Here is a 115343-nt window from a genome sequence, read left to right on the forward strand (position 1 = left end):
ACGGTTAACGCACTATTCAGTACCACCACACAACGAACATCATTCATCATTTTTGCCTTCTGACGGAGAAAAAACGCAGCGTAAATCAGTGCGGCGGCTCAGTCTGGAAGATTTGTGCAGTGCTGTTGATAAAAAGCGGGAGTCAGCTGATAGGCGCGTTTAAACCAGCGCCCGAGATGGCTTTGATCGGCAAATCCCAGCTGTGCCGCAACCAGGGCTGGGGGCTGACCGGCCGACAGCAGGCGGCGCGCTTCGCTCAGGCGCAACTGAATCAGCCAGGCATGAGGAGGCAGGCCAAAGTGAGCGTGAAACTCGCGTGACAGACGAAAACGATCAACCTCCAGCGCCGCTGCCATATCGCTCAGGCCGATATTGTCATAACGGTGGTCCAGCATAAAATCGCGCGCCCGCAGCGCCAGGGTGTTCTCATGCGCAGCCAGTTGAAGGGGGCGCCGCCAGTGAAGGTGGCGTGTCAGGGCAGAAAACAGGCGCTGTAACGCGCTCTCTTTGATGATTTTCAACTCATTGTCATGCAGAGCCTGAAAGGCATGAAGCGTTGCCCACGCCAGTTGACGATCGCTGCTCAGGGTACGGGCAAAGTTCAGTTCAAAACGGTCGGGAATCTCACTAAACAGGCTGCTTAATTGCTGGCGCAGCGTGAGCGGGTCGATATACAGCATACGATAGGTAAAACCCCTTTCGTCGATCGCATCGCCATCATGCAGTTCACCCGGTTCCAGTAAAAATACCGTACCGGGACGGCTCTGATGCTGCTGGCGACGCGAATGAAACTGTTGCACACCCTGTTCGGTCACACCGACCAGGTAGCTGTCATGCCAGTGTGGATCGTAAGCGTGGCCGGTAAAATGAGCGCGCAGGGTTTCAATCGACGTCGCGTCATCGCGCGCCATTTCTATCCAGCCTGATGGCTTCATAACCTTGCCCCCTTCAGAGAACCCCCACGACAGCGTAGCGTCAGTGGCACCCTTGATGCCAATCAATAACGAGAAAAAATTGGGAATCAATCGGATTCTTTAGTGCTTCTCATTGCTTAGCAACGAATGCTATTATGCGAATCTTTACAATTAATAGTCTGAGTCATGCGGAAAAAAATCTCCGTAATGGGTGCTATTTGTGCAAATAACTAGCTGGAAATTATAGATTATTTTTAGGGATGCTATGAAAAAGTCACGTCTTTTCGCCACACTGTTATGCGCCTTTGCGCTGGCAGGGTGCGCGCGCACAGAACCGGTAAAAAATATCAATCAAACGCTGAATGCTGATTACAGCGACAATCAGTTGCAAACGGCCATTCTGGACGCCGGGCGCGCACGTCAATGGGTGATGCAGCCACAGCAGCCGGGCGTGATTACCGGGCGGATCATTCAGCGTAACCATAGCGCCGATATTCGCATTACCTACGGCGCGAACCATTATTCTATCAATTATGTCGGTAGCAATAACTTGATGGCCGCACCGGGTGAAATTCACCGTAATTACAATCGTTGGGTCAATAACCTCGATAAGGACATCCAGTTACGTCTGGCATCCTCAAAAACACCCTAATCGTCAGGCGTCGGTTCGCTCAGGCATTAAAGATCCTGCCAGCCTGGCCGACAACCCATTAAATGGGGTGAGTCGTTAACAGCGTTTTATATCGCAAATGCGGTTAATTCCGAATGCCAGCACCCGTTGCTAAACGCTATGCTGTGGTTTAGCCATGCGGCACGGGTGCCGCTGAATGGACCGATGAACCGCAGTGACGATCCCTCTGTGGGCATGATCAAATTACTCGAATACAGGGCGGAGAACGTTCCCGCGCTGCAAGAAGAATCAGCATGAATTTAGCCTTTACACTCCTCGACTGGCAGGCTAGCGCGCCCGGGTTGAATGAGCCTGAGCACTGGCAAAACTGGGCAATGCAGCCGCCCGTCATCGACAGCACGCAGCAACTGGCCAAATGCAGCCAGCTGCCGATGATGACTGCGCGGCGTCTGAACAGCGGCAGCCGTTCGGCGGTGGACTGTGGGCTGTCTGTCATGCGTCGTCAGCCCGTGGATGCGCTGGTATTTACCAGCCGTCACGGTGAGCTGGAGCGTAATCTACGTATTCTCACTGCCCTGGCAAAACAGCAGAATCTGTCGCCGACAGACTTTGCGATGTCGGTGCACAATGCGGCGGTAGGCAGCCTGACCATTGCCGCCGAAGCCCCGTTGGTCTCAACGTCATTGTCAGCCGGAGTGGACTCTTTTCAGCAGGGTATGCTGGAAGTGGCCGCGTTACATGCCTCGGGCTATCACCATGTGCTGCTGGTTGATTTTGACGGCACCATTCCTGATATCTATCACCCGCATATTCCTGACCTGACGCTGTTTTCTGCGTATGCGGTGGCATTGCTGCTGGCACCGGGTGATGCCTGTCAGTGTGTGAGCCAGCCGCAGGCTACGCCGCGTGCACCTGCGCTGCCGCAAAGCCTGCTGTTCCTACACGGTTGGCTGGCACGTCAGGCGCAGTTCAGCGTGCCGGGCGATCGTTTCCACTGGCAGTGGGCGTGTCGCTATGACTGATCTCACCCTGCGAGCCCGACCTTATCGTTATCTCAGTCGCTACTGGCGCATTCTGATGACCGGCCTGTGCTTTACGCTATTTGGTCTGGGAGGGCTGATGCTGTCGCTGGTGTGGTTTAACCTGCTGCTGCTGTTGCGCAATCCTCAGCAGCGCCGCCGCCTGGCGCGGCGCAGTATCTCGCGCTGTTTTCGTCTTTTCCTGCGCTGTTGCCGTACCCTTGGGGTGTTTGACTACCGCATTGAAGGGGCCGAACTGTTGCAACAGGATCGACGTTGTCTGATCGTGGCGAATCATCCTTCGCTGGTGGATTACGTGTTTCTGGCGTCAGTGATGCCGGAAGCAGATTGCCTGGTGAAAGCCGGGTTACAGAAAAACTTTTTCCTTTCCGGCGTGGTGCGCGCTGCGGATTATCTGGTGAACAGCCAGGGGGAAACGCTGCTGCCGGACAGCCAGCGCCGTTTGGATCAGGGCGATGCGATTATCCTGTTCCCGGAAGGGACACGTACCCGTTACGGTGAACCACTGAAACTCCAGCGCGGCGCTGCCAATATTGCAGTGCGCTGCCGTTGCGATCTGCGTCTGGTTCATATTGTCTGTACCCAGCGTATGCTCGACAAGCAGAGCCGCTGGTATCAGGTACCAGAAGAAAAACCGCTGTTCACCGTGCGCGTGCAGCAGCGCATTGACGGCAGCACATTTTGGGCCGAAGAGGGGGAGCTGGAGTCACGTGCCGCGCGTCACCTCACTCACTATTTGCAAGATGCATTAACACCAGAACATCAATAATTATTCGGAAACAGTATGGAAGAGTTATCGCTCGAAATTAAACAGATGATCATCGACACGCTTAATCTGGAAGAAGTGAGCGTGATGGATATTGAAACCGACGCGGCGCTGTTTGGCGACGGCCTGGGTCTTGATTCTATCGACGCACTGGAACTGGGCCTGGCGGTGAAAAGCCGTTACGGCGTGGTGCTCTCTGCCGAAAGTGACGAAATGCGTCAGCATTTTTACTCCGTTGCCACCCTGGCGGCGTTTATCCATGCCCAGCGTTCTGCGCTGACGGCCTGATTGTATCCAGGAGAAGACCGTAATGGATAAGAACGAAATTTATCAGGAAATCACTGGCCTGCTGGTCAAATTGTTTGAGCTGGATGCGGACGATATCAAACCGGAATCGCGTCTGTATGAAGACCTTGAACTGGACAGCATTGATGCCGTCGATATGGTCGTGCATTTGCAAAAGCGCATTGGCCGAAAAATCAAACCTGAGATCTTCAAATCAGTCCGCACCGTGCAGGATGTGGTGGATGCAGTAGAACAATTGCTGCGTGAAGGCTGATCGTTAACGGCGGCAGGGAAAGCGAACCGATGCTACGTATGCTCACCGGGCTGTTGCTGGTGCTGTGGCCATTTCTGGTCGGGTTCAGCCTCACTCACCCTCAATATCACTGGCTGCTGCCATTGATGGCACTGCTGTTTGTGCTGCGCTGGCTGGGGTTGCGTCGGCAGCAGGGGGCATTTGCGATGACAGGCAAATGGCTGGCAGTGGCCGGGGCAGCGCTGTGTGCGGCCAGCATGCTGCTGCGCGACCATCATTTGTTGCTGTGGTACCCGGTGGCGGTAAACGCCATTCTGTTGTTGCTGTTCGCCAGCTCCTTATTCAGCGCCATGCCGCTGGTTGAACGCCTGGCCCGTCTGCGTGAAACCGATTTACCGCCGCGCGCGGTGGCATACACCCGTCGCGTCACGCAGGTCTGGTGCTTGTTCTTTCTGATGAATGGCGGGGTGGCGCTGGTCACCTGCCTGCAAACTTCTCTTTTCTGGTGGACGTGGTGGAACGGACTAATCAGCTATCTGTTAATCGGGCTGTTGATGGCGGGCGAATGGTGTGTACGCCAGCGCATAAAGGCCTCGCGGTGAGTCACAACGTTTTGCCAATGGGCGACTGGCTGACCACCGTTACGCCGGGCATCGTGGCACGCAGCGGCACGCATCAATGGACCCGACAGCAGTGGCAGCAGCAGGTCACCGCGCTGGGTACGCGTCTGCTGGCGCACCCGGGGCAACGCTGGGCGCTGTGCTTTGAAGACTGCTATCTGTTTAGCGTGGCGTTACTGGCGGCGCTGCATGCGGGAAAAACCCCGCTGATCCCCGGCCACTGTCGGCCCTCACTGCTGGCGGAGCAAATCGCGGAATTCGACGGCGTGCTCAGCGATCAGGCATTTCCCCTCGATTGCCCGGTCTGGCAGGTCGACGAGGCGGGCAGGGCGTCAGACAATGCGTTGCCGCCGATGGCCCCTGATGCCGCCATTATCCTGTTTACCTCCGGTTCTACGGGCGCGCCACGGCAGGTCAGTAAACCCGTTGCCAGCCTGGATGAAGAGGCGCGCTGGTTGCATACGCTGTGGGGCGAACGTCTGCAAGGCTGCACCCTGATTGCGTCGGTCACTCATCAGCATCTCTACGGGCTGAGTTTCCGCCTTGTTATGCCGATGGCGCTGGGGCTGCCGTTTGACAGCCGCCAGGTCTGCTACAGTGAACAGCTGGTGGCGCAACCCCCAGGGCGCTATGCGTTTATCAGCAGTCCGGCCTTTCTGCGCCGTATTGATTTCTCCCTGGCGGCCCCTGACTGCTGCCTGACGGTGTCAGCCGGAGGGGCATTGCCCTGGCGGGATGCGCAGTCGGTGACGGAGTGGACCGGGTATCCGGTCGAAGAGATCTACGGCAGTACCGAAACCAGCGCCATCGCCAGCCGTACCCGCGCGCGTGATGACGCCGCGTGGCAGCCGTTCAGCGGGGTGGCATTCCGCCAGGATGAGCAGAAAAACTGGTGGGTGCGTTCGGCGCTGATCCCACTGCCGCAGGGTGCGATGCTGGACGATAAGCTGGTGTTCAGTGAGCAGGGCTTTCAGCTCTGTGGCCGCCATGATCGTATTGTGAAAATCGAAGATAAACGTGTGTCGCTCAGTGAGATTGAGCGGCGGCTGCTGGCGCTACCGGAGGTGGCCGATGCGGTGGCACTCCAGGTGGTGCGCGGCGATCGCAGCGGCATTGGGGTGGTACTGGTGCTTTATCAGCCGCAGAGCGATCTCAACGGACTCAAACGCCAGTGGCGTCATGAACTGCAGCGCTGGCTTGAGCCGGTGGCGATGCCGCGGTTCTGGCGGGTGGTTGAGATCATCCCGCATAACAGTCAGAGCAAACGTGCCTGGCCGCAGATACAGGAGTTATTTCATGTTGCCCGTTGAGCTTGCGGTACAACAGCAGGGCAGCGAAGCGGAACTGCTGTTGCGCGTCGATGCGGATCTGTTCTGGTTCCAGGGCCATTTCCCTGAGCAGCCCCTGTTGCCCGGCGTGGCGCAGCTGGACTGGGTGATCCACTATGGCACCTCGTTGCTGGCCCCAGGGCTGCAGTTTGCCTCCGTGGATAACATTAAGTTTCAGCAGCCGATCCTGCCGGGCGCTACGCTGAAACTGACGCTGAGCTGGCAGCCTGAAAAAGGGCTGAGTTTTCAATATCAGCGGGTGACCGATGCGGGGCTGCACCCGGCCAGTAGCGGGAAGATCCGCCTGTGTTAAACGAGACGTTCCGCCCCTGCGTGGTGATCCCCTGCTATAACCACGGCATGATGATGGCCTCGGTATTGGCCCGCCTGGCCCCGTTTACGTTACCAGTGCTGATTGTCGATGATGGCAGTGATGCCGCCACCGCCGTTCAGCTCGATGCGCTGGTGGGGCCGGACGTGCAGCTCCACCGCCTGACGACCAATCAGGGCAAAGGCGTGGCGGTACTGGCCGGGCTGACGGAGATGGCCCGTCAGGGCTTTACGCATGCGGTTCAGGTGGACGCTGACGGGCAACATCAGATCGAAGACTGCCCGCGCCTGCTGGATGCAGCGCGTGCTGCGCCGGAAGCGCTGATCTCAGGCCAGCCGCAGTATGACGACTCGGTGCCTCGGGCGCGCCTCTATGGCCGCTATATCACCCATTTCTGGGTCTGGGTGGAAACCCTGTCCTTTTCCCTGAAAGACAGCATGTGCGGATTCCGTGTGTATCCGCTGGCCCCGACGCTGGCGCTGGCACAGCGCCGTGCTATCGGTCAGCGTATGGATTTTGATACGGAAATTATGGTGCGCCTCTACTGGGCGGGAACGCCTTCGTACTTCGTTGCCACCCGCGTAACCTACCCGCAGGACGGGCTGTCACACTTTGATGCGCTGCGCGATAACCTGCGTATCTCCTGGATGCACACCCGGCTGTTCTTCGGCATGCTGCCGCGTATACCTTCATTACTCTGGCGCAGAAAACCCGCACGACACTGGTCTGCTACCCCGGAACGCAGCGGGCTGTGGGGCATACGCTTTATGCTCACCGTGTATCGGTGCTTTGGCCGCCGCGCGTTTACGTTGTTGCTGTGGCCAGTGACCGCCGTGTACTGGCTGACCGGCGGCGAACAGCGGCGCGCCTCCGTGCAGTGGCTGAATGCCGTCCGTGATTACGCACAGTCGCAGCAGCTGACATTGCCCAAACCGCTGAGCAGCTTCCGCCACTTCCTGCGTTTTGGCGATGCCATGCTGGACAAAATTGCCAGCTGGCGCGGCGATCTGCGCTGGGGTAAAGACATTGATTTCGCCCCCGGTGCCGGGGTGATTATCAACCACGGCCCGCCGGGCGGGCGACTGATCCTGGCCTCGCATCTGGGCGATATTGAGGCCTGCCGTGCACTGGCACAGCAGGTGAGTGGGCTGGTGATCAACGCGCTGGTGTTTACCGACCACGCGCAGCGCTTCAAACAGGTCCTGGACGAGATTGCCCCACAAGCCAGTGTTAATGTGATCCCGGTGAGTCATATCGGCCCGGAAACCGCCATCATGCTGCGGCAGAAGCTCGATGCCGGAGAATGGGTGGCGATTGTCGGTGACCGTACGGCGGTCAACCGCCAGCGCGGCGGCAGTCGTCGTGTGATATGGAGCGAGTTTCTTGGCAAACCGGCCCCCTTCCCGCAGGGGCCGTTTGTGCTGGCGGCGGCGCTACGTTGCCCGGTGATGCTGATGTTTGCCCTGCGTCAGGGCAGCACACTGCGTCTGCACTGCGAGCCGTTCGCCGATCCGCTGGAACTGCCGCGTGCGACACGGCAGCAGGCCTTACAGCAGGCCGTCGATCGTTATGCACAGCGGCTGGAATATCATGCGCTGCTGTCGCCACTCGACTGGTTTAACTTTTTCGACTTCTGGCAACTGCCGGAAGCTCCCCCGACCGAACATGAAGAGAAGGATTCCCGGTGTTAAACGATGCGCGTTTCTCTGTTGAGGTTGAGCTGACCGTTCCGTTCCACGATGTGGATGCTATGGGCGTGGTCTGGCACGGCAACTATTTCCGTTATTTCGAAATTGCCCGCGAAGCGCTGCTGGGCAAGTTTAATTATGGCTACCGTGAGATGAAGGCCTCGGGCTACGTCTGGCCCGTGGTGGATACCCGGGTAAAATATCGCGGCACTCTGACGTTTGAGCAGCGTATCCGCGTGCGTGCCACCATTGAAGAAGTGGAGAATCGCCTGCGTATCGCTTATCAGATTTTTGATGCAGAGAGCGGCCAGCGTACGACCACCGGTTACACCATTCAGGTTGCGGTGGCCGAAGGGGAGACGGGCATCAGCTTTGTCTCGCCGCAGATCCTGTTTGATCGTCTGGGAGTCACGCTATGATCAAAATGCTTTTCACCTTGCTGATGCTCACCAGCCTTAGCGTGCAGGCCGTCACGCTGGACGCACTGCAACAGCGCTTTGCCAGCCAGCCGGTGGTGCGGGCTGACTTCAGCCAGCTGCGTACCATCAAAGGCATGGCGCAACCCCTGAAATCCAGTGGCCAACTGCTGATAGCCCAGGATAAAGGGCTGTGGTGGCAGCAGGCAAAGCCTTTCCCGCTGACGCTGGTGCTGGATGAAAAACGCATGGTCCAGGTGATGAACGGCCAGCCGCCGGAAATTGTCACTGCCGACAGCAATCCGCAGATGTTCCAGTTCAACCATCTGCTGCGCGCCCTGTTTCAGGCAGACCGCCAAGTCCTGGAGCAGAACTTTGCGCTGGATTTTCACGATCTCGGGCAGGACCGCTGGCGCCTGGTGCTGACGCCAACCACTTCGCCGCTGGATAAACTTTTTAACAACATCACCTTACAGGGTGCTGCGTATCTCGACAGCATTCAGTTGAATGACCGACAGGGCGATCGTACGGATATAACCCTGAGCAATCAGCGCCTGACGCCGACTCACCTGACTGATGAAGAGCAGCAGCATTTTGTTTTCTAACCGACCGCGTCAGATTGCCGTTGCCTGGCTGATCGTCTGCCTGCTGCTGTTGGCCGGGCTGGCGGCATTGCTGCCGCAGGCGCGTATTAACAGTAGCGTGCTGGCGCTGCTGCCTGCTCAGTCGATGGGGGCGATGCCAGCCGACCTGGAACAGGGCTTTATGCAGCGTCTTGACCGCCAGATGGTGTGGCTGGTCAGCGCCGGGAAGCAGGATAACCCGGCCGTGGCACAGACGTTGCTGACGAAGCTGCAACAGCTTGAAGGACTGAAGCAGGTGAAAGGGCCGCTGGACGCACAGCAACAGCAGGCCTGGGGGCAATTTGCTTTTCAGCACCGAAACAGCATGATTGATGCCGCCACGCGCGCACGGCTGGAAAACGGCGGAGCCGCCCAGGCCGACTGGGTGCTGGCACAGCTCTATTCCGCGTTTGCCGGGGTGAGCGGGCAGGAACTGAATCACGATCCGTTGATGCTGGTGCGTGGCGCACAGCTAATGATGCAACAAAATGCCAGCCAGCTCGGGCTGAGCAACGGCTGGCTGACCACCCGCGATAAGCAGGGGCAGCGCTGGTACTTTATTCATGGCGAACTGGCCAGCAGCTCGTTCGATATGCAGCAAAGCCACGCCATTGTTGGTCAGCTTCAGGATATCGAGCAGCAACTGCGACAGCAGTACCCGAATGCACAACTGCTGTCACGCGGTACCGTCTGGTTCAGTGATTATGCCAGCCAGCAGGCGCGGCATGATGTCTCCACCCTTGGGGTGGCCACTATTGTTGGTGTGCTGCTGCTGGTTTTCTCGGTGTTTCGTTCACCGCGACCGCTGCTGCTTTGCGCGCTCTCCGTAGGGATTGGTGCACTGGCAGGGACGGTGATCACGCTCCTCTGCTTCGGTGAGCTGCACCTGATGACGCTGGTGATGAGCCTGAGCATTGTCGGGATTTCGGCCGATTACACCCTCTATTACCTCACGGAGCGCATGGTCCACGGGGCAGACATGACCCCGCAGGAGAGCCTGCATAAGGTGATGCGTGCATTGCTGCTGGCGCTGGGCACCACCGCCATTGCCTGGCTGATTATGGTGGTGGCACCCTTCCCGGGGATTCGCCAGCTGGCGGTGTTCGCTGCCGTTGGCCTGACGGCATCCTGCCTGACGGTGATCTGCTGGTATCCGCTGTTGGTGAAAGGCTTGCCTGTGCGCCCGGTGCCGCTGATGGCGCTGATGGGGCGCTGGCTGGCGGCGTGGCGACGCAACAACCGCCTGCGTATCGGTCTGCCGCTGCTGGTGGCACTGCTGTCGCTGGGCGGGATCAGCCAGCTGCGCGTTGATGATGATATTTCCCAGCTCCAGGCGCTGCCCGCGCATTTGCTGGCCGTGGAGCGGCAGGTCACTGCGCTCACCGGTCAGAGTGCCGACCAGACCTGGATGGCGGTTTCCGGCGATAACCCGCAGCAGACCTTGCAACGTCTGGAGGCGCTGGCCCCGAAACTGGCCGATGCGCGCCGCCAGCATTGGCTCAACAGTTACCGTCTGTTGCCGCTCTCCTCCCTGGCGCAGCAGCAGCAGGATTTACAGCGACTGCAGCAGGCGGCTCCGACGGTGATCGCCCGTTTGCACGAGGCCGGGGTGATGGTGAATGCCCCCGATCTCAGCGCGCAGCCGCTGACGCCGGAAGCCTGGCTTAACAGTCAGAACAGCGAAGGCTGGCGCCTGCTGTGGCTGACGCTGCCTGACGGGCGCAGCGGCGTACTGGTGCCGTTGAGCGGCGTAAGCGATCGTGCCGCACTGGCGCAACTGGCTGACAGCCTGCCGGGCGTCAGCTGGATTGACCGTAAACAGACCTTCGATACGCTGTTTGCCTTTTACCGCACCCTGCTGGGCTGGCTGCTGGCAGCCGCGCTGGTGGCAATTGCGCTGAGCAATGTGCTGCGCCTTGGCTGGCGTCAGGGGCTGTTGACGGTGATCCCTTCCGTACTGTCACTGGGCGGTGGACTGGCGGCGCTGGCGTTGTCCGGCCATTCGCTTAACCTGTTTTCGCTGCTGGCGCTGGTACTGGTGCTGGGCATTGGGATTAATTACACCCTGTTCTTCAGCAATCCGCGTGGGACGCCGATAACCTCTCTGCTGGCGGTGTTGCTGGCGATGGCGACCACGTTGCTGACGCTGGGGATGCTGGTGTTCAGCAGTACCCAGGCGATCAGCAGTTTCGGCATTGTGCTGTGCAGCGGCATCTTTACCGCGTTCTTACTGTCCCCGCTGGCACTGCCGGCGAAACGGAGAAAAAAATGAAAAGCCTTCTGGCGCTGTTCTGCGCCGCGTTGCTGCTCACGGGCTGTGCCGGAAAACCGGATGACACCCGGCCGCAGGCCTGGCTTAAACCCGGCGTACGCGTGACGTTACCGCCGCCGGCCATTGATCCGGCGTTCAGTCAGCAACAGCTGCTGACCGGGAGTTTCAAGGGCAAACAGCAGTCGCTGCTGGTGTTGCTGAGTGCCGATGGTCAGCAGCTGACGCTGGCCGGGTTGTCATCACTCGGCATCCGCCTGTTTCGGGTAACGTATGATGCCAGCGGCATTCACGCCGAACAGGCGCTGGTTCTGCCGGAGATGCCGCCAGCCAGCCAGGTGCTGGCTGATATTATGCTCAGTCACTGGCCAGTTTCCGTGTGGCTTCCGCGCCTGCCGGCGGGCTGGACGCTGGCAGACCAGGGCGACCGCCGGCAGTTGCGTGATGACGGGGGCAAACTGATCACGGAGATCCGCTACCTGCAACGCGGGACACAGCGGATGCCGATCAGTGTTCAGCAGTTTGCTTTTGGCTACCATATCTTGATTCAGAATCTGGACGGATGATGATGTTTATTTCTGCGGTGGGTATGCTCAATGCGCTGGGTGCAACGTCCGATGACATCGCCGATAACCTTGTGCGCGGCGTGGCACCGGGGATGCGTGCCGACAGCGGATGGTTGATCGGCGATAAACCCTGCTGGACCGGGCGGGTGGATGCGGAATTACCCGCGGTTCCGGCCCGGCTGGCGGCGCATAACAGCCGGAATAACCAGCTGCTACTGGCGGCGCTGGCACAGATTGAAACGGAAGTGCAGTCGGCGATCGCGCATTTTGGTGCAGACCGCGTGGCGGTGGTGCTCGGCACCAGCACGTCTGGCCTGGATGAGGGCGATCGTTTTATCAGCGGTGACAGCGAGAATTATCACTATTTTCAGCAGGAGCTTGGCGATCCCTCGCGTTTTCTGGCGGACTATCTGCAACTGAGCGGCCCGGCCTACACGCTGTCGACGGCCTGCTCTTCCAGCGCGCGGGCGCTGATCAGCGGGCAGCGATTGATTGACGCCGGACTGGCGGATGTGGCGATTGTCGGCGGGGCCGATACGCTCAGTCGTATGCCACTCAACGGTTTTGACAGCCTTGAGTCGTTATCAGCGCAACGCTGCGTGCCGTTCAGCCAGCAGCGTGATGGCATAACGATTGGCGAAGGGGCGGCGCTGATGCTGCTGACCCGCGAGCCGCAGCCCGTAGCGATTCTGGGTTATGGTGAGTCCTCGGACGCCTGGCATATGTCGGCACCCCATCCTGAAGGGGAAGGGGCCAAACGCGCGATTACTATGGCGCTGCAACAGGCGGGTCTGGCCCCGGAGCAGGTGGGGTATATCAACCTGCACGGTACGGCAACGCGGTTAAATGATCAGATTGAAGCGGGCGTGGTCAGTGCGCTGTTTGGCGACCAGGTACCCTGTAGCTCCACCAAGCACTTAACCGGACATACGCTCGGTGCCGCAGGCATTGTTGAGGCGGCGCTGTGCTGGCTTATCCTCACACGTCACCTGCCGCTGCCGCCGCAAGATTTCAGCGCCAGCACCCCGGACAGCGGCCTGCCAGATTGCGGTCTGCTGACGGCGCCCGAGCCGCTGGAACGCCCGGTGATCATGAGTAACTCTTTTGCTTTTGGCGGCAATAATGCCTGCCTGATTTTAGGAACGCTGTGATGTCAGAGTATCAACCCGCCGCGTATTACCTGCCGCATGCCTCACCGATGGTGCTGGTAGAGCAGGTGCTGAATGTCAGTGACGAAGAGGCCCATTGCCGTGTACGGGTCAGTGCTGACAGTGTGCTGGCACCCTTTCTCAACCCGCAGGGGGCATTGCCTGCCTGGTTCGGCATTGAAATTATTGCCCAGACGATAGGTGTCTGGTCAGGCTGGCATGGCCGCCAGCAGCATCAATGCCCCCCGCGTCCCGGGATGCTACTGGGCGGGCGCGGCTACCGCTGCCAGCAGGCGATTTTCCCCGCCGACAGCGTGCTGGATATTCGCGTCAGCCTGCTGATGTGCGATGAAAAAATAGGCAGTTTCGACGGCGTTATCACCATTGATGGCGACACCTGGGCTCATGGCCGACTGAATACCTATCAGCCAGATGACCTGGAACTTCAACAACTTATGCAACAGGATATTCAGGAATGACGCGTTCTGTTTTAGTCACCGGAGCTAGCAAAGGTATCGGCCGTGCGATTGCGCTGCGCCTGGCCGCCGATGGATTTACCGTGATAGTTCATTTTCACAGCGATGAGCAGGGCGCACGGGATACGCTGCAGCAGATAGAGACAGCCGGAGGCATGGGCCGCGTGCTGGGCTTTGATATTGCCGACCGCGAGATGTGCCGCACCCGTCTTGAAGCGTATATCGAGCAACATGGCGCTTATTATGGCGTGGTCAGCAATGCCGGTATTACTCGCGACGGTGCATTTCCTGCTCTGAGCGATGACGACTGGGACCAGGTGATCCACACTAACCTCGACAGTTTTTATAACGTGATCCAGCCTTGTGTGATGCCGATGATCGGACTGCGCAAAGGCGGGCGCATTATTACCCTCTCGTCGGTTTCCGGCATGATGGGTAATCGCGGACAGGTGAATTACAGTGCGGCCAAAGCGGGTATTATCGGTGCGACCAAGGCGCTGGCGATTGAGCTGGCGAAACGCAAAATCACCGTTAATTGCATTGCTCCGGGTCTGATTGATACGGGAATGATCCAGATGGAACCGGTGGCGGTGGATGAGGCGCTGAAGATGATCCCGATGAAACGCATGGGTGCCGCAGAGGAAGTGGCCGGGCTGGCCAGCTATCTGATGTCTGATATCGCGGGATATGTCACCCGTCAGGTCATTTCGATTAACGGGGGGATGCTCTGATGCGCCGTGTTGTGGTAACAGGAATGGGGGGCGTGACCGCCTTTGGTGAAAACTGGCAGGCGGTGTCTGAGCGTTTGCGCGCGGGCACCAATGCGGTCCGTAAGATGCCGGAATGGCAGATTTATGACGGCCTGAATACCCTGTTAGCGGCACCCGTAGATGATTTTACGCTACCGGAGCATTACACCCGTAAACGTATCCGTTCCATGGGGCGCGTCTCACTGATGGCGACCCGTGCTACCGAACTGGCGCTGGAGCAGGCCGGGCTGCTGGGGCACCCGGTGCTGACCAATGGCGATACCGGTATTGCTTACGGTTCCTCAACCGGCAGCACCGGCCCGGTCAGTGAATTTGCTACCATGCTGACGGAAAAGCACACCAACAACATTACCGGCACCACCTATGTGCAGATGATGCCGCACACCACAGCGGTGAATGCCGGACTGTTCTTTGGCCTGCGAGGCCGGGTGATCCCGACCTCCAGCGCCTGCACCTCCGGCAGCCAGGCCATCGGTTATGCATGGGAAGCGATCCGCCACGGCTATCAGACGGTGATGGTCGCAGGTGGGGCAGAGGAGTTATGCCCTTCAGAGGCGGCGGTGTTTGACACGCTGTTTGCCACCAGTCAGCGCAACGACCGCCCACAAAGCACGCCTTCACCGTTTGATACCCAACGTGATGGTCTGGTGATTGGCGAAGGGGCCGGGACGCTGGTGCTGGAAGATCTGGAACACGCTGAAGCACGCGGTGCGAAGATTTATGCGGAGATCGTCGGTTTTTATACCAACTGCGATGCTGCGCATATTACCCAGCCACAGCGTGAAACCATGCAAATCTGCATTGAGCGGGCATTGCGCTCGGCAGGGCTGACAGCCGACGATATTGGTTATATCAGCGCTCACGGCACCGCGACCGATCGTGGCGATGTGGCGGAAAGTCATGCCACGGCGGCGGTCTTTGGCGACCGTACGCCGGTTTCATCGCTGAAAAGTTATTTTGGCCATACGCTGGGTGCCTGTGGCGCGCTGGAAGCCTGGATGAGCATTGAGATGATGCGTGAAGGCTGGTTCGCCCCTACATTAAACCTCACTCAACCCGCTGAGGATTGTGCCGCGCTGGACTACATCATGCAGCAACCCCGTGCGATACAGACGGACTACATTCAGTCCAACAACTTTGCCTTTGGTGGCATCAACACCTCTCTGATCTTCCGTCGCTGGTCCTGACCCTGCCAGGGCGTTGCAACTGCAACGCCCTTCTTGTTATTTTTGTCTGGAAATATTAGTTAAGGTTGATAATCATTTTGTCTGACTGTTCAGTCGAGGAATCACTGCACCTGCCTGATTTCAGAAGAAAAGAGTCTATCTTATTCCTTTTTTAGCAGTGATGAATCAATTTATTACGTTAATCAGACTGGGAGTTGTGCTATTATCCTGCGCGATTATTTGAGAATGATTGACACTTTTTGGTGCTATAAACCCTCGTGGAATACTGTACTTTCGTTAGTGTTGCTTATTTTTTAGGTGAAAGGGACGTCTTTCATTTTTTAACGGCACCCCAACAGGATTGTTTGCCGGTACGCTGTGGCTGAACATGAAAAACAGTTCCAAACCTGAATCTGAAAAAGAACCTCGTGTACCGTTAGATGATGCGCAGTTTGCCATTGTGGTCCTCGCTGTCACCTCTTTTACGCTGATTATCTTTGTCCTCGGCATTACGTTGTGGATGTCCTGATCGGCTCCTGCTGATGTTTTATCTGCTGACTGCGTAGCATCAGCGCCATGGATTCATTGATGGTGCGATTGCCATTCGCATCGGGTAGACCAAATAATCCGGCAGGCAAGCGACGGTCATCATCCCATGCCGGGTAGTCGACAACGGGATAGAGTGAAATGCCCTCCAGCTGTACGCCCGCTTTCAGTGCCAAATCGCATTCCTGACTGACGAGGTTAAGCCACGTCTGAGACTGGCCTGCTTCTGCACCGGTTTCGGCGATCAGCAGGGGGCGTTGATAGCGTTGCCACACTTCCTGTAACAACACATTTAACGGCCGGTAGTCCGGGTGGTGCGGTTCCAGCGGGTCGCCGTTATGGAACCACTGATTGTCCGGGTACCAGGTCAGGCCCATAATATCCAGCAGATCTTCCGATCCCCCCAGTTCCGGTTCGCTTCGCCCTGCCAGCCAGTCCCAGACTTCATATTGCGCCTGATGCTGTTGCTGCGCCTGTAAGCGGGCGGCGGTGGAATATCCGGATGCCGCAACGTTGACCAGTGGATCGGTGAGCACAAAGCGCACCCCAGGCAGTTCTTCACGCATGGCATGCATTGCCGCTATGCTGGCGCGAGCGAGTTGTCGTTTCAGTTAGCGACCACGCCCGGTAACAAAAGGGTTAAACCAGGCGATTTCCGCACCGGCCCATGACCAGAATGAAATCTGATTCATGGGGGTAATAAACGGGCGGGTATGACCTTCTTCACGCATCAGGCGGGCGAGGGCGCGGGCAAAGGCGCTGAAACGATCAACGAATTCAGGCTGCCAGATATCCAGCCCGTCCGGCCAGCCACAGTGGGCCAGCTCCCAGATCATTTCAATACCGTACTTTTCCGCAGCTTTTAGCTGCGGCAAAAAACTGTCCCAGTGATATTCTCCGGGTTGCGATTCAATTAAATACCAACGGGCGCCATCGCGTGCCGTCAGGATCTGATGGCTGGCTAACAGCGCATAATCTTTCTCCAGCAGCGTGTCATGTCCGCTGCTGATCATCAGGTCGGCGCGCTTGCCCGGTGTCCGGCAGGCAGTGGAGCAGGCGAAGCTCCCCTGGTAGAAGCTGGAAAACAGACCGGGCGGGTAATGTCCATCATGCATAATGTTCTCCTGAGGGAATAAAACGCAGGCGATGGGCTAAGTCTAGACTATATGTTTGCAGGCCTGAACAGACTGTGGGCCAGGCCGGAGTTAACCGGATGAATAACCGTATTACCGCACAAGGATTGCTGATGACCGACACGCTTCACCCTTTGCAGGCAGTCAGCCCGGCTGACGCGACACGCCTGGCGCAGGCGATTACGCCACTGGTCGCACAGCATCCCCTGTACAGCGGGGTCTATCCACTGGCCGAAGGGCTGGATGCCTTTGCCGCGCGCTATCAGTTGATCACCCTGGCGGAAAATACGCTGGATATTCAGTATTACATCTGGCAGAACGACCTGTCGGGCAGGCTGTTGTTCAGCGCACTGCTGGCGGCAGCCCAGCGCGGCGTGAAAGTGCGTCTGCTGCTGGACGACAATAACACTCAGGGACTGGACCGGACCCTGAGCGAACTGAACCGTCACCCGCTGATCGAAGTGCGCCTGTTTAACCCGTTTACCTTCCGCACGCTGAGGGCGCTGGGTTACCTGACGGACTTTGCCCGCCTGAACCGACGGATGCACAACAAAAGTTTCACCGTTGATAATCAAGCCACCATCGTGGGGGGGCGTAACATCGGTGATGAATATTTTGGCGTGGGTGATGAACCGCTGTTTTCCGATCTGGATGTGCTGGCCGTGGGCCCGGTGGTGGATGAAGTGGCGCAGGACTTTGACCGCTACTGGCAGAGCCGGCCCGTGGCACCGCTGCACCGCGTGGTTGAAGAGGAAGAGGGCGAGACGTCGGCGGTGTCACTGCCGGAGGCCTGGCGCGACAGCCCACAGGTGGCGCGCTATCTACGTCAGGTGGATGAGTCAACGTTCGTGACCCAGTTAGACAATCGCAAGCTGCCTTTTACCTGGGCGAAAACGCGTCTGTTAAGCGACGACCCGCGTAAAGGGCTGGGACGGGCCAGAACCAGCACGCTGCTGCCACAACGTCTGCTGGAGGTGATTGGTAAACCGCAGCAGCAGCTCGACATCATTTCTGCCTATTTTGTGCCAACACGTACTGGCGTGGCGCAACTGCTGGCCCTGGTGCGCAAAGGGGTAAAAATCTCTATCCTCACGAATTCGCTGGCGGCCAACGACGTGTCGATTGTGCACGCGGGCTATGCAAAATGGCGTAAAAAGCTGCTGCGTCACGGTATTCGTCTATACGAGCTTAAGCCGAACAGCGGAACACGCGAGCCCAGCCACGATCGTGGTCTGACGGGGAACTCGGGGTCCAGCTTGCATGCAAAAACCTTCAGCGTGGATAACCAGACGGTATTTATCGGTTCGTTTAACTTTGACCCGCGCTCTGCCGTGCTGAATACCGAAATGGGGCTGGTGATTGAAAATGATGCGCTGGCAACGCGCATTCACGAGCGATTTATCAGCAGTATGCGCGACCGCGCCTGGACGCTACGTCTGGATAAATGGGGGCGGGTTAACTGGGTGGAGTATCCGGGAGAAGGGGCCAATGAAGTGGTGCATAAGCATGAACCGCGCACCCGGCTGATGCAGCGTCTGCTGGTGCGCCTGGTATGGCGTCTGCCAATCGAATGGTTACTGTACGGGGCGACCCTATTTCCGGTCGCCCCCTGCCATTACTGGCGCTGTGGCTTCCCGGAGAACAAGAAGCGCAGCAGTGGAATGCGCAGATGAATCTCATACAGCAGGAAGGCGATGCCAAACACAAACACCAGACCGGCGAAGAATCCGAGGGTGTTGCTGTCGATCTGCTTCACAAACAGAATGCCATAGAGAATGGTTAATGGATGGTGGACCAGGTAGATAAACAGCGAGGCGTTCACCAGATACGTTACGCGTGGAGAGTGGGAGTTCAGCAGGCGATGACCGAAGGTAAACACCACGTTGACCATCCACAGGCCCATGAGCATCGAGACCACCGCATCAATCTCATACAGCCAGCCTTCCCCTTTACTCCAGGTCTGATTGGCCACATAGGCGGCAAAAGCCAGCGCCGATCCCACAAAGGTCCAGGGAACCGGACGAACAAACAGGGCCTTAATCGCCGGATATTTCCATGCCATGGCACCCAGTATAAAGAAGGGCAGGAACATCAGTGTCTGCATCACCGCCATATTAAACAGCGCATCGCTCAGGATCTGTGGTGCAAAAATAAACATCAGACGACGAAATGCACCCCAGGCCAGGCTGCAAAGCAGAATAAAACAGGTTAAACGTGTCCAGGTGAGTTCGGAATAGTCTGTTTTCTCACGTGCGCCATCGCGCAGAAAACGGAACAGCCAGAAGCCTGCCACGGTCAGAACGATCAGGACCAGCAGGAACCACAGATGGGAAATCAGATCCCAAACCAACGTATTATATTTCTCATACAGGGTCTTACTGCTCCAGTCACCGATCTTACTGGTCCACTCTTTCAGCATAAAAAACTGCGGCAGCGTAATCAGGGGGATGGCGGTCAGCATCGGGATACCAACCCGCTCCACACGCACCTTCAGCCAGTCTGATGGGGTGTAGCGCAGGAACAGCATATAGGAAAAATAGCCTGAAATAACAAAGAACACCTGCATGCGAAACGCATGGATGAAGTCATTCAACAGCGTCAGCCATTCGGAGGGCGCGACACTGTTGACCGACCAGTTTTGTGTGGAATAAATCAATGAGACATGAAAAGGCACCCCTAATAACATCAGCCAGGCGCGAATCGAATCCAAAAAGTATTCTCGTTGTGGTGTTTTTTTAGTCATATATGTCCAGTATTAAACAAGTTAATCACCCGGTTCACCCTGAACCAGTCTAAAGCTTACCGCTTACTTTAATAGAGCAAACCCGCGTATACTATCAGCCGAATCTGTTTCCGCTAAACGCTTGAGAATCGGGCTATTAGCCACTCGGAATAGTGGAACAAAAACGGGCTCAGGCTGTCGGAATGCTGAATTATCCTTTAAGATGGATCCATTGATTTAAGCACCCGAAAGGGGGGGATGTGCGGACTAAAATGAACAATAAACCAAAACTGATGAAATTGCGCTGGGTTGGCGCGGCAGTTTTGCTTTCAATGTATGCCAACACCAGTTGGGCTTTCAACATTGACGATGTGGCAAAACAGGCGAAAGAGTTAGCCGGCAAAGGCTTTGAAGCGCCGAAAAGTAATCTACCGTCACAGCTGCGTGATATGAAGTATGCCGACTATCAGCAGATCCAGTTCAATCATGAAAAAGCCTATTGGAACAAGTTGAAGACCCCTTTCAAACTTGAGTTTTACCATCAGGGTATGTACTTCGATACGCCGGTACGCCTCAATGAAGTGACGGCTAACAGCGTTCGTGAAATCAAATACTCTCCGGAATATTTCAATTTCGGCAATGTGAAGCACGATCCGGATACCGTGAAAAACCTCGGTTTTGCCGGTTTTAAAGTGCTGTACCCGCTGAACAGTAAAGATAAGAAAGACGAGATTTCCAGCTTCCTGGGGGCCAGCTACTTCCGCGTGATTGGTCAGGGCCAGGTATATGGTCTGTCGGCCCGTGGTCTGGCCATCGATACGGCATTGCCGTCCGGTGAAGAGTTCCCGCGCTTCAAACAGTTCTGGATTGAGCGTCCGAAGCCGCAGGATAAACATCTGGTGATCTATGCGCTGCTGGATTCGCCGCGTGCGACCGGCGCCTATCGTTTCCTGATCACCCCAGGTAAAGACAGCACCGTTGATGTGCAGTCAAAAGTCTACCTGCGTGACAAAGTGGGCAAACTGGGCGTGGCTCCATTAACCAGTATGTATCTGTTCGGTGCGAACCAGCCGTCTCCTGTGGCGAACTATCGCCCGGCGCTGCATGATTCCAACGGCCTGTCGATCCATGCCGGCAACGGTGAATGGATCTGGCGTCCGCTGAATAATCCAAAACACCTGGCCGTCAGCACCTTCACCGTGGAAAACCCACGTGGTTTCGGTCTGCTGCAACGTGGCCGTGATTTCGATAAGTATCAGGACCTGGATGACCGCTACGATCTGCGCCCAAGCGGCTGGATCGAGCCTAAGGGTGACTGGGGTAAAGGCCGCGTTGAGCTGGTCGAAATCCCAACCAGCGATGAAACTAATGACAACATCGTGGCATTCTGGACCCCGGAAAGTCTGCCAGAGCCAGGCAAAGAGATGAAGTTTGCCTATCGCCTGCACTTTACACGTGACGAAAGCCAGCTGCATACGCCGGATACCGCCTATGTGAAAAGCACGCTGCGTTCTCTGGGTGATGTGAAACAGTCTAATCTGGTGCGTCAGCCAGACGGCACAGTGGCGTTTATCGTCGACTTTGTTGGCCCGGACATGAGCAAGCTGCCGGAAAACACCCCGGTCACGCCGCAGGTGAGCATCGGTAACAATGGTGAGCTGGTAGAAAACAGCGTGCGCTATAACCCGGTCACCAAAGGCTGGCGTCTGGTGCTGCGTGTTCGTGTTAAAGACAATAAACAGCCGACCGAGATGCGTGCTGCACTGGTTAACGGTGACAAAACGCTGACGGAAACCTGGAGCAATCAGTTGCCTGCCAATGAATAAGTCTACCGTAATACCCAACGAATATATCGATGCGCTGCCCCTTTCCCCGGAGCGGAAAGGGGCGCTGCGTGATGCGTTGCCAGAACAACCGTCCGATACCTTCAGCCAGTTGCACTATCAGCTGGCCGAAGACGGCCCGGTCGAAACGCGCCCCGATGATGCTCCGCAGGAATCGGTAAAAGCGCGTGTCGAGATGAGCTGGCCTGACTCTGTTGATGGCGGTCGTCAGTTTGACAAAGACGCGCTGGATCGCACCACGCTGAAAGCGATGCCGAAACACACCCGTTCTTCTATGTATCCGGAAGAGTGGCGGACCAACCCGGTGGCGCGTGCATGGGATTCCCTGCGTGGGCGTAAAAGCACACCGCGTTACGACAGCCGCGAAGAGCAGAAAAATGAAGACAAATGGCGCCATGTTGGCTCTATTCGTCGTTATATCCTGCTGTTCCTCTCCGTCTTCCAGACGGTGGTGGCCACCTGGTATATGAAAACCATTCTGCCTTACCAGGGCTGGGCGCTGATCGATCCTATGGAGATGATCAACCAGAACTGGCAGCAGTCGGTGTTGCAGATCCTGCCTTATGTGTTGCAGACCGGGATCCTGTTCCTGTTTGCCATCCTGTTCCTCTGGGTATCTGCGGGGTTCTGGACGGCACTGATGGGGTTCCTGCAACTGATGATCGGCAAGGACAAATACAGTATTTCGTATCTGACCAACGGCGACGAACCGATTAACCCGGAACACCGCACCGCGCTGATCATGCCCATCTGTAATGAAGATGTCGGGCGTGTGTTTGCTGGTCTGCGTGCTACCTGGGAATCCGTGGTGCGTACCGGTGAGCAGGCGAATTACGATGTGTATATCCTCAGCGACAGTTACAACCCGGATATCGCCATGGCTGAACAGAAGGCCTGGATGGAGCTGGTACGTGATGTCGGTGGGGAAGGGCGTATTTTCTATCGCCGCCGTCGCCGTCGCGTGAAACGCAAATCCGGTAATATCGATGACTTCTGCCGCCGTTGGGGCAGCCAGTACAGCTACATGGTCGTACTGGATGCCGACAGCGTGATGAGCGGTGACTGTCTGAACGGTCTGGTGCGCATGATGGAAGCGAACCCGAAAGCGGGCATCATCCAGTCATCACCAAAAGCATCGGGTATGGATACGCTGTATGCGCGTTGTCAGCAGTTTGCGACCCGCGTTTACGGTCCGCTGTTTACCGCCGGTCTGCACTTCTGGCAGTTGGGTGAGTCGCACTACTGGGGCCATAACGCGATTATCCGCGTGAAGCCGTTTATCGAACACTGTGCGCTGGCGCCATTGCCGGGCGAGGGCTCGTTTGCCGGTTCCATCCTGTCCCATGACTTCGTGGAAGCGGCCCTGATGCGCCGTGCAGGCTGGGGGGTGTGGATCGCTTACGATCTGCCGGGTTCTTATGAAGAACTGCCGCCAAACCTGCTCGATGAACTGAAGCGTGACCGTCGCTGGTGCCACGGTAACCTGATGAACTTCCGTCTGTTCCTGGTGAAAGGGATGCACCCGGTTCACCGTGCTGTGTTCCTGACGGGCGTGATGTCTTATCTGTCAGCACCGCTGTGGTTTATGTTCCTGGCGCTCTCCACCGCTCTTCAGGTGGTGCATACGCTGATGGAGCCGCAGTACTTCCTGCAACCGCGCCAGCTGTTCCCGGTGTGGCCGCAGTGGCGTCCGGAGCTGGCGATAGCGCTGTTCTCCACCACGCTGGTGCTGTTGTTCCTGCCGAAGCTGCTGAGTATTGTGCTGGTGTGGTTCAAGGGCGCGAAACCTTACGGCGGTGCACTGCGCGTACTGGCTTCCCTGTTCCTGGAAATGCTGTTCTCCGTGCTGCTGGCACCGGTGCGCATGCTGTTCCATACGGTGTTTGTGGTCAGTGCCTTCCTCGGTTGGGAAGTGGTGTGGAACTCACCGCAGCGTGACGATGATGCTACGCCATGGAGTGAAGCCTTTAAGCGCCACGGTTCGCAGATGCTGCTTGGCCTGGTCTGGGCGGGCGGTATGGGCTGGCTGGATCTTAACTTCCTCTGGTGGCTGTCGCCGATTGTCTTCTCACTGATCCTGTCTCCGTTTGTTTCGGTATGGTCCAGCCGTCGTACGCTCGGTCAGGCATCGAAGCGCGGTAAACTGTTCCTGATACCGGAAGAGTTCAGCCCGCCGCAGGAGCTGGTGGATACGGATCGTTACGTTGAGCTGAACCGCGAACGTGAGCTGGATAATGGCTTTATGCACGCCATGTTCCATCCCTCGTTTAACGCGCTGGCCAGCGCCATGGCGACCTCGCGTCACCTGAAGAGCGATATCCTCGACTTCGCCCGTGACCGTCGTATTGAGCAGGCGCTCAGTGAATCGCCAGCGAAGCTGGACCGCGATCAGCGCCTGGCGTTGTTAAGCGACCCGGTCACGCTGTCACGCATGCATTACCGCCTGTGGCAGCACGCCGATAAGTATCACGACTGGTTAGATCATTACCATACGTTGAAACTGAATCCACTGGCGCTGAATAACGCTAAATAGTATTTGGGTCGGGCATGCCCGACCCTTACGGGATGGCATACCCGACCTTGTAGAGGCTAACCTTTTTTTCCGGTCAGCCCGTCAGGCAGGAAGACTAAAAGCCGGGACCTTGTGTCCCGGCTTTTTTTACGTTTTTTTTGCATTGAGTGCTATGGTGCTGTGATGTACAGACGGTAAGATAGTGCGTTTTTTATTCGGGAATAATGTGGTGAGCATGTTTTTACGCGGTGTGATGTTGGTAGTCAGTGTGCTGGTACTGAGCGGGTGTGGCAGTATTATCAGCAGAACCGTGCCCGGACAGGGGCACGGCAATCAGTATTATCCCGGCGTACAGTGGGATGTGCGTGATACGGCGTGGCGCGTGATCACCATTATCGACCTGCCGCTGTCGCTGGTGGTGGATACCTTGTTGTTACCGGTGGATGCGCACCACGGCCCCTACGAGTAATCCCTTTTACCGTACCTCAGGCACGGTTATCGGCATCCGTATTATTGTCTTCCCACTCTTCTGCTGCCGCTTCGGCCTCTTCGCTGTCGGCAGGCGGTTCAAGCTGGAATTCCCCTTCATCCCATTCATGCAGGGTATTTTCAGGCAACCATTCGCTTCGCAATTCGACCTCGTCGAAATCACCGTCAAAAATGGCCTGCGCGGCTTCACCGCTGTACAGCGACACAAGCTCGCCTTCATCTCCATCCTCGGTGAGAAACTCCGCCTGCCACATAATGTCCCCATCCTGCATCACAAACTTTTGCAGATTGAACTGATTCACCGCGGCGTCATCTTCGTCGACCTCCGGATTGGCAGCAAGGTACTCTTCACGAGCCGTATCAATGGCTTCTTCCAGCGTGGCATAAAGTGTCATGATCATCTCCCTGGTTTTATTGGTAAAGAGTAATTGTTGTCGCTGTGCGTCAGGATGCAAGGCGGTAAAGAAGAAATTTTGTGTACCGTGCATGAGGCCGATTGACAAGAATTTCTGTCGCTTAGCGATATCTGGTCAATCTTTGAATGGGTAAATTTTACTTAAATACATCAGCAGTAAACGGCCTTTATTATTTTTCATCTTTTCTATTTTAATTAAATCAGCCTGTGTTATTGACTTAACGTAAATTACTGGAGGGAGTATTCAAACTGAATGAATTAAGTTTATTCTTATTTCACAGCAGGTAATCTGTGCGCATTGAATTCTTCCCCTATTCACATTTATTTAACTTATATCATGATGATGTTAACCCCGGTAAGGACACTGACGGCATTACTGCTGGCGGGTGCGTGTTTTACTCTTTCAGCGGCCATGCTCAGCCCGGCCGATCGTGACGCCGTACGCCAGCAACAGCAGCAAATCCTCGATCAGAACCAGCAGCAGCGTGATGAGCTGGAGCGCAGCACGGCATTACCATCCGCGCAGCCTCCGCGCCCGGTGCTGCCCTCTGCCGGCCCCTGCTTCAGGATCAATACGCTGCGTCTGACCGGCGTGACGTTGATTTCCCCCCATCACCAGCAGCAGTTGCTGGCACCCTGGCAGGGTTCATGTCTGGACATGGCCAGTATCAGCCAGCTCACCCACAGCATCTCCGACTGGTATATCAGCCGTGGCTATATCACCAGCCGCGCGTTTATTCCCGAACAGGATCTCTCCGGGGGGGAATTAACACTGGCGGTGCTGGAAGGCAAATTACAGCATATTCGTCTTAACGGTTCCCCGGCGCGTGAACTGAATATGGCTTTCCCTGGGCTCGAAGGAAAAATCCTTAATCTGCGCGATATCGAACAGGGAATGGAACAGATTAATCGCCTGCGTACCACGCCGGTTCAGATTGAAATCCTGCCCGCTGACCAGCCGGGGTACTCGGTGGTGAATCTGACCGCCACCCCGGAGTTTCCCCTCAGTCTCTCCGCGGGCTTTGATAACAGCGGGCAGAAAAGTACCGGAACCGGGCAACTCAGCGGGGCGCTGACGGCAAACAATCCGCTGGGCCTGGCTGACCGCTGGTTTATCAGCGGTGGTCGCAGCTCGGCATTTTCCCGCGCACGCGATGCGCAAAATTTCCAGGCCGGGTTCAGCGTGCCTTATGGCTACGGCCTGCTGGACTACAGCTACAGCTGGAGCAACTACCTCAGCACCATCAACAACAACGGCTTTGACTGGCTGTCACGCGGTGACACCAAAACCCACCGGCTCGGCCTTTACCAGGGGCTGTACCGCAACAGCGATATCAAAACCGGCCTGTCGCTGGGCATTACTCATCGCATCAGTCGTAACTGGCTGAACGATGCGCCGTTGCAGAGCAGCAGCCGCAAACTCTCCAGCCTGCAAATCGGTATTAATCATACGCAGAAGCTGGGCGGCGGTATCGCCACCCTGAACCCGATGTTCACGCGGGGAATGCCGTGGTTTTCGGCGGAAAGCGATGAGGGGAAAAACGGAGATCTGCCGAAGGCAGAATTTCGTAAATGGAGCCTGAACGGTAGCTATCAGCTCCCTGTCACCCACAGCCTGTGGTGGTTAAGCAGCTTTTACGGCCAGTGGTCACCGGACCGTCTGTACGGCAGCGAGCGCCTGACGCTGGGAGGTGAAAGCTCGGTACGCGGCTTTAAAGAGCAGTATCTCTCCGGGGATAACGGGGGCTACTGGCGTAATGAGCTGAACTACGCCCTGTTTACCCTGCCGGGTCTGGGGCAGGTCAGCGCGCTGGCGGCGCTGGACGGTGGCTGGTTGCACAGCGACCGCCTCGACCCCTGGGCGGCGGGCACCCTGTGGGGCAGCGCCGTGGGCCTGACTACCAGTCAGCGCTATTTCTCCACGCAGTTTACCGTTGGCACGCCGCTGGATTATCCGGACTGGCTGGCGCCCGATCACCTCACCGTGCAGTACCGCATCTCACTGATTTTTTAAGAGGCCAGGATTATGGACAATCATCAGCAACCGGTTCGCCGTTCTCAGCGTCTGCTGAGTTATCTGATTTGTACGCTGATTGCCGGGCAGCCGCTGCTGCCAGCGGTGGCTGCCGCCATCACCCCGGTGACCCCGGGCAGCCAGATGGACAAGGCGGCCAACGGCGTACCGGTGCTGAATATCGCCACGCCAAACCAGGCAGGGATCTCCCATAACCAGTTCAGTGATTACAATGTCGGCAAACCGGGGCTGATCCTCAATAACGCCACCGACAGGCTGACGCAGACCCAGCTGGGCGGGCTGATCCAGAACAACCCGAACCTGAAGGCAGGAAAAGAGGCGCGCGGGATCATCAATGAGGTGGTTGGCGGCAACCGCTCGCAGCTGCAGGGCTTTACCGAGGTGGCGGGCAAGGCCGCGAACGTGATGGTGGTTAACCCGTACGGGATCACCTGTAACGGCTGCGGCTTTATCAACACGCCGCAGGTGACGTTAACCACCGGGAAACCAAGCTTTGACAGCCAGGGCAACGTCAGCAGCCTGGCGGTTTCTAAAGGCACTATCATCGTTGAAGGGCAGGGGCTGAATGCCAGCCAGAGCGATGCGCTGTCCATTATCGCACGCGCCACTGAAATCAACGCCGATATCCATGCCCGGGATCTGACGGTGATTGCCGGATCGAACCGCGTTGATGCGCAGGGCAAGGTCACTGCGCAGGGATCTCAGGACCCGCAGCCCTCGGTGGCGGTGGATACGGGCGCGCTGGGCGGCATGTACGCCAACCGCATCCGCCTGGTGTCGAGTGACAAAGGCGTGGGGGTGAACCTTGGCAACCTTAATGCCCGTCAGGGGGATATCACCCTGGATGCCAGCGGCAAACTGACGGTGAACAACAGTCTGGCCAGCGGTGCGCTCAGCGTCCGGGCTGGGACGGTCGCGCTCAGCGGCGATCATAAAGCCGGTGGCGACATCACGGTCAGCAGTGACGGTGACGTGGCGCTGAAAAACGCGGCGCTGGTCAGCGATCGGGATGTGATAATCAACGCCGGGAAAACAGGGGCTCTGGAGAGCGGCAAACTGACGGCGGGCCGGGATATTCAGCTCAGCGGCAATGCGCTGACGCTGGATAGCGCCAGCCAGGCGAACGCAGCCGGAGATATCCGGGCCACCGCGACCACCCTGCTCTCGCAGCAGGGTCAGATGACCGCCGGACAGGATCTTACGCTTAACGCGGACGCGCTGGATAACCGCGGTGCGCTGAATGCCAGCCGAAACCTGAGTGCCCGCGCCACCACGCAACGTAACAGCGGCACAATGCAGAGCAGCGGCGACCTGACGGTCAGCGGCAGCCAGCTGAAAAATCAGGGAAAGATGTTGAGCGGCGGGTCGTTAACCCTCACTGGCGACCAGCTTGAGCAGAACGGCACGCTCAGTGCAAAAACGAAGGCCAGCCTGACCCTCAGCGACAGGCTGACGCAGGGCGCTCAGGGAGAAATACTCAGCGACGGTTTACTGTCGATGCGTGCCGGGCAACTGGAGCAGCAGGGCCTGCTGTCGGGCGATCGCGGCGTGTATTTCAGCGGCGACGGTTTGAATCAGCAGCAGGGCGCACGCATCACCAGCCAGCAGGCGATTGACCTGCAGGCCGACCAGATGCAGCTGGGCGGGGAGGTTAACGCAGACGGCGATCTGACGCTGAATGCCGGGACGCTGACGACCCAGAGCACGGCGCAGGTACAAAGCGGCGGTAACCTCAAACTGGCGGCGCAGCAGGCGACGCTAAACGGCACCCACGCCGCGCGCGGTGACCTCATCGTCAACGCCACCACCCTGAACCATAACGGCAAAAGTAACGCGGCGCGCATCGCCCTGACCGCCGACAGCCTGAATAACCACGGCACCCTGGTGGCGCCCGAACTGTCGCTCAGCACACAGCACCTCACCAACGGCGGCCTGCTGGATGGCAGCCGCAGCCTGCAATTGCAGACCGATCTGTTCGATAACCTACAGGGTGCCACGCTGCACAGCGCAGGTGACCTTGCACTGAGTCCCGCACGGCTGAATAACGCCGGGCTGATCGCCAGCGATGGCGATCTGACCCTGAGCGGTGACAGCCTGTTTAACCAGGGTGAAATTAACGCGCACAATCTCAGCGCGGATTATCTCGATCTGCACAATCAGCAGGGTGGCCTGCTGCTGGCACAGGGGCAGCTGACGACCGTCAGCCAGTCACTGGATAATGCCGGACAGATGGCGGCGGCGACACTGCATGTTTCGGGCGATCGCATCGAAAACAGTGGCACCTTGCAGGGCAACGACAGTCTGGCCCTGAAGGCGCACACTATCACCAGCCAGGGCGATATGGTCTCGGATGGCGCGCTGAGCATCGACGGCGATAGCCTGAACAACGGCGGTGCGCTTCAGGGGGCGGTGCTGGCCCTGACGCTGGTTCAGCAGTTTGCTAACCAGCAGGGAGCGGAGGTGAATGCCACCCGCAGTCTGGCCATTGATGCGGCAACGGTGGTGAATGACGGGCAGATGGTCACGCCTGCTCTGACTCTGAACAGTGCCAGCCTGGTGAACCGTGGCTGGATGCAGGGTGATAATACGCTGGTGGTGAACAGCGCAACGATCGATAACCTCGCGGGTGGCACCCTGGTGAGTGGCGACCGCGCCGAACTGACCAGCACCACGCTGAATAATGGTGGTCAGTTGCAAGCTGGTCACCTGGTACTGAGCAGCACCAATCTCAATAACAGCGGCACGCTGTTGATGAACCATCAGGGAGAACTGACGGTTGCGCAGACGCTGACCAACAGCGGCCTGTTGCAGGCTAACCGCGCACTGACGTTAGGCACACGGCAACTGGTCAATACTGCCAGCGGTGCGCTGATTGATTCCGGCGGACTGACGCTGACGCTCGACAGTCTGCGCAATGACGGGCTACTGCAAATCAGCGAAGCGCTTGATGTGACGGCGCGCGAGCTGAATAACCAGGGCCAGCTGCTGGCAGGTCGCACGCTGGCGCTGAACGCGACGTCATTGATCAACGGCGGCCTGATGCAGGGCGATGAGCGGCTGACGCTTGACAGCACCTCGCTGGATAACAGTGGACAGATCCGTAGCCTGGCAGACGGCAAGGTCAGCGCAGACAGCTTACTGAATACGGGAAAAATTACCGCGCAGGATCTGGCACTCAGCGGTAATGTCCTCCGCAATAGCGGCCTGTGGCAGGGTAATCAACACCTTGGCGTCACCGCCGGGCAACTGACGCAGAGCGCCAGCGGGCAGGCCCTGAGCGGAGGCATGCTGGAACTCAGCAGCCATACGCTGACCACTGACGGCACCCTGCAGGGGGCGCAGGTTAGCGTCACGGCGCAGAGCTGGCAGCACCTCGGAACGGCCATCGGCAGCGCAGGCATCTCGGCACAGGTCGGGGATACGCTGGCGAATGCGGGTGAGATTTTAAGCCAGGGCGGCATTCAGCTTGATGCTGCGACGCTGAACAATATCGGCAAGCTGCTCGGCGAAGATGCTGTGACGCTGCGTGCCACTGGCTTCACTAATCAGGGCGCGGTGCAGGGCAGCACGCTGGCGGTAGACGCCGCAACGCTGACCAACAACGGCACGCTGGTGGGGTTGCAGGCCCTGACCCTCGGCTCTCTCCCCGCCGCTGTGGCACGCATGGCGCTGGCGGCAACACCAGCAGTGCAACGTATTTATAGCGGCAGCGGTAAGCTGCTGACCCAGGGCACTCTGAGAATAAACGGCGACAGCCTGAGTAATGACGGCATCTGGCAGGCGCAGGATATTGTCGCCAACGCCCGCACGCTGAGCAATCAGGGCCGTATACAGAGCGCCGACAGCCTGGAGTTGCAGCTGAGTGATACGCTGGCCTCCGCTGCCAACAGCCAGATCGGCGCGCAGGGAGAAGCGTTACTGCATGCCGCCACCTTCAGCAATCAGGGGCAGTGGACGGCTAAAAATCTCGCGCTGACGGCCGATACGCTGGATAACCAGGGCACCATCAGTGGGGTGGATAACCTGACCCTGGGCCTGACGGGTGCGCTAAAACAGCAGCAGGCCGGATCGTTGTTAAGCGGCGGTGCGCTGGGCGTGAATGCGACCTCAATAGAGAATGCCGGACGTATTCAGGGCAACACGCTGGCCATAAACGGCAGCACGCTGGAGAACAGCGGCAGGTTACAGGGGGATAACGGGCTGACGCTGGTCCTCGGCGATCGCCTGACCAATCATCAGAACGGGATACTGTTCAGCCAGCAGGCGCTGACGCTGCAGGCGGCGCAGATGACCAACGACGGTGTGATTCAGGGGGGGAAACAGACCCGGCTGGATATCACCGGAACGGCACAGAATAACGGAAAACTCCTTTTCAGCGATGATTTGACGTTTAACGCGTCGCAGCTGAATAACGGGGGCTGGTTACAGGCGACCGATCTGCTGCTCAAGGCGGCGCAGGTAGAGAATACAGGCACGCTGCTGGCGCAACAGCAGGGCGCCTTTACCGGCAATAGTCTGATCAATCAGGGCAGTGTTCAGGGCGATCGACTGACGGTTAACTATCAGCAACTGAACAACAGCGGCACCGTGCTCGGCAACCAGCAGCTAGATGTCACTGCCGCAAATGTCGAGCAACAGGACGGCGGCAAACTGCTGAGTGGCGGTAATCTGACGCTGAAGGCCAACCAACTCTCCCCCACCGGTCAACTGGTGGCCCTTGGGGATGTGACGGCCACACTGGCTAACGCCTTCACGCATCGCGGCACACTGGCGGCAGGCAATCAGCTGACGGTCACCAGCAATGGTGCCATCGACAACCAGGGCGTGATGCAGGGGCAGGGCGTGAATCTCAGCGCGGGGAGCCTCCTCAGCAACAGTGGGAAAATCACCTCCGGCACTCGAACCAGTACCCTGAGCGGTAGCCAGATCAACCTCAATGACGCCGGGAGCGTGCAGGGCGGGGGCGATATCTCGCTGACCAGCCGTGGTGATATCAATATCGCCGGCTTTACCGGAACCAGTGGGTCACTGACGCTGACGGCACCGGGCAGCATCATTAACACAGCCTTACTCTATGCCGGCCAGGATATGCGTCTGCAGGCCAACAGCATCCGCAACCAGCGTGGCGATATTCTTGCCGACAACAACCTGTGGATGCAGCGTGATGCCGCAGGCAATGCCAACAGTGAAATCATTAACACCTCCGGCACCATTGAGACGCGCAACGGCGATATTACGATGGCCACCGCGCATCTGCTTAATCAGCGCGACGGGCTGACCGTTGTTCGCCAGATTACTAATATAATCGATGCCAGTGCGGGCTATGTTGATGTGCCGTTAAGCAGTTTTAACCCACAGGATATTCTTTACGAGAATATGAGGGGGTGTGGTGGTGGGCGTAATGATAGTTGTCACAATAGCTATACGGCCAGTTTGAAAAATAAAGAAGATAAAACTCGTAAGCAGTTGGTTAGTACAGAATCAATAACAGCCACCGCAAATGGCGGGGCATCACGTATTGCCGCAGCGGGTGATCTTATTGTAAGAGCGGGCGATCTTGAAAATAATGCAAGTTCGCTACTGGCAGGCAACAGGATTAAGCTCACGGGAAATCAGCTTAACAATGATTCCGTAGAAAACGGAATCATTTCGCGATACCAGACCTATGTTAATAAAACTGACATAGCAGGAGGTGGAACACCTATTACGTCGGGTAATTTCCGTTTTGAAATTAGCGGAGGGCCTGAGTTTACAACCAAATCCGGAACGGCTTACACGGCCGTGATCCAGGCCGGTGGTGCACTGACCACCAGCTTCACCAGTAACGTCAGCAATACGACTACCCGTGCCAATACCGGCACGATCACCAGTACCCTGGCAAAACCCGTGCTCAATACCCTCAGCCAGCAGGGTATCGGCAGTGCCGTAGAAAAACAGGCTCTGTCCGGCACTGAAAAAGTGACGGTTAATTCACCCCAGTGGCAGGCGCAGATCCAGTCAGCCCTGCAACAAATGAGTGGTGGCAAAGCCCTGGACAGCAACGGTCAGCCGCTGGCGACGCTGGCCGATCAGCGCACGAATAACAACAACGGCACTTCGCTGTTTACCAAAAAACCGGCCTCGTTGCAGCAGCCAGTAGCTCAGAGTGTGGATACCAGCGCGTGGCCACTGCCCACCGGCAATAACGGCTATTTCGTTCCTGCCAGCGATCCCAAAAGCCCGTATCTGATCGTCACCAACCCGCAGCTCGACGGGCTGGGCAAGCTGGATCACAACCTGTTTGGCGATCTCAATGCGTTACTGGGCAAACAGCCGGGCAGCGCACCGCAGGAAACGCGCAGTGCTTACACCGACCAGAAACAGTTCCTTGGATCGTCCTACCTGTTGGATCGCCTCAATCTTAAGCCTGACTACGACTACCGTCTGCTGGGTGATGCGGCCTTTGATACCCGCTATGTCAGCAATGCGCTGCTTAATCAGACCGGCAACCGCTATCTGAACGGAGTGGGTTCCGACCTGGAACAGATGCGTTATCTGCTGGATAACGCCGCCAGTGCACAGCAGTCGCTGGGATTAAAATTTGGCGTATCGCTGGATGCAAAACAGGTTGCTGCGCTTGACCACAGCATTGTCTGGTGGGAAGCGACGCAGATTAACGGCGAAACCGTGATGGTGCCAAAGCTCTATCTGTCACCGAAGGATATTACCGTCAACAGCGGCAGCGTGATTGCCGCTAACTCGGTGGAACTCAACGCCGGAACGCTGACCAACAATGGCAGCACGCTGGCCGCCAAAACCAATTTGAATATCAACAGCCAGAACAGCATCAGTAACCTGAACGCAGGCCTGATAAGCGCTGCCGGGGATATGAACCTCAGCGCGTTGGGCGATATCAACAATATCGGTTCGGCCATCAGTGGCAAAACACTGGCGCTGGAGAGCCTCGACGGCAGTATTAATAACCAGACGCTGGCCACGCAGTGGAACGCCAGTAGCAAAGGCTGGCTTGGCTCCGGTGCGGCAATGAGCCAGACCCAGCTGGGCACAACGGCGACGATGAGCGCACAGCAGGGCGTAACGCTGAAAGCGGGCAAGGATATTGCGGTCACCGGCAGCAAGGTGACGGCAGGCGGCGATCTGAAACTGGATGCGACAGGCGATATTGCTATCAATGCCAATCAGACGTCCAGCAGCAGTCGCTATACCGGGTATGCAGGCAAAAACATCGCCAGCAGCGGCAAGGTCGACAACGTCGGCAGCAATCTCTCTGCGGGAGGTTCATTAACTCTTAACGCCGGAAACGATCTCAGCGCCACCGCCAGCACCATCAGCGCGACAAAGGATCTGTCGCTGTCGGCAGGGCACGACCTCAACCTGAACGCAGCAGACACCGCGCAGCGCAGCAGCAAGGGCAAAGGGGAAAACCATGTCACCGGTCAGGATCGCACCACGCTGACCAGCGGCAATGATCTGACGCTCAGGGCAGGCCGCGATCTGAACAGCCAGGCGGCAGGCCTGGTGGCCGATAACGATGTGACATTACAGGCGGGCAGGGATGTGAATCTGCTGGCAGCCACCACCACTAAAGGTGACAGCTACCGCAGCAGCGAACGCACGGAAATCCACGAAGCGGTGCGCCAGCAGGGCACGGAGATTGCCAGCGGCGGCAATACTGCGGTGCAGGCGGGGCGGGATATTAACAGTGATGCTGCAACGGTCAAAGCCGACGACCTTCTTGCACTTCAGGCCGGCCGTGACGTCAATCTGAACAGCGCGCAAGAGAGTGACTACGCCTTTAAAGAAGAAGTCACTACCAAGAAAGGCTTCCTGAAGAAAACCACGACCCACACCATTAAAGAAAATTACAAGACCACAGCAAAAGGAACGCAGCTGACGGGCGATGCGATTTCTGTGGTGGCAGGACATGATGTCACTGCAACGGGTGCAGCTATTGGCGCGGAAAGCAGCGTCACGCTTCAGGCGGGTAATGATGTTAACGTGCTGGCTGCCACTGAGAGAGCATCGACCTACAGTCTGCACGAAGTGAAAAAAAGCGGGCTGATGGGCGGCGGCCTCAGTATTGGCTATGGCAAACAGTCGGCGAAAACGGAATACAACGGGGCAAAAGTCACCCAGAGCGATGCACGAAGCCTGGTGGGGGCCTCTGCCGGTAATGTCATTATTGTTGCCGGGAATAATGCGACGGTGAAAGGCAGTGATGTCCTTGCTGCACGTGCTGCTGACGACATCACACGGGCCACCGGGCATATCGACATTACCGGGGCCAACATCGCCATTATCTCTGGCGAGGACCGCATCCGTGAAAGTCTGTCTCAGACAGTAAAAAGCAGCGGCTTTGGTCTGACATTAACCGGCACGCCGCTGGATACCGTGCGTAACCTGCGCGATATCGTCACTTCCTCCGGTAATGGCTTCCAGAAGGTGAAAGCGTTCAGTACTGAAACGGGGGCTTCCCTGGGAGACACCGCCCAGGTGGGACTGAGCTACACCCGGTCCTCAGCCAACAGCCAGCAAAGCAGCGACAGCGTTTACCAGAGTGGCAGCCAGCTGACGGCCGCCGGAAATACCCAGCTGCATGCCACAGGCAAAGAGAATAAGGCGGGCAGCGGCAACCTCCTGGTGGCGGGCAGCAGCATCAGCGCCGGGGAAGATGCCATTCTTGAGGCGAAAAATCAGCTCAGCGTTGTGGCCTCAACAGACAGCCAGAAGGTCAATAGCAGCAGTAAAAGCAGCAACTGGAGTGTGACCACAGATATGTCTACCCCGGGTGCCATGACGCGCCTGGTGGGTGGCACACCCAATCACGGGACTCAGGTCACGCCGGTTGGCGTACAAAAAGACAGCAACAAAAGTGACGGCACGTATCTGACGCAGAATGCTTCATCCGTGACGGGTAACCATGTGGCGTTGGCCAGCAGTGAGGGCAATATTCTGCTGGCGGGCAGCACACTAACCGGTAGCCGGGGCGTCAGCGTGCTGGCGACCAAAGGCCAGGTGACGGCGACCAGCGGTGAAAACTCACAGGTTGAGAAAGCCAGCGGCAGCAGCAGTACTCTCGGATCGCTGGGCAGTGATGGCTACAGCGGCACGCTTGGCTGGGGGCAGTCAGCCTGGCAGCAGGCGAGCCGCGGTAAACAACAAAGCGTGGTGCGCAGCGCTATCGTCAGCGACCAGGGTGACGTTACGATAGCGTCAGCGGGTGACACGGCGCTGAACGGCAGCGATGTGTATGCCGGTAACAACCTGAAGGTGAACGGTCAGAATATCGTGCTGGGCAGTTCACAGGACAGCACCAACAGCAGTAGCAACAGTAAATCCGCGCAGTACGGGATTACTACATCAGTGTCGGGTTATGCCGTTACCCTGGCGCAGGCAGCGGAAAAAATGACTAATAGCCTGTCAGGCAGCGACGACCCGCGCCTGCGGGCTATCTATGCCGCACAGGCAGCGTTAACCATCGCCTCCACCGTTACGCAAAATACGGCTGCCTTAAAGGTGACGGTGAAAACAACGGTGGGCAGTAGCCACCAGTCGCAGCAGTCAGAACAGGTCGCACAGCAGGGGACGGTACTGAAGGCGGTGCAGGATGTGACGCTGACTGCCGATCAGGATATCAGTGGTCAGGGTGTGCAGGTGGCAGGTAAAAACGTCACGCTGGATGCAGGGCGCGATATTGCCCTGAGTTCTGCCCAGGACATCTATTCACAACAGTCAAAAAGCGGCGGTAATCAGTACGGTGCGGGCGTCGGCCTGGGCGGTGGCGGTGGTCAAAACGGTTTCACCATCGAACTTTCTGCCAGCCAGAGTAGCGCCAAAGCCGATGGCAGTGGCCTGACGCACCATAACAGCGTGGTGGATGCCAGCGACAAGCTGGTGGTCAACAGCGGTCGGGATATCGTCCTGAAAGGCAGCAACCTCTCGGGTAACCAGGTGGAGGTTAATGCCGGGCGCGACCTGCTGATCGCCAGCCAGCAGGATAAGGCTAACTACGACAGTAAAGACAGCTCATCCGGTTTTAGTGCCAGCATTTGTGTTCCGCCTATCTGTGCGGGTACGACCGTTCAGGGCAGTGCCAATATCAGTGGCAGCCAGCTGTATAACAACTATGCCTCGGTACAGCAGCAGAGCGGCATTGCAGCAGGCAGCGGCGGCTACAATGTATTTGTCGGCAACCATACCCAACTGGATGGCGCAATCATTGCTTCGACGGCCGATGCCGATAAAAATCACCTTAGTACCGGTACGCTGGGCTGGAGCAGCATTGATAATGTGGCGAAGCAGTCAGCCACCGGTTTTAACGTTGCAGGGGGGACAGAAGGCCCGCCGGCCGCCGGACTCCAGCAGGTCAAAGACAGCGCCAGCTCTACTACCATCAGCGCGATATCGCCGGGCACTATCGAGATCCGTGATGCTGCCCAGCAGAAACAGGATATTGAGACCTTAAGCCGCGATACGGCCAACGCTAACGCCGCGCTGGAACATACCTTCGATGCGCAGAAGATGAGGGACCATCTGGCCGTGCAGCGTGAGATGGCGGCGCTGGGGCAGCAGGCAATAGGCTATGCCAGCACAATACTCACCGAGAAAGCAAAAGAGGAGGCCAAAGCCGCTGCGCTGGCCAGGCTTGCAAAAGAAGATCCCAACTTTAACAGTCTGAGTGCCGCTGCGTTGACAGCGAAGGTACTTAATTCTGACGAGTATAAGCAGGCAGAAGCCAAATACGGCATTGGTTCTAATTTCCAGATAGGTGCTAATGCCATCGTCGGTGCACTGTCTGCCCTGGCAGGCGGTAACGCAGGCGGCGCACTGGCGGCGGCCAGCGGACCGATGCTGGCGCAGGTGATTAAGCAGGCCTCTGGCGAACACGAAGCCATGCGCGTGGTGTTGCATACTGTTGTCTCCGGGCTGCTGGCCCAGGCGCAGGGCGGCAGTGCGATTGGCGGTGCCGCCGGTGGTCTGGTCTCTTCGGTTGGTGCGGAACCGCTTAGCCAGCTGTTGTATGGCAAAAGTGCTGCTCTGCTGACGCAGGAGCAGAAAGAGCTGGTCGCTAACCTCGCCACGCTGGCCGGAATGGGCGCGGGTGCGGCGGTGGGCGGCTCGACGGGTGCGGGAAGCGGCGGGGTGGCGGCGAAGGTTGAGGTGGAGAATAATGCTCTGACTCTAATGCAAAATCAGCAACGTATGAAAGAGTTAGCTGAATGTAAGTCAGATCAGGCATGTGAGAAAAGTATCACTGAAAAGTACGTAAAAATTTCTGCTATTCAGACCGACAGAATTAGAAATTGTGACGGGGCCACGGCATGTATCGCTGCCACACACGAAATGAGCGATTTAATTGCCGACTATTCGTCAAGGATCGACCAACTGATGAACAAGGCGCATGATAATGGCACTTTATCAGCAGACGAAGCTGAGGAACTTTCATATCTGAAAGGTGTTATGCCTGGTCTGGAATCTGATCGTTTTCAAGCCATAGATCGTGCAAGGGGATCTGATGAGGCATCACATATTATCGCAGAGACCATTGCCGCAGCTGCTGCCGGAACATTGGGGGGAAATTCAAAGGGAAAGAATGACTTAAATGAGAAAAAATCGAGTGGAAATACGCCCGAAATTATAGTCAGACCGCAAACTCTTGACCCTATTTTTGCCAATGATACCTGGAAGCCAGTCAAGCGTTTTCAGCTTATTGAGAATGATGGATTGTGGTATACAGTGGGCCAAAATGGTTCAATGTACCGTGCTAAGGGAACGTACGACTATGTCACAATCGATGGTAAAACGTATGTTTCGCGCACCAGTTCAGATCCAACAGCTGGTCATTATGATATCTCAAGAGGGGCGCAACAGGTTGATTATGCCGGTGCTGTAAAATTTGGTTGGAGTGACGGTACTCGTGGCATTTTGAAGGAATTTGATAATGCATCGGGACATTACAAACCTTCTGCTGATGCCGCTGCTCAGTCGGGATTACCGTTGGATAAATTTAAGGATCATGATGTTAAATGAACTGATTTCTCAACTTCCAGATGGAAAGGCGATTAATAAGTTGGTCACTCTGCTCAGAAAACAGCAGGAACAGGAGATTATGGAGACTATGGAATATCTTCTAAATCATCCGTCAGGTAAGATACAAATGGTTGCCTTGAAAATTGTTCCACGGGTCATTAATAATCCCGCTATGCTTATTCGGCTCCTGGATTGTGGGCTGGAGAAAAAAAATATATCGGGGGCAGCACCTTACATAAGGGCGATTGCGCCCAGTTTGGGCTATAAAAAGATGCTTCATCATCTAAAAAAATTAGCGCAGAATGAACCCGAGAAGATAGTGTACATCTGGTATTCATTGGTTCCTGAAGTTCTTAGAAGTGCTCCAGAGCAGCTATTTTTGTTGAAAGAGATATGCCAGAAAGTTGATGAACATTTAGTTCGGGATGGGGAGTTTCGGTCATTTTGGCAGCGTACTAAAGATTCGGTTCCGTTGTTATGAACCCTTCTTGGTTTTCTGAGAAGGATGAAGCTATTTCATTATGCTTATCAACTCATCCTGCGCTGTATAACGTTAAGTCAATGGATTCAGGCTGATGGCTTAAGATGTAGTGGTACACTGAATTTAGCCAGAACTATTATCGAGAAGTAGATAAAGATGGTAAAGCTGTAGGGCCTTGGATACTTGATAAGTAGGATTTATTATGTCTAATGATGTTTATGGATACTTAGAGCCAGCCTTAGGCGTTAACGAGATGGCTTCATTAATGGAGTATATTGAAAATAGTCAACTTAATATTCGGCCAATCAAGGTCGGAGCGCTATTCAACTACCCATTGGAATTTTTTCCAAAAGATGATTTTTTCCTATTCGATATTGCAGATGGTCATGGGGCAATTAATGCAACATATTTAATTGACTATGATCAATACGATCCTGACTCGTCAGACATAGGTTTTCCTGCAGATCCCAAAGAACGATTAAATATTCTCCTGGATACGCTAGTCGATATGATAAAGCTAACCAATGCCGAAAAAATGGTGGTTGCAATGATGGAGTGTAACCAAATCGAAACCATCAAAAAGATAACATTATCTGAGCTGTATGATGTCATTCATGCGGATTTTGAGAAATATCAGGCCCCTCCAGATACGCTTTATGAGATTACGGTTTAGTTCATGTTCTGCCGAACTCAAAATTTATTCGATGTGATTTTTAAATAGTCAATCACCCCGGCCCTTTAAGCCGGGATGAGCCTGTTCTCAAGCCGGCTTCATCCCGAGGTCCTCACATATCAGCAGTTCATTCACCAGAATGCACACAACTCCATCTCCCAGGAATTCTCTGGCTCGCCAGCATCGCGTGCTGTCGGCGGTTTTTCGCACGTTTTTAATGGGGTTCTGTTTCTGAAATATGATGTATTAGCGCCGGGCAAATGAACTGCCCCAACTCTGGCGGTGTGCCAGGTTGTTCACCCCCTTTTCAGGATCAGTGATATGGATAAATCAGCCTTAACGTGCAGAGCGTCGCGCACAACCGTTCTCACCCGTTTCTCCTGCAGTCTTCTCTTTCTTGCCGCGCCTGTGTTCGCGAATGATGCCCCTTTTGACCCGGATTCCCCGTGGCTGCTCGGTGACTGGGCGGGCTACCGCAAACATCTGGCGGATGAAGGCGTGGATTTCCAGGTGGACTATACCACGCAGTCGGCGGCCAACCTGGCCGGCGGCTACCGCACCAGCACCACGATGCGCTATGCCGATCAGTGGACGTTCGGCAGTAAGCTCGATCTGGATAAACTGATGAACTGGCAGGGCGGTCAGTTTCAGGTGACGCTGACCAACCGCAACGGGCAAAACCTTACGCCCTATATTAACGATCCGCGAACCGGTGGCCTGTCTAACGTACAGGGTATTTCGGCACGCGGTGACTATCTGCGCCTGACGCAGTTCTGGCTCAATCAGTCACTGTTTGATCACTGGCTGGAAGTGAAGCTGGGCCGTGTCACCACCAACGAGGATTTCGATACGGCCAGCGTCGGAATGTTCCAGAACTGGGCGATGGGCGGCGGACAGCCGGGCCACTGGCGTAACGACCGCTGGTTTAACGCCCCGGTATCGCAGTGGGGAGGGCGGTTCAAACTCAATCTGCCCGAAGACGTTTATTTCCAGGTCGGAGTCTATAACCAGAACCGTGCCAACTACACGAAAGCGAACGGATTTCGTTTTGATATGGGCCACGGCGAAGGAAACCTGATCCCGGTTGAACTGGGCTGGAAGCCGCAGCTTGGGCAGGACAAACTTCAGGGTAATTATCGGCTGGGGATGTTCTACAGTTCCACCGAGGGCGGGGATTTTCACTCGTTTAAGGATGGGGAGTATCAGCATAACCGACGTGCTTACGGCGGCTATCTATTGGCCGAACAGCAGTTGTTCGCGATGGACGGTGATAACAAGCGTGGTCTGAGCGTGAGTTTCCAGTATGTGATGAACGACCATCGTACGGCGAAGATGGACAATTATCAGTCGCTGGCACTGGCGTGGAAAGGACCCTTTGATGCCCGTCCCGCGGATGAGATCGGCATCGGCATGGCGCGTATCCATGTTAACAGCGACTACACAAAGATGCGTGAGGGGCAGAACGCCGCAAACGGCGTGAGCGATTATCGCAATCCGGCTTATCTGCCGCTGCAACAGGGCGCGGAATGGAACTATGAACTGTATTACAACGCGAAGGCTACCCGCTGGCTGAATATACGTCCCAACCTGCAAGTTGTGACTAAACCGGGCGGGGTGCGTCAGGTTCAGGATGCGTTAATTGGTGGCCTGGCCGCCGATATCAGTTTCTGATTAGCCGGGGGTGGCGTTTGTTTAAATGCCACCCCGGCACGATTAAACCTGTGCAATCTCATCCAGATGCTGATAAATCGTCAGCCCCAGCTCATGGCCAATGCGTACGTCGTTATCGGCTCCGCGTGACTCACCCGGTAAACGCAGAATGGCATCACAGTGGCCAATAAGTCGGTGTGCGACCGGATATAAATACGCTTCACTGATCGCATCGCCAATCTTCTGCGACCCGGCAATCCGCGCCAGCGGAAATGCCAGCCACTCGCCAATCAGCGGAATATGCCCTTTCTGGTAAATGGCTAAAGCTGCCTGTTCCATACGTTCAAGGTTGGCATGGATTAAGTCTTCACGGTCGCCTGTGCCGCTGCGTACCGGGCCTGCCACTAAAATTTGCAGTGATTTCATAATGATTTCCTAAAAAATGGGGTTAATGGCCAGGTGCTGGATCAGCATGATGGTTTTGGCATCCATAATTTCGCCGCTGCGCACGGCGTCCAGTGCGCGGGAAAAGGGCCACTCCAGTACTTCGATATCTTCCCCTTCCTCCGCGACGCCACCGCCGCTTCCCTGACGATCGTCATCAGAATATTCGGCGATAAAGAAGAACAGTTTTTCTGTCACTGAACCGGGGCTCATATAGGATTCGAACACCTTTTCGATGTGCGTGATGCGAAAGCCAGTTTCTTCTTCGGCTTCGGCAATAATACGCGCTTCCGGCGAGGCGTTATCCAGCAGGCCTGCGGTGGCTTCAATCAGAAAACCGTGATGGCCGTTGACGAAAATGGGGAAGCGAAACTGCCGCGTCAGTACCACGGTTTTTCGGGCTTTGTGGTACAACAGCACCACGGCGCCGTTACCGCGATCGTAGGATTCCCGGCTTTGCTCCTGCCAGCTGCCGTCGCGGCGCAGCAGTTCAAAGGTGTATTTTTTCAGGGTGTACCAGTTATCCGACAGCAGCTGCTCGCGGATGTTGCGTATGCGTTCCTGCATGTTTTGCATGTTTATGCCCTTATTGTGGTGACAGAAAACACGCTAACATGCATAATCGTGCAATATCAAGATCAATCGTGAAGGGGGAACCGTGCTTTCCAGTCAGCGCAAACAGCAGATCCTGGCCATGCTCGATCGCGAAAAGCAGGTGCTTTCGCGTGAACTGAGCCAGTATTTTTCCGTATCAGAAGACTCTATTCGTAGGGATTTGAGAGAGTTAGCGGCAGAAGGGTTGCTGCAACGCGTTCACGGCGGTGCGCTGCCGGTGTCTGCCGCGATTGCCCCCTTCGAAACGAGAAAAAGCGTGCAGATGGCGTCCAAACGTCGGGTGGCGGAGAAAGCGGCCGCATTGATTCAGCACGGTCAGGTGGTGATGATCGACGGTGGCACGACCACGGCTGAGATGATCACGTTGCTGCCGAGGGATCGGGCTTTTACCGTGGTCACGCACAGTCCGGGCGTGGCGGTCGGGCTGGTGGATTATCCGTTGATTGAGGTGATTATCATTGGCGGGCAACTCTACAAGCATTCGGTGGTGACGGTCGGTGCGGCGATGATGGAAGGGATACGCCGCATCAATGCCGATCTGTTTTTTATGGGGGTGACCGGGGTACATAAAAGCGCCGGGCTGACCACGGGAAACTATGAAGAGGCCTGCGTAAAACGGGCGCTGGCAGAGCGGGCCGCGGAAACCGTGGTGCTGGTATCGCAGGAAAAACTGAACTCTGCCTCGGCCTTTGCCATCGGCGATCTCTCGCTGGCCAGCACGCTGGTGGTGGATGCGTGGCCCGACGAAGAGATGTGCCAGCTGCTGGAAAAACTGCACATCGCCCTGGTTTGAGGATGACGTTACTCTTCCCGCACTACCATCATTTCGCTACGGCCGCGCAGGGTGATCCAGGTATACAGCACGTTAAACAGCACAATGCAGGCGGTGACGATAAACACCGCCCGAAAACCAAAGTGGGCTGAGACGGTCGCACCCATCAGCGGCCCGGTGACGTTGCCAATATCGCGGAATGACTGGTTGTAGCTGAACACGCGCCCGGCCACCTGGTTGCTGGCGTTATAAATCAGCAGAGACTGTACGGCGGGAAGCAGTGCGCCATCGGCGGCGCCGAGCAGGAAACGCAGAATCCCCAGCTGCCACGCATTCTGCACAAACGCCATCGGGATCAGCAACAGTACGGACAGCATCAGCATGGTGATCAAAATGCGCTCAGGGCCGATGCGGTCGCCCAGTTTGCCGAGCCGGGGCGCGCTCATTAGCGCCGCGACGCCCGGCACCGAGGCGATCATCCCGCTGATAAAGGCCAGGTTAGAGACATGTCCCGCCAGCTCACGCACATACAGCGTGAGGATCGGCGCAATGGAACCGGTGGCGACCTGAATAATCAGTGTGGTGACAAATAACGCCAGCACCAGGCGCGGGTTTTTCAGCGAGCTCAGCACCTGGCGGGCGTGCAGCATGTCTTTTTTCTGCACCGGAATAAAACTTTCGCGTACGCAGAACAGCGTCATCATAAAGCAGGTAAACAGCACGCCTGCCGTGATAAAGAACACCGGGCGCAGACCAAAGCTGTCGGCCAGCAGGCCGCCAATCAGCGGGCCAATCAGTGCGCCACTGACCGCACCGGTGGAGAGCCAGCCCAGCGCCCAGCCGGTTTTACCGCGCGGGACCTGGGTAGCGATCAGCGCATTGGCATTAGGAACAAATCCCCCCAACAAACCGAGCAGGGCACGCAGCGCCAGAAATTGCCAGATAGACGTTGCCATCCCCATCAACATCATCACGATGGCCATCCCGAGTGCCGAACGCAACAGCATGATTTTTCGTCCTTTGCGGTCGGCCAGTCCGCCCCAGAAGGGGGAGGCAATCGCGGAAAAAAGGAACGTAATGCTGAAGACCAGTCCTGACCAGAGATTCAGTGCCTGAGGATCGGTGATGCCCAGTTGCTCCACGTAGAGCGGCAGAAAGGGCATCACCAGGCTGAATCCTGCTCCCGTCAGAAAACAGCCTATCCAGGTCACGAACAGATTTCTTTGCCAGTTGATGGCGGCAGCGGGGGCAGCGGGCGTGGACATAAAATAAAGGGTCACCTTTTGAACTATTAGCTCACCAAGTATACGCGCTTATTCTGCTGCTAACCGACGTGCGATCAAAAAAAATGAAAAACTGTTTCAAATACTGGAACAGGCCGGATCGGCGACCCGTTAGTTGTCGTAAAAAGAGGGTTGCCCTTCAGGACGGGTCTTAAAGCGGCGATGCAGCCACATATACTGTTCGGGGGCCATTAAGACGGCGTGCTCAATAATCTGGTTCATATGTATGGCAGTGGTGCGTTCATCGTCCAGCGGAATGGCGGAGGTCTGCTCTGGCAGGATCACCATTTCATAGCCTTTGCCAGAAGGCAGACGTCGTGGAACAAAAGGGATCACCGCCGGGTTGCCGCTGCGGATCAGCAGGTAACTTCCCTTGGTGGTGGCGGCCTCGTCTACGGCGAACAGCGGCACGAACACACTGCTTTTGGGACCGTAGTCATGGTCGGGAGCATACCAGATGATATCGCCGTTCTTCAGGGCGCGGATCATCCCTTTCAGGTCTTTACGGTCAAGCATGCTTTTATTGGAACGCATCCGTCCCCAGGTCTGTAACCAGTCGATCAGGGGGTTATCATTGGGCCGATAAACGCCAATTCCCGGATTATAAATGCCAAAAATGCGCGCACCCAGCTCCAGCGTCAGAAAGTGCAGGCCAATCAGCAGCACGCCTTTTCCATCCGTTTTCGCCTTCTGGATGTGCTCCAGCCCGCTAACGCTGAACCATTTTTTGATGCGCCAGTCGGGCCAGAACCAGGCCATGCCAGTTTCGATCAGACCCATGCCCAGTGACTCAAAGTTACAGATGACCAGCGCTTCGCGTTCGGCATTCGGCATCTGCGGGAAGCACAGTTCAAGGTTACGTCTGGCAATGGTCACCCGGGATTTCAGGAAGCGCATTGAGACTCTTCCCAGGCCACAACCAATGAAGTACAGCACCGGGTAGGGCAACAAAACCAGCAAATACAGCAGGATAATCCCTGACCAGGTAAACCAATAACGGGGATGCAGCAATGTGCGATTGAAGTGGGGAAGCTGTGTCATGAGTGTCCGGATCGCAAGTAAATTAGAGTAATTATGAATAGGTATAAAAGTTTAATTATGGCTAATTGTGCGATTTACAACGAGATATTTTACATTATCTGTAGATTGCTGTGATGAAAAAGGGCTGTGACTAAGGACAATCCACCATGCCTCAGGTATGATAGCGCCGCAAATTTTTCCTCTCTTTGAATGCAGGAACGTACACCATGCCAGTGTTACATAACCTTGTTTCCAATGAAGAGCTGAAGGCGCGCATGTTGGCCGAAACCGAACCGCGTACCACAGTCTCTTTTTATAAGTACTTCACTATTGACGATCCGCGCGCGTTCCGCGACGCCCTGTATGTCACCCTGACAAAGCTGAAAGTGTTTGGCCGCGTTTATGTGGCGGCAGAAGGCATTAACGCGCAGGTCAGCGTCCCGGCCAGCCAGTATGAGCAGATGAAAGCCGCGCTGTACGGCTTCCACCCGGCGCTGAACGATCTGCGAATGAACATTGCGCTGGACGACGACGGTAAATCTTTCTGGGTGCTGCGCCTGAAAGTGCGCGAGCGCATTGTTGCTGATGGCATCACGGATGACAGTTTTGATGCCAGCGATGTCGGTGCTTATCTGAAAGCCGCCGAAGTGAATGCGATGCTGGACGATCCACAGGCAGTATTTGTCGATATGCGTAACCACTATGAGTACGAAGTGGGGCATTTTGACAACGCGCTGGAAATTCCGGCGGACACCTTCCGTGATCAGCTGCCGATGGCGGTGGACATGTTGCAGCAGGACAAAGACAAAAAAATTGTCATGTACTGCACCGGCGGCATCCGCTGTGAGAAAGCCAGTGCCTGGATGCGTCACAACGGCTATGAAAATGTGTACCACATTGAAGGCGGGATTATCGAATATGCCCGTCGTGCCCGTGAGCAGGGGTTACCGGTGCGTTTTAAAGGCAAAAATTTTGTCTTTGATGAACGTATGGGGGAGCGAATTTCCGAGGATGTTATTGCGAACTGCCACCAGTGCGGTGAGACTTGTGATACCCACGTCAACTGCCTGAACGATGGCTGCCATCTGCTGTTTATTCAGTGTCCGAGCTGCGCTGAGAAATTTAATCACTGCTGTAGCCCAATCTGTATGGAAGAGCTGGCGTTACCGCCGGAAGAGCAGCGTGCCCGCCGTGCGGGTCGTGAGAACGGTAATAAGATTTTCAACAAGTCCCGTGGCCTGTTGAGTACCACGATGCACATCCCTTCGCCTGAAGAGTAACCGGGTGTATCGACCTCTCACCGGGCGATGTTCCGGTGAGAGGCCAGTCTGGCGTTACTGACGCACGCCTTCGACAGAAATAATCAGCTCAACGTCCTGCGATGCCGGGCCTAAATCGGATTTAACATTGAAATCTTTCAGGGCAATGGTCCCGGTGGCTTCAAAGCCTGCACGGTAGCCGCCCCATGGATCTTTCCCTTCGCCGGTCAGCTTCGCAGCCAGTTTCACCGGTTTGGTCACGCCGTTCAGTGTCAGATTACCGTTCACGGCCAGGCCTTCACCCTTTTTCTCTACGCCCGTTGAAACGAACGTTGCCTGCGGGAATTTGCTGGCATTCAGGAAGTCAGCGCTGCGCAGGTGTTTATCGCGTTCGGCGTGGTTGGTGTCCACGCTGCCGGTATTAATGGTGACATTGACTTTGTCTTTCGCCGGATCGGCCTCATCAAAGGTAAAGCTACCATCGAAATCTTTAAACGTACCGTACAGCCAGCTGTAGCCCAGATGCTTGATGCGGAACTGGACAAAGGCATGCTGTCCTTCTTTATCAATTTTATAATCTGCGGCGCTGGCGGTGCCTGCGGTCATCAGCAGTGCGGCAGTCGTTAAACCCAGAATACTTTTCTTCAGCATGGTGTTCTCCATTCCTGTTAGTTAGTCGATGCGGTGACCCAGCATCCTTTTCAACGTAATATCACGATCGATAAAGTGGTGTTTCAGTGCGGCCAGCGCGTGCAGCCCGGAGAGGATCACCACGCTCCATGCCAGCCAGAGATGGATATCACCGGCCAGGTCGGCCTGTTCACCCAGCCCGGAGAAGAGCGCGGGCACCGGCAGCACGCCAAAGACATCAATAGGTTTACCTTCGGCAGTCGAGATCAGATAGCCACTGACTAAAATAGCAAACAGAATGCCGTAAAGCAGAAGATGGGCGGCGACGGCGCTGTAACGTACCAGCGGCGTATAACTGCTGAGAGGTTTAGGGGGCGGCTAAACAAAACGCCACACCACGCGCACCAGCATCACAACAAACAGCACCATACCGATACTTTTGTGCAGCTCCGGCGCTTTGTGATACCAGGTATCATAATAGCCCTGGGTGACCATCCACAGACCAAGTGCAAACATACCGTAAACGGTACCCGCCACCAGCCAGTGCATAGCAATACTCAGTGAGCCATAACGCAACACGCTATTTTTCAATTGCATTGAGAGACCCGTTTGTCAGAATTTTCAATAAGACTGACCAGATGTAAGGGCAAAATCAACAAATAATTTTACTGGTTTTAAAATTCACTCATAGCGTGAAATATTTTGAATAAAAAAATGAGTTATGCCCAGTAATTCAGAAGTGTTATAGCGTTTTATGGTGGATGGTTGCGTATTTTTGGCACTTTAACGGCAGTTGAATGAAAATATGATGTTCTGATTTTTTGCTGTTTAATTAAGGTAATGTCAATTTTCTGTCACGTTATGTCAATATCAGGCAGAGTTTAATCGTTATGAAAATTAATTCATTGCTGGTGGTTATTATTGCGTTTTTGAGGTGAATATCTCACGTAAAGTGAAAAATATAGCGTCTGTGATTAAAATTCGTCACCAGAGCAGTGAATATTGCGCTTAACTTGAATTTTTGCGAGATATTGTCTACCGTAAAGACGTGTCAGTAACGTCCGCTATAAGATTTACCGTTAATTACCATTCTTAATTCGCTGCGTTATAGCTTTCTTCCCCTTTGCTATTTTCCATTTTCTGTCAGGCGACGAAAGCTATGAGGCTGCTCATTGATAGTCACACCGGGAGCATGCAATGGGTCACACATCAGAGGGGCAACAGCCCCGAAAAAAACATTTCTGGAATAAAGATAAGTCCGCTAAACCGGCGTTGAGTGTCGACGATATCACCATCGTCGATAAACCGATGCTGAAGCGGGCTGTCGGGGCTGCGGCTCTTGGCAATGCCATGGAGTGGTTCGACTTCGGGGTATACAGCTTTCTGGCTGTGACCATCGGTAAGGTCTTTTTCCCTGGCGGTAGCCCGGCGGCACAGCTGCTGGCAACGTTTGGTGCTTTTGCCGCCGCGTTTCTGGTGCGTCCGGTAGGTGGGCTGGTGTTTGGTCCGCTGGGGGATCGTATTGGCCGCCAGAAGGTGCTGGCCCTGACGATGATCATGATGTCGATCGGTACCTTCTGTATTGGCCTGATCCCAGGTTATCACACCATTGGTATTATGGCTCCGGTGCTGCTGCTGCTGGCGCGTCTGTTACAGGGATTCTCGACGGGCGGTGAATATGGCGGAGCGGCAACGTTTATTGCCGAGTATTCTACCGATAAGCAGCGTGGGTTTATGGGGAGCTGGCTGGAGTTTGGTACGCTCGGCGGCTACCTGTTGGGCGCAGGTCTGGTGACCGGACTGACGGCGGCAATGCCGGAACAGGCGCTCCTGGACTGGGGATGGCGTATTCCCTTCTTTATTGCTGCGCCCCTGGGGCTGTTTGGCCTGTATATCCGCCTTAAGCTGGAAGAGACGCCGGCTTTCCAGAAGCATATGGAGAAACAGGAGCAGCTGGAACACAGCAAACCCCGCCTTAACCTGTGGCAGATGTTGAAAAAGTATCGCGCGGCGATGCTGAAGTGTATTGGGCTGGTGCTGCTGTTTAACGTCTCGAACTATATGATGACGTCTTATATGCCGAGTTACCTGACCGGGATCCTCGGCCTGAGTGAGCTGAGTTCGTTGCTGCTGATTATGGTGGTGATGTTCGTCATGATGCCGCTGACGCTGTTCTGGGGGCACTGGAACGATCGTCTGGGCCGCCGTCCGGTGATCTGGGGCGGGGCTGTCGCGCTGATCCTGCTGGCGGTGCCGTGCATGATGCTGATCGGCACCGGAAACCTGTGGCTGGTGTTTCTCGGCCTGATGATCCTGGGGGTGATTCACACCTGCTTCAGCGGTTCGATGCCTGCCACCTTACCGGCGCTGTTTTCCACCGATATTCGTTACAGTGCGCTGGCGATAGGTTTCAACCTGTCGGTGTCCTTGTTTGGCGGAACCACACCGCTGATCACCACCTGGCTGGTGGAGAAGACGGGTAACTTATTGATGCCTGCTTACTATCTGATGGGCGCGGGGGTTATCGGGGTGATCACGGTCTTCACCCTGCGTGAAACGGCACGCAAGCCACTACGAGGATCGGCGCCGTCGGTTGGCAGCCGTGCAGAAGCGCAGCGTCTGGTGGATAAACTGCGTTTGCGTGGGAAGAAAACCTCTGCGGCTACAGAGAAGTAAATCCCTCGTCTGAAAATACACAAACTCAGATAATAAATCGTAAAAATACGGGGGCCGGGTTACCGGTTCGCGTATTTTTTTTATGAAAATTTCTGGTTAAGTTGTCCTTCGCACATTTTATGTTCAACGTAAACGGGCTAAGGACAGCATATGGCAAAGGGCTATTTTCTTCGCGTTGGCGATAAAACCACCTGCGGTGGGGAAGTACTGGGCGGTCACTCGACCGTCTTTCTGCGTGGTGCGGAGCTTCCGCGGGAGGGCAGTCTGGTCTCCTGCGGTAAGAACCCGGGTATGACGTACAGCATCATCAGCGGGCCTGGCAAAATCAGGGTGGGCGGGATGCCGCTGGCCGGCACGCTCGACAGCGTCAGTTCCTGCCCCTGCGGGGCGACGTTTATTTCTTCCATTCCTGACGGTTACGGCAAAGAACCCGCCAGCGTAAGACAGCGTAAGCCAGATCCGATTGAACTCTCCCTTTTCGCCCCCTCTCAGGCAGACGTACCGCAACAACACGCCCAGTCCGCGAAGACAAAGCGGCGCGAAATCACGCTGACGATCGGGGTGTTTTTTGATGGGACGGGGAATAATGCACACAATACCGCGGAGAGTCTTGTCGCCTGTTCCGGGGAACATTTTGGCATGAGCAATGGCGATGCTCAGTCAGCTTATTTCCAGTGTATACAGCTTAAAAAGGGCCACAACGGCTTTGCTGCCGGAAGTCATCTCGGCTATTTCACCAATGTGCACTGGCTCAAAACGCTGTATAAGCAGAATATTACGGCTGATACAGGTTATGGACAGAGTGCTATTTATATTGAGGGAATCGGTACCGAAAGCGGACAGGGCGACAGCGCTTACGGAATGGGAACGGGCAGAGGTAATACTGGGGTGGTCAGTAAAACCGACAAGGCTGTCGCAGCGATTGTAGAGGGTATACTGAGCTATTTGCTCAAGAACCCGGAAGCCCGTTCATGCATCATTAAAGAACTGCAGTTTGATATCTTTGGTTTTAGTCGTGGCGCGGCAGCGGCGCGGCATTTTGCCAACCGGGTGTTCGAGCAGGATGATGCCATTGTGGCGGCCATCCACGCTGGTCTCGGTGAGGTTAAATTTACGGGTACCCCCAGTGGGAAAACCCGTTTTCTGGGGATATTTGATACTGTGGCGGGCATCGGTACGCCGCTTAACGGTTTTAACCCGCACAGTGCGGATACCGGAGAGGTGAATATCGCGCTGCGCCCCGGCGTGGCGGAGAAGGTGTTCCATATCACCGCGCAGCATGAGTGCCGCTTTAACTTCGCCCTGAACAGCGTAAAGCCTGCCTGGCCGGAACTGGCGTTGCCCGGGGCGCATTCGGATATTGGCGGCGGGTATAATCCTGACGAGCATGAAGCCTGTTTCCTTACGCGCCCGCAGTTTGAAACGGTTCAGGCTTCTGTTTCTGATAAGGAGACCGCAACGTATCGTCATGCCGGTGCACAGTTTGGGATCATGATGCGTTATCCGGCCATAGCGCCGCTGCTTGAGGGTAACGTGATTAAACTCAGAGCCTGGCATGACGACCGAATGCCCGCCGACCGCTATGGTATGCTGCAAAAACGCAGCGGTGCCGCGCTGATCCTCGAGCGCCCGACGCGCAATGACTGGTCAAAGGTGGCGCTGCGGGTAATGATCGACGCCGCGCAGGATGCGGGGGTGGTGTTTGAACCCATACTGCCTAAAGATGACAACCTTTCATTACCGACCGAACTAAAAGAGTTGTATAAAAAAGCCATTGTGATGGGCCGCGCTGTCCGCAATGGTCAATTGGTCAGCGAGTTTACTATCGCGGAAATTACTGCGCTGGCGGGTAAATACCTTCACTGTTCGGCCAACTGGAACAGCGTGATGCGGGACAGTCAGGGGAGGATCACCGGGGCAGTGAAGCCCGCGAAGTTGGTGACCTTTACCAACCGACCGGATGAACGCTGGCAACGGACGATTTACGATATGGACGGGAACAGAATATGGAAATAAAACGGATCGCTGTGCTGCTTTCACTACTGACGTTGACGGCCTGCCAGGGGGCAGACCAGGCCAACAAGACGGCTCAAAACACGGAACCAACGGAGTGGAAATTTAACTTTTTTACACCCAAAGCCCTGCCCGCACTGGTGACCTTTGCCGCCGTCCTCGATGCTGGCAATATTGATTATCGGTTTAACACCTTAGACTATACGCCTGCTCTGGATAGCGTTGTCGGCGAGTGGAACGAACGCTCGCGGGCTGCCAATGGACACTGGAACCGGACAAAATCTCCCCCCCGTCATATTTTATTATGCTGGGATTCGGTGATTGATAAAAAGGTCTATGAAACTCACCTGACGTTATCTGATGCCGCTATAGATAAAATGCGCAGGTCCAGCATGTACAAGAACTATCTTGGCAAGACTGCATATTACGACAGTATCCAGATTGGACTGGCCCCTGAAGGAAAAGTCGCCGTCTGGATAGATGGCATAGGATTTGAACCGAACCATCGCGTAATACCTGCAGTGCTGAAAACGGTTTCCGGCGATAAATTAGCGCTGTGCAAAGGGATAACACGTTTTTCAAACGGTTATGAATACGGAGAAAATACAAAAGAATTTATTAAGGACAAAGTGTATCCGTATGGTGTCTGGTAATTTTTAGCGCAAGGACGGGAACTGAATATGGAAATAAAACAGATCGCCGGGCTGCTTTCGCTACTGATCCTGACGGCCTGCCAGGGGGCAGGACAACCCAAGAAGGCGACTCAAAACACGGAGCCAAAAGAGTGGAAATTCAACTTTTTCACGCCCATATATTTACCCGCGTTGGTGACGTTTGTTGTGGTACAGGATGCCGCTGGCACCGTGTATCGCTTCAATACCCTGGACAGTACGCAGCCATTACATGACGTGACGGGTGAGTGGAACGACAGTGCGCGGGCTCTCAATGGTTACTGGAATCACGTTGAAAAACCTCCTAAGCATATGATTTTTTGCTGGGATTCAGTGATTGATAAAAAGGTCTATGAAACCCATCTGACTTTTCCCTGGGATGTGGTGGATAAAATGCGTAAACCCAGCGTATACAAGAATTATCTTGGCAAGGCTGCGTATTACGACAGCGTACAGATGGGGCTGGCTCCTGAAGGAAAGGTGGCCGTCTGGGTAAATGGTATCCGCTTCGAGCATAATTATCGTATAACGCCGTCTGTGCTGAAGACGTTATCCGGGGATAAATTAGATATTTGCAAAGGGATAACTAATTTTTCAAACGGTTATGAATACGGAGAAAATACAAAAGAATTTATTAAGGACAAAGTATATCCGTATGGTGTCTGGTAGTTTTTAGAACAGGGACGGGAACAGACGTCGCTATCTTGACGGCCTGCCAGGGGGCAGGCCAGTCCAGTAAGACGACTAAAACACGCAACCCAAAGCATGGGCCTTGAATCCGTGACTACTGAAAGCGCTTCAGCGCGAACGGCGTTAAATCAAAGTCGCTGCTTTTCCCCTGGGCGAACTGGGTGGCAATTTCTCCCAGTACGCTGGCGAATTTAAAACCGTGGCCGCTTAAACCGGTAATCAGCATGCGGTTCGGCTCACCGGGGAAGGTATCAATAATAAAGTCTTCATCCGCGGTGTTGTCATAGGTGCAGGCTTCCCCGCGCAGGCATACGCCAACGCCCGGCAGGAAAGTGCGCATAAAGTTAAACAGCTCACTGCCGTCTTCCGCTACGCTGCCAAAAGGTTTACGTCCATCCGGCGTATCAATGGGCTGCCCACCTTCGTGTTTACCGATTTTGATGGCGTTGTTATCGGCGGGGAAACCATAGTAGTGGATGCCGTCCGGCATCTCGACGGTAAACGCCGGGAACTTATTGTCCTCGCTGTAGCGACCGTCGGCCTGATGCCACGCAAACACTTTTCGTACCGGGGTGACCGGCAGGGAAGGGTAAAGGGTTTTCACCCAGGTTCCGGCGCTGATCAGCAGTTTGCGCGCACGGTAAACGCCGTCCGAGGTGGTGACCGCTTGCAGGCCGTCCTCGGTTGCAATTTGTGTGACGCCGCAGTTGAAAAGCTGGGCGCAGCCGGCATCCTTCGCCATGCGGATCCAGCTCTTAACGGCAACCTCTGATTTCAGGTAGCCCGACTGTGGTTCAAACACGCCGATATAACCGTCCGGTACGCTAATCTGCGGCCAGCGCTGACGCATCTCTGCTTCGTTCAGGATCTGTACGTTTAATGCAAACTGTTCTGCGCTCTGGATAACATTCTGAATAAATTCGGAGCGGTGTGGGGCAAGATTCAGTACGCCGCTGCGCTGCATGACGCGCTCGCCGCTCTGTTGTTCCAGTTGATCCCACAGCTGTTGGGCGCGCAGAACCATTGGGACATAGCGAGCACCTTCACCGTAGGCATGGCGGATAAGGCGGCTTTCACCATGATGGCTGCCTTCCCTGTGTGGCGGATGATGACGGTCAATCATCAGTACTTTCAGACCCGCCTGCGTGGCATACCAGCCGGTGGCAGCACCGACGGAGCCACTGCCCACCACAATTAAATCGTAAACCATCAGTATCAGCCTCTGTTAATCAAGCAATTGAAGCAGAATAGCAAATATGGCAGACATGAAAAAGGCACCCTGTTGGGTGCCCTGGGAAACAAGATTCAGTTGCAGATTAGTGCTTCTTGTAATCACGGTCCTGGTATTCGGTGGCTTCTATTTTGGCAATGCCAGCTTCAAGAATGGAAATAAATTGCCTTGCAACATCAGTTGTCAGCCAGTAGGTCTGACCGACTTCAGCATCTTCTGCCGGTTGATGATCGGAAGAGAGCGAGTGCAGACGGATCATCATGGCATCATAGCTGTCTACGGTACTGATATCCCATCCGATGAGGGGATGTGTCTGGATGACCTCTTTGTTTCTGTCCATTATAACCCCCTATTACTCGTGAAAGATGACAACGAAGTGTTTTATCGAGGTTCAATGCGGCTTTTTTTCTTAGAGCTTTCTAATTATAACAGGAGTTTTTTTGTTCGCAGACTTAAATTTCGTTCTGCGTAAAAATCAGGCGCTATTCGCACGCTAATTAAGCATCGCAGGGTGGAAAATAATCACCCTGCTGATGAATGGCAGCATTATTTCAGGTGTGATAATACAGGTTATATTTAAGACACATCCGGTATTATCGGTAACACACCCAGGCGTTTTTCCAGTTCCCCGGCCAGACGGATGAAATGCTGCTGGAGCTGTTCATCGTAGTTCTGGTTCTGTCCTTCAAGCTTTAAACTGTGTATTAACAGTTGGTTAGCTTTGTCATCAAGACAGAAAGAGAGGGTGGAAAAGGCATTTTCTAATACTGTCAGACGGCGTTGCTGTTCACCAATCATCGCCAGCAGTTCGCCAAACGTCATTGCCTCATCTGGATTATCGGCAGCCATAGGAAAAACCTCAGTAATAAATGTCAGCCTCAGAATAGGATATTCTACCCGAGCCGTCTATCAGCGTTCAGCGGTAAGGCGCGCACATAAAAAAGCCGGATGGCGTATCCGGCAAAAACGGCACAATCATTATGGAATCGAACGGGAATAGCGGTATTGCCTGACATCACAACCGCATTAACTCAGGCGATAAACCAGTCGTCAGCGCTTTCCCAGGTTTCCTGTAAAATATCGGTGATCTGATCTTTGGCTTCTTTTCCGCCGCCCATCACCGTCAGATTATTGGCTCCGGCATAGCGTACCGATATGGTATTGGTGCCATCTGGAAACTGTTTGTCGATTCGCTTGCTGAGTTCCTGCGTCAGCGCATCAATAGCGCCTGCAGGCAGGGACGTGGTTTTTGCTACAGTGACTTCAATACGCATGATAGCCTCCGGTTGAATTACTGTGAATATATACAGTAATTCAACCGTGCGCAATCATTATCGCGCATTGCCCAAGGGAGGGCGCGCGATTAAATGTCGACCTTCCAGTTGAGGGTTTCACCCGCCAGGAACGGTACCAGGGTGTGGCCGTCGCGGCCAACGGAGACGGATTCCGCCACGGTCCAGGGCTCACGAACCAGTGTCACGGTGCCTTGATTCAGCGGCAGGCCGTAGAAACGTGGGCCATTTTCGGAGCAGAAGGCTTCAAAGTGGGCCAGGGCGCCAATCTCTTCGAATACCGTGGCATAGGCGGAGAGCATTGAGGGGGCGTTAAATACCCCGGCACAGCCGCAGCTGGTTTCTTTACGATCGCGGGTATGCGGCGCCGTATCGGTGCCCAGGAAGAATCGGTCGTGACCGCTTGCCACCGCGTCACGCAGTGCCTGCTGGTGAATGTTGCGCTTCAGGATGGGCAGGCAGTAGAGATGGGGGCGAATACCGCCCACCAGCATATGGTTGCGGTTAAACATCAGATGCTGAGGGGTGATGGTGGCACCAAGGAAACGATTGCCTTCCAGCACATACGCGGCCGCTTCTTTGGTGGTGATGTGTTCACACACCACTTTCAGCTCCGGAAATTGCAGGCGCAGCGGGTGCAGCACAGTCTCAATAAAACGCGCTTCACGGTCAAAAATATCGATATGCGCATCGGTGACTTCACCGTGGATCAGCAGCGGCATGCCAATTTTCTGCATACGCTCCAGCACCGGGGCAATGGACGCAATGCTGGTCACGCCGTGCGCAGAGTTGGTGGTGGCGTGCGCTGGATAGAGTTTTGCGGCGGTAAACACGCCTTCAGTGAAGCCGGTTTCGATCTCATCCGGGTCCAGACCGTCGGTAAGATAGCAGGTCATCAGCGGGGTAAAATGATGCCCGGCAGGAACGGCAGCAAGAATGCGGTCACGGTAGGCACGGGCGGCAGCAACGCTGCTGACGGGTGGCACCAGGTTTGGCATAACAATGGCGCGTCCACACACCTCACTGGTAAACGGCACGACCGCCTCCAGCATATCACCATCACGCAGGTGGATGTGCCAGTCGTCAGGGCGGCGAATAATCAATTGCTGAGGTTGTGTGGTCATGCGATGTGCTCCGGCAGAGTGGGAAAAGGGCAGGTTTTGGCCGGGTACAAAGGATAGGGATAAAACGGGGGGAATGCACCAGGTTTATGCGCGCCGGGATAAAAAACGGTACGGGCAGACCGTACCGCCTTGTTCTGTCAGTCAGTAAATGGGATCACCAGTTCACCAGGTTTTACTTCCAGCCCTTTGGCAAAGCGTTTCGCCAGCGATTCCGCTTTGCTGCGGTCTGTGCTTAATACATAAGCCGGTTTCTGATTAAAGTAATTCTTCAACGACTCGTTAAGATACGGTGTCAGGGTTTTCAGTACGCCTGCCATTTTCTCCGGCTGCACTGTCACATCAACCAGTTCCATATCTTTCAGATAGATCGCGCCTTCCTGCTGATTAAACACGGGCTGTGCTTTCATCTTTAACATCATTTCTGCCTGCTGTGGGCCAAACAGGGAACTGATGTTGACGTTAGCTTTGCCCGTCAGGGTGATTTTGTTTGGTTCTTCACGGCCAATCTGGCTGCTAAGATCGCTCAGAGTAATATGCGCATCGGCCAGCCCGGAGACACCAATATTCTTCTCGTAGTTATTGTGTTTCACCAGCGCCTGGTTAACTTCCTGCTCGCTGATGCTGTACTGGGCAATATCATTACAGCCGCTGACCAAACCCGCTAACAGTAAAGCGCTCAGGCCAAAAAGTATTTTTTTCATGATGTTCCTCTGTTTTCAATCACCGGTCGATCCTACCGGAGCAGGGGGATAGCATGCACCACTCGCGCCTGCTCGTCACCAGGACAACGCTGAGAGAAACCGGGAAAAATGACAACGGAATGTGTCGGGCCGCCGTTTGACGGCCCGGACAGGTCAGGAAGCGGAAGAGGAGAGCAGGGTGATCTGGGTCTGTTTTGCCATATTGTCGCGGTAATCCGCCACGCGGGTTGGGTATTCTACCCCGGCCACCAGCGTCAGGGAACGCAGCAGCGGGAACAGGTGGATATCGTCCAGCGACAATTCACCGCTCACGGCATTCGGTTTAACAATCAACTTGTCGAGTTTACGCAGGTCATCATTGATGTTTTTAATCCAGCCTGCTGAATGTTCTCTCAGCTCAGCGAAATCACCGGCAACGGCCTGTTTTTTGTTTTTAAAATAGCTGCGTGCTTCCGGGGTCGCGAACTCGGCAAACGGGGCTTCTGCTACGCGCGGATACAGCAGTTTATTCACATAAGTGTGGACATGTCGCAGCCAGTCGCTGATCGCCGGATTGGTTTTACCGGTCAGCAGGGGGTCATGATCCACCCGATCAATGTACTGCACAATATCCAGACTTTCCGGCATGCAGCTACCGTCTTCTTTCATCAGAATCGGTGCCATTTTCTGACCGATCAGACGGTTTGGCGTGGCTTCGTCATCGTTCATCATCACCACCAGTTCAACCGGAATATTTTTCAGGCCGAAGATCATGCGGGCTTTCACGCAGAACGGGCAGTGGTCATAAATATAGAGTTTCAAGCGGTTCCCCTTAAATTGGGATAAATGATGAGCACTCATCAACTATCTGAATGTACAAAGGAAGTATGGAAGAGAACCCGCCATAGGGCAAACCTGTCCCTGACATTCGTTGTTTTCTCCACAATTTTACGAATTTTTAATCGGCAGTGTTTTACCGGGGATTCGGATGGCGGTTATAGTAAAGCGATGGGGATAACGTGCTTTTTCGCCGATAAATCCCCCCCCGCAAACTTACACCCGGCCAGGGATTTCAGGAGAGAAGATGTTTGGCTACCGTACTGCTGCGCCGAAAGTGCGCCTGACGACCGATCGACTGGTGGTTCGTCTTGTCAATGAGCGTGATGCCTGGCGACTGGCTGACTACTATGCGGAAAATCGCGCGTTCCTGAAACCCTGGGAACCCGTGCGTGATGAAAGTCACTGTTATCCCTCCGGCTGGCAGGCGCGGCTCGGGCTGATTGCAGAAATGCAGAAGCAGGGCAGCGCATTCTATTTCGCAGTGATGGACCCGGAGGAAAATGAAGTGCGCGGTGTGGCCAACTTCAGCAACATTTTGCACGGGTCATTTCATGCCTGCTACCTCGGTTATTCGCTGGGGGAAAAATGGCAGGGGCAGGGGATGATGTTTGAGGCGTTGCAAAGCGTAATTCGTTATATGCAGCGGCAGCAGCGCATTCACCGTATTATGGCCAACTACATGCCACATAATCACCGTAGCGGCGGTTTACTGGCGCGCCTCGGCTTTGAAAAAGAGGGCTACGCCAAAGATTACCTTCTGATTGACGGGCGCTGGCAGGACCATGTTCTGACGGCGCTGACCTCCCACGAATGGACGCCGGACCGGCGCGGAGTGTAACCCCCAGATGATCAAAACCCCTTTTACCGCCGTTGAAGCGCGCGTCATCGGCAGCCTGTTGGAAAAACAGGTCACTACTCCGGATCAGTATCCGATGTCGCTTAACGGCGTCGTGACCGCCTGTAACCAGAAGTCCAACCGTGAGCCGGTGATGTCGCTGACCGATAGCGATGTACAGAACACCCTCGATTTGCTGGTGAAAAAACACCAACTGACGGCGTTGAACGGTTTTGGCAGCCGGGTAGTGAAGTATGAACAGCGTTTTTGTAACTCTGAGTTTGGTCAGTTGAAGTTTACTGCTGCCGAAGTGGCGGTGATCACAACACTGCTGCTGCGTGGCGCACAGACGCCGGGTGAGTTGCGCACCCGCACTACGCGTATGCATGATTTTGCCGATATATCCGAAGTGGAACAGACGCTGGAGCGGCTGGCACAGCGCGAATCCGGCGCACTGGTGGTGCGTCTGGCACGTGAACCGGGTAAACGCGAAAGCCGCTTTATGCATCTGTTTAGCGGTGATGTGGATGAAGGTTCACTGGCTGCCAGCCCTGTTAATGACCATGACAGCGGGCTGGAAGCGCGGGTGGCCTCCCTTGAACAACAGGTTGTGGCACTGCAACAGCAGCTTGCCCGGCTACTGGCCGTACAGGAGGCAGAATGAGTGCATTAAAAGTGGGGATCGTCGGTTTGGGCGGCATTGCGCAAAAAGCCTGGTTGCCGGTGCTGACGAAGACGGATGGCTGGCAGATTGCTGGCGCGTTCTCACCGAATCAGGAAAAGGCGCGCCCGGTCTGCGATAGCTATCGCATTCCCTTACTCAGCTCCCTTGACGATCTGGCGGCGGCCAGCGATGCCGTGTTTGTCCACAGCACCACTGCCAGCCACTATGCGATCGTCGATCGGCTGTTACGCGCCGGGGTGGATGTCTGCGTTGATAAACCTCTGGCGGCTACGCTGAGTGAGGCGGAGCGGCTGGTGGACCTGGCCGATAAGCGCGGACGCAAACTGATGGTGGCCTTTAACCGCCGTTTTGCACCACGCTACCTTCAGTTGAAGTCAGCGCTGTTGCAACCGGCGACGATACGTATGGATAAACACCGCAGTGATAGCGTGGGGCCACAGGATCTGTTTTTCACCTTGCTGGATGACTATTTGCATGTGGTCGACAGCGTGCTGTGGCTGGGTGGCGGGGAAGGAAAGTTGTTGAGTGGCACGTTGCAGACCAACGACAGTGGGCAGATGCTGTATGCCGAACACCACTTTAACGTGGCGGGTGTTCAGGTCACGACCAGTATGCATCGTCGTGCTGGCAGCCAGATGGAACGCGTGATGGCGGTGGACGAGGGGGCGGTCTATCAGGTCAGCGATATGCGTGACTGGCAGCAGGAGAAAGCAGGGCAGATCAGTATTGACCCCATCCCCGGCTGGCAGAGCACGCTGGAGCAGCGTGGTTTTGTCGGCGCAGCGCATCATTTTATCCGCTGCGTGGAAAATCAGACAATGCCGCAAATCAGCGGCGAGCAGGCGCTGCTGGCCCAGCGTATGGTCGAAAAATTATGGCGTGATGCCGAGCGGGAATAGGTTTACAACACAAACCCCGTAACAATCCACTGTGGTTATTTCCTTTCACTTCAGTAGACTATCCGCACCTTAAATGGCCCGAAGATCATCGGGCTGTGATTGTCGCAAGCCGGTCTTCCCGGATATCAGAATCAGGAATTACATGAACCTGTTGAAATCACTGGCAGCGGTCAGCTCCATGACCCTGTTTTCACGTGTGCTGGGCTTTGTGCGTGATGCCATTGTGGCACGCGTGTTTGGCGCGGGGATGGCGACCGATGCCTTCTTTATTGCTTTCAAATTGCCAAACCTGCTGCGCCGTATTTTTGCCGAAGGCGCATTTTCTCAGGCCTTTGTGCCGATTCTTGCGGAGTACAAAAGCAAGCAGGGTGAAGAAGCGACCAAAGTCTTTATTGCCTATGTGTCAGGGCTGCTTACCCTGGCTCTGGCGATTATCACGGTGCTGGGGATGTTCGCGGCTCCCTGGGTGATCCTGATTACCGCCCCGGGTTTTGCCGACACACCGGACAAGTTTGCGCTGACGTCTTCGCTCTTGCGGGTCACCTTTCCTTATATTCTGCTGATTTCGCTGGCGTCGCTGGCGGGGGCAATCCTCAACACCTGGAACCGTTTTTCTGTTCCCGCCTTTGCGCCCACGTTACTGAACGTCAGTATGATCGGCTTTGCGCTGTTTGCGGCACCGCACTTTCATCCTCCCATCATGGCACTGGCATGGGCGGTGGTCGCGGGGGGCGTGCTGCAACTGGGTTATCAGCTGCCGCATCTGAAGAAAATCGGCATGCTGGTGTTGCCGCGCCTTAACCTGAAGGATGCGGGCGTGTGGCGTGTGATGCGTCAGATGGGGCCGGCGATCCTCGGTGTGTCAGTCAGCCAGATTTCGTTGATCATCAATACCATCTTTGCCTCCTTCCTCGTGTCCGGTTCGGTATCGTGGATGTACTACGCTGACCGTCTGATGGAATTTCCTTCCGGGGTGCTGGGCGTGGCATTGGGCACCATTCTGCTGCCTTCGCTGGCCAAGAGTTTTGCCAGCGGTAACCAGGACGAGTATTCCAAACTGATGGACTGGGGGCTGCGCCTCTGCTTCCTGCTGGCACTGCCCAGCGCGGTAGCGCTGGGGATTCTGGCGAAACCGCTCACCGTGTCGCTCTTCCAGTACGGCAAGTTCAGCGCATTTGACGCCGCCATGACGCAGCGGGCGCTGGTGGCTTATTCGGTCGGACTGATGGGGCTGATTGTGGTTAAGGTGCTGGCGCCGGGTTTTTACTCGCGACAGAACATCAAAACCCCGGTGAAGATTGCGCTGTTTACGCTGCTGGCCACGCAGGTGATGAACCTGGCGTTTATCGGCCCGCTGAAACACGCCGGGCTGTCGCTGTCTATCGGTCTGGCTGCCTGTCTTAACGCCGCGCTGCTCTACTGGCAACTGCGTAAGCAGGATATTTTCCAGCCGCAGCCGGGCTGGTTCAGTTTCCTGATGCGTCTGGGGATTGCTGTTGTTGTGATGGCAGCGGCGCTGCTGGGCATGATGTACGTGATGCCTGACTGGGCCAGCGGCAATATGTTGTCGCGTTTGCTGCGTCTGGCCGCGGTCTGCGCGGTGGGAGGGGGTGTCTATTTTGTTGTGTTGGGTGCTCTTGGTTTCCGCCCGCGTCACTTCTCTCGCCGAACGGCGCAGTAAGAGAATAACAAACAGAAAAACCCCGCAGCGCAAGGGCGCAGCGGGGTAAAGTCGAACACGGGTTGACGGATATTATGCTTTGCGACTTACCGGAGCGCTGGTAATCGCATGTCCGTCAGGGCCATAAAATTTTTGTGACTGATAAGGCTTCAAGACTTGCAGCGCATGCTCGTTATGACTGATCTGATGGTTGAGCAACATACCGTTATGTAAATTGGTATCACGCAGTTTTACCGTCTGTTCCTGAATAGCCGCCCAGCGCCGTGCAAGTGCCGGGTGCTGGCTGTAAGGCACATGCATACCAGTGACTTTTTCGGCGTCACGACGCATATCTTCCAGGAAATTGAGGGTAGCCAGTAAAGAGCTTTTATCCTCGGTAATCCGTTGCAATAAGCTGCTGTTGACCTGACCTGCCGAGAGCTGTTCTTGCTCCGCATTCATGACATCGGCCAGCGACGAAAGAACTTCAAGCATTTTATCAAGTGCGTTTTGCAGCTTATCCATGGGTTAATTACCTTGCAGTGAGTCTTTAGCTTCCTGAATCAGTGCGTCGGCAATTTTGCCGGTGTCCATCTTCAGTTCGCCGTTGCGAATTGCGTTCTTCAGCTCTTCAACGCGAGCCGTATTAATGTCCTGTGAGCTGGCTTTGCTCAACTGTGACTGCGCGCCGCTGAGAATAACCTGAGTACCGGTTGTGGTTTCAGTGGTCTTGCTTTCTGCTGCACGTGCTTTTGGCTGGGCAACATCATTGGTATCACGTGACTGTACAGTGCTTGCCGGTTTCAATGCCTGGGTTCTGTCGATGCTCATATGCGCTCCTGTTAACTCAGGTTCTCACAACCTGATGTTCAATATTCTAATAGTACAATGACCGTTATTAACACTATCGGCAGAACTGTAGCCTTCTTTAGTGGTTTATAGCGATATCAGAATATTCCCATTAGCGTCGACCTTACCCATCACGATTTGCCCTGAACTCATCCGAACTCTGACCGGTTGCGTGGACGTGGCATTGTTCATTGCCTTGCCTTCGCTGCTGATATTAAACCCTTCACCGCTGGCGGTAACGGTAACCATCTGGCCTGCTTTCACTCGCCACGGTTGGCGCATCATCATCAGTGTGACGGGCTGACCAGGATTGATATCGCGCAGGGCAATAGCGCCGACCGCGTCTGCGGGGCTCGTCAGGGTGCGGGCGGGCAGGGTATCCAGTCGGCCCTGCTCCATTCGCATATCGCTGGCGGAGATCGTCGCGCCGCGCGGCACCTGGCGGGTAGCAACCAGATACTGACCGCTGACCTGAACCTGTACCTGAATATAACGTCGATTCTGATCGCAATTGGCGGCAACGCTGATGTTTCCCCACATGCGGCTGTTACCCGGCAGTGAGAACTGCGGTTGCTCACAGGCTGGCCACATTGTCTGCGGGGTTTTCACCACCACGGTGAGGTTATCGGCAGACTGACCACTTTGCCCATAGCGATTTTTAAAAAATTCATTGAGCTGTGCGTTAAGGTCGACAGCACTGGCAGAGACGCTTATCAGAGCCACTAAAACGGCCAGTAGTCGTGTGAATCCTCGCATCAGAGACCCCCTTAATTTCAACATGGCACCGATTCTACCCTCAGATGCATATTGTCAAGGCGCAAATTAGCGACGGTTTTTAGCGCTATTCAAACGATAGCCCTTTCCCCCACGAGATTATGCTGTCAGCTCTAAATTCTCACTTGCGGAGGACGCATGCTCGACAAACTGGACGCAGCACTACGGTTTAACACCGAAGCCCTGAACCTGCGTGCACAGCGACAGGAAATCCTGGCATCCAATATCGCCAATGCTGACACGCCGGGCTATCAGGCACGCGATATCGATTTCGCCAGCCAGATGAATAAGGTGCTGGAACAAGGGCGGGCGCAGGGTTCCGGGCTGTCGCTGGCGGTGACGTCGGCACGCCATATTCCTGCGGAAAATCTTCAACCGCCTTCGATGGACCTGATGTACCGCATTCCTGACCAGCCTGCGCTGGACGGTAACACGGTAGATATGGACCGCGAACGCACAGAGTTTGCCGATAACAGTCTGAAATATCAGACGGATTTGATGGCTATCAGCAGTCAGATTAAAGGCATGATGTCTGTGCTACAGGGGCAATAACGATGGCACTTTTAAATATTTTTAATATTGCCGGTTCGGCAATGGCTGCACAGTCACAGCGTCTTAACGTCAGCGCCAGTAACCTGGCCAACGCCGACAGCGTTACCGGGCCGGATGGTCAGCCCTATGTAGCGAAACAGGTGGTGTTTCAAACCGACGCGGCACCGGGGTCCCCGACCGGCGGCGTGAAAGTGGCGCAGGTGATCGATGATCCTGCCCCGGCGCGTCTGGTGTATGAGCCCGGTAACCCGATGGCCGATGCCAAAGGTTACGTGAAGATGCCCAATGTGGATGTAGTAGGAGAAACGGTGAACACCATGTCGGCCTCGCGCAGTTACCAGGCCAATGTTGAGGTTTTAAACACCGTTAAACAGATGATGTTGAAAACCTTAACCATGGGTCAATAAGGAGCTTCCCGATGAGTATTGCTGTTGGTGTAAATGAAAAGCAGGCCACCACAACGCTGCAATCTTCCTCGTCTTCTTCTGATACGTCAGCGGCGGACTTGCAGAGTAACTTCCTGACGCTGCTGGTCACCCAGTTGCAGAATCAGGACCCGACCAATCCGATGGATAACAGTCAACTGACCTCGCAGCTGGCACAGATCAATACCCTCAGTGGTATTGAGAAACTGAATACCACGCTGGGATCGATTTCCGGTCAGATTACCTCGGGCCAGTCCTTGCAGGCCTCGACCCTTATCGGTCACGGCGTGATGGTCAATGGTTCACAGGTGCTGGTCGGCAACAGCACCTCCACGCCGTTTGGTGTGGAACTGGGGCAGGCTTCCACTGCGACCACCGCCACCATTAAAGATGGCAGCGGTGCCGTGATCCAGACCATTGACCTGGGCGCTCAAACCGCCGGTGTGCATACCTTCCAGTGGGATGGGAAAGCCGCCGATGGTAGCGTCGCGGCCGACGGTAAATACACCGTTTCAATCAGCGCCAGTAATGCCACCGGTCAGCTGGTTGCACAGCCGCTGAATTACGCCTACGTGAGCGGCGTCAGCAGTAGCGCGACGGGTGCTGTACTTGACCTGGGCACCATGGGGACGACCACCCTGGAAAACGTACGTCAGATTATTTAATCCACTAATTTATGCTTCAGGAGTGACAACATGGGCTTTTCACAGGCAGTCAGCGGCTTAAACGCAGCATCCAGCAACCTCGACGTTATTGGTAACAACATTTCCAACTCCGCCACCTCGGGCTTTAAATCCAGCACCGTCGCGTTTGCTGATATGTTTGCCGGTTCTAAAGTAGGTCTGGGTACTAAGGTTGCGGCCGTGGTACAGGACTTTAACGACGGTACCACTACCACCACCAGCCGTGGTCTTGATGTGGCGATCAGCCAGCAGGGCTTCTTCCGTATGGCGGACACCACTGGTGCGGTGTATTACAGCCGTAACGGCCAGTTCACGCTGGATGCAGATCGTAATATCGTTAACATGCAGGGCTTGCAGCTGACCGGTTATCCGGCCACCGGTACCCCGCCAACCATCCAGACCGGTGCTAACCCGGTAGGATTGAGCGTGCCAACCACCGCGATGTCAGCGAAAGCAACTACCACTGCCTCCATGACTGCGAACCTGAATTCGACGGATAGCGTTCTGGCTGTTGCAGACTTAGATATTACCGATCCAACGACTTATAACGCCAAGTCGTCAATGACCACATACGATTCACTGGGTAACTCACATACCATCAATCTGTACTTCAATAAGACGGCTGATAACAACTGGACGGTCACTCCGGTTGATGCTTCAACCGGTACCACGGGTACGGCTACTCCGCTGGTCTTTGACACCAGCGGTAATCTGACCACCCCAGCGAGTGGCATGGTGGCCTTCACCATGGGCGCGTTGAACGGTTCAGCAGGCCCGACCAACCTGACTGTCGATATTACCGGCAGCCTGCAACAGAACAACGGTACCAGCACCTTCGGTAACCCGACCCAGAATGGTTACAAACCGGGTGAACTGACCAGCTATCAGATTAACGATGATGGCACCCTGGTCGGAACCTACTCCAACGAACAGACTCAGGTTCTGGGTCAGATCGTGCTGGCTAACTTCGCAAACCCGGAAGGCCTGAAATCAGAAGGTAACAACGTCTGGTCTGCGACGGCGTCTTCTGGTCAGGCACTGACCGGCATCGCCGGCACCGGTAACCTCGGTACGCTGACCGCGGGTGCGCTTGAGTCCTCAAACGTGGACCTGAGTAAAGAGCTGGTGAATATGATCGTTGCGCAGCGTAACTACCAGTCGAATGCGCAGACCATCAAAACTCAGGACCAGATTCTTAATACACTGGTCAACCTGCGCTAATTCGGTTAACAGGACGGCCCTATGGATCACGCAATATATACCGCAATGGGGGCTGCCAGTCAGACCCTCGATCAGCAGGCAGTGACGGCGGCCAATCTGGCCAACGCCGCAACGCCGGGCTTCCGTGCGCAGCTCAGTGCTGCGCGTGCGGTGCCGGTGGAAGGGTTGTCATTGCCTACCCGTACGCTGGTCACGGCGTCGACGCCGGGAGCAGATATGACCCAGGGCGCGCTGGATTACACCGAGCGTGCGCTGGACGTGGCGATGCAGGGTGACGGCTGGCTGGCAGTGCAGACTGCCGACGGCACCGAAGCCTATACCCGCAACGGGAATATGGAAGTCAGCCCTGCCGGGCAACTTACCGTACAGGGCAACGTGGTGATGGGTGACGGCGGACCGATTGCGGTGCCGCAGGGCGCTGAACTCACCATCGCGGCTGACGGTTCTATTACTGCGCTGAATCCGGGCGATGCGCCGAATGCGACGGTGCAGTTGGGCAGGCTCAAGCTGGTACAAGCTACTGGCAGTGAGCTGACGCGCGGTGATGACGGTATGTTCCGCGTCTCAGCCAGTGCGGTGGCCCAACGCGGTGCCACGTTACCTATCGATGCCACCATGAAAGTGATGCCGGGCGTGCTGGAAGGCAGCAACGTCAGCAGCACGCAGACCATGGTGGACATGATTGCCAACGCCCGTCGTTTCGAGATGCAGATGAAAGTGATTTCCAGCGTCGATGAAAACGAACAAAAAGCCAACCAGCTGCTGTCAATGGGCTGATCAGAGGAATAACACATGATCCGTTCTCTATGGATTGCCAAAACCGGCCTTGACGCCCAGCAGACCAATATGGACGTTATTGCCAACAACCTGGCAAACGTGAGCACCAACGGTTTTAAACGCCAGCGTGCGGTTTTTGAAGACCTGATGTACCAGACGATGCGTCAGCCAGGCGCGCAGTCATCAGAACAGACCACGCTGCCTTCCGGTTTGCAGATCGGTACGGGTGTGCGTCCGGTGGCCACAGAGCGCCTGCATAATCAGGGTAACCTGTCGCAGACCAGCTCATCGAAGGATGTGGCGATCAGTGGCCAGGGCTTCTTCTCGATTCAGATGCCGGATGGCACCACCGCGTATACCCGCGATGGTTCTTTCCAGACGGATCAGAATGGCCAGCTGGTCACCAACGGTGGTTTCCCGGTTCAGCCCGCTATCACGATCCCGCCAAACGCCCTGAGCATGACCGTCAGTCGTGATGGTGTGGTGAGTGTGACCCAGCAGGGCCAGACTAACCCGGTTCAGGTAGGGCAGCTGACGTTGAGCACGTTTGTCAACGATGCCGGTCTGGAAAGTATGGGTGAAAACCTTTACCAGGAAACACAGGCATCCGGTGCGCCAACGGAAAGTAACCCGGGCAACAACGGTGCCGGTACGCTGTACCAGGGCTATGTGGAAACGTCGAACGTAAACGTCGCGGAAGAATTGGTCAGCATGATCCAGACTCAGCGCGCTTATGAGATTAACAGTAAGGCCGTGAGTACCTCTGACCAGATGCTGGCGAAACTGACTCAGCTGTAAAAGTAAGACGGACTGATTGACCGTTACAGGTGCCGGGCTTGCCCGGCCCGTTAATACAATATTCTCGTAATGAAAGGTTTATATCCATGGCGCAGCAGATCTCATTGCCTGGACGTTTGTTGGTAGCCACGTTGCTGCTAACGCTTAACGGTTGTGCGTTAGTTCCCCGTAAGCCACTGGTCGAAGGCTCGACGACGGCCCAGCCGATGCCTGCTTCACCTGCATTGGTCAACGGTTCTATTTTTCAGGGCGTGATGCCGATGAACTACGGCTATCAGCCGCTGTTCGAGGATCGCCGCCCACGTAATATTGGCGACACATTAACCATCACGCTGCAGGAAAATGTCAGCGCGAGTAAGAGTTCTTCTGCCAATGCCGGACGTGATGGATCTTCCAGCTTCGGGTTAAGCGCGACACCGCGTGCCCTCGTCGGACTGCTGGGTGGCGACAAAGCCACCTTCGCCGGGGAAGGGAAAAATGATTTTGCAGGAAAAGGGGGCGCTTCAGCGAATAACACCTTTACCGGCACCATCACCGTTACCGTTAACCAGGTATTGCCTAATGGCAACCTGAATGTGGTCGGTGAGAAACAGATTGAAATTAATCAGGGAACAGAGTTTATCCGCTTCTCCGGTGTGGTTAACCCACGCACGATTAGCGCCAGCAACAGTGTTGTTTCCACCCAGGTGGCTGATGCCCGCATTGAGTACGTCGGTAACGGCTACATCAATGAGGCGCAGAATATGGGCTGGCTGCAACGGTTCTTCCTGAACATATCACCGATGTAAGAGGTTTTAATGCGTAATGTACTGATTCGATGTGTCCTGCTGCTGACGGTGGGGTTTAGCGCCCTGGCGCAGGCCGATCGTATTCGCGATCTCACTACCGTGGGCGGCGTGCGTGATAACTCCCTGATCGGCTACGGTCTGGTGGTGGGACTCGATGGCACCGGTGACCAGACAACCCAGACGCCATTTACCACACAGAGCCTGAGCAACATGCTGTCGCAGTTAGGGATCACTGTTCCTACCGGCACCAATATGCAGTTGAAAAACGTGGCGGCGGTAATGGTGACTGCAAAGCTGCCAGCATTTGGCCGTCAGGGGCAGGTGGTTGATGTGGTGGTTTCCTCCATGGGTAACGCCAAAAGTCTGCGCGGCGGTACGCTGCTGATGACCCCGCTGAAAGGCGTGGATAACCAGGTTTACGCGCTGGCGCAGGGTAACATTCTGATCGGCGGTGCCAGTGCTGCGGCCGGTGGCAGTAGCGTGCAGGTCAACCAGGTGAACGGTGGTCGTATTACCGGCGGTGCCACGATTGAGCGTGAATTGCCGAATAACTTCGCCACCAGCAATATCGTAAGCCTGTATCTGAACCAGGAAGATTTCAGCATGGCGCAGCGCATCAGCGACGCCATTAACAGTCGCGGTGGCTACGGGATGGCGCAGGCCGTCGATGGCCGCACGGTGCAGATCCGCTCAACAGCAAATAACACCTCTCAGGTACGTCTACTGGCGGATATCCAGAATATTGATGTCTCGGTTCCGATTCAGGACGCCAAAGTGATCATCAACTCACGTACTGGCTCGGTGGTCATGAACCGTGAAGTGATGTTGACGCAATGTGCGATCGCCCAGGGCAGCCTGTCGGTCACGGTCAATCAGACGCAGAACGTTAGTCAGCCTGATACGCCATTTGGCGGTGGTCAGACTGTGGTGACACCGCAAACGCAGATTGATATGCGTCAGAGCGGGGGCGCACTGCAAACGGTTAACGCCAGCGCGAATTTGAACAGCGTGGTTCGTGCACTGAACTCGCTGGGTGCGACGCCTATCGATCTGATGTCTATTTTGCAGTCGATGGAAAGCGCAGGTTGCCTGCACGCCAAACTGGAAATTATCTGATGAGTGACAACAGCCAGTCTCTGAGCAGCGCGGCGTATGACAGCCGCTCGCTGAACACCCTGAAACGGTTAGCCGGTGATGACCCGAAAGCGCATGCGCGCGAAGTGGCAAAACAGGTCGAAGGGATGTTTGTCCAGATGATGTTGAAAAGCATGCGCCAGGCGCTACCGCAGGATGGCCTGATGAGTAGCGAGCAGACGCGGCTTTATACCTCAATGTACGATCAGCAGATTGGCCAGGAGATCGGGGCGAAAGGCCTCGGTCTGGCTGACCTTATCGTGAAACAGATGGAAGGGCAGAAGCCGCTGGATGAGAAAGCCGGTACGGTGCCCATGCCGCTGGATAAGAGCTTTATCAACACATTACCTCCGCTGGCGATGGAACAAATGGTCCGTAAAGCGGTGCCACGTTTCTCCAGCGCAGAGATGCCGTTATCCGGTGACAATGGTGACTTTATCGCGATGCTGTCAAAACCGGCACAGGCGGCGAGTGAGCAAAGTGGTATTCCTCATCACCTGATTCTGGCCCAGGCCGCACTCGAATCAGGTTGGGGCCAGCGCCAGATCCTCACGCGTGACGGTAAGCCAAGCTATAACGTCTTTGGTATTAAAGCGACGGGCAGCTGGCAGGGTAAAACCACTGATGTGATGACCACCGAATTTGAGAATGGTGAAGCGAAAAAGGTGAAGCAAAAATTCCGTGTTTACGACTCCTATTTCGATGCCCTCAACGACTACGTCAAACTGCTGAGTAACAATCCACGCTATGCGGCCGTGACGACCGCTTCCTCGCCGGAACAGGGCGCGCAGGCGTTGCAGGCTGCGGGTTATGCCACCGATCCTAAATATGCACAAAAGTTGGTGGGTATGATCCAGCAGTTCAAAAATATGGGTGAAAAAGTGGTCAAAGCCTACAGCCAGGATATCGGCGATTTGTTTTAAATTTTTCGGGGAAATGCTCAAGTTTGCCCCGGTTTAACCGATAACCTTTTCAGGCCGGATTTGCGTTAACCCCCTTCCGGCAAACGATTCGTCAATGCTGGCTCTGCAGTTGCCGGTTAACAAGGACCCGAAATGGCTAACTTAATCAATACCGCGATGAGCGGGTTAAGCGCTGCATCTGCTGCGCTGAATACCACCAGTAACAACATCTCGAACTACGCGGTAACCGGTTACTCGCGCCAGACAACTGTGCTGGCTCAGGCCAACAGTACCCTGAGTGGCAACAGCTACTATGGTAATGGTGCGAACGTCTCCACGGTATACCGTGAGTATGACCAGTTCATCACTAACCAGCTGCGCGCGGCCAGCGCTCAGTCCAGTGCCATTACGACTCAGTACAGCCAGCTTTCCAGTATTGACGACATGCTGTCCAGCACCACAAACACATTGTCGACCAATATGCAGGACTTCTTCAGCTCGCTGCAGACGCTTGCCAGCAACGCCAGCGACTCTTCTTCCCGCCAGGCGGTATTAGGCAAAGCGGAAGGTCTGGTCAATCAGTTTAAAGTGACTGATACCTATTTATCGAACCTCGACAGCAGTGTGAACACGTCGGTAAAAGCCACTGTTGAGCAAATTAACAACTACGCCAAACAGATCGCTAACGTTAACCAGCAGATCATCAAACTGAAAGGCGCGGGTGGGGGTAGCGAACCCAACGATTTGCTCGATCAGCGTGATCAACTGGTCAGTGAGCTGAATAAGCTGGTCGGCGTTAACGTCACCCAGCAGGATGGGGGTAGTTACAATATCTCTATTGGTAACGGTATTTCTCTGGTCCAGGGTGATACTTACAGCCAACTGGCTGCCGTGCCTTCCAGCGCCGATCCATCGCGTACCACGATCGCGACCGTTGACTCTGTGACGGGTCAAAAAGTCGAAATCTCAGAAAAACTGGTCACCACGGGTTCACTTGGTGGATTGCTGGCATTCCGTAGCGATCTGGACAGCGTACGCAACCAGGTGGGACAACTCGCTATGGCGCTGGGCACCAGCTTCAATACCCAGCATGAATTGGGCAAAGATGTTGATGGCGCAGATGGCGGTGCTTTCTTTGCGCTCGGTAGCCCGTCTGTGATCTCGAACAGCAAAAATACCGGCGGTGCTTCGCTGACTGCCACCTGGGCAGATACTACTGCGGTACAGGCTTCTAATTATACCGTCAGTTACGACGGCACCAACTGGACGGCAACGCGCCTGTCTGACAACACTAAATCGACAGTTACCGTGGATACCACTGCTCAGACGCTGTCGTTTGATGGCCTCTCAGTGGCCTATGACACTCTGCCTGCAGCCAAAGACAGCTTCACTGTTAAGCCGGTCTCCAGCGTCGTGACCGGAATGAGCGTACTGGTGACCGAGGAAGCCAAGCTGGCTGCGGCCAGTTCGGCGGGCGGTGAAAGTAACAATGAAAACGTACAGAAGCTGCTGGATCTGCAGACAGCTAATGTGATCAACGGTAAAAGCACCCTGACGCAGGCTTACGCCAGCCTGGTGGCGACCGTAGGTAATAAAACCAGCACGCTGGAAACCACCAGTACCACACAGGCGGCCGTCGTCACACAGCTGACTAATCAGCAGCAGTCTGTTTCCGGGGTGAACCTGGATGAAGAGTACACCAACCTGACGCGCTATCAGCAATATTACACGGCTAACGCCCAGGTATTGCAGACTGCATCCACCATCTTTCAGGCACTGCTTAGTGCTGTCAGCTAATTTTTTGCAGAGGAACTAATACCATGCGACTCAGTACCGGCATGATCTATGACCAGCAGATGCGTGGCATCCAGACTTCGCAGGCAAGCTGGCTGAAAGTGGGTGAACAGCTCTCAACGGGTAACCGTGTTAACCGGCCGTCGGATGATCCCGTTGCATCTGCGCAGGCGGTGGTGGTGTCTCAGGCACAGGCTGAGACCGCCCAGTTTAAAACGGCGCGCGTATTTGCTACGCAAAACCAGTCAACCGAAGAAACCACGTTGAAGCAGGCTGCTGATGTCATTATCAGCGCTCAGACTACTGTGGTTGCCGCATCAAACGGGATCTTGTCAGATGCTGACCGTGCTTCCTATGCCACCCAGCTGGAAGGACTTCGTGCACAGTTACTCAATCTGGCAAACAGTACCGATGGTAATGGGCGCTATGTGTTTGCCGGTTATGATAGCGATACGGCACCGTTCACCACCGATGCCACTACAGGCGAAACCACCTATAATGGCGGGCTGACTCCGATTACACAAAAAGTAGATGCCAGCCGTACGCTGACCACGAACCATACCGGCAAGCAAATTTTTGACTCGTTGACCAGTAGTGCGGTGAAAGAACCGGATGGCACCACGGGTGAAAGCAATATCTTTACCATCCTTGATACCGCGATTAAATCGCTGAAAGTCCCGTTGGACGATGCCGATCAAGCGGCAATCGATGCCGAGGGGCTCAATATGGGCAAGGCTAACCGTGGTTTGAGTAATGCGCTGGAAAATGTGTCAAGCGTGCGTTCTGAGATCGGTACGAACCTGCAGGAACTGACAAACCTTGATTCAAAAGGGGATGACACCACACTGAATCTGAAGAACCAGTTAAGCGGGTTAATCGGTGCCGATACCACTGAAACCATCTCCAGCTATACCATGCAGCAGGCGGCCTTACAGGCCTCTTATACCGTGTTCCAGCAGATGTCGAAACTGTCGCTGTTTACTATGAATTCCTAGCTGACCTCTAATATTTGAACGTGCTTTAACCGTGTACGTTCAGTTTCTCCCGCTGTCAGTAGCCAAAGCTGACAGCGGGTTTTTTTTGCCTGCTATCTCCCCTCACGTAACGGTGTGCCCCGTATCCTTTTAACGACTTGTCGATAACGCAATGGTGTCTATGAACCGCGATGCTGATGACGGCGGGTATATGTATACTCACAGACATGAATACGTTGCGACAACGATCGGTGAATACAGAGATACTGGCGTAAACGGGGAGGGAAGAGCAGATAAAAAAAAGCCCCGGCCAGGTGGCCAGGGCTTGATTGACGCGTTATCAGGTATTAAGGACGGGTTGCCGGAGCAGTCGCCTGATGAGTTGCAGCGTGACCGCCTGCTGACCCCTTACCTTCAAAGTTAAAGTCCGGACGCACCCAGTCGCTCTGACTTGGTGCTTCTGGCTGGTAAGCCGGAGCCGGGGCGTTCGTCATTGGCGCGGTAGCATGATGCGGAGCGCTGCTCTGCACGGGGGCAGCGGCCACGGGTTCTGCAACAGCAGGTGCGCTGGCAACGACCGGTGCAGCATCAACCACAGGCTCAGCAGCAACCGGTGCATCCGCGACAGGCTCGTCACGGGCAGGAACCGGAGCGTGCGGCTCGCTGGTCGCCACAGTGTGTTGTGCTGCAGTCACTTCCGGTGCATGGAGCACTTCGGCAACCTGCTGCTCAACTTCAGGGCTGACTTCAACCGGAGCAACGCTGGCAATGTCAGTCGCCTGTTGGGCTTCTTCCACAATATCCGCAACAGCATCAACTGCGGCAAAAGTTGGCTCAGGCTGAACATCTTCCACAGGCGTCGCTTCTGCTGCAGTCTCTTCCGCGACAACTTCGTCAGCGGCAGAAATTACGGCGGGTTCTTCGTTTACCGGTGCGTCAATGGCAGCCGTCTCTTCAGCAATCACAGGGGTGATTTCTGGCAGATTTTCTGGCTGTGGCTCAGCCTGCTGCACAGGTTCTGCCTGCTCTTCGACCGGGGCTTCAATCGCAGGAGTGTTAACCTCAGGGGTTTCAAACACAGGTGCGGTGGCAGCGACAGCCTCTACCGCATTAGCGGCTTCGACAGCGGCAGTGGCTTCTGCAACAGGCGTTTCAACCTCTGTATGACCGTAAGGAGGGACCACTGAATGGCCATGCTCTTCATGCGTTTCGTGATCGCTTGTCTGAGCAACCGGATAAGAAATCCACACTTTACCTGATGCCATTTCTGGCGATGCAGCAGCGTTAGACAGCGGCATTGGTGACTGTGTCGGATAACGCTCATCACGGTAACGGCGACGACGCTGACCGCTCACACGCAGGTGGCGTGGAGAGCGACGTGAACGGCGTGGCATATTGTTGCCATCACGATCGTCGTTGTCATCAGACTCAGCCACAGGTTCGTTAACCACTGGCGTGGCTGCCGGGGTCACTTCTTCACCTTGCGGTTCAAACGAACGCGCAGCGGTCTGTTCAGCCGTTTCGATACGCACTTTCTGGTTCAACTGGCGCGGTTTACGGCGCGGCATCACCTGTACGTTCTCTTCCTGCACTTCCTGATTGTCTACAGCTTCGATGATCGGCTCAACGATGCTCTCTTCCTGCACGACCGGCCGTTTTTATTACTGGTTCTGACCAGGACGACGACGCTGGCGATCCTGACGAGGTTGACGTGGCTGCGAGGTTTCGCTGCGTTCAAATTCGTCTGGAACCATACGTTCGCTGCGGGCATCCGCCTGTGGTGCATTGCGTTTATTGGCGTTGTTACGACGATTGTCGTCACGACCATTTTCACGCGCTTCGTTGTTGCGTTCACGTGGTGCACGTTCAGTACGTTCAGTACGTTCACCGTTGCGGTCGTTACGCTCGCTGTTGCGCTCGTTACGTTCACCATTACGGTCGTTACGTTCACTGTTACGGTCGTTACGTTCGCCATTACGATCGCTACGGTCCGCATTACGGTCGCCATAACGCTCACCACGTTCACCGTTACGGTCGCGACGGTTGTTGTTCTGGCGGCGGTTATTACGACGCTCACCACGTGGAGCCGCGGCTTCGGCCGTTTTTTCTTCAACGACAGGTGGCTGTGGCTCAACGACCGGTTTCTCTTCCGCAGCGAAGAGTTTTTTCAACCCGCTGAAGAAGCGGCTAACCAGGCCCGGCTCAGCAGCAGCAGGTGTTTTCGCGACAGGCTGGGCAACCGGAGTGGCTGCTGCAACTTCTGCGATTTCTTCCTGTGGTGCTGGCGGCGCATCTGGCATCACGAAAGCGGCGAGGGCAGGCTGCTCAGGACGCTTGCGCTCAGCGTGCTCTTCTTCAGAAGGTAACGCCATTTCTGCTTCGTGAAGTTTAGGCAGGTGATAGCTGAGAGTTTGCGTCTCTTCACCACTGCGCACGCGCAGAACTGAGTAGTGCGGTGTCTGCATATTATCGTTGGGTACGATAATGGCACGCACGCCGCCCTGGCGTTTTTCAATGGCGCTGACGGCTTCACGTTTCTCGTTCAGCAGGTATGAAGCAACCTGAACCGGTACGATGGCATGAACTTCTTTGGTGTTCTCTTTCAGCGCTTCTTCTTCAATCAGACGCAGAATGGAGAGAGCCAGCGATTCGTTATCACGGATGGTACCGGTGCCGCTACAGCGTGGGCAAACGTGATGGCTGGATTCACCCAGAGAAGGGCTAAGACGCTGACGCGACATTTCCAGCAGGCCGAAACGTGAAATATGGCTGATCTGAATACGAGCACGATCCTGGCGTACGGCTTCACGCAGGCGGTTTTCTACCGCACGCTGATGACGAACCGGGGTCATATCGATAAAGTCGATAACGATCAGGCCACCGAGGTCACGCAAACGCAGCTGGCGGGCAATTTCATCGGCCGCTTCCAGGTTGGTGTTAAACGCCGTTTCTTCGATGTCCCCGCCGCGAGTGGCGCGTGCGGAGTTGATATCGATAGCCGTCAGCGCTTCGGTGGAATCGATAACAATCGATCCGCCAGAAGGCAGACGCACTTCACGCTGGAATGCAGATTCGATCTGCGATTCGATTTGATAGTGGCTGAACAGCGGGATTTCACCGGTGTACAGTTTAATTTTGCTGCTGAAATCTGGACGACCCAGTGCGGCGATATGCTGGCGAGCCAGCTCCAGCACTTTTGGATTGTCGATGAGGATTTCGCCGATGTCCTGACGCAGATAGTCGCGGAAGGCGCGCACGATCACGTTACTTTCCTGATGGATCAGGAAAGGCGCGGGGCGGCTGTCAGCAGCTTTCTTAATGGCTTCCCAATGTTTCAGACGGAAGCTGAGATCCCATTGCAGTGCATCGGCCGATTTGCCCACACCCGCGGTGCGTACAATCAGACCCATACCATCAGGCAATTCCAGTGCTGACAGGGCTTCTTTCAGTTCAGTGCGGTCATCGCCTTCGATACGGCGTGAAATACCGCCTGCTCGTGGGTTGTTTGGCATCAGAACCAGGTAACTTCCCGCCAGGCTGATAAAGGTGGTCAGGGCTGCGCCTTTATTACCACGTTCTTCTTTATCGATCTGAACAATGACTTCCTGGCCTTCACGCAGTACATCCTTGATATTTGGACGACCGTGAGAATTGTAATTAGCAGGGAAGTATTCGCGGGAAATTTCTTTCAGAGGTAGGAAACCGTGCCGTTCAGCGCCGTAATCAACAAATGCGGCTTCGAGGCTGGGTTCAATGCGGGTGATCTTGCCTTTGTAGATGTTGGCTTTTTTCTGTTCGTGTCCAGGGCTTTCAATATCCAGATCGTACAGACGTTGTCCGTCCACGAGGGCAACACGCAACTCTTCCTGCTGAGTTGCGTTTATCAACATTCTTTTCATCGTAACTTACTCATTATTCTTACATTAGTGACAAAGCTGCGGGCAAAGTAACGCTGGACATGAAAACCGATGACCCCGTGTCTCATCGCAAAGCCGTCAACCTCCCGGTTGTCAGCAGCTAAAGGGGTGCAAAAACTCGGTAGCCTGTTTTACATATGGAAAAACAGCGCTTTTAAGGGGGGAACCGCCAGTAGAATACCAGGTGAACCAATCCCGTTTTATCGTCCAGGCTGCAACCCGCAGCCCGCTAAATGCCTGATTGCACAATACGTCTTACGCCATTGCTGCGTGTATGCGCTATCCGGCAAAATTTCTCACCCTTCATCTTTCGAGCCGCAGCCATGTTGGCTGATCTCATTCATCCCCAAATACCGACTTATGTCTGTTTCCGGGGATTCTTTCGCTTGCCTTGCTGCAACACGAAATCTATTGGGTACACGCTAACTATTCCCTTACGTTCGCAAGTCTTAGCGTCAAAAACGGAGATATTATTCCATTGCTAAGGCGGTGATCGCAAGGTGACTTTATCCGCGTTGAGAAGTTTCTCTCAGCTTTTAGAACGTATTGCAGTGCTTTTCAGCAGATTGTCTAAAAACCGGTCACAACTTCCTGCGGTAACCGTCTCTGTCAGTTAAGCACAGAAAAAGAGGTGGCGCTATCACAGCGCACTATTTAGAATCGCCAACCATGAAAACCAATACTCCAGCCGTACATTTTATTGCCATTTCTGCTGATGAAGCAGGACAGCGCATCGATAACTTTTTGCGCACCCAGTTAAAAGGGGTGCCGAAAAGCATGATTTATCGCATTTTGCGTAAAGGCGAAGTGCGGGTGAACAAGAAACGTATCAAACCGGAATACAAACTGGAGGCCGGGGATGAGGTGCGCATTCCCCCCGTGCGGGTGGCAGAGCGTGAAGACGATAATGTGTCACCTAAGCTGGCGAAAGTCGCCGCACTGGAACACGCCATCATTTATGAAGACGACCACATTCTCGTCATGAACAAACCGTCCGGCACTGCCGTACACGGGGGCAGTGGTCTGAGTTTCGGTGTGATTGAAGGGCTGCGTGCGCTGCGTCCAGATGCGCGCTTCCTGGAGTTAGTCCACCGCCTGGATCGCGACACCTCCGGGGTATTGCTGGTGGCAAAAAAACGCTCTGCGCTGCGTTCGCTGCACGAGCAACTGCGTGAGAAGGGCATGCAGAAGGATTACCTCGCGCTGGTACGCGGGCAGTGGCCATCCCATGTGAAAGCGGTCCGGGCACCTTTACTGAAAAATATCCTGCAAAGCGGTGAGCGCATTGTGAAGGTGAACAGTGAAGGCAAACCGTCCGAGACGCTGTTTAAAGTGGAAGAGCGTTATGCCATGGCTACGCTGGTAAAAGCCAGTCCGGTCACCGGGCGTACTCACCAGATTCGCGTACATACATTACATGCCGGGCATCCGATTGCCTTTGATGATCGCTACGGCGAAGCCGATTTTGACCAGCAGCTAAGTGGGACCGGTCTGAAACGCCTGTTCCTGCATGCCGCTGCGCTGCGTTTCACGCACCCGAATACCGGGGAAATCATGCGTGTGGAAGCGCCCCTGGACAACGAACTGAAACGTTGTCTGGAGATTCTGCGTAAACAGTATCCCGCCACGTAGGGTCAGGCAGCCCTGACCCAGGGCGAGGCATGCCTCGCCCCTACGTAAGGACACGGACTTTGTAGGGGGCAGGTAGCCCTGACCCAAGGCGAGGCATACCTCGCCCCTACGTAAGGACACGGACTTTGTAGGGGTCAGGCATGCCTGACCCAGGCCCCCATGCCGTGCTTCGGTTCTCCATCACACCAGTGGATTAACACCGGCGTTTCTCAGCATGTCGCACAGGGCAATCAGCGGTAGCCCTACCAGTGTATTGGGGTCACGCCCTGACAGGCGATCGAACAGTGTGATACCCAGTCCTTCACTTTTAAAGCTCCCTGCACAGTTAAGTGGCTGCTCTTTGCTGATATAGGCCACGATTTCCTCGTCACTCAGTGTGCGAAAATCGACGCTGAAGGGCTCACAAAGCACCTGCAGTGACGCGTTGCGGCTGTCATAGAGCGCCAGACCGGTATAAAACACCACGCTGTGGCCGCTGGCTGCACGCAACTGCTCCTGTGCCCGTGCGGCTGTGAGAGGTTTGCCAAAAATCTTGCCGGCCACCACGCAGACCTGGTCGGAACCAATGATTAAGTGGTCCGGGTAGCGTCCGGCCAGCGCCTGCGCCTTGGCGGTTGCCAGTCGGACCACCAATTCAGTGGCATCTTCATCGTCCAGCGGTGTTTCATCCACCTCTGGCGCCGCGGTAATAAACGGCAGTTCCAGTTTGGCTAATAAGGCTTTTCGATAGCTCGATGTGGAGGCTAATACCAGGTGGCGCATAATTTTTTCCAGAATATATAGCGAATCAGTGTCAGGCATTTTAAACTATGCGCCGCACTGGATGCGAATCATGGGTGAAAGATGCCGTAAAACGGCCTTTTTCTTTGACTCTATGTCGTTACAAAGTTAATATGCGCGCCCTATGCAAAAGGTAAAATTACCCCTAACTCTCGATGCGACTCGTACCGCTCAAAAACGCCTGGACTACCAGGGTGTTTACACCCCTGAGCAGGTTGAGCGGATTGCCGAGTCGGTAGTGAGTGTGGACAGTGATGTAGAATGTGTCATGTCGTTTGCGATTGACGAGCAGCGTCTGGCAGTACTGAAAGGTACGGCCGAAGTTTCAGTGACGCTGTGCTGCCAACGTTGCAACAAGACTTTTCCGCAGCATGTCCACGTATCGTACTGTTTCAGCCCGGTCGTCACTGACGAACAGGCCGAAGCACTGCCGGAAGCGTACGAGCCGATCAACGTCAACGAGTTTGGCGAAACCGATCTGCTGGCAATGGTTGAGGATGAAATCATTCTCGCCCTGCCTGTCGTTCCGGTGCATGATTCTGAACACTGTGAAGTGTCCGAGGCGGACATGGTCTTTGGTCAGTTGCCTGAAGAGGCAGAAAAACCAAACCCATTTGCCGTATTAGCCAGTTTAAAGCGTAAGTAATAGGAGTAAGGTCCATGGCCGTACAACAGAATAAACCAACCCGTTCCAAACGTGGCATGCGTCGTTCACACGATGCGCTGACCACAGCAGCTCTTTCCGTAGATAAAGTTTCTGGTGAAACTCATCTGCGTCACCACATCACTGCGGATGGTTACTACCGCGGTCGCAAGGTCATCGTTAAGTAATTCCGCGGTCCGCGGCGCTACTTTGACACGTTTGACCCTGGCGATAGATGCCATGGGCGGGGATTTCGGTCCCTGCGTGACAGTGCCTGCATCACTGCAGGCACTGGCCTTAAATCCGCATCTGCATCTCCTTCTGGTCGGCGATCCCGACACCATCACGTCATTACTTGCCAAAGCTGATTCTGCCCTCAAGGCACGTCTGCAGATCATTGCTGCCGAATCGGTTATTGCCAGTGATGCCAGACCTTCACAGGCGATCCGCGCCAGCCGTGGAAGCTCTATGCGTGTCGCGCTGGAGCAGGTGAAAGCAGGGCAGGCACAGGCCTGTATCAGTGCAGGTAATACGGGTGCGCTGATGGGGTTAGCTAAATTATTATTAAAACCGCTGGACGGCATTGATCGCCCGGCGTTGATGACCGTGTTACCGCATCAGCAATACGGGAAAACCGTGGTGCTGGACTTAGGCGCTAATGTCGATTCGGACAGTGCTATGCTGGTACAATTTGCCGTTATGGGCGCGGTGGTGGCAGAGGAAATCCTGGCCATCGACCGACCGAGAGTGGCACTGCTTAATATTGGTCAGGAAGAGACTAAAGGGTTGAGTTCGATACGTGAAGCAGCGGCAATACTGCGTGCATCGCCAGAACTTAACTATATTGGATACCTCGAGGGTAACGATCTTCTCACCGGTAAGACGGATGTGCTTGTTTGCGATGGTTTCGTGGGCAATGTCACGCTGAAAACGATGGAAGGTGTAGTAAGAATGTTCCTTTCGCTGTTGAATTCACAGGGCGAAGGTAAAAAGAAGGCCTGGTGGCTGGGATTGCTGGGACGCTGGCTCAAGAAGCGTCTGGCAAAGAAGTTCGGCCATCTCAATCCCGACCAGTACAATGGCGCCTGCCTGTTAGGATTACGTGGCACCGTGATTAAGAGTCATGGCGCGGCGAATCAACGTGCATTTACTGTGGCGATCCAACAGGCAGAGCAGGCGGTGCGGCGGCAAGTTCCCGAGCGGATTGCTGCGCGCCTTCAAGCGGTATTACCTAAGAGTGACTGAGCGTACATGTATACGAAGATTATCGGTACGGGCAGCTATTTGCCCGAGCAGGTGCGGACTAACGCCGATCTGGAAAAAATGGTAGAAACGTCGGATGAGTGGATTGTCACTCGTACCGGCATTCGTGAACGTCGTATTGCCGGCCCGGACGAAACCGTGGCAACCATGGGCTTCCATGCGGCCGAGCGCGCGCTGGAGATGGCCGGTATCGATAAAAATGATATCGGTCTGATCGTGGTAGCGACCACGTCGTCCAGCCACGCATTCCCAAGCTCAGCATGCATGATTCAGCAGATGCTTGAGATTGATGATGCCGCTTCCTTTGACCTCGCCGCCGCCTGCGCAGGCTTCACCTATGCGCTGAGTGTGGCCGATCAGTACATTAAAAATGGTGCAGTGAAACACGCACTGGTGATCGGTGCTGATGTCCTCGCTCGTATGCTTGATCCTGAGGATCGTGGCACCATTATCCTGTTTGGTGATGGCGCAGGCGCCGTGGTATTGGGCGCCAGTGAAGAGCCGGGGATTATCTCTACTCATCTGCATGCAGATGGCCGCTATGGCCAGTTGTTGACGCTGCCTAATCAGGATCGTGCGAACCAGGACACGCCAGCGTATGTCACCATGGCGGGCAATGAAGTGTTCAAGGTTGCTGTGACTGAACTGGCTCACATTGTTGATGAAACGCTGGAAGCCAATAAGCTTGATCGCTCTGCTATCGACTGGCTGGTGCCGCATCAGGCAAACCTGCGTATTATCAGTGCCACTGCCCGCAAACTGGGCATGGACATGGATAAAGTCGTTGTGACGCTCGATCGTCATGGCAACACCTCGGCGGCATCTGTGCCGACCGCACTTGATGAAGCGGTACGTGATGGCCGTATTCAACGTGGTCAGTTGATTCTGCTGGAAGCTTTTGGTGGCGGGTTCACCTGGGGTTCTGCACTGGTTCGCTTTTAATTAAGCAAAAATAGCGATTAACAGGAAATCACAATGACGCAATTTGCAATGGTCTTCCCGGGGCAGGGATCGCAAACGGTAGGTATGTTGGCCGATCTGGCTGCAACGAATCCGCTTGTGGAAAAAACCTTCCGTGAAGCTTCTGACGCACTGGGTTACGATCTCTGGCAGTTAGTGCAACAAGGCCCTGCTGAAGAATTGAACAAAACCTGGCAAACTCAGCCTGCTTTATTGGCTGCTTCTGTTGCCATTTTCCGCGTTTGGCAGGAAAAAGGCGGAAAAGCGCCGTCAATGCTTGCAGGGCACAGCCTGGGTGAGTACAGTGCGCTGGTTTGTGCAGGTGTCATGGCGTTTGCAGATGCGATTAAGCTGGTTGAACTGCGCGGCAAACTGATGCAGGAAGCCGTTCCGGAAGGAACTGGCGCGATGCAGGCGATTATTGGTCTGGACGATGCGTCTATTGCCAAAGCCTGTGAAGAGTCTGCTCAGGGGCAAATTGTCTCTCCGGTGAACTTTAACTCTCCGGGTCAGGTTGTGATTGCCGGTAACAAAGAAGCCGTAGAACGTGCGGGTGCTGCCTGTAAGGCCGCCGGCGCGAAACGTGCACTGCCGCTGCCTGTCAGCGTGCCGTCACACTGTGCACTGATGAAGCCTGCGGCAGATAAACTGGCCGCAGCACTCGAATTGCTGACCTTCAACGCGCCTGCCTTCCCGGTAGTGAATAACGTTGATGTGCAGTGCGAGACGTCAGCAGAAGCTATCCGTAGTGCGCTGGTTCGCCAGTTGTACAATCCAGTGCGCTGGACCGGATGTGTAGAATTTATGGCCGGGCAGGGCGTAACGTCGCTGCTGGAAGTGGGTCCGGGTAAAGTTCTGACCGGGCTGACTAAACGTATTGTTGACACCCTGACAGCGGCGGCGGTAAACGACCAGGCCAGCCTGACAGCGGCGCTTGAACAATAACACGGAGAGAAACATGAACTTCGAAGGTAAAATTGCGCTGGTAACCGGTGCAAGCCGTGGAATCGGCCGTGCGATTGCAGAAACCCTGGTGGCACGTGGTGCCAAAGTTGTGGGTACTGCGACCAGCCAAAGTGGCGCCGACGCTATCAGTACCTATCTGGGCGATAACGGAAAAGGCCTGCTTCTGAACGTGACCGACAGCGCATCGATTGAAAGCGTGTTGGAAAATATTCGCGCCGAATTTGGCGAAGTGGACATTTTAGTCAATAATGCAGGCATCACGCGTGATAATCTCCTGATGCGCATGAAGGACGATGAGTGGCAGGACATCCTGGACACCAATCTGACTTCAGTATTCCGTCTGTCAAAAGCGGTAATGCGTGCCATGATGAAAAAACGTGCGGGTCGAATTATTACCATTGGCTCCGTAGTTGGAACAATGGGTAATGCGGGTCAGGCAAATTACGCGGCAGCAAAAGCGGGTTTGATTGGCTTTAGCAAATCACTGGCGCGTGAAATCGCGTCCCGTGGTATTACTGTTAACGTCGTGGCACCTGGTTTCATTGAAACCGACATGACGCGTGCACTGAGCGAAGATCAGCGTGCGGGCATTCTGGCGGAAGTTCCTGCAGGTCGCCTCGGCGGCGCGCAGGAGATCGCTAATGCCGTTGCATTTTTAGCTTCTGACGAGGCAGCGTACATCACTGGTGAAACGCTGCACGTCAATGGCGGAATGTACATGGTCTGAAAATCACGAAAATTATTTGCGTTATTTGGGGTAAAGGCCGCAGAATAGCGTAAAATCGTGGTTGGACCAGCCGGGATTTAGTTGCATCTTTTTCAACATTTTATACACTACGAAAACCATCGCGAAAGCGAGTTTTGATAGGAAATTTAATAGTATGAGCACTATCGAAGAACGCGTTAAGAAAATCATTGGCGAGCAGCTGGGCGTTAAGCAGGAAGAAGTTGTTAATACTGCCTCTTTTGTAGAAGATCTGGGCGCTGATTCTCTTGATACCGTTGAGCTGGTAATGGCTCTGGAAGAAGAGTTTGATACCGAGATTCCGGACGAAGAAGCTGAGAAAATCACTACCGTTCAGGCTGCTATTGATTACATCAATGGTCACCAGGCATAAGTGAGCATCTCCAGGCGGTCGCTCGACCGCCTGAGTTTTATCTGAACGTCCCACACAGTGTCAACTTTTCCCTCTCTGGAGGACGAACGTGTCTAAGCGTCGTGTAGTTGTGACTGGTCTTGGCATGTTGTCTCCTGTCGGCAATACCGTAGAGTCCACCTGGAATGCTCTTGTTGCCGGTCAGAGTGGCATCAGCCTCATCGACCATTTTGATACTAGTGCCTACGCAACGCGTTTTGCTGGCTTAGTAAAAGATTTTAATTGTGATGAATTCATCTCGCGTAAAGATCAGCGCAAGATGGACGCCTTCATCCAATATGGAATTGTTGCTGGCATTCAAGCCATGCAGGATTCCGGCCTGGAAATCACCGAAGAGAACGCTGAACGTATTGGCGCTGCCATTGGCTCCGGCATTGGCGGTCTTGGTCTTATTGAAGAAAACCACACCTCTCTGGTGAATGGTGGCCCACGTAAAATCAGCCCGTTCTTTGTTCCTTCGACCATTGTTAACATGATTGCGGGTCACCTGACGATCATGTTTGGCATGAAAGGCCCAAGTATCTCCATCGCAACTGCCTGTACTTCTGGCGTGCACAATATCGGTCACGCTGCACGTATCATCGCTTATAACGATGCTGATGTTATGCTGGCTGGTGGTGCTGAAAAAGCCAGTACACCACTGGGTGTGGGCGGATTTGGTGCTGCACGTGCACTTTCTACCCGCAACGATAACCCGCAGGCAGCAAGCCGTCCGTGGGATAAAGATCGTGATGGCTTTGTACTGGGTGACGGTGCAGGTCTGGTGGTGTTGGAAGAGTATGAGCACGCGAAAAAACGCGGGGCGAAAATCTACGCTGAAATCGTCGGGTTTGGGATGAGCAGCGATGCCTACCACATGACCTCTCCACCGGAAAACGGTGCGGGTGCGGCGCTGGCGATGGTGAATGCACTGAAAGATGCACAACTGTCACCAGAGCAAATCGGCTATATCAACGCGCACGGTACCTCGACGCCGGCCGGAGATAAAGCAGAAACGCAGGCAGTGAAATCCGTCTTTGGTGCCAGTGCGAACAGCGTGATGGTCAGCTCGACAAAATCCATGACCGGTCACCTGTTAGGTGCAGCGGGCGCGGTGGAGTCGATCTTCACTATTCTTGCATTGCGCGACCAGGTCGTTCCGCCAACCATCAATCTGGATAATCCAGATGAAGGTTGTGATCTTGATTTTGTTCCGCACACGGCGCGTCAGACAAAAGGTCTGGAGTACACTTTATGTAACTCCTTCGGATTCGGCGGTACCAACGGTTCGCTTATTTTCCGTAAGATCTGAGTTTGTCCTGTCCGATTGAAAGGCCCGCACTGTGCGGGCCTTTTTTTATTCTGATCGTCAGTGAGCGACAATCAGATGATTCTGGCGGGATTGGCAGGTAATCTTGGCACTGACGATAACGGAGAGTGAGCATGATGTGGGTCAATGGTGACACGCGGGACAATATCGATATCCGCGATCGCGCAGTGCAGTTCGGCGATGGTTGTTTTACCACGGCGCGTGTTCAACAGGGCAGGGTAACGTTTCTTGAGGCCCATCTGACGCGTTTACAGCAAGCCTGCGAACGTCTTATGATCGTTGACGTTGACTGGCATAACCTCGAAAAAGAGATGAGCTTTGCTGCGACAACCCGTAGCGATGCCGTACTGAAGGTTATTTTGACGCGTGGCAGCGGCGGACGCGGTTACAGCGCAACGGGCTGCAGCCAGCCGGTACGCATCATATCGCTCGCTGACTATCCTGCTCATTATCATACGCTACGCCAGACTGGCGCACGGCTGGCACTCAGCAATGTGCGCCTGGGGAAAAATCCCCACCTGGCAGGAATAAAACATCTAAACCGCCTTGAACAGGTGCTGATCCGCACAGAGCTTGAGCAGACTGCCGCCGATGAGGCGCTGGTGCTTGACAGTGACGCTATGCTGGTGGAATGCTGTGCGGCTAATTTATTCTGGCGTACGGGAAATCAGGTGTTTACCCCTGATTTAACGGCATCGGGTGTGAATGGCATTCAACGTCAATGGGTGATGCAGCAGGTGGTTCAACTGGGCTTCACCCTGACAGAAGTCCGTGCTGAGATTGACGCACTGGCGTCGGCAGAAGAAGTGCTGATCACCAACGCACTGATGCCTGTATTGCCGGTTTACCAGGTTGAGAACTGGCATTATTCATCACGCCAGCTTTTTGGTCTGCTCAACCACCATAATGAATGACGTGGGACCTTCATGACTAAACTCCGAAAAATGATAGTAGTGCTGTTCGCATTCGTGCTACTGGTAGCCGCATACGGTTACTGGCAAACACGCCAGCTGGCTGATTCTGCGTTAACCATTGATAAAGAAACGATCTTTACCCTGCCTGCGGGGTCAGGCCGCGTGGTGCTGGAAGCTCAACTGGAGTCAAAGCACATCGTGCCTGATGGCCCGTGGTTTGGCGTTCTGCTGAAGTTGGAACCTGAACTGGCGAAATTTAAAGCCGGAACCTACCGCTTCACGCCAGGAATGACCGTGCGTGAGATGCTGGCGCTGCTGGCCAGTGGTAAAGAGGCACAATTCCCCCTGCGTTTTGTTGAAGGCACGCGTATGCAGGAATGGCTGAGTCAGCTCCGCAATGCGCCATACATTAAACATACCCTGACGGATGACAAACTCACGACGGTTGCCACGGCATTAAAGCTGGAGGGGGAACAAGCCGCCGTGGAAGGCTGGTTTTATCCCGATACTTATCTTTATACGGCGAACACCACCGACGTCGCGCTGTTGAAACGTGCGCATGATCGCATGGTGACGCTGGTTGACAGTGAATGGCAGGGTAAAATGGATAACCTGCCGTATAAAAGCAAAAATGATATGCTGACCATGGCCTCGATCATTGAGAAAGAGACTGCGGTGAGTGACGAGCGTCGTCGCGTCGCCTCGGTATTTATCAACCGTCTGCGTCTGGGCATGCGCCTGCAAACCGACCCGACGGTAATTTATGGTATGGGTGATGCCTATAAAGGCACGCTAACACGCAAGAATCTGGAAACGCCCACGGCATATAACACCTATACGATTAACGGACTGCCGCCAGGCCCGATTGCCATGCCAGGAAAAGCCTCGCTAGCTGCGGCAGCGCACCCGGATAAAACTAACTTCCTCTATTTTGTGGCCGATGGAAAAGGAGGGCATACCTTTACCACCAATCTGGCCAGCCATAATAAAGCCGTACAGGTGTATCGCCTGGCGATGAAGGAAAAAAATGAACAGTAAATTTATCGTTATTGAAGGCCTGGAAGGCGCAGGGAAAACCACAGCACGTGATGCCGTGGTCAGCGAACTTCAGCGCCACGGCATTAACGACATTGTCTTTACCCGCGAGCCCGGCGGTACGCCGCTGGCAGAGAAACTGCGCGAGTTGATCAAGCAGGGAATAAATGATGAACCCATCACCGATCAGGCGGAACTGCTGATGCTGTACGCAGCCCGCGTACAGCTGGTTGAAAATGTCATTAAACCTGCGCTGGCACGCGGTGCCTGGGTGGTAGGGGATCGTCATGATCTCTCATCGCAGGCTTATCAGGGCGGAGGACGCGGCATGGACAGCGAGTTAATGCGCAGCCTGAAGCAGGCAGTACTGGGCGATTTTTCCCCGGACCTGACGTTGTACCTCGATGTCACGCCTGAAATTGGCCTGCAACGTGCCCGTGCCCGTGGCGCGCTGGACCGCATCGAACAGGAATCCCTCAACTTCTTTATCCGCACGCGTGACCGTTATCTGGCGCTGGCAGCCGCTGACACCCGTATCAAAACCGTGGATGCCACCCAGTCACTGGAACAGGTTACCGTCTCGCTGCGCCAGACGCTTGACCAGTGGTTACAGGAACAGCAATGAACTGGTATCCGTGGCTCAATCACAGCTACCGTCAGATCCTCAGCCAGCATCAGGCACAGCGCGGCCATCATGCTTTGCTGATTCAGGCGCTGCCGGGGATGGGCGATGATGCCCTTATCTGGGGGATCAGCCGCTGGCTGATGTGCAAGCGGCCTGATGGCCTGAAAAGCTGTGGTGAATGCCACGCCTGCCAGCTGATGCTGGCCGGAACGCATCCGGACTGGTATCGGCTGGAAGCGGAAAAAGGCAAAAGTTCGCTCGGCATTGACGCAGTGCGCAGTGTCACTGAGAAGCTGTACCATCATGCGCAGCAGGGCGGGGCAAAAGTTGTCTGGCTGCCGGATGCCGGACTGTTGACTGAAGCGGCCGCGAATGCGCTGCTGAAAACGCTGGAAGAGCCGCCGAAAAATACCTGGTTTTTACTCAGTAGCCGCGAACCCTCGCGCCTGCTGCCGACGCTGCGCAGCCGCTGTCTGCTGTGGCACCTCGCTCCCCCCGCAGAAGCACAAAGTCTGCAATGGTTACAGAAACAGTCTGCGGCCGGTCTGAGCGAACGTACTGCCGCCTTGCGCCTGTCAGCGGGCGCACCTGCGGCAGCGCTGGCGTTACTGGACGACAAAATCTGGCAACAACGTCAACGGGTCTGCGAGGCGCTACCTGATGCGTTGCAGGGTGATATGCTGAGCCTGCTTCCCGCGTTACATCATGATGATGCCGCCCAGCGTATTGGCTGGCTCTGTTCACTGCTGATCGATGCCGTGAAATGGCAGCAGGGAGGCGGGCAGTTTATCAGCAACGTCGATCGCCAGGCGGATGTGATGCGTATCGCCAGCCTGTTACCGACCAGCGCTATTGATGCCAGTCTGCGCCAGTGGATTATCTGTCGCGACCGCCTGCTGAATGTGGTCGCCGTCAACCGCGAACTGCTACTGACCAATCAACTGCTAGGCTGGGAAGCCATGCTCAACCCGGCATCGGCCGGTTCACCGCTTTAGAGAGTACATTATGTTTTTAGTTGATTCCCACTGCCACCTCGATGGCCTGAATTATGAAACGCTGCATCAGGATGTGTCGGATGTGCTGGCAAAGGCTGCTGCCCGCGATGTGAAATTTATGCTGGCAGTAGCGACCACGCTGCCGGGCTATAAAGCGATGGTTGACCTGATTGGGGAACGTCCAAACGTTGCATATTCATGCGGCGTGCATCCGCTGAATCAGGAAGAGGCGTATGACTTCGCTGAATTGCGCGAGCTGGCCGCCCACCCGCGCGTTATCGCGATGGGTGAAACCGGGCTGGATTATTTTTATCAAAAAGAGACGATGGTGCGTCAGCAGGCCTCTTTCCGCGAACATATTCGCGTCGGGCGCGATCTGAACAAGCCCGTGATCGTCCATACTCGCGATGCCCGCGAAGATACGCTGGCGATCCTGCAGGAAGAGAAAGCAGAAGAGTGTGGCGGTGTGTTGCACTGTTTTACGGAAGATCGTGAAACGGCCACCCGACTGCTGGATATGGGGTTCTATATTTCCTTCTCAGGGATTGCCACATTCAAGAACGCCGAGCAGATCCGCGAAGCCGCCCGCCATGTGCCGCTGGATCGTATGCTGGTGGAAACCGATTCGCCGTATCTTGCGCCGGTGCCGTATCGCGGTAAAGAAAACCAGCCTGCTTATACTCGCGATGTGGCGGAATACATGGCGGTAGTCAAAGGGGTCAGTATTGAGCAGATGGCGCAGGCGACCACAGAAAACTTCTCGCGCTTATTTCATGTGCCAATGTCGCGTCTGACAGACTGACATTGAGGCGGGGATTTCTTTTATAGCTCGTAATTAATAAGCAAAAGTCGTAAAGTGCAGCGCCCTTAAATCGGGTGCTGCATTTTTTTTGCGCAAAAAACTGGCGTTTCCCGTCAACTTTTACTAAAGAAGTGGCACGCGTTCAACGAAACGTGATAGCCATCAAACAAATTTGAGCGGATTTATTTTACCCTTCGTAATAAATACCGAGAGCGCTTAAGACGCTCCTTATTTTGCACTACCCGCAAAGGATCCTCCCCCTTTGCAACGCGCACAGCGCGAAGAAAAGCACTCATACTCAGGAGCTTTACACTATGTTCAAAAATGCATTTGCGAACCTGCAAAAGGTCGGTAAATCGCTGATGTTGCCCGTATCGGTGCTGCCGATTGCGGGGATCCTGCTGGGCGTTGGTTCTGCCAACTTCGACTGGCTGCCAGCGGTAGTTTCTCATGTGATGGCCGAAGCCGGTGGTTCGGTGTTTGCCAATATGCCGCTGATCTTCGCGATTGGTGTGGCACTGGGCTTCACCAATAACGATGGCGTTTCAGCGCTGGCCGCCGTTGTTGCTTACGGCATCATGGTGAAAACGATGGCCGTCGTGGCACCGCTGGTCCTTCACCTGCCTGCCGAAGAGATTGCGACTAAGCACCTGGCTGACACGGGTGTACTGGGCGGGATTATTGCCGGTTCCATCGCGGCCTATATGTTTAACCGCTTCTATCGCATCAAGCTGCCTGAGTATCTGGGCTTCTTCGCGGGTAAACGCTTCGTTCCGATCATCTCCGGTTTTACCGCGATTTTCCTCGGTGTGTTGCTGTCCTTTATCTGGCCACCAGTCGGTACTGCGATTCAGGAATTCTCACAGTGGGCGGCGTATCAGAACCCGGTCGTCGCCTTTGGCATTTACGGCGTGGTTGAGCGTTCGCTGGTGCCATTCGGTCTGCACCACATCTGGAACGTTCCCTTCCAGATGCAGATTGGTGAATTCACCAATGCGGCAGGCCAGGTATTCCACGGTGATATCCCACGTTATATGGCGGGTGATCCAACGGCAGGTATGCTGTCAGGTGGCTTCCTGTTCAAAATGTACGGTCTGCCAGCCGCTGCGATTGCTATCTGGCATTCAGCGAAACCTGAGAACCGTGCCAAAGTGGGCGGTATCATGATCTCCGCCGCGCTGACCTCGTTCCTGACCGGTATCACCGAACCGATCGAGTTCTCGTTCATGTTCGTTGCGCCGATTCTGTATGCAATCCACGCAATCCTGGCGGGTCTGGCCTTCCCAATCGCTATCCTGTTGGGTATGCGTGACGGCACCAGCTTCTCGCATGGTCTGATCGACTTCATCGTTCTGAGCGGTAACAGCAGCAAAATCTGGCTGTTCCCGATTGTGGGTATCGTCTACGGCCTGGTCTACTACACCATTTTCCGTGTACTGATCGCCAAGCTGGATTTGAAAACACCTGGCCGTGAAGAAACGACCAGCGAGCAGACTGTCGGCAACGCCAGTGAAATGGCGGGTAACCTGGTGGCTGCCTTCGGCGGTAAAGATAACATCACCAATCTGGATGCCTGCATCACCCGTCTGCGCGTTAGCGTGGCGGATGTGAGCAAAGTCGACCAGGCGGGTCTGAAGAAACTGGGTGCGGCCGGTGTGGTCGTGGCAGGTTCTGGTGTTCAGGCGATTTTCGGTACTAAATCCGATAACCTGAAAACCGATATGGATGACTTTATCCGTAATTCGAAATGATCACGGTATAGTGACCAGAAGGGGCGCGAAAGCGCCCCTTTTTTTATGCCTCAGAGATAGACCCGCAGATACTCTGTCAGGCACAGGAGCGCCATCGCCTGTCCATACGGCATTGAGGTCAGCGGTATCTGGCGGTAATAGTCTAAATCACTGCCCATCGCGGTGCCGAATGACACCTGCGTCAGCTCACCGTCATCATTGATGTGTTCCATCACACCTTTCAGTGCACGCTCGGCCACAGGATAATAGTCGCGGCTGAGATAGCGTTTACGCACAGCTTTCAGGATGCCGTAAGCGAAACCGGCAGTCGCCGAGGCTTCAAGATACGCGTCACGATCGTCCAGCAGCGTATGCCATAACCCGCTTTCATGCTGGCACTCCGCCAGCGCTTTCACCTGTCTTTCCAGCACCTGAAGCAAGTAGCGGCGGGTGGCGTGTTGCTCCGGCCAGTTCATCAGTTCAAGAAAATCGGGAATGGCGATGGTCAGCCAGCTGTTACCGCGCGCCCAGCGGGCGTTGGCAAAGTTGTGGTGGCCGTCGAATGTCCAGCCGTGGAACCACAGGCCGGTCTGGCGATCCATCAGATATTGTGTATGCAGCAGAAACTGATAGGTGGCTTCTTCGACAAACTCCGGACGGTTAAGCAACTGGCCTATTTTCGCCAGTGGCAACACGCTCATCATCAGCGTGTCATCCCACATCTGCTGGTGGTTCTCATTGTTATAGACCAGATGCTGAATACCATTATGCTCAGTGCGTGGCATGTCATACATCACCCATTCTGCCCAGCGTTCCAGTACCGGGCGCAGGGACGGATCGCGCGTTTCTTCATAGCGGTACGCGAGGGTCAGGAACGGACAGACAGTATTGACGTTTTTGGTCGGTGTACCCTCCTGGAGCCGTGCACTAAACCAGTCATCGATACGTTGTAGGGTCAGCTTATCGCCGGTCTGCTGGTAATAGTGATACATGCCGTACAGCCCGATGCCGTGCGTCCACTCCCAGCCTGCCCAGCCTTTGGTATCAATCACCCGGCCATCATCCAGGCGCAGCAAAAATTCGCCGTTTTCATCAGTAATGCCGACCAGATTATCACTGACGCGGGCAATCAGCTGCTGTAGCGCGGTGCGCGGCAGCAGGTATTCGGGCTGGCGCAGCAGTGCGCTGAACTTAACCGGGTAAACTGTCATCGTGGTGCTCCTGAGGTCGGATAGAAGGGAAGGCGGCGCGTGTTTCTGACAACGCTGCTGCCTGAGGTTTATGACGATTGAGGTAGCCAACATTGTTGTTACCCCAGAGATTCTCATACGGCATACCGGTCAGGGTTTCGACGGTGGCACGTGCTTCCGGTGTCAGCTGCTGCGAAACCACACCATCGGCCTGGCGCATTTTCAGCGTTTCTTCGCGCAGGGTATGGTGAGTGGCAAGATTGAGTTTAAAGCGCAGGGAGATAATAAAACCGAATGTCAGCATCACCAGCGTGCCGGCACCGAGAATAACGACAATGGTATGGCCGACCTGGGGAAGCTGCTCCGCTTTGCCCGAAACAAACCCGGAAAGTTGCAGGACGATACCGACCACCATCACTGCACCTGCCTGTGAGGCTTTGCGCGTCAGCGTCATGATTCCGGCAAAAATCCCCTCGCGCCGCTGACCGGTAATGGCTTCATCCACATCGGCGATGTAGGTGTAAATATTCCACGGTATGTAGTTGATGCCACCACGGCCCAGACCCGCTACGGCGGAAATCAACAGCAGCAGTGCCAGGTTATTACTCATACCTGCGTACCACAGCAGGCAGTATGAGAGGGCACTGGCGGCAAACAGTGCCACCACCAGGCGATAGGCCGGGGCTGGTCCAATACGAATACATAACGGGATCATGCCAATCACCGCGATAAATTGCAGGACAGCCATGGTGCCCATCAGGTTGGAGGCCAGCTGCGCGCTCTGCATCAGCACAAACACCACGTACCAGGTAAACACCGCGTTAAATACATCCTGAGCGATGTAGCCGCCGAGATACATACCAAGATGTTGGCGGAATATACGGATACGTAACGTTGATGCCAGCTCGACATACAGGCGTTTCAGGCTCTGGCCCAGCGTGAGGTGTTTTTTCTCCTCCTCTGCGCGTTTTGACTCTTCCGACATGGCATCGGCCGGACGCTCCCAGGTGAAGAACCACACCAGCGTCAGTACGATGGCACAGAGCGTGGAAAACACCAGGCTGGAATAGAAGAATGACACCGCGTTGTCCTTACCGAAAACCCCCAGCAGGATGCCAGGTAAAAACGCAGCGAGAATGGCAGAAAGCTGGGCGAGGGCGATACGGGCACCGGAGAAGCGCGTTTTCTGCTTAAAGTCGTCGGTCATTTCCGGTACCAGTGTTTCATAGGGCACCAGCACCATGGTGTAGACGATATCAAACAGCAGATAAGTGAGCAGATACCACAGGTAGCTCATATCCCCGACCCACATCAGGCTGTAGCTGAACACACAGGGAATGCCGAGCAAAATAAAGAACTTACGGCGGCCAAAGCGTTTACCCAGCCGGGTGCTGCCGAAGTTATCGGTGAGAAAGCCCATCAGTGGACTGATCACGGCGTCCAGCACCCGGGCAAGGGCGAAGATAAAGGTCGCTTCAATTGGCGTCAGGCCACAGAAGGTGGTGTAAAAATAAAGCAGCCATGCGGCGGTCAGGGCAGTAGTGCCGGCGCCGAGAAAATCACCGGAACCGTAGGCGAGATAATTTGCCAGTCCGATCTTACGAGTGTGCATCAGGAAAACTCCTTGCGCGGTGGGGTGGCTTCAGCCACAGGTTCCGGACAACTCATACGGATGCTGGAAAAATAGAGCGTTCGCGATGGCTGAACCTTGCCGTTTTTGCCATCTGAGGCAAGAAGGTGGCAAAATGGCCGTCATCGGTGTGTCGCACATCTAAATTTATAAAACACTGTTTTGTTTTTATCGAAAGTGGCGGTTCATTTTGTTGATGAACAGCACAGAAAGAGGGTGAAGGGCAACGCTGAGAGAGTGAAATGCCGTAAAGCCGAGCGATTAACCAAAGAAAAGTCAGTTGCAGGTTGAAAGAAAACGATTCTCTCGCTCATACTGCGGTAACGTTAACGACATGAACACAAGGACAGATAGCATGGCTGAAGAAACCATTTTCAGTAAAATTATCCGCCGTGAACTCCCGGCCGACATCGTCTATCAGGATGAACTGGTCACGGCATTTCGCGATATCTCCCCGCAGGCGCCGACGCACATTCTTATCATTCCTAACCTGCTGATTGCCACGGCTAACGATGCTGTCGCCGGGCATGAAGCCGCGCTGGGACGTATGATCACCGTAGCGGCGAAAATCGCGAAGGATGAAGGGATTGCTGAAGACGGCTACCGTTTGATCATGAACTGCAATAAACACGGCGGTCAGGAGGTTTATCATATCCACCTGCATCTTGTCGGTGGCCGACCTTTAGGCCCAATGCTGGCGTCCTGAACGCCAACGAATACGGACATAATCCTATGCGGGCAAGCGTAACGGCCATCACGTTACTGATAGCATTAACCGGATGCAGCAGCGATCGTACTGCCATCAATACCTCACAGTCACTGGTGATGGAATCGTCAGTATTGTCAGCGGGGATCACGACCGACGAACCGACGATCCGCGAGACAGAAGGACAACAGCGCGCGTCAACGGTACTATTTAATCAGCAGGAAAAACCGGTCCAGGTGACCTACCGATTCTATTGGTATGATGATAAAGGGCTGGAAATCTTGCCGTTTGAACGACCACATACCCTGACGGTACCCGCTCATGGTAAAGCCGAAATTTCATCTCAAACCGGTAATCTGACGGCAAGCAAAGTTCGTCTCTATCTGTATCTGTAAGGAGTTATCGCGTGAACAGCAACATCGTTAAACGCTCAGGAGTGCTGATGCTGGCGCTTTTTCTGAGCGGCTGTGTATTTTTTCAGAAGCAACAGGAAACGGCACCCCCTGCGCCCGTTGAACCGGTGCAGCCACCGATTACTGTGCCTGAACAGCCAAAAGCAGAGCCGGGGCAGAACGTGCCACCGCCGCCGAAAATGCAAACCCTCAACTGGCCAGCCAGTGTTTCTCCGCTGATTGCCCAGATGCTCAAAGCGGATGGCGTTACGCCTGGCGGCGTGCTGCTGGTGGATAATGTAAAAAACAGCACCAACGGCAGCCTGCAAAGTGCTAAAGCGACGGCTGCGCTGCAAAGTGCGTTGAAGGATAACACCCAGTTTACGCTGGTGACGCCACAACAACTGGCGGTGGCGAAGCAGACGCTCGGTCTGTCAGCGGATGACAGCCTGGTCTCACGCAGTAAAGCGGTGGGTCTGGCGCGTTACGTGGGTGCACAGTATGTGCTGTACAGCAATGCGGAGGGGGATGTGAAAGCACCCACGCTGCAAATGCAGTTAATGCTGGTGCAGACCGGCGAAATCATCTGGTCAGGTAGCGGTGCCGTTGTGCACTGATCCCGCCCTTGAGCGGCTGATCATGCAACAATTTCCGGCGGCGCGAGCCGCCGGTTCTTTTTCCCCCCTTGAGGGATTGAGCGGGTGCAGTGTTCAGGTTTCGCTTGAGGGAGTTTCCCTGCTGGCCAGGCGTGCCGCAGGGCTGCAGACCATGCCTGGGGTGGATCGCCAGCGTGAATACCGACTGCTGCGCAAACTGGCCGCCAGCGGCCTTACACCGCGCGTTTATGGACGCAATGCGGACTGGCTGCTTCTGGCCTGGCAGCCGGGTAACGTGCTGTCGACAGGGCAGTGGGACAGGTGGGTAGAACCTCTGGTGAATGAAGTCGTCCGCTTGCACCGTCAGCCGCTGTCAGGATACCCCTTACAGCTGCTGCCGCTGCTGATGAGCTACTGGCAGCTCAGTCAGCCTGCGCGGCGCCAGATACACTGGCTGCGGGCGCTAAAGCGCTGTCAGCGGCAGGGCGAACCGAAACCATTACGGATGGCCTTACTGCATATGGATATTCACTGTGGGAACCTGATCCTCAATGACGGGCGCCTGCGGCTGATTGACTGGGAGTACGCCGGCGATGGCGATGTGGCGCTGGAACTGGCCGCGATCATAATGGGTAACGGGCTGGATACACAGCAACAGCAGCGTTTGATTGTCCATTATTCGGATCGGCAACAATTTGATTATGACCCACTACGACGGCAGGTTGACCGTTGGTTACCGTGGCTCGATCTACTGGCGACCAGCTGGTATGAGTTACGCTGGCAGCAAAGTGGTGAACACCAATTTAAGACGCTGGCAGCCGAGGGCTGGCAGCGCATGTCATCAGGTTAAGAGGTGAAGTGTGGGACCGGTAATGTTAGATGTACAAGGCGGCGAACTGGATGCCGAAGAGCGTGAAATTTTACAACACCCGCTGGTTGGCGGACTGATCCTGTTCAGCCGTAACTATCACGATCCGGCGCAGCTGCGTGAGCTGGTGCGACAGATCCGTGCGGCATCGCGCCATCGTTTGGTGGTGGCCGTCGATCAGGAAGGTGGCCGCGTTCAGCGCTTCCGCGACGGATTTACGCGTCTGCCGGCGATGCAGGCTTTTGCCGCATTACATCGTGGTGAGCAGGCAGAGGCACTGGCCCAGCAGGCAGGCTGGTTGATGGCCTCTGAAATGATTGCAATGGATATTGATATCAGCTTCGCCCCGGTACTGGATATTGGTCACGGCAGCGCGGCCATCGGCGAACGCTCATTCCATGAGAATCCGCAGGTTGCCCTGCAAATGGCGCGTTCATTTATTCGCGGGATGCACGACGCGGGAATGAAAACCACGGGTAAGCATTTCCCGGGACATGGTGCTGTGAGTGCAGATTCCCATAAAGAAACTCCGCGAGATACGCGCAGTGAAGCCGAGATCCGCCAGCATGACATGCCAATCTTCAGGCAGTTGATTGCGGAACAGGCGCTGGACGCAATTATGCCGGCCCACGTTATCTATACTGAAGTTGATGCGCGCCCGGCCAGCGGTTCGTCACACTGGCTAAAAACCGTGCTGCGTGAGGAACTTGGTTTTGACGGCGTCATCTTTTCAGATGATTTGTCGATGGAAGGTGCGGCTATTATGGGCAGCTATGCCGAGCGGGGTCAGGCCGCGTTGGATGCCGGGTGTGACATGATTCTGGTATGCAATAATCGTCAGGGAGCGGTGAGCGTGTTGGATAACCTGTCGCCGATCAATGCTGAAAGGGTGACGCAGCTTTACCATCGAAGCTCATTTACCCATCAGCAACTGCGTGACTCGTCACGATGGAAAGAGACCAGTGCCAGACTGAGTCAGTTGCAGGAACGCTGGCTGGAACATAAAGCGGCGGCAGGCATCTGATTTCAGGCTGCCTGCGGCGCATCAACGGTGAGGATGACAATGATTATTTATCTGCACGGTTTTGATTCAAACAGCCCGGGCAACCATGAAAAAGTGTTGCAACTTCAGTTTATTGACCCGGATGTCCGGCTGCTCAGCTACAGCACCCGACATCCGAAGCACGATATGCAGCATCTGCTGAAAGAGACCTACAAGATGTTGCAGCAAAGTGATGACGAACGGCCATTGATTTGTGGTGTTGGTCTGGGCGGCTACTGGGCTGAACGTATCGGCTTCTTGTGTGATGTGCGCCAGGTGATGTTCAATCCTAACCTGTGGCCACAGGAAGTGATGGAAGGCAAAATTGACCGCCCGGAAGAGTATGTTGATATTGCCACCAAATGCGTCGGCAATTTCCGTGAGAAGAACCGTGACCGCTGTATGACCATTCTTTCCCGTCATGACGATGCGCTTGATAACCAGCGCAGTGCCGAGGCGTTACAACATTTTTACGAGCTGATATGGGATGAAGTGGAAGGGCATAAATTCAAGAATATCTCCCATCATCTTCCGCGAATCAAAGCGTTCAAATCATTAGGTTAATCCCCGTTTTTTATCCCTCGAAAACAGACCTCATGCCCGCTAAAAGGCGGGCTGGATGCAGGGTCTTTATTCGTACTATTCTTAGTTTTGCTAATAAAATTGACCAGGATCAATTTTCTTAGAACAGATGAATTCCCTCGTGTTATTCTGGCCCCAGCTCGCGAATTAACATCGCCAACCCTATGTTTACTAAGGTTATTTATTTAACTTTTAGTTAACGATTGGTTTACTTTTAGAGAGGGTCGTTTGACAACACCTATGAAAAAAATTGTAATCATCGGCGGAGGTGCCGGAGGTCTTGAACTGGCGACTCAGCTGGGGCACAAACTGGGCCGCAAGAAGAAAGCACACATTACGCTGGTGGATCGTAACCACAGCCATTTGTGGAAACCCTTGTTACACGAAGTGGCAACCGGGTCGCTGGATGAAGGTATTGACGGCCTGAGCTACCTGGCACATGCGCACAAACATGGTTTCAGCTTCCAGCTGGGAACGCTCACCAACCTCGATCGTGAGAATAACCGTCTGCAACTGGCTGAAATTCGCGATGCGCAGGGTGAACTTCTGGTCCCGGAGCGTGAGCTGGCGTATGACACGCTGGTGATGGCGCTGGGGAGCACCTCAAACGACTTTGGTACGCCGGGCGTAAAAGACAACTGTATCTTCCTCGATAATCCACACCAGGCACGCCGTTTCCATAATGAGATGCTGAACCTGTTCCTGAAGTTTTCCGCCAGTGAAGGTTCGCAGGATAAGGTTAATATCGCTATTGTCGGCGCGGGTGCGACCGGCGTTGAGCTGTCAGCCGAGCTGCATAACGCGGTGAAACAGCTGCACAGCTATGGCTATAAAGGTCTGGACAGCCAGGCGTTGAACGTCACGCTGGTGGAAGCCGGTGAACGTATTCTGCCTGCACTGCCACCGCGTATCTCCAGCGCGGCTCACAGCGAGCTGACCAAGTTGGGGGTACGCGTGCTGACTCAGACGATGGTCACCAGCGCGGATAAAAAAGGTCTGAACACCAAGAGCGGCGAATTTATTGATGCCGATCTGATGGTCTGGGCGGCAGGGATCAAGGCACCGGACTTTATGAAAGAGCTGGGCGGCCTGGAAACCAACCGTATTAACCAGCTCGTGGTTGAGCCAACCTTACAGACGACTCGTGACCCGAACATTTACGCCATTGGTGACTGCGCATCCTGCGCGTTGCCGTCCGGCGGTTTTGTCCCTCCGCGCGCACAGTCTGCGCACCAGATGGCCTCACGTGTTTTGGCCAATATTCTGGCGGATATAAAAGGGCAGCCACAGAAACCGTACGTCTATAAAGATCACGGTTCACTGGTCTCACTGTCCCGCTTCAGTACAGTGGGTAGCCTGATGGGTAACCTGATGCGCGGTTCGATGATGGTCGAAGGGCGCATTGCGCGTTTCGTCTATATCTCGCTGTACCGCATGCACCAGGTTGCGCTGCACGGTTACTTTAAAACCGGGTTGATGGTGCTGGTGGGCAGTATCAACCGCGCGATCCGTCCGCGCCTCAAGCTGCACTAAGCTGTGAAAAAACGGCTTATACTCCCGGATGAGCGTCTGTGGTGGTATAAGCCGTTCTTCTGACTCCCCCCGCTAATCCCCTTTGATAAGAACTCTCTTAAAAACTTTCTCTTATCATGCCTGATCCGATTTTCGTCCAGTATTCTTATTGTCACAATCCCCGGCTGGTAGCAGAATTCCTATCAATTACCACGGCGCGTCGCGCACGCCGAATATGCCGCACCTGTTCAGGATGCCGCAGTAATCAAGAATGCGCGGTAACAATGTCAGGAGGTTTCCTGTGAATAAATCAATGTTAGCGGGTATTGGTATTGGTGTTGTGGCTGCACTCGGTGTAGCAGCGGTGGCCAGTATGAATGTGTTCGATCGCAGCCCACAGTTCGCGCAGGTACTTTCAGCCACGCCGATTAAAGAGACCTTGAAGAATCCACGTCAGGAGTGCCGTAACGTCACGCTGACTCATCGTCGCGCTGTTCAGGATGAAAACCGCATCGCCGGTTCCGTGCTGGGTGCTGTTGCCGGTGGTGTGCTGGGTCACCAGTTTGGTGGCGGTCGTGGTCGTGATGTTGCCACCGTGGCGGGTGCGCTGGCGGGGGGCTATGGCGGTAACCAGGTCCAGGGCGCGTTGCAGGATCGTGATACCTACACCACGACCGAGCAGCGTTGTAAGACGGTCTACGATAAGCAGGAAAAAATGCTGGGTTATGACGTCACTTATAAGATTGGCGACCAGCAGGGTAAAATCCGCATGGAGAATGACCCGGGTACACGTATTCCGTTAGACGATAATGGTCAGCTGGTGCTGAGTAATAAAGCGTAAGTCAGCAGATTGACGCTATACGATGAAAAGGGACCTCATGGTCCCTTTTTTGATGTCAGCCCGTTGCATTCTCCAGCATCTGCTGCATAAACGTCTGCACCCACTTCATCCGCACCTTACGTTCGCCCAGCTCACGGATAAATTTCAGACGCGTTGGCCCATCCAGGCGCCAGTGCTGCGGTTCTTTTTGTAACAGACCAATCAGCCATACCGGGTCGACCTTGTTTTTCTCTGCAAACTCAACGAAACCGCCTTTCTCACTGGCTTCGACCTTGCGGATACCCAGCGTTTTCGCCACCAGACGCATAGACGCGATATCCAGCAGATTGCGTGCCGCATCCGGCAGCAGGCCGAAACGGTCAATCAGCTCAACCTTCAGGTCGTCCAGTTCGCCCGGCTGCACGGCGCTGGCAATGCGTTTATAGAATGAAAGACGGGTATTCACATCCGGGATAAAGTCATCCGGCAATAGTGCCGGCATACGCAGCTCGATCTCGGTCTGATTGTTGGTCAGATCCTCGAGCGAAGGTTCACGCCCCTCTTTTAAGGCATCGACGGCGTTTTCAAGCAGTTCCATATACAGTGAGAAACCAATGGTTTCCATCTGGCCGCTCTGACCTTCGCCCAGCAACTCCCCGGCACCACGAATTTCCAGATCGTGTGTTGCGAGCGCAAATCCGGCGCCCAGATCCTCTAACGAAGCAATGGCTTCCAGACGCTTATGCGCATCGGTGGTCATCGATTTTGGATGTGGCGTCAGCAGCCAGGCATAGGCCTGATGGTGCGAACGCCCGACGCGACCACGCAGCTGATGCAGCTGTGCCAGGCCAAAGTGATCGGCGCGTTCAATGATGATGGTGTTCGCGGTCGGGATATCAATACCGGTTTCAATAATGGTGGTACAGACCAGCACGTTAAAACGCTGATGATGGAAGTCATTCATCACCCGCTCCAGTTCGCGCTCACGCATCTGACCGTGACCGATGGCCACACGGGCTTCTGGCACCAGATCCGACAGGCGTTTTGCCGCCTTTTCAATATTCTCAACGTCGTTGTACAGGTAATACACCTGGCCGCCGCGCAGTACCTCACGCAGGATCGCCTCGCGCACCACCATATCGTCATATTCACGTACGAAGGTTTTCACCGCCAGACGGCGCGCGGGCGGCGTGGCAATAATCGACAGATCGCGCATTCCGCTCATCGCCATATTCAGCGTACGCGGGATCGGTGTGGCGGTGAGCGTCAGGATATCCACGTCGGCGCGCATCGCTTTGATTCGCTCTTTATGGCGCACGCCAAAGCGATGCTCTTCATCGACGATCAGTAACCCCAGATCGCGCCACTTGATGTCGTTTTGCAGCAGCTTGTGGGTGCCGATAAGAATATCGACCTTACCCTCCTGCGCTTCTGCCAGCACCTGTGCCTGTTCTTTGGCGGTACGAAAACGTGACAGCATCTCAATACGTACCGGCCAGTTAGCAAAACGGTCGCGGAAGTTATCGTAATGCTGCTGAGCCAGCAGGGTGGTCGGCACCAGCACGGCAACCTGCTTATGATTTTCTACGGCCAGGAAGGCGGCGCGCATGGCGACTTCGGTTTTACCGAAGCCAACATCGCCGCACACCAGACGATCCATTGCCAGCGGCTGGCACATATCGCTCAATACCGCATTGATGGCCTGCGCCTGGTCCGGGGTGGTTTCAAAAGGGAAGCTCTCACAGAACAGCTGGTACTGCTGTTTGTCGTGCTTAAACGCGAACCCGGTTTTCGCCTCGCGCTGTGCGTAGATATCCAGCAGCTCTGCTGCAACGTCACGCACTTTCTCGGCTGCTTTTTGCCGCGCACGTGACCAGGCATCGCTGCCCAGTTTATGCAGTGGGGCATTCTCTTCGGCGCCGCCGGCATAACGGCTGATCAGATGCAGTGACGAGACTGGCACATATAACTTGGCATCCCCGGCATAGGCCAGCATCAGATACTCGGCCTGAATCCCCCCCGTTTCCAGCGTAGTGAGGCCAATGTAGCGGCCCACGCCGTGCTCCAGATGCACCACGGGCTGACCGGGACGCAGTTCGGCAAGGTTACGGATCAGGACATCCGGGTTAATGGTCCGGCGGCTATCCTGACGGCGGCGACTGACGCGCTCCCCCAGCAGATCGCTTTCACAGATCAGGGCGCGGTTGCGCAGCCGGTCAATAAAGCCGTGTTCGCTGGCACCAATTAACAGATAGTGGCCGGGTTGGTCGGCCTGCGGCAGCGAGTCGATAGCGGTGGGTTTTAACTTGATGCGTGCCAGCAATTCCTGCAACGTTTCACGGCGGCCCTCGCTTTCTACCGAGAACACCACCGGACCATCGAAAGACTCAAGGAAACGGCGCAGCGTGTCCAGCGGGGCTTTGGCCTGCGCCTGTACGGCGAGGTCCGGCAACGTTTCATAACGCAGGTTGGTATTGGCGGCTTTGTCAGCCAGCAGGTCGGTTTTCAACTGTACGCGAGGCCACAGCTTCAGTTCGCTGAACAATTCATCCGTACGCAGCCACAATGTCGGAGGCGGTAGCAGTGGGCGCATCGGGTCGACGCGGCGGTTTTCATAACGTGCATTGACATCCTGCCAGAAGCGCTCGGCGCCGCTTTCCAGATCGCCGGAAATCACCAGCAGTGTGGTGGCCGGGATATAGCTGAACAGCGCGGGAAGGGGCTGCTCAAAAAACAGCGGCTGCCAGTACTCAATCCCGGTAGGCAACGTCCCCTTACTCACCTGCTGATAAATATGCTCGGGCTCACGGCGCACATCAAAATGCTCGCGCCACTGGGTGCGAAACAGTTCGATGGCTTTTTTATCGGTCGGGAATTCGTGAGCGGGCAGCAGATCGATCGCTGTCACTTCTTCCTGCGTACGCTGGCTGTCGATATCGAACAGACGCAGGCTGTCGATTTCATCATCAAAGAAGTCGATGCGGTAGGGACGTTCACTGCCCATCGGATAGAGGTCGAGCAGGGCGCCACGGGTAGCAAATTCACCGTGTGCCATGACCTGGTCAACGCTGCGATAACCGGCTTGCTCAAGCTGGGCACGCAGCTTATCACGTGAGAGCTTCTGTCCCTTTTTCATCACCAGCGCGTGGCCGTGCAGGAAGTTATGCGGGCAAACGCGCTGCATCAGGGTATTGACCGGCATAATCAGTAACCCGCGCTCCAGCCCGGGAAGTTGATATAAAGTGGAAAGCCGGGAGGAGATGATTTCCTGATGGGGAGAAAAACTGTCGTACGGCAGGGTCTCCCAGTCTGCCAGCGCCATCACGGGGTGGGAGGTAAACTGTTTGATTTCATCCTGCAGGCGCAGTGCATTCTGCATATCCTGCGCAATCAAAATCACCAAACCATGATGACGTTCAACAATTTCGGCGCATTCAACGGCACAGGCCGCGCCGGTGAGTTGCCCCAGCTGGCGCTGGTCACCTGCTCTGGTCGGCAGGTCATAACGGTAGAGTTCAGGCATAATAAGTTAGACGGTCTCTTCACAAAAGGGAGAACGGGACCCCTGGCGCGCCGGGGGGGCCCGATTCAGCTAGATGGAGTATACCTTGATTTTAGCGCTTGTTGGGGGCAGTACGTTATTTTGGTGATTGTTGACCATCATGCATTCTTGGGCGGTCGATATTCGCCCATATCAGTTCGTTTTCAGCGTGATAGCTGTGGTTTCCATCATCCCACTTGATGTAATATCCTGCGGATCGGTCGCCCTGATCAAAGACGTTAAGGACCACACCTTTAATCTGTCCCGTTTTATGGCGCACAATACTGCCTTTAGGAAATCTGGACATTACTACCTCCTGTACCAGCAGGGCCTCAGGCGAATACTCTTTACAGTAATAGCGCTATTTTCCCCCTGTTGAAAGGGGTTTGGCCTGAAGGAGATCAATAAAAATGTCATCACTCTGTCGTACGAACGCCGCGTGCTGGCTGCGCAGTAGGCAGCGGTCTAAACTGTGTAAAAACCAAGAAGAGTAGCGGCGGAGAATGCTTAAGTGATGCCTGACAAAAGTTCGCGTTTCTTTCGGCCTAAAAACATGGTTCATTTCTGTTTTGCGATTGTCTTTGCCTTCTCCAGCATTTTAACCCTGCATGAAGCGATAGTGCTGAAATCGTCACATGAAACCACCCAGCGTGCCTGGCTGACTCAGGCGGGCAGCAGCCTTGAGCGGCAGTGGCAGCAAAGTATTGATGAGATGTTCTTCTTTCGTAATATGCTGCGCCATGCGCTTGGCGATCCGCTGGAAACCGATAAATCCCGTGATGCGTTAACCGTCTTTGCCGGCGAGCGGCAAAGTCCGCTGTGGAGCATCTCTATTAATACCGAGCGCAGCATACCGATCTCCGGAATTTCTGATGCTGCCGTACAGCGCCTGCCATTACTCGACCGCAGCGATCCACAGCGCCTGAACGATGAGCTAACCGCCGCGCTGGAGATGAGCTACATCCTGCAGTTCAACAATCCTCAACAGGATTTCCACTACCGTCTCTGGTATATCTCGCGCGCCGGTTTTTATCTGAGTTCTGTGCCTGACGATCATGCCGAGACGGCGACAAGTTACAGCAGCGTTATCAACCGCCCTTATTTCCTCAGTGCCAGCCCGGAACAAAACCCGCAGCGTAAACTTCGCTGGTCTGGAACCTATCGTTCCGTTGATAACGAAGGTGATGTGGTGACGGTGGCTCTGCCCGTCGACCATGACCAATACTGGTATGGCGTTCTGGCGATGGACTTTTCCACCCAGGTCATTCAACGGTACTTACAGCACGCTTTGCCCAGGTGGCAGGACGGCAGCATCATCTTGTTCGATAGCCAACAACACGCGGTGGCGATTTCGGATGGTCAACCGCTGAACGAACACGGACTGGATGCTGCACAGGTGGCCAGCATTTTCAGCCAGGTTACCCCGGAGCAAAGTGGGCAAATCCGTTCAGGAATGCAGTTAATCACCTGGATGCATTTACAAAACTTCGACGGACTGCTGGTTAATGTGCAAACCCTGCATGAGGGGCTGCGGGGTGAAGCGGGACGGGTGATGATGATACTGCTGCTGATGTGGGGGCTGTTCAGCCTGACGCTGCTGGCGTCCCATCAGGCCATCATTCGGATGATCGGGCGCTTATTGACCCTTCAGGAAACCCTGAGCTGGCGTGCGAACTATGATGGTTTAACCCGCCTGTTAAACCGCAGTGCCTTTTTCGACCATGCGGAACGCGTGTCAGCGTTCTGTGAACGTCAGCAGCAGCCTGTTTCTCTGATTCAGCTCGATCTTGACCATTTTAAATCGGTGAACGATACGCTTGGGCATCATGCGGGCGATGTGGTGTTGACCCATGCAGCGGCCATCATTGCCCAGACCGTGCGAAAAGTGGATGTGCTGGGGCGCGTAGGGGGCGAAGAGTTTTGCATTGTCTTACCCGATACCGGGCTTGAGGAGGCAGTAGAAATAGCGGAGCGAATTCGCGGCAAGCTGGCCTCAAAAGAGGTGTTGATTGACGCCACTCATACGTTGAAGGTGACCGCCTCACTGGGTGTGAGCAGCAGCGAAGAGCAGCAGGAGTACCAGATAGATACCCTGCAATCGGTGGCAGATGGCCGGCTTTATCAGGCAAAAGCCGCCGGCCGTAACTGCGTCAGCAGCGGGCCTTAAACGTCCCCGCTGTTGTCATCTTCAACCGCCTGGTAAATGCGTTGCATGATATCAGGAAAGGCCGATTGAACACGGCTCCAGCTGGGGATAAACGGCTTCTCATTCGGGCGCTCAATAAAGGCTTGTCCGGCATCAAGGATCGACTGCGTAAACGTTTCGACGGCGGCTTCTTCCGCATGTTGATCGAAAGTCAGGCCATTCATGGTCGCTTCATGGTGGTAGATTTCCATCATATCCAGCGCATTGCGATAATAGGTCGCTTTCAGCACGCGGAAGGAATCACTGGTGATACTGACTCCCATCGTGGCCATCTTGCGCAGTAACGACTGCACAATGTCGTTGCTCATGCGCTTCAGACCGCCAGTGCCGTCCTCTTCTGCCAGTGGCTGATGCTTATGATCGTAATTATCCGCGATCTCTACCTGGCAGCTCTGGCGGGTGGTGTAGTTGCGATATATTTCTGACAGTACGCCGATCTCCAGCCCCCAGTCGCCCGGCAGCTTGATGCCGTTGAGCACATGCGTGCGCATGGCGAACTCGCCGGAAAGAGGGTAGCGAAAGCTGGTCAGGTAATCCAGATAGTCAGAGTGACCGTATACTTTTTGCAGAGAACGTAACAGCGGTCCCACCAGCAGCCGTCCCACACGACCGTTGAGCTTGTTATCGGCTACCCGCGCATAGAAACCTTTGCAGAACTCATACTGAAAGCCGGGGTTAGCCAGAGGATAGAGCAGGCGCGCCAGCATTCCCCGTTCATAGGTAACAATATCGCAGTCGTGCAGGGCGACGCAGGCCGACTTGTCTGACGCCAGGGTATAGCCGGTGCAAAACCAGACGTTACGGCCTTTTCCCGGTTGCGAAGGTGATAGCCCCTCTTTGTCCAGCTCCGCATCCAGCGCCTTCAGACGCGGTCCATCGTTCCACAAAATACGATGTCGCTGTGGCAGACGTGAAAAGAACTCGCGAGCGAGCAGAAACTGGTCGCGGTCCGCGCGGTCCAGACCGATAACAATCTCCGACAGGTAGGGGACTTTGGCCAGTTCATCGACAATATGACTGAGGGCTGGACCTTCCAGTTCGGAAAAGAGTGATGGCAGGATCAACCCCATTTTGCGCTTGCGCGAAAAGCGCACCAGATCTTTTTCCAGCGTCTCTACGGAGCGTCCGGTCAGATTATGAAAATTCGTTATCACGCCATTCTGGTAAAAATCGCTCATCGCTTACCCCTTAAAAATCGCCTCAGTTTACTGAGTGATAAAATGCGTCAGCCCTTCGCTCCAGCCCTCGGGGCCAAAGTGCGCGGTATGATAGATATGATGTTTATCCTGACGTTCCAGGATGATGGGATTTTTACTGTAGCCTTTGATTACGATGGCATAATCGACGGCATCCAGCATCGGCGCATCGTTGGGGCCATCGCCCAGTCCAATGGTGACGGGGGATTTGTCTCCCTGCAGGGTGTGTTGAAGTAGCCAGCGCAGTGCGGCGCCTTTGCCGCTGCCTTCCCGCATCACGTGCCAGAAGCGTCCTCCCTGAACTAAGGTCAATGCCCGGGCCTCCAACTGCTGGCGGAACAGGGCGAACTGTTCGCTACTGTCACGCCAGATAAGGCTTTCGGAGGCTTCGCGCAATCTGGCCAGAGCAGCATCATGCGGCGTCAGTCCCGTCCATTCGGAAACCTCTTTTTCGCTCACATCAGAAAAACCGGTGAACTTAAAGCCATACTGCTGCTTCAGTTGTGCTAACTGCCCGCACAATGCCGCGTAGTTAACGGTGCTTTCAGGAAGATGCGGTGACGGCGTACGGGCATGACCATCGCTCACAACGGCACCGTTTTCAGCAATAAAAGGGGTGCCACTTAGCCCCAGTGCTCGCTGTAGCGGAATGATTTCTGCTGCGGTTTTGCTTGAGCAGATCACCAGCGGAATGTGGTGCGCTTGCAAACGCGCCAGCCAGGGCTCAGCAGGCTGCCAGCTGTAGGTGTGGTGATCAAGCAGCGAGCCGTCGAGATCGGTGACGATCATCAGTGGGTCCTGCAACGTCGGCATAAGCCCTACCTCAGAGTGATATTTGGCAGTAGAACCGTCAGTATAGCTCAGCCATCGCATTGAGAAGGGTAGGGAAGGGATTGAGGCAAGGCTTCCACTCACTCCAGGAATTATCTTAAAAAAAACAGTGTTAAATAACGGGCGTGATTATCCCGGTAGGAAGAAGAAGCCAGATGTGGTGCAGCTTAGCGTCGTTTAAGCTGTACGAAAATTATCAGGCTGTACACATTAGGCGGTGTATTAAGACTTATCCGAACGTGAGGATCGGTTAGTCTGCTAACGTTAAAGAATTCCCAGATGTAACGAACTTCATTTCCTGTGAGAAACACTTTTATCCCGGCCTGGTTTGGTCGGGATTTTTTTTGCCCATTGATATCAGGTCAGGGATTCAGAAGGGATGTACATTATTCAGGGCAAAAAAAAGCCCGCGCTGCGCGGGCAAAAATCCTTGTTACTTAGGTGCTGCCCATTGAGTGGGCATCACCGTCTGCCCCTTTGGGGTTGGCGCAGTAAGAATATTCTAAGGGTTTACGCCGTGAAAAATCTCACTATGAATCGTAAAGAAAGTGAAAAAACCTGATGGGATAAGGCTTTACCCAGCTTTACCCGCCGCAGACAGTGATGTGAATCCAGACTGGCTATACTCTTTGTGCGGGTCATCCCGTGCGATAAAACAGATAACGGAGAATTTATGGACTTTTTACGAATTGTAATTGCGATTCTATTACCCCCACTGGGTGTGTTTATGCAGGTCGGTTTTGCAGGTGCCTTCTGGCTGAATATCCTGCTGACGATATGTGGTTATATCCCGGGCATTGTGCATGCTGTCTGGGTCATCGCCCGTCGCTAATCATTGATGTGAGTGCCTGCGCAGAGTGAGATTTTCGGTTAAACTCATCCAAAAATGGCGCAGGAGGGGTTATGAAGGTCAATGAACGGGTAACAGTGAAAACGGATGGCGGACCGCGTCGTGAAGGTACGGTTCTGGCCGTTGAGAACTTCAGTGAAGGTACTATGTTTCTGGTCGCGCTTGAGGACTACCCATTGGGGATCTGGTTCTTTAATGAAGTCGGTCATGACGACGGCATTTTCGTCGAGCCGCATTCGTAATCTGCTGTACGGGGCGACCCTTTTTCGGCCCCCCCTCCGCCCTGTGATCAACGACTCAGAACGTTTCCCAGTGGTCATTGCTGGTGGATGCCAGCGCAGGCCGTGGAGCCGCTAATGCTTTGGATTGACTGCCTGTGTTGCTGGTTTTTACCGTGGCTGCTGCGGCACCATTCAATTTAAAGGCTGATACCGCCTGAGTCAGACGCGCCGCTTGTTCTTCCAGAGACGCCGCCGCAGAAGACGCTTCTTCTACCAGTGAGGCATTCTGCTGGGTGACGTTGTCCATCTCGGTCACTGCCATACTCACCTGCTGAATGCCTTTACTCTGCTCGTCAGAGGCAGCAGCAATCTCCGCCATAATATCGGTCACCCGACGGACGGCATCAACAATTTCACCCATCGTATTACCGGCGTGGCCAACCTGTGCCGAACCTTTGCCGATCAAATCTACCGATTCAGCTATCAGTCCTTCGATCTCTTTCGCTGCACCGGCGCTGCGCTGCGCCAGATTGCGAACTTCGCTGGCCACCACGGCAAAACCACGACCTTGCTCACCGGCGCGTGCAGCTTCAACGGCGGCGTTCAGTGCCAGAATGTTAGTCTGGAAGGCGATGCTGTTAATCACCGTAGTGATTTCGGCAATTTTCTTCGAGCTGGTGGAAATATTATTCATGGTATTCACCACGCCAGTGACAATATCGCCACCCTGGCGTGCTTTGCCGGAGGCATCCGAGGCGAGTTGGCTGGCATGATGAGCATTCTCAGCGTTCTGTTTCACCGTCGCAGTCAGTTCTTCCATACTCGCGGCGGTTTGTTCCAGCGCCGAGGCCTGCTGCTCGGTACGGGAAGATAGGTCGGTATTGCCCGCTGATATTTCGCTGGAGCCTTGATAAATCGCTACGGCTCCTTCACGCACGGTGCCAACGGTTTTCACTAAGGCTTGCTGCATCAGCTGCAGATTATTCCCCAGACTGCCAATTTCACTGCGTCCCCAGTTTTGCAGTGGCGCGGTCAGATCGCCACGGGAAATATGTTCAATGCGTTCTACCGCCTGGCGTAATGGGGTAATAACCACCCGGCGCAAGAAGATAAAGGTCGCCAGGGTTAATAACAGCGCAAGGCCAAACGCGCCTGCCATCATAATAAAGCCGAGACGGGTTTGAGAGGCGGCCTGCACATTAATCGCTTCCGCGCGTTCGGTACGGATCTTAATGGCTTTTAACAGCACCGCGTTATACGCATCGTCCAGCTTGCGGGTGTAGTCAGTTTCCTGGGCAATAACGCCTTCAAAACTCCCATCGGAAGCACTTTTTACCATCGGCATGACGCCCTGAGTGATATATGCCTCAAAACGGGTTTTCAGCTCGCCATCCAGCGCTTCATCAGCCGGCGTTTTTACCCGGCGGTTGAGATAGGCATTAAAGCTTTCGCGTGCCGATTTAATGCGTGCCTGAGTTTTGTCGAGGTTGGTTTTGAACTCATCCATCTCACCAATACGTGCGGAAGCTCCTGCGTGGACTACGGTCAGGCGTGCCGTACGTAAATGGTTGGAACTGTTAGAAAGCGCCATACGTACCTGAATCTCTTCCGTCACATCATTCAGTGACTGATTACTCTGAATCAAAAAATAGCTGGCGAGGCCGATACACAGGGCAAAAAGTAGCAAAATTCCACCAAGGATGGCGGCGAACAACGGAACCAGACGCAGGTGCTGCCAGAAGCTGATAGCCTGATGTTCGTGAGATTGTAGTTGTGATTTCATATCCATTGCTCTCTGTCAGATAGGGACGAAGTCATACTCCGGTCGTCTACAAAACATCGGCATACGGGCTAAAAGGATTAGGGCTGGAAGTGGGAGCAGGCTCACATAATGAGCATTATCTGATGTGAGGCGGGGAAGCCGGTGAGTACCCGCTTCCCCTGGATGACTATCTTACGTTGACATAAATACCGCTGGTAACGTTATCAGTTAAACGAACCACATGATAAATAACCTGCTTGTTATGTGTTTTTATTTTACGTTTGATATTACCTTTGTGTGATGACACCGTTTTCGCTTTTATTTGCATTTTATCTGAAATTTGAATGGTGTCATGACCTGACATCCACATCTTCAGCATGTTTGACTCCGTCTGACTGAGCGTCAGTGGATGTACGTCGAAGCCCGAAGAATAGCGAGGTGACAGATTAAGTTTCTTTTGAAAGTACGTGCTAAGTAATGAATCCAGGGTCGACGGCTTTATCGATTTTGATGTAATAATCAGATTCTTACGAACGTAGAGGTATTCCTCAAAATGGATATTAGAGATGGCCATAAAAATGAAAAATAACGTATCAGGATGCTGCATAATAACGTTTCTGATCCGTTGGCTTGCATCGGATTCATGAATGAAACAATCTTCATTAATAAAAACAACGCCGGGTTGAAGCTGCTGACACTTTATTTGTAACTGCTCAATATCGTTAACTGAGGTTATATTTTTCTTTTTAACCCCTTTCACTGCCATATAGTCAGTTAAACCTAGCCGTGTATAGTTACATGAATCCATAATAATCGTTGGCATAATAGCGACCCTCACCAATTTGTTATACGTTTAAATCAACGATGAATTACGCGCGTTCGGTACGAGAGCAAGAGTTCTGTTTCACGGTCTTGTTATATTTACCCAGCGTTAGCAAAGCTTGCCATTGACGGCGAGGGTACTTAATTCATCCTTGCTGACAGGTAGTTTGAGTTTTGACGAGGTGAAAACCTGTCTGAGTACCAGGGTCAGTGCAAAAGCAGAGGTTCCGCTTAGCGATCTGACTTAACACAGCATTTGACGCAGATTTCTGCCTGCATCGACACACTATCGCGCAGAAAACAGAAAACTCTGATAGGACGATTCTTAAAAACATTCATTTCCCGAAAGTGTGGACTCGCGGAGTGCATTGACAATGCCGGAAAATGTATTTTAAAACAAGAAAAACCGCGAAAAATAAAATTCCCATAAAAAACAGTTATTTGAGTGTTTTTTAACCGTTAACTCTTTCGCAACAAATCATCGGTTTGAGGGGATAAAATACGCTAAGTGCGTTTTAATAAGAATGATTTTCATCGTGCTAGTGCATTTATCAGAATTTCCTTAAGGACATTCTGCAAATAATGGCCCAAAAAATACACAGATGTATTTTCAACGCTTAACAATAACTTTGCACAAAAATGAGAATAGGTAAGTTTACTTGCCGGGTAATTCACTGAGCAACGTAGCCAGCAAGTCGAACACTTCACTGAACAAATGTTCGCAGAAGGGCGCTAGCAGCGGCATCATCAGGCTAATGAACACCATACCGATTGATAAGGTGACAGGGAAGCCGATAGCGAAAACGGAGAGTTGAGGTGAAACGCGGTTTAACAAACCCAGGGCCAGGTTTAAGGTGAGTAACAGAGTAATTAACGGTAGCGCTAATCTCATGCCATTAAGGAAAATCAGGCCTGCAGCTTTGGTCAGGGCCATAAACGCATTGCCGTTAAGCGGCTCCCCGCCGATGGGCAATGTATGAAAACTGTCAGCAACCATCGAAATCAGCCAAAGATGACCGTTGAACGACAGAAACAGCA

General features: G+C 54.7%; 102 protein-coding genes and 4 pseudogenes (2 of these 106 cut by a window edge). 74 read left to right on the plus strand and 32 right to left on the minus strand.

Annotated features, from left to right (window positions below; translation table 11 throughout):
• Both WH277_RS13920 and WH277_RS13925 read right to left on the minus strand, forming a co-directional pair.
• Positions 1-47, minus strand: partial view of a DUF2000 domain-containing protein gene (locus WH277_RS13920; RefSeq protein WP_133842085.1) — the start only. The gene continues 361 nt to the left of window position 1, outside the view; only the first 47 of its 408 coding nucleotides appear in the window; it begins with the start codon at positions 45-47; its stop codon lies beyond the left edge, outside the window.
• A gap of 51 nt (positions 48-98) precedes the next feature.
• Positions 99-935, minus strand: coding sequence for an AraC family transcriptional regulator (locus WH277_RS13925; RefSeq protein ID WP_159337106.1), 837 nt, complete (start codon positions 933-935; stop codon positions 99-101).
• Between the two features lie 244 nt (positions 936-1179).
• On the opposite strand from WH277_RS13925, the gene WH277_RS13930 reads away from it, so the two are divergent.
• The 18 genes from WH277_RS13930 to WH277_RS14015 all read left to right on the plus strand — a co-directional run bounded on the left by WH277_RS13930 (position 1180) and on the right by WH277_RS14015 (position 15819).
• Positions 1180-1566, plus strand: coding sequence for a hypothetical protein (locus tag WH277_RS13930; protein WP_133840952.1), 387 nt, complete (start codon positions 1180-1182; stop codon positions 1564-1566).
• 272 nt (positions 1567-1838) lie between these two features.
• Positions 1839-2567 carry a beta-ketoacyl synthase chain length factor gene (locus WH277_RS13935; protein WP_171149390.1) on the plus strand — a complete coding sequence of 243 codons (729 nt, stop codon included), beginning with the start codon at positions 1839-1841 and terminating at the stop codon, positions 2565-2567.
• On the plus strand, positions 2560-3354 hold the full coding sequence (locus tag WH277_RS13940; RefSeq protein WP_133840950.1) for a lysophospholipid acyltransferase family protein: 795 nt from the start codon (positions 2560-2562) through the stop codon (positions 3352-3354). Before WH277_RS13935 ends, WH277_RS13940 begins: the two co-directional genes overlap by 8 nt.
• Positions 3355-3369: 15 nt before the next feature.
• Positions 3370-3639 (plus strand): phosphopantetheine-binding protein, encoded by a 270-nt coding sequence (locus WH277_RS13945; protein ID WP_133840949.1) that lies wholly within the window; start codon positions 3370-3372, stop codon positions 3637-3639.
• A 22-nt stretch (positions 3640-3661) separates the two neighbouring features.
• On the plus strand, positions 3662-3910 hold the full coding sequence (locus tag WH277_RS13950; protein ID WP_133840948.1) for an acyl carrier protein: 249 nt from the start codon (positions 3662-3664) through the stop codon (positions 3908-3910).
• A 29-nt stretch (positions 3911-3939) separates the two neighbouring features.
• Positions 3940-4491 carry a hypothetical protein gene (locus WH277_RS13955; protein ID WP_133840947.1) on the plus strand — a complete coding sequence of 184 codons (552 nt, stop codon included), beginning with the start codon at positions 3940-3942 and terminating at the stop codon, positions 4489-4491.
• Between the two features lie 17 nt (positions 4492-4508).
• Positions 4509-5819: an AMP-binding protein gene (locus WH277_RS13960; RefSeq protein WP_133842084.1), complete on the plus strand. Its 1311-nt coding sequence runs from the start codon at positions 4509-4511 to the stop codon at positions 5817-5819.
• The gene (locus WH277_RS13965; protein ID WP_133840946.1) at positions 5806-6150 is read left to right on the plus strand and encodes a 3-hydroxyacyl-ACP dehydratase FabZ family protein; all 345 of its coding nucleotides are present in this window, start codon (positions 5806-5808) and stop codon (positions 6148-6150) included. Before WH277_RS13960 ends, WH277_RS13965 begins: the two co-directional genes overlap by 14 nt.
• Positions 6144-7859, plus strand: a complete 1716-nt coding sequence (locus tag WH277_RS13970; protein WP_339505803.1) for a glycosyltransferase family 2 protein — start codon at positions 6144-6146, stop codon at positions 7857-7859. The genes WH277_RS13965 and WH277_RS13970 overlap by 7 nt, the downstream gene beginning before the upstream one ends.
• Positions 7853-8275, plus strand: coding sequence for an acyl-CoA thioesterase (locus WH277_RS13975; protein WP_159337103.1), 423 nt, complete (start codon positions 7853-7855; stop codon positions 8273-8275). Before WH277_RS13970 ends, WH277_RS13975 begins: the two co-directional genes overlap by 7 nt.
• Positions 8272-8877, plus strand: coding sequence for an outer membrane lipoprotein carrier protein LolA (locus tag WH277_RS13980; RefSeq protein ID WP_159337102.1), 606 nt, complete (start codon positions 8272-8274; stop codon positions 8875-8877). The genes WH277_RS13975 and WH277_RS13980 overlap by 4 nt, the downstream gene beginning before the upstream one ends.
• Positions 8849-11167, plus strand: coding sequence for an MMPL family transporter (locus WH277_RS13985; protein WP_339505804.1), 2319 nt, complete (start codon positions 8849-8851; stop codon positions 11165-11167). Before WH277_RS13980 ends, WH277_RS13985 begins: the two co-directional genes overlap by 29 nt.
• Positions 11164-11730: a DUF3261 domain-containing protein gene (locus WH277_RS13990; protein WP_227535987.1), complete on the plus strand. Its 567-nt coding sequence runs from the start codon at positions 11164-11166 to the stop codon at positions 11728-11730. The genes WH277_RS13985 and WH277_RS13990 overlap by 4 nt, the downstream gene beginning before the upstream one ends.
• Complete coding sequence (locus WH277_RS13995) at positions 11730-12881, plus strand: beta-ketoacyl-[acyl-carrier-protein] synthase family protein (RefSeq protein ID WP_133842083.1); 1152 nt, start codon at positions 11730-11732, stop codon at positions 12879-12881. Before WH277_RS13990 ends, WH277_RS13995 begins: the two co-directional genes overlap by 1 nt.
• On the plus strand, positions 12881-13357 hold the full coding sequence (locus WH277_RS14000; protein WP_159337099.1) for an ApeP family dehydratase: 477 nt from the start codon (positions 12881-12883) through the stop codon (positions 13355-13357). Before WH277_RS13995 ends, WH277_RS14000 begins: the two co-directional genes overlap by 1 nt.
• The gene (locus WH277_RS14005; protein ID WP_339505805.1) at positions 13354-14085 is read left to right on the plus strand and encodes a 3-ketoacyl-ACP reductase FabG2; all 732 of its coding nucleotides are present in this window, start codon (positions 13354-13356) and stop codon (positions 14083-14085) included. The genes WH277_RS14000 and WH277_RS14005 overlap by 4 nt, the downstream gene beginning before the upstream one ends.
• Positions 14085-15311 (plus strand): beta-ketoacyl-ACP synthase, encoded by a 1227-nt coding sequence (locus WH277_RS14010; protein ID WP_133840938.1) that lies wholly within the window; start codon positions 14085-14087, stop codon positions 15309-15311. The genes WH277_RS14005 and WH277_RS14010 overlap by 1 nt, the downstream gene beginning before the upstream one ends.
• Before the next feature lie 367 nt (positions 15312-15678).
• Positions 15679-15819, plus strand: coding sequence for a hypothetical protein (locus WH277_RS14015; protein WP_162900974.1), 141 nt, complete (start codon positions 15679-15681; stop codon positions 15817-15819).
• Here the strand turns inward: WH277_RS14015 and WH277_RS14020 are convergent.
• A pseudogene (locus WH277_RS14020) lies at positions 15800-16951 on the minus strand (beta-glucosidase). The gene WH277_RS14015 and the pseudogene WH277_RS14020 overlap by 20 nt on opposite strands.
• 131 nt (positions 16952-17082) lie before the next feature.
• Between WH277_RS14020 and WH277_RS14025 the strand changes: the two are divergent.
• Positions 17083-18549: pseudogene (locus tag WH277_RS14025) on the plus strand (phospholipase D family protein); the annotation flags it as partial.
• Positions 18550-18584: 35 nt separating this feature from the next.
• Here the strand turns inward: WH277_RS14025 and mdoC are convergent.
• Positions 18585-19712 (minus strand): glucans biosynthesis protein MdoC, encoded by a 1128-nt coding sequence (gene mdoC / locus WH277_RS14030; RefSeq protein ID WP_133840936.1) that lies wholly within the window; start codon positions 19710-19712, stop codon positions 18585-18587.
• 269 nt (positions 19713-19981) lie between these two features.
• On the opposite strand from mdoC, the gene WH277_RS14035 reads away from it, so the two are divergent.
• The 3 genes from WH277_RS14035 (at position 19982) to WH277_RS14045 (ending at position 24516) form a co-directional block, all read left to right on the plus strand.
• Entirely contained in the window at positions 19982-21517 is a 1536-nt protein-coding gene (locus WH277_RS14035) for a glucan biosynthesis protein G (protein ID WP_171149442.1), read from the plus strand.
• Complete coding sequence (mdoH, locus tag WH277_RS14040) at positions 21510-24068, plus strand: glucans biosynthesis glucosyltransferase MdoH (RefSeq protein WP_133840934.1); 2559 nt, start codon at positions 21510-21512, stop codon at positions 24066-24068. Before WH277_RS14035 ends, mdoH begins: the two co-directional genes overlap by 8 nt.
• A gap of 214 nt (positions 24069-24282) precedes the next feature.
• Positions 24283-24516: a YceK/YidQ family lipoprotein gene (locus WH277_RS14045; RefSeq protein WP_374760123.1), complete on the plus strand. Its 234-nt coding sequence runs from the start codon at positions 24283-24285 to the stop codon at positions 24514-24516.
• Between the two features lie 16 nt (positions 24517-24532).
• On the opposite strand, the gene WH277_RS14050 is transcribed toward WH277_RS14045, so the two are convergent.
• On the minus strand, positions 24533-24931 hold the full coding sequence (locus WH277_RS14050) for a MysB family protein (protein ID WP_167864368.1): 399 nt from the start codon (positions 24929-24931) through the stop codon (positions 24533-24535).
• A 357-nt stretch (positions 24932-25288) separates the two neighbouring features.
• Here WH277_RS14050 and WH277_RS14055 point away from each other — a divergent pair, with 357 nt between their 5' ends.
• The 5 genes from WH277_RS14055 to WH277_RS14075 all read left to right on the plus strand — a co-directional run bounded on the left by WH277_RS14055 (position 25289) and on the right by WH277_RS14075 (position 41841).
• Positions 25289-26965 (plus strand): ShlB/FhaC/HecB family hemolysin secretion/activation protein, encoded by a 1677-nt coding sequence (locus WH277_RS14055; protein ID WP_445235317.1) that lies wholly within the window; start codon positions 25289-25291, stop codon positions 26963-26965.
• A 12-nt stretch (positions 26966-26977) separates the two neighbouring features.
• Positions 26978-39016 carry a hemagglutinin repeat-containing protein gene (locus WH277_RS14060; protein ID WP_339505806.1) on the plus strand — a complete coding sequence of 4013 codons (12039 nt, stop codon included), beginning with the start codon at positions 26978-26980 and terminating at the stop codon, positions 39014-39016.
• Entirely contained in the window at positions 39003-39497 is a 495-nt protein-coding gene (locus tag WH277_RS14065) for a hypothetical protein (protein WP_339505807.1), read from the plus strand. The genes WH277_RS14060 and WH277_RS14065 overlap by 14 nt, the downstream gene beginning before the upstream one ends.
• A 202-nt stretch (positions 39498-39699) precedes the next feature.
• Positions 39700-40170: a hypothetical protein gene (locus WH277_RS14070; protein WP_339505808.1), complete on the plus strand. Its 471-nt coding sequence runs from the start codon at positions 39700-39702 to the stop codon at positions 40168-40170.
• 321 nt (positions 40171-40491) lie between these two features.
• Entirely contained in the window at positions 40492-41841 is a 1350-nt protein-coding gene (locus WH277_RS14075) for a carbohydrate porin (RefSeq protein WP_339505809.1), read from the plus strand.
• A gap of 42 nt (positions 41842-41883) precedes the next feature.
• On the opposite strand, the gene WH277_RS14080 is transcribed toward WH277_RS14075, so the two are convergent.
• Positions 41884-42246: an NUDIX hydrolase gene (locus tag WH277_RS14080; RefSeq protein ID WP_133840928.1), complete on the minus strand. Its 363-nt coding sequence runs from the start codon at positions 42244-42246 to the stop codon at positions 41884-41886.
• Positions 42247-42255: 9 nt separating this feature from the next.
• Positions 42256-42840, minus strand: a complete 585-nt coding sequence (locus WH277_RS14085) for a GDP-mannose pyrophosphatase (RefSeq protein ID WP_339505810.1) — start codon at positions 42838-42840, stop codon at positions 42256-42258.
• Positions 42841-42922: 82 nt separating this feature from the next.
• Between WH277_RS14085 and WH277_RS14090 the strand changes: the two genes are divergently transcribed.
• A complete protein-coding gene (locus WH277_RS14090) occupies positions 42923-43672 on the plus strand; it encodes a DeoR/GlpR family DNA-binding transcription regulator (RefSeq protein WP_339505811.1) in 750 nt (249 codons plus the stop codon).
• Positions 43673-43680: 8 nt separating this feature from the next.
• On the opposite strand, the gene mdtG is transcribed toward WH277_RS14090, so the two are convergent.
• Both mdtG and WH277_RS14100 read right to left on the minus strand, forming a co-directional pair.
• Positions 43681-44916 carry a multidrug efflux MFS transporter MdtG gene (mdtG, locus tag WH277_RS14095; protein WP_171149399.1) on the minus strand — a complete coding sequence of 412 codons (1236 nt, stop codon included), beginning with the start codon at positions 44914-44916 and terminating at the stop codon, positions 43681-43683.
• A 129-nt stretch (positions 44917-45045) separates the two neighbouring features.
• The gene (locus WH277_RS14100; RefSeq protein WP_133840924.1) at positions 45046-45975 is read right to left on the minus strand and encodes a Kdo(2)-lipid IV(A) acyltransferase; all 930 of its coding nucleotides are present in this window, start codon (positions 45973-45975) and stop codon (positions 45046-45048) included.
• Positions 45976-46181: 206 nt separating this feature from the next.
• On the opposite strand from WH277_RS14100, the gene trhO reads away from it, so the two are divergent.
• Complete coding sequence (trhO, locus tag WH277_RS14105; protein WP_339505812.1) at positions 46182-47234, plus strand: oxygen-dependent tRNA uridine(34) hydroxylase TrhO; 1053 nt, start codon at positions 46182-46184, stop codon at positions 47232-47234.
• Positions 47235-47288: 54 nt separating this feature from the next.
• Here the strand turns inward: trhO and WH277_RS14110 are convergent, their stop codons facing one another.
• Together WH277_RS14110 and WH277_RS14115 are read right to left on the minus strand one after the other, a co-directional pair.
• Positions 47289-47864, minus strand: coding sequence for a YceI family protein (locus WH277_RS14110; RefSeq protein ID WP_339505813.1), 576 nt, complete (start codon positions 47862-47864; stop codon positions 47289-47291).
• A 21-nt stretch (positions 47865-47885) separates the two neighbouring features.
• Positions 47886-48440: pseudogene (locus WH277_RS14115) on the minus strand (cytochrome b).
• A gap of 600 nt (positions 48441-49040) precedes the next feature.
• Between WH277_RS14115 and proP the strand changes: the two are divergent.
• From proP to WH277_RS14135, 4 genes are all read left to right on the plus strand, one after another.
• Complete coding sequence (gene proP / locus WH277_RS14120) at positions 49041-50519, plus strand: glycine betaine/L-proline transporter ProP (RefSeq protein ID WP_159337086.1); 1479 nt, start codon at positions 49041-49043, stop codon at positions 50517-50519.
• A 150-nt stretch (positions 50520-50669) separates the two neighbouring features.
• The gene (locus WH277_RS14125; RefSeq protein WP_339505814.1) at positions 50670-52535 is read left to right on the plus strand and encodes a phospholipase effector Tle1 domain-containing protein; all 1866 of its coding nucleotides are present in this window, start codon (positions 50670-50672) and stop codon (positions 52533-52535) included.
• Positions 52526-53185, plus strand: coding sequence for a DUF2931 family protein (locus WH277_RS14130; RefSeq protein ID WP_339505815.1), 660 nt, complete (start codon positions 52526-52528; stop codon positions 53183-53185). The genes WH277_RS14125 and WH277_RS14130 overlap by 10 nt, the downstream gene beginning before the upstream one ends.
• Positions 53186-53212: 27 nt before the next feature.
• Positions 53213-53872, plus strand: coding sequence for a DUF2931 family protein (locus WH277_RS14135; RefSeq protein ID WP_339505816.1), 660 nt, complete (start codon positions 53213-53215; stop codon positions 53870-53872).
• A gap of 115 nt (positions 53873-53987) precedes the next feature.
• Here the strand turns inward: WH277_RS14135 and solA are convergent, their stop codons facing one another.
• The 7 genes from solA to grxB form a co-directional block, all read right to left on the minus strand.
• Positions 53988-55103, minus strand: a complete 1116-nt coding sequence (solA, locus tag WH277_RS14140; protein WP_227535994.1) for an N-methyl-L-tryptophan oxidase — start codon at positions 55101-55103, stop codon at positions 53988-53990.
• Positions 55104-55209: 106 nt separating this feature from the next.
• On the minus strand, positions 55210-55464 hold the full coding sequence (bssS, locus tag WH277_RS14145) for a biofilm formation regulator BssS (RefSeq protein ID WP_133842771.1): 255 nt from the start codon (positions 55462-55464) through the stop codon (positions 55210-55212).
• 236 nt (positions 55465-55700) lie between these two features.
• Positions 55701-55973 (minus strand): hypothetical protein, encoded by a 273-nt coding sequence (locus WH277_RS14150; RefSeq protein ID WP_133842773.1) that lies wholly within the window; start codon positions 55971-55973, stop codon positions 55701-55703.
• Between the two features lie 182 nt (positions 55974-56155).
• Complete coding sequence (dinI, locus tag WH277_RS14155) at positions 56156-56398, minus strand: DNA damage-inducible protein I (protein ID WP_133842775.1); 243 nt, start codon at positions 56396-56398, stop codon at positions 56156-56158.
• An 89-nt stretch (positions 56399-56487) separates the two neighbouring features.
• A complete protein-coding gene (gene pyrC, locus WH277_RS14160; RefSeq protein ID WP_133842777.1) occupies positions 56488-57540 on the minus strand; it encodes a dihydroorotase in 1053 nt (350 codons plus the stop codon).
• A gap of 137 nt (positions 57541-57677) precedes the next feature.
• The gene (locus tag WH277_RS14165) at positions 57678-58241 is read right to left on the minus strand and encodes a lipoprotein (RefSeq protein WP_133842779.1); all 564 of its coding nucleotides are present in this window, start codon (positions 58239-58241) and stop codon (positions 57678-57680) included.
• A 153-nt stretch (positions 58242-58394) separates the two neighbouring features.
• Entirely contained in the window at positions 58395-59042 is a 648-nt protein-coding gene (grxB, locus tag WH277_RS14170) for a glutaredoxin 2 (RefSeq protein ID WP_133842781.1), read from the minus strand.
• Positions 59043-59304: 262 nt separating this feature from the next.
• Here grxB and rimJ point away from each other — a divergent pair, with 262 nt between their 5' ends.
• The 4 genes from rimJ to murJ all read left to right on the plus strand — a co-directional run bounded on the left by rimJ (position 59305) and on the right by murJ (position 63160).
• Positions 59305-59898 carry a ribosomal protein S5-alanine N-acetyltransferase gene (rimJ, locus tag WH277_RS14175; protein ID WP_159337080.1) on the plus strand — a complete coding sequence of 198 codons (594 nt, stop codon included), beginning with the start codon at positions 59305-59307 and terminating at the stop codon, positions 59896-59898.
• A 10-nt stretch (positions 59899-59908) separates the two neighbouring features.
• Positions 59909-60559: a DUF480 domain-containing protein gene (locus WH277_RS14180; RefSeq protein WP_374760124.1), complete on the plus strand. Its 651-nt coding sequence runs from the start codon at positions 59909-59911 to the stop codon at positions 60557-60559.
• Positions 60556-61479 carry a Gfo/Idh/MocA family protein gene (locus WH277_RS14185; protein ID WP_133842787.1) on the plus strand — a complete coding sequence of 308 codons (924 nt, stop codon included), beginning with the start codon at positions 60556-60558 and terminating at the stop codon, positions 61477-61479. Before WH277_RS14180 ends, WH277_RS14185 begins: the two co-directional genes overlap by 4 nt.
• 142 nt (positions 61480-61621) lie before the next feature.
• Positions 61622-63160 carry a murein biosynthesis integral membrane protein MurJ gene (gene murJ / locus WH277_RS14190; protein WP_133842789.1) on the plus strand — a complete coding sequence of 513 codons (1539 nt, stop codon included), beginning with the start codon at positions 61622-61624 and terminating at the stop codon, positions 63158-63160.
• A 72-nt stretch (positions 63161-63232) separates the two neighbouring features.
• Here the strand turns inward: murJ and flgN are convergent, their stop codons facing one another.
• The 3 genes from flgN to flgA form a co-directional block, all read right to left on the minus strand.
• Complete coding sequence (gene flgN / locus WH277_RS14195; protein ID WP_133842791.1) at positions 63233-63664, minus strand: flagellar export chaperone FlgN; 432 nt, start codon at positions 63662-63664, stop codon at positions 63233-63235.
• A gap of 3 nt (positions 63665-63667) precedes the next feature.
• Positions 63668-63970 (minus strand): flagellar biosynthesis anti-sigma factor FlgM, encoded by a 303-nt coding sequence (flgM, locus tag WH277_RS14200; RefSeq protein WP_133842792.1) that lies wholly within the window; start codon positions 63968-63970, stop codon positions 63668-63670.
• Between the two features lie 105 nt (positions 63971-64075).
• Positions 64076-64744 (minus strand): flagellar basal body P-ring formation chaperone FlgA, encoded by a 669-nt coding sequence (gene flgA / locus WH277_RS14205; RefSeq protein WP_133842794.1) that lies wholly within the window; start codon positions 64742-64744, stop codon positions 64076-64078.
• Between the two features lie 156 nt (positions 64745-64900).
• Here flgA and flgB point away from each other — a divergent pair, with 156 nt between their 5' ends.
• The 11 genes from flgB to flgL all read left to right on the plus strand — a co-directional run bounded on the left by flgB (position 64901) and on the right by flgL (position 74831).
• On the plus strand, positions 64901-65314 hold the full coding sequence (flgB, locus tag WH277_RS14210; RefSeq protein WP_062743748.1) for a flagellar basal body rod protein FlgB: 414 nt from the start codon (positions 64901-64903) through the stop codon (positions 65312-65314).
• Positions 65315-65316: 2 nt separating this feature from the next.
• Complete coding sequence (gene flgC, locus WH277_RS14215; protein ID WP_062743747.1) at positions 65317-65721, plus strand: flagellar basal body rod protein FlgC; 405 nt, start codon at positions 65317-65319, stop codon at positions 65719-65721.
• Between the two features lie 11 nt (positions 65722-65732).
• Positions 65733-66404: a flagellar hook assembly protein FlgD gene (gene flgD, locus WH277_RS14220; protein WP_133842796.1), complete on the plus strand. Its 672-nt coding sequence runs from the start codon at positions 65733-65735 to the stop codon at positions 66402-66404.
• Between the two features lie 30 nt (positions 66405-66434).
• Positions 66435-67643, plus strand: a complete 1209-nt coding sequence (flgE, locus tag WH277_RS14225) for a flagellar hook protein FlgE (protein WP_133842798.1) — start codon at positions 66435-66437, stop codon at positions 67641-67643.
• Positions 67644-67664: 21 nt separating this feature from the next.
• The gene (locus tag WH277_RS14230; RefSeq protein ID WP_133842800.1) at positions 67665-68420 is read left to right on the plus strand and encodes a flagellar basal body rod protein FlgF; all 756 of its coding nucleotides are present in this window, start codon (positions 67665-67667) and stop codon (positions 68418-68420) included.
• Between the two features lie 15 nt (positions 68421-68435).
• Complete coding sequence (gene flgG / locus WH277_RS14235; protein ID WP_133842802.1) at positions 68436-69218, plus strand: flagellar basal-body rod protein FlgG; 783 nt, start codon at positions 68436-68438, stop codon at positions 69216-69218.
• Between the two features lie 86 nt (positions 69219-69304).
• The gene (locus WH277_RS14240; protein WP_133842804.1) at positions 69305-70006 is read left to right on the plus strand and encodes a flagellar basal body L-ring protein FlgH; all 702 of its coding nucleotides are present in this window, start codon (positions 69305-69307) and stop codon (positions 70004-70006) included.
• Positions 70007-70015: 9 nt separating this feature from the next.
• Positions 70016-71122, plus strand: coding sequence for a flagellar basal body P-ring protein FlgI (locus tag WH277_RS14245; RefSeq protein ID WP_133842806.1), 1107 nt, complete (start codon positions 70016-70018; stop codon positions 71120-71122).
• Positions 71122-72063: a flagellar assembly peptidoglycan hydrolase FlgJ gene (flgJ, locus tag WH277_RS14250; RefSeq protein WP_133842808.1), complete on the plus strand. Its 942-nt coding sequence runs from the start codon at positions 71122-71124 to the stop codon at positions 72061-72063. The genes WH277_RS14245 and flgJ overlap by 1 nt, the downstream gene beginning before the upstream one ends.
• A gap of 132 nt (positions 72064-72195) precedes the next feature.
• Complete coding sequence (flgK, locus tag WH277_RS14255; protein WP_133842810.1) at positions 72196-73839, plus strand: flagellar hook-associated protein FlgK; 1644 nt, start codon at positions 72196-72198, stop codon at positions 73837-73839.
• A gap of 23 nt (positions 73840-73862) precedes the next feature.
• Positions 73863-74831, plus strand: coding sequence for a flagellar hook-associated protein FlgL (gene flgL, locus WH277_RS14260; RefSeq protein ID WP_133842812.1), 969 nt, complete (start codon positions 73863-73865; stop codon positions 74829-74831).
• Positions 74832-75157: 326 nt separating this feature from the next.
• Here flgL and rne read toward each other — a convergent pair.
• A pseudogene (gene rne / locus WH277_RS14265) lies at positions 75158-78709 on the minus strand (ribonuclease E).
• A gap of 687 nt (positions 78710-79396) precedes the next feature.
• Between rne and rluC the strand changes: the two are divergent.
• Complete coding sequence (rluC, locus tag WH277_RS14270; protein ID WP_133842818.1) at positions 79397-80359, plus strand: 23S rRNA pseudouridine(955/2504/2580) synthase RluC; 963 nt, start codon at positions 79397-79399, stop codon at positions 80357-80359.
• Between the two features lie 180 nt (positions 80360-80539).
• Here the strand turns inward: rluC and WH277_RS14275 are convergent, their stop codons facing one another.
• Entirely contained in the window at positions 80540-81121 is a 582-nt protein-coding gene (locus WH277_RS14275) for a Maf family protein (protein ID WP_133842820.1), read from the minus strand.
• A 142-nt stretch (positions 81122-81263) separates the two neighbouring features.
• On the opposite strand from WH277_RS14275, the gene yceD reads away from it, so the two are divergent.
• The 14 genes from yceD (at position 81264) to ptsG (ending at position 93559) form a co-directional block, all read left to right on the plus strand.
• The gene (gene yceD, locus WH277_RS14280; RefSeq protein WP_133842822.1) at positions 81264-81785 is read left to right on the plus strand and encodes a 23S rRNA accumulation protein YceD; all 522 of its coding nucleotides are present in this window, start codon (positions 81264-81266) and stop codon (positions 81783-81785) included.
• Between the two features lie 14 nt (positions 81786-81799).
• Positions 81800-81970, plus strand: coding sequence for a 50S ribosomal protein L32 (gene rpmF / locus WH277_RS14285; RefSeq protein WP_003849870.1), 171 nt, complete (start codon positions 81800-81802; stop codon positions 81968-81970).
• 22 nt (positions 81971-81992) lie between these two features.
• The gene (plsX, locus tag WH277_RS14290) at positions 81993-83027 is read left to right on the plus strand and encodes a phosphate acyltransferase PlsX (RefSeq protein ID WP_159337076.1); all 1035 of its coding nucleotides are present in this window, start codon (positions 81993-81995) and stop codon (positions 83025-83027) included.
• Positions 83028-83033: 6 nt separating this feature from the next.
• Positions 83034-83987, plus strand: coding sequence for a beta-ketoacyl-ACP synthase III (locus WH277_RS14295; RefSeq protein WP_133842826.1), 954 nt, complete (start codon positions 83034-83036; stop codon positions 83985-83987).
• Positions 83988-84020: 33 nt separating this feature from the next.
• Positions 84021-84950: an ACP S-malonyltransferase gene (gene fabD / locus WH277_RS14300; protein ID WP_133842828.1), complete on the plus strand. Its 930-nt coding sequence runs from the start codon at positions 84021-84023 to the stop codon at positions 84948-84950.
• A 13-nt stretch (positions 84951-84963) separates the two neighbouring features.
• A complete protein-coding gene (fabG, locus tag WH277_RS14305) occupies positions 84964-85698 on the plus strand; it encodes a 3-oxoacyl-ACP reductase FabG (RefSeq protein ID WP_062743729.1) in 735 nt (244 codons plus the stop codon).
• Positions 85699-85852: 154 nt separating this feature from the next.
• Positions 85853-86089 carry an acyl carrier protein gene (acpP, locus tag WH277_RS14310; RefSeq protein ID WP_004157115.1) on the plus strand — a complete coding sequence of 79 codons (237 nt, stop codon included), beginning with the start codon at positions 85853-85855 and terminating at the stop codon, positions 86087-86089.
• An 88-nt stretch (positions 86090-86177) separates the two neighbouring features.
• Positions 86178-87419 carry a beta-ketoacyl-ACP synthase II gene (fabF, locus tag WH277_RS14315; protein WP_133842830.1) on the plus strand — a complete coding sequence of 414 codons (1242 nt, stop codon included), beginning with the start codon at positions 86178-86180 and terminating at the stop codon, positions 87417-87419.
• 131 nt (positions 87420-87550) lie between these two features.
• Positions 87551-88351: an aminodeoxychorismate lyase gene (pabC, locus tag WH277_RS14320; RefSeq protein WP_339505817.1), complete on the plus strand. Its 801-nt coding sequence runs from the start codon at positions 87551-87553 to the stop codon at positions 88349-88351.
• Between the two features lie 12 nt (positions 88352-88363).
• Positions 88364-89389, plus strand: a complete 1026-nt coding sequence (gene yceG, locus WH277_RS14325; RefSeq protein WP_339505818.1) for a cell division protein YceG — start codon at positions 88364-88366, stop codon at positions 89387-89389.
• Complete coding sequence (tmk, locus tag WH277_RS14330; protein WP_133842836.1) at positions 89379-90011, plus strand: dTMP kinase; 633 nt, start codon at positions 89379-89381, stop codon at positions 90009-90011. The genes yceG and tmk overlap by 11 nt, the downstream gene beginning before the upstream one ends.
• Entirely contained in the window at positions 90008-91006 is a 999-nt protein-coding gene (gene holB, locus WH277_RS14335) for a DNA polymerase III subunit delta' (protein WP_339505819.1), read from the plus strand. Before tmk ends, holB begins: the two co-directional genes overlap by 4 nt.
• Positions 91007-91016: 10 nt before the next feature.
• Positions 91017-91808, plus strand: coding sequence for a metal-dependent hydrolase (locus WH277_RS14340; protein WP_227536008.1), 792 nt, complete (start codon positions 91017-91019; stop codon positions 91806-91808).
• A 314-nt stretch (positions 91809-92122) separates the two neighbouring features.
• On the plus strand, positions 92123-93559 hold the full coding sequence (gene ptsG / locus WH277_RS14345) for a PTS glucose transporter subunit IIBC (RefSeq protein ID WP_212815974.1): 1437 nt from the start codon (positions 92123-92125) through the stop codon (positions 93557-93559).
• A gap of 50 nt (positions 93560-93609) precedes the next feature.
• Here the strand turns inward: ptsG and bglB are convergent, their stop codons facing one another.
• Positions 93610-94749, minus strand: coding sequence for a beta-galactosidase BglB (gene bglB, locus WH277_RS14350; protein WP_339505820.1), 1140 nt, complete (start codon positions 94747-94749; stop codon positions 93610-93612).
• Positions 94730-96340, minus strand: a complete 1611-nt coding sequence (locus WH277_RS14355; protein WP_339505821.1) for an MFS transporter — start codon at positions 96338-96340, stop codon at positions 94730-94732. Before WH277_RS14355 ends, bglB begins: the two co-directional genes overlap by 20 nt.
• Positions 96341-96713: 373 nt before the next feature.
• Here WH277_RS14355 and hinT point away from each other — a divergent pair, with 373 nt between their 5' ends.
• The 8 genes from hinT to WH277_RS14395 all read left to right on the plus strand — a co-directional run bounded on the left by hinT (position 96714) and on the right by WH277_RS14395 (position 102897).
• Positions 96714-97064 carry a purine nucleoside phosphoramidase gene (gene hinT / locus WH277_RS14360; protein ID WP_133842848.1) on the plus strand — a complete coding sequence of 117 codons (351 nt, stop codon included), beginning with the start codon at positions 96714-96716 and terminating at the stop codon, positions 97062-97064.
• Between the two features lie 26 nt (positions 97065-97090).
• On the plus strand, positions 97091-97459 hold the full coding sequence (locus WH277_RS14365) for a YcfL family protein (protein WP_133842850.1): 369 nt from the start codon (positions 97091-97093) through the stop codon (positions 97457-97459).
• Positions 97460-97506: 47 nt separating this feature from the next.
• Positions 97507-98073 (plus strand): penicillin-binding protein activator LpoB, encoded by a 567-nt coding sequence (gene lpoB / locus WH277_RS14370; RefSeq protein ID WP_167864744.1) that lies wholly within the window; start codon positions 97507-97509, stop codon positions 98071-98073.
• A gap of 22 nt (positions 98074-98095) precedes the next feature.
• Complete coding sequence (thiK, locus tag WH277_RS14375; protein ID WP_339505822.1) at positions 98096-98902, plus strand: thiamine kinase; 807 nt, start codon at positions 98096-98098, stop codon at positions 98900-98902.
• 22 nt (positions 98903-98924) lie between these two features.
• A complete protein-coding gene (nagZ, locus tag WH277_RS14380; RefSeq protein ID WP_339505823.1) occupies positions 98925-99944 on the plus strand; it encodes a beta-N-acetylhexosaminidase in 1020 nt (339 codons plus the stop codon).
• Positions 99945-99983: 39 nt separating this feature from the next.
• Complete coding sequence (ycfP, locus tag WH277_RS14385; RefSeq protein WP_133842856.1) at positions 99984-100526, plus strand: alpha/beta hydrolase YcfP; 543 nt, start codon at positions 99984-99986, stop codon at positions 100524-100526.
• 246 nt (positions 100527-100772) lie between these two features.
• The gene (locus tag WH277_RS14390; protein WP_133842858.1) at positions 100773-102077 is read left to right on the plus strand and encodes an NAD(P)/FAD-dependent oxidoreductase; all 1305 of its coding nucleotides are present in this window, start codon (positions 100773-100775) and stop codon (positions 102075-102077) included.
• Between the two features lie 280 nt (positions 102078-102357).
• Positions 102358-102897 (plus strand): glycine zipper 2TM domain-containing protein, encoded by a 540-nt coding sequence (locus WH277_RS14395; RefSeq protein WP_133842860.1) that lies wholly within the window; start codon positions 102358-102360, stop codon positions 102895-102897.
• Positions 102898-102952: 55 nt separating this feature from the next.
• Here WH277_RS14395 and mfd read toward each other — a convergent pair whose 3' ends face one another.
• Both mfd and WH277_RS14405 read right to left on the minus strand, forming a co-directional pair.
• The gene (gene mfd, locus WH277_RS14400) at positions 102953-106399 is read right to left on the minus strand and encodes a transcription-repair coupling factor (protein WP_133842862.1); all 3447 of its coding nucleotides are present in this window, start codon (positions 106397-106399) and stop codon (positions 102953-102955) included.
• Between the two features lie 115 nt (positions 106400-106514).
• The gene (locus WH277_RS14405) at positions 106515-106724 is read right to left on the minus strand and encodes a hypothetical protein (RefSeq protein ID WP_133842864.1); all 210 of its coding nucleotides are present in this window, start codon (positions 106722-106724) and stop codon (positions 106515-106517) included.
• A gap of 207 nt (positions 106725-106931) precedes the next feature.
• On the opposite strand from WH277_RS14405, the gene dgcQ reads away from it, so the two are divergent.
• Complete coding sequence (dgcQ, locus tag WH277_RS14410; protein WP_133842866.1) at positions 106932-108584, plus strand: cellulose biosynthesis regulator diguanylate cyclase DgcQ; 1653 nt, start codon at positions 106932-106934, stop codon at positions 108582-108584.
• Here the strand turns inward: dgcQ and WH277_RS14415 are convergent.
• On the minus strand, positions 108581-109801 hold the full coding sequence (locus WH277_RS14415; RefSeq protein WP_133842868.1) for a glycosyl transferase: 1221 nt from the start codon (positions 109799-109801) through the stop codon (positions 108581-108583). The genes dgcQ and WH277_RS14415 overlap by 4 nt on opposite strands.
• Before the next feature lie 27 nt (positions 109802-109828).
• The gene (locus tag WH277_RS14420; RefSeq protein ID WP_133842870.1) at positions 109829-110632 is read right to left on the minus strand and encodes a mannosyl-3-phosphoglycerate phosphatase-related protein; all 804 of its coding nucleotides are present in this window, start codon (positions 110630-110632) and stop codon (positions 109829-109831) included.
• A 691-nt stretch (positions 110633-111323) separates the two neighbouring features.
• On the opposite strand from WH277_RS14420, the gene WH277_RS14425 reads away from it, so the two are divergent.
• Both WH277_RS14425 and dsrB read left to right on the plus strand, forming a co-directional pair.
• Positions 111324-111482 (plus strand): YqaE/Pmp3 family membrane protein, encoded by a 159-nt coding sequence (locus WH277_RS14425; RefSeq protein ID WP_133842872.1) that lies wholly within the window; start codon positions 111324-111326, stop codon positions 111480-111482.
• A 71-nt stretch (positions 111483-111553) separates the two neighbouring features.
• Positions 111554-111742, plus strand: a complete 189-nt coding sequence (gene dsrB / locus WH277_RS14430; protein WP_133842874.1) for a protein DsrB — start codon at positions 111554-111556, stop codon at positions 111740-111742.
• A gap of 55 nt (positions 111743-111797) precedes the next feature.
• Here dsrB and WH277_RS14435 read toward each other — a convergent pair whose 3' ends face one another.
• The 3 genes from WH277_RS14435 to fliR all read right to left on the minus strand — a co-directional run.
• Positions 111798-113510: a methyl-accepting chemotaxis protein gene (locus tag WH277_RS14435; protein ID WP_133842876.1), complete on the minus strand. Its 1713-nt coding sequence runs from the start codon at positions 113508-113510 to the stop codon at positions 111798-111800.
• Positions 113511-113670: 160 nt separating this feature from the next.
• Positions 113671-114306 carry a transcriptional regulator RcsA gene (gene rcsA, locus WH277_RS14440; RefSeq protein WP_133842878.1) on the minus strand — a complete coding sequence of 212 codons (636 nt, stop codon included), beginning with the start codon at positions 114304-114306 and terminating at the stop codon, positions 113671-113673.
• Positions 114307-114960: 654 nt separating this feature from the next.
• A protein-coding gene (gene fliR / locus WH277_RS14445) for a flagellar biosynthetic protein FliR (RefSeq protein WP_133842880.1) crosses the window boundary here: on the minus strand, positions 114961-115343 show its final stretch. It continues 403 nt past the right edge of the window; 383 of the gene's 786 nt are visible here — the last part of the coding sequence; its start codon lies beyond the right edge, outside the window — the gene reads right to left on this strand; its stop codon occupies positions 114961-114963.

Origin of the sequence: Erwinia sp. MYb416, assembly GCF_037479575.1 — a bacterium.
Classification (GTDB): domain Bacteria; phylum Pseudomonadota; class Gammaproteobacteria; order Enterobacterales; family Enterobacteriaceae; genus Erwinia; species Erwinia rhapontici.

What these genes read in the sequence shown, in the direction of transcription:
- WH277_RS13925 (WP_159337106.1), bottom strand. Translation starts at nt 935, where the DNA reads ATGAAGCCATCAGGCTGGATAGAAATGGCGCGCGATGACGCGACGTCG.
- WH277_RS13930 (WP_133840952.1), top strand. Translation starts at nt 1,180, where the DNA reads ATGAAAAAGTCACGTCTTTTCGCCACACTGTTATGCGCCTTTGCGCTG.
- WH277_RS13935 (WP_171149390.1), top strand. Translation starts at nt 1,839, where the DNA reads ATGAATTTAGCCTTTACACTCCTCGACTGGCAGGCTAGCGCGCCCGGG.
- WH277_RS13940 (WP_133840950.1), top strand. Translation starts at nt 2,560, where the DNA reads ATGACTGATCTCACCCTGCGAGCCCGACCTTATCGTTATCTCAGTCGC.
- WH277_RS13945 (WP_133840949.1), top strand. Translation starts at nt 3,370, where the DNA reads ATGGAAGAGTTATCGCTCGAAATTAAACAGATGATCATCGACACGCTT.
- WH277_RS13950 (WP_133840948.1), top strand. Translation starts at nt 3,662, where the DNA reads ATGGATAAGAACGAAATTTATCAGGAAATCACTGGCCTGCTGGTCAAA.
- WH277_RS13955 (WP_133840947.1), top strand. Translation starts at nt 3,940, where the DNA reads ATGCTACGTATGCTCACCGGGCTGTTGCTGGTGCTGTGGCCATTTCTG.
- WH277_RS13960 (WP_133842084.1), top strand. Translation starts at nt 4,509, where the DNA reads ATGGGCGACTGGCTGACCACCGTTACGCCGGGCATCGTGGCACGCAGC.
- WH277_RS13965 (WP_133840946.1), top strand. Translation starts at nt 5,806, where the DNA reads ATGTTGCCCGTTGAGCTTGCGGTACAACAGCAGGGCAGCGAAGCGGAA.
- WH277_RS13980 (WP_159337102.1), top strand. Translation starts at nt 8,272, where the DNA reads ATGATCAAAATGCTTTTCACCTTGCTGATGCTCACCAGCCTTAGCGTG.
- WH277_RS13985 (WP_339505804.1), top strand. Translation starts at nt 8,849, where the DNA reads ATGAAGAGCAGCAGCATTTTGTTTTCTAACCGACCGCGTCAGATTGCC.
- WH277_RS13990 (WP_227535987.1), top strand. Translation starts at nt 11,164, where the DNA reads ATGAAAAGCCTTCTGGCGCTGTTCTGCGCCGCGTTGCTGCTCACGGGC.
- WH277_RS13995 (WP_133842083.1), top strand. Translation starts at nt 11,730, where the DNA reads ATGATGTTTATTTCTGCGGTGGGTATGCTCAATGCGCTGGGTGCAACG.
- WH277_RS14000 (WP_159337099.1), top strand. Translation starts at nt 12,881, where the DNA reads ATGTCAGAGTATCAACCCGCCGCGTATTACCTGCCGCATGCCTCACCG.
- WH277_RS14005 (WP_339505805.1), top strand. Translation starts at nt 13,354, where the DNA reads ATGACGCGTTCTGTTTTAGTCACCGGAGCTAGCAAAGGTATCGGCCGT.
- WH277_RS14010 (WP_133840938.1), top strand. Translation starts at nt 14,085, where the DNA reads ATGCGCCGTGTTGTGGTAACAGGAATGGGGGGCGTGACCGCCTTTGGT.
- WH277_RS14015 (WP_162900974.1), top strand. Translation starts at nt 15,679, where the DNA reads ATGAAAAACAGTTCCAAACCTGAATCTGAAAAAGAACCTCGTGTACCG.
- mdoC (WP_133840936.1), bottom strand. Translation starts at nt 19,712, where the DNA reads ATGACTAAAAAAACACCACAACGAGAATACTTTTTGGATTCGATTCGC.
- mdoH (WP_133840934.1), top strand. Translation starts at nt 21,510, where the DNA reads ATGAATAAGTCTACCGTAATACCCAACGAATATATCGATGCGCTGCCC.
- WH277_RS14045 (WP_374760123.1), top strand. Translation starts at nt 24,283, where the DNA reads ATGTTTTTACGCGGTGTGATGTTGGTAGTCAGTGTGCTGGTACTGAGC.
- WH277_RS14050 (WP_167864368.1), bottom strand. Translation starts at nt 24,931, where the DNA reads ATGACACTTTATGCCACGCTGGAAGAAGCCATTGATACGGCTCGTGAA.
- WH277_RS14055 (WP_445235317.1), top strand. Translation starts at nt 25,289, where the DNA reads ATGATGATGTTAACCCCGGTAAGGACACTGACGGCATTACTGCTGGCG.
- WH277_RS14060 (WP_339505806.1), top strand. Translation starts at nt 26,978, where the DNA reads ATGGACAATCATCAGCAACCGGTTCGCCGTTCTCAGCGTCTGCTGAGT.
- WH277_RS14065 (WP_339505807.1), top strand. Translation starts at nt 39,003, where the DNA reads ATGATGTTAAATGAACTGATTTCTCAACTTCCAGATGGAAAGGCGATT.
- WH277_RS14070 (WP_339505808.1), top strand. Translation starts at nt 39,700, where the DNA reads ATGTCTAATGATGTTTATGGATACTTAGAGCCAGCCTTAGGCGTTAAC.
- WH277_RS14075 (WP_339505809.1), top strand. Translation starts at nt 40,492, where the DNA reads ATGGATAAATCAGCCTTAACGTGCAGAGCGTCGCGCACAACCGTTCTC.
- WH277_RS14080 (WP_133840928.1), bottom strand. Translation starts at nt 42,246, where the DNA reads ATGAAATCACTGCAAATTTTAGTGGCAGGCCCGGTACGCAGCGGCACA.
- WH277_RS14085 (WP_339505810.1), bottom strand. Translation starts at nt 42,840, where the DNA reads ATGCAAAACATGCAGGAACGCATACGCAACATCCGCGAGCAGCTGCTG.
- mdtG (WP_171149399.1), bottom strand. Translation starts at nt 44,916, where the DNA reads ATGTCCACGCCCGCTGCCCCCGCTGCCGCCATCAACTGGCAAAGAAAT.
- WH277_RS14100 (WP_133840924.1), bottom strand. Translation starts at nt 45,975, where the DNA reads ATGACACAGCTTCCCCACTTCAATCGCACATTGCTGCATCCCCGTTAT.
- trhO (WP_339505812.1), top strand. Translation starts at nt 46,182, where the DNA reads ATGCCAGTGTTACATAACCTTGTTTCCAATGAAGAGCTGAAGGCGCGC.
- WH277_RS14110 (WP_339505813.1), bottom strand. Translation starts at nt 47,864, where the DNA reads ATGCTGAAGAAAAGTATTCTGGGTTTAACGACTGCCGCACTGCTGATG.
- proP (WP_159337086.1), top strand. Translation starts at nt 49,041, where the DNA reads ATGGGTCACACATCAGAGGGGCAACAGCCCCGAAAAAAACATTTCTGG.
- WH277_RS14125 (WP_339505814.1), top strand. Translation starts at nt 50,670, where the DNA reads ATGGCAAAGGGCTATTTTCTTCGCGTTGGCGATAAAACCACCTGCGGT.
- WH277_RS14130 (WP_339505815.1), top strand. Translation starts at nt 52,526, where the DNA reads ATGGAAATAAAACGGATCGCTGTGCTGCTTTCACTACTGACGTTGACG.
- WH277_RS14135 (WP_339505816.1), top strand. Translation starts at nt 53,213, where the DNA reads ATGGAAATAAAACAGATCGCCGGGCTGCTTTCGCTACTGATCCTGACG.
- solA (WP_227535994.1), bottom strand. Translation starts at nt 55,103, where the DNA reads ATGGTTTACGATTTAATTGTGGTGGGCAGTGGCTCCGTCGGTGCTGCC.
- bssS (WP_133842771.1), bottom strand. Translation starts at nt 55,464, where the DNA reads ATGGACAGAAACAAAGAGGTCATCCAGACACATCCCCTCATCGGATGG.
- WH277_RS14150 (WP_133842773.1), bottom strand. Translation starts at nt 55,973, where the DNA reads ATGGCTGCCGATAATCCAGATGAGGCAATGACGTTTGGCGAACTGCTG.
- dinI (WP_133842775.1), bottom strand. Translation starts at nt 56,398, where the DNA reads ATGCGTATTGAAGTCACTGTAGCAAAAACCACGTCCCTGCCTGCAGGC.
- pyrC (WP_133842777.1), bottom strand. Translation starts at nt 57,540, where the DNA reads ATGACCACACAACCTCAGCAATTGATTATTCGCCGCCCTGACGACTGG.
- WH277_RS14165 (WP_133842779.1), bottom strand. Translation starts at nt 58,241, where the DNA reads ATGAAAAAAATACTTTTTGGCCTGAGCGCTTTACTGTTAGCGGGTTTG.
- rimJ (WP_159337080.1), top strand. Translation starts at nt 59,305, where the DNA reads ATGTTTGGCTACCGTACTGCTGCGCCGAAAGTGCGCCTGACGACCGAT.
- WH277_RS14185 (WP_133842787.1), top strand. Translation starts at nt 60,556, where the DNA reads ATGAGTGCATTAAAAGTGGGGATCGTCGGTTTGGGCGGCATTGCGCAA.
- murJ (WP_133842789.1), top strand. Translation starts at nt 61,622, where the DNA reads ATGAACCTGTTGAAATCACTGGCAGCGGTCAGCTCCATGACCCTGTTT.
- flgN (WP_133842791.1), bottom strand. Translation starts at nt 63,664, where the DNA reads ATGGATAAGCTGCAAAACGCACTTGATAAAATGCTTGAAGTTCTTTCG.
- flgM (WP_133842792.1), bottom strand. Translation starts at nt 63,970, where the DNA reads ATGAGCATCGACAGAACCCAGGCATTGAAACCGGCAAGCACTGTACAG.
- flgA (WP_133842794.1), bottom strand. Translation starts at nt 64,744, where the DNA reads ATGCGAGGATTCACACGACTACTGGCCGTTTTAGTGGCTCTGATAAGC.
- flgB (WP_062743748.1), top strand. Translation starts at nt 64,901, where the DNA reads ATGCTCGACAAACTGGACGCAGCACTACGGTTTAACACCGAAGCCCTG.
- flgC (WP_062743747.1), top strand. Translation starts at nt 65,317, where the DNA reads ATGGCACTTTTAAATATTTTTAATATTGCCGGTTCGGCAATGGCTGCA.
- flgD (WP_133842796.1), top strand. Translation starts at nt 65,733, where the DNA reads ATGAGTATTGCTGTTGGTGTAAATGAAAAGCAGGCCACCACAACGCTG.
- flgE (WP_133842798.1), top strand. Translation starts at nt 66,435, where the DNA reads ATGGGCTTTTCACAGGCAGTCAGCGGCTTAAACGCAGCATCCAGCAAC.
- WH277_RS14230 (WP_133842800.1), top strand. Translation starts at nt 67,665, where the DNA reads ATGGATCACGCAATATATACCGCAATGGGGGCTGCCAGTCAGACCCTC.
- flgG (WP_133842802.1), top strand. Translation starts at nt 68,436, where the DNA reads ATGATCCGTTCTCTATGGATTGCCAAAACCGGCCTTGACGCCCAGCAG.
- WH277_RS14240 (WP_133842804.1), top strand. Translation starts at nt 69,305, where the DNA reads ATGGCGCAGCAGATCTCATTGCCTGGACGTTTGTTGGTAGCCACGTTG.
- WH277_RS14245 (WP_133842806.1), top strand. Translation starts at nt 70,016, where the DNA reads ATGCGTAATGTACTGATTCGATGTGTCCTGCTGCTGACGGTGGGGTTT.
- flgJ (WP_133842808.1), top strand. Translation starts at nt 71,122, where the DNA reads ATGAGTGACAACAGCCAGTCTCTGAGCAGCGCGGCGTATGACAGCCGC.
- flgK (WP_133842810.1), top strand. Translation starts at nt 72,196, where the DNA reads ATGGCTAACTTAATCAATACCGCGATGAGCGGGTTAAGCGCTGCATCT.
- flgL (WP_133842812.1), top strand. Translation starts at nt 73,863, where the DNA reads ATGCGACTCAGTACCGGCATGATCTATGACCAGCAGATGCGTGGCATC.
- rluC (WP_133842818.1), top strand. Translation starts at nt 79,397, where the DNA reads ATGAAAACCAATACTCCAGCCGTACATTTTATTGCCATTTCTGCTGAT.
- WH277_RS14275 (WP_133842820.1), bottom strand. Translation starts at nt 81,121, where the DNA reads ATGCGCCACCTGGTATTAGCCTCCACATCGAGCTATCGAAAAGCCTTA.
- yceD (WP_133842822.1), top strand. Translation starts at nt 81,264, where the DNA reads ATGCAAAAGGTAAAATTACCCCTAACTCTCGATGCGACTCGTACCGCT.
- rpmF (WP_003849870.1), top strand. Translation starts at nt 81,800, where the DNA reads ATGGCCGTACAACAGAATAAACCAACCCGTTCCAAACGTGGCATGCGT.
- WH277_RS14295 (WP_133842826.1), top strand. Translation starts at nt 83,034, where the DNA reads ATGTATACGAAGATTATCGGTACGGGCAGCTATTTGCCCGAGCAGGTG.
- fabD (WP_133842828.1), top strand. Translation starts at nt 84,021, where the DNA reads ATGACGCAATTTGCAATGGTCTTCCCGGGGCAGGGATCGCAAACGGTA.
- fabG (WP_062743729.1), top strand. Translation starts at nt 84,964, where the DNA reads ATGAACTTCGAAGGTAAAATTGCGCTGGTAACCGGTGCAAGCCGTGGA.
- acpP (WP_004157115.1), top strand. Translation starts at nt 85,853, where the DNA reads ATGAGCACTATCGAAGAACGCGTTAAGAAAATCATTGGCGAGCAGCTG.
- pabC (WP_339505817.1), top strand. Translation starts at nt 87,551, where the DNA reads ATGATGTGGGTCAATGGTGACACGCGGGACAATATCGATATCCGCGAT.
- yceG (WP_339505818.1), top strand. Translation starts at nt 88,364, where the DNA reads ATGACTAAACTCCGAAAAATGATAGTAGTGCTGTTCGCATTCGTGCTA.
- tmk (WP_133842836.1), top strand. Translation starts at nt 89,379, where the DNA reads ATGAACAGTAAATTTATCGTTATTGAAGGCCTGGAAGGCGCAGGGAAA.
- holB (WP_339505819.1), top strand. Translation starts at nt 90,008, where the DNA reads ATGAACTGGTATCCGTGGCTCAATCACAGCTACCGTCAGATCCTCAGC.
- WH277_RS14340 (WP_227536008.1), top strand. Translation starts at nt 91,017, where the DNA reads ATGTTTTTAGTTGATTCCCACTGCCACCTCGATGGCCTGAATTATGAA.
- ptsG (WP_212815974.1), top strand. Translation starts at nt 92,123, where the DNA reads ATGTTCAAAAATGCATTTGCGAACCTGCAAAAGGTCGGTAAATCGCTG.
- bglB (WP_339505820.1), bottom strand. Translation starts at nt 94,749, where the DNA reads ATGACAGTTTACCCGGTTAAGTTCAGCGCACTGCTGCGCCAGCCCGAA.
- WH277_RS14355 (WP_339505821.1), bottom strand. Translation starts at nt 96,340, where the DNA reads ATGCACACTCGTAAGATCGGACTGGCAAATTATCTCGCCTACGGTTCC.
- hinT (WP_133842848.1), top strand. Translation starts at nt 96,714, where the DNA reads ATGGCTGAAGAAACCATTTTCAGTAAAATTATCCGCCGTGAACTCCCG.
- WH277_RS14365 (WP_133842850.1), top strand. Translation starts at nt 97,091, where the DNA reads ATGCGGGCAAGCGTAACGGCCATCACGTTACTGATAGCATTAACCGGA.
- lpoB (WP_167864744.1), top strand. Translation starts at nt 97,507, where the DNA reads ATGCTGGCGCTTTTTCTGAGCGGCTGTGTATTTTTTCAGAAGCAACAG.
- thiK (WP_339505822.1), top strand. Translation starts at nt 98,096, where the DNA reads ATGCAACAATTTCCGGCGGCGCGAGCCGCCGGTTCTTTTTCCCCCCTT.
- nagZ (WP_339505823.1), top strand. Translation starts at nt 98,925, where the DNA reads ATGTTAGATGTACAAGGCGGCGAACTGGATGCCGAAGAGCGTGAAATT.
- ycfP (WP_133842856.1), top strand. Translation starts at nt 99,984, where the DNA reads ATGATTATTTATCTGCACGGTTTTGATTCAAACAGCCCGGGCAACCAT.
- mfd (WP_133842862.1), bottom strand. Translation starts at nt 106,399, where the DNA reads ATGCCTGAACTCTACCGTTATGACCTGCCGACCAGAGCAGGTGACCAG.
- WH277_RS14405 (WP_133842864.1), bottom strand. Translation starts at nt 106,724, where the DNA reads ATGTCCAGATTTCCTAAAGGCAGTATTGTGCGCCATAAAACGGGACAG.
- dgcQ (WP_133842866.1), top strand. Translation starts at nt 106,932, where the DNA reads ATGCCTGACAAAAGTTCGCGTTTCTTTCGGCCTAAAAACATGGTTCAT.
- WH277_RS14415 (WP_133842868.1), bottom strand. Translation starts at nt 109,801, where the DNA reads ATGAGCGATTTTTACCAGAATGGCGTGATAACGAATTTTCATAATCTG.
- WH277_RS14420 (WP_133842870.1), bottom strand. Translation starts at nt 110,632, where the DNA reads ATGCCGACGTTGCAGGACCCACTGATGATCGTCACCGATCTCGACGGC.
- WH277_RS14425 (WP_133842872.1), top strand. Translation starts at nt 111,324, where the DNA reads ATGGACTTTTTACGAATTGTAATTGCGATTCTATTACCCCCACTGGGT.
- dsrB (WP_133842874.1), top strand. Translation starts at nt 111,554, where the DNA reads ATGAAGGTCAATGAACGGGTAACAGTGAAAACGGATGGCGGACCGCGT.
- WH277_RS14435 (WP_133842876.1), bottom strand. Translation starts at nt 113,510, where the DNA reads ATGGATATGAAATCACAACTACAATCTCACGAACATCAGGCTATCAGC.
- rcsA (WP_133842878.1), bottom strand. Translation starts at nt 114,306, where the DNA reads ATGCCAACGATTATTATGGATTCATGTAACTATACACGGCTAGGTTTA.